This is a genomic window from Brevibacillus sp. HB2.2 (genome assembly GCF_013284275.1).
In the GTDB taxonomy this organism is placed as follows: Bacteria; Bacillota; Bacilli; order Brevibacillales; family Brevibacillaceae; genus Brevibacillus; species Brevibacillus brevis_D.
The window spans coordinates 1-115,343 of record NZ_JABSUV010000011.1 but is presented as its reverse complement, the minus strand read 5'-3'; the positions used below and the strand labels follow the sequence as shown (position 1 = coordinate 115,343).

The 115,343-nt window shown below is 48.3% G+C and carries 113 protein-coding genes, 1 other RNA gene and 2 other annotated features (1 of these 116 running past the window's edge); of the genes, 98 read left to right on the top strand and 16 right to left on the bottom strand.

Annotation, left to right across the window (positions count from 1 at the left end):
• The 11 genes from HP401_RS10435 to HP401_RS10385 all read left to right on the top strand — a co-directional run.
• Positions 1-24, top strand: the final stretch of a protein-coding gene (locus tag HP401_RS10435) for an alpha/beta fold hydrolase (protein ID WP_173604956.1). The gene continues 768 nt to the left of window position 1, outside the view; only the last 24 of its 792 coding nucleotides appear in the window; its start codon lies beyond the left edge, outside the window; its stop codon occupies positions 22-24.
• A gap of 88 nt (positions 25-112) precedes the next feature.
• A complete protein-coding gene (locus HP401_RS10430; RefSeq protein ID WP_173604955.1) occupies positions 113-1,990 on the top strand; it encodes a bifunctional metallophosphatase/5'-nucleotidase in 1,878 nt (625 codons plus the stop codon).
• Positions 1,991-2,097: 107 nt separating this feature from the next.
• The gene (locus tag HP401_RS10425; protein WP_012685531.1) at positions 2,098-2,427 is read left to right on the top strand and encodes a PadR family transcriptional regulator; all 330 of its coding nucleotides are present in this window, start codon (positions 2,098-2,100) and stop codon (positions 2,425-2,427) included.
• Positions 2,414-2,965: an HAAS signaling domain-containing protein gene (locus HP401_RS10420; protein ID WP_012685532.1), complete on the top strand. Its 552-nt coding sequence runs from the start codon at positions 2,414-2,416 to the stop codon at positions 2,963-2,965. Before HP401_RS10425 ends, HP401_RS10420 begins: the two co-directional genes overlap by 14 nt.
• A 1-nt stretch (position 2,966) precedes the next feature.
• The gene (locus HP401_RS10415; RefSeq protein ID WP_173604954.1) at positions 2,967-3,815 is read left to right on the top strand and encodes a DUF4097 family beta strand repeat-containing protein; all 849 of its coding nucleotides are present in this window, start codon (positions 2,967-2,969) and stop codon (positions 3,813-3,815) included.
• Positions 3,816-3,953: 138 nt separating this feature from the next.
• On the top strand, positions 3,954-4,991 hold the full coding sequence (gene hemE, locus HP401_RS10410) for a uroporphyrinogen decarboxylase (RefSeq protein ID WP_012685534.1): 1,038 nt from the start codon (positions 3,954-3,956) through the stop codon (positions 4,989-4,991).
• A gap of 17 nt (positions 4,992-5,008) precedes the next feature.
• Positions 5,009-5,941: a ferrochelatase gene (gene hemH, locus HP401_RS10405; RefSeq protein ID WP_173604953.1), complete on the top strand. Its 933-nt coding sequence runs from the start codon at positions 5,009-5,011 to the stop codon at positions 5,939-5,941.
• A 12-nt stretch (positions 5,942-5,953) separates the two neighbouring features.
• Complete coding sequence (gene hemY / locus HP401_RS10400; protein WP_173604952.1) at positions 5,954-7,363, top strand: protoporphyrinogen oxidase; 1,410 nt, start codon at positions 5,954-5,956, stop codon at positions 7,361-7,363.
• A gap of 95 nt (positions 7,364-7,458) precedes the next feature.
• Positions 7,459-8,973 (top strand): LysM peptidoglycan-binding domain-containing protein, encoded by a 1,515-nt coding sequence (locus HP401_RS10395; RefSeq protein ID WP_173604951.1) that lies wholly within the window; start codon positions 7,459-7,461, stop codon positions 8,971-8,973.
• A 14-nt stretch (positions 8,974-8,987) separates the two neighbouring features.
• Complete coding sequence (locus tag HP401_RS10390; RefSeq protein WP_012685538.1) at positions 8,988-9,986, top strand: phosphotransferase; 999 nt, start codon at positions 8,988-8,990, stop codon at positions 9,984-9,986.
• The gene (locus HP401_RS10385; RefSeq protein WP_016739176.1) at positions 9,973-10,968 is read left to right on the top strand and encodes a protein kinase family protein; all 996 of its coding nucleotides are present in this window, start codon (positions 9,973-9,975) and stop codon (positions 10,966-10,968) included. Before HP401_RS10390 ends, HP401_RS10385 begins: the two co-directional genes overlap by 14 nt.
• Positions 10,969-11,006: 38 nt before the next feature.
• Here HP401_RS10385 and HP401_RS10380 read toward each other — a convergent pair whose 3' ends face one another.
• The gene (locus HP401_RS10380; protein ID WP_026133903.1) at positions 11,007-11,189 is read right to left on the bottom strand and encodes a hypothetical protein; all 183 of its coding nucleotides are present in this window, start codon (positions 11,187-11,189) and stop codon (positions 11,007-11,009) included.
• Positions 11,190-11,439: 250 nt separating this feature from the next.
• Between HP401_RS10380 and HP401_RS10375 the strand changes: the two genes are divergently transcribed.
• The 22 genes from HP401_RS10375 (at position 11,440) to HP401_RS10270 (ending at position 35,551) form a co-directional block, all read left to right on the top strand.
• Complete coding sequence (locus HP401_RS10375) at positions 11,440-12,642, top strand: PP2C family protein-serine/threonine phosphatase (protein WP_173604950.1); 1,203 nt, start codon at positions 11,440-11,442, stop codon at positions 12,640-12,642.
• A gap of 27 nt (positions 12,643-12,669) precedes the next feature.
• On the top strand, positions 12,670-13,908 hold the full coding sequence (locus HP401_RS10370) for an ATP-binding protein (RefSeq protein WP_173604949.1): 1,239 nt from the start codon (positions 12,670-12,672) through the stop codon (positions 13,906-13,908).
• Positions 13,909-14,015: 107 nt separating this feature from the next.
• The gene (locus HP401_RS10365) at positions 14,016-14,342 is read left to right on the top strand and encodes an STAS domain-containing protein (protein WP_007726674.1); all 327 of its coding nucleotides are present in this window, start codon (positions 14,016-14,018) and stop codon (positions 14,340-14,342) included.
• A 58-nt stretch (positions 14,343-14,400) separates the two neighbouring features.
• Positions 14,401-14,642: a binding site (T-box leader), on the top strand.
• A 57-nt stretch (positions 14,643-14,699) separates the two neighbouring features.
• A complete protein-coding gene (locus tag HP401_RS10360) occupies positions 14,700-17,372 on the top strand; it encodes a valine--tRNA ligase (RefSeq protein ID WP_012685543.1) in 2,673 nt (890 codons plus the stop codon).
• A gap of 43 nt (positions 17,373-17,415) precedes the next feature.
• Positions 17,416-18,789: a bifunctional folylpolyglutamate synthase/dihydrofolate synthase gene (locus tag HP401_RS10355; RefSeq protein WP_173604948.1), complete on the top strand. Its 1,374-nt coding sequence runs from the start codon at positions 17,416-17,418 to the stop codon at positions 18,787-18,789.
• A 1-nt stretch (position 18,790) separates the two neighbouring features.
• On the top strand, positions 18,791-20,173 hold the full coding sequence (murC, locus tag HP401_RS10350; RefSeq protein ID WP_087349634.1) for a UDP-N-acetylmuramate--L-alanine ligase: 1,383 nt from the start codon (positions 18,791-18,793) through the stop codon (positions 20,171-20,173).
• A 418-nt stretch (positions 20,174-20,591) separates the two neighbouring features.
• Positions 20,592-21,587: a ketoacyl-ACP synthase III gene (locus HP401_RS10345; protein WP_173604947.1), complete on the top strand. Its 996-nt coding sequence runs from the start codon at positions 20,592-20,594 to the stop codon at positions 21,585-21,587.
• Positions 21,588-21,700: 113 nt separating this feature from the next.
• Positions 21,701-22,135, top strand: coding sequence for a prepilin peptidase (locus tag HP401_RS10340; RefSeq protein WP_173604946.1), 435 nt, complete (start codon positions 21,701-21,703; stop codon positions 22,133-22,135).
• Between the two features lie 117 nt (positions 22,136-22,252).
• Complete coding sequence (locus HP401_RS10335; RefSeq protein WP_173604945.1) at positions 22,253-23,545, top strand: hypothetical protein; 1,293 nt, start codon at positions 22,253-22,255, stop codon at positions 23,543-23,545.
• A gap of 159 nt (positions 23,546-23,704) precedes the next feature.
• Positions 23,705-23,944: a DUF4321 domain-containing protein gene (locus HP401_RS10330; RefSeq protein ID WP_026133904.1), complete on the top strand. Its 240-nt coding sequence runs from the start codon at positions 23,705-23,707 to the stop codon at positions 23,942-23,944.
• 8 nt (positions 23,945-23,952) lie between these two features.
• Positions 23,953-24,540 carry a Maf family protein gene (locus tag HP401_RS10325; protein WP_173604944.1) on the top strand — a complete coding sequence of 196 codons (588 nt, stop codon included), beginning with the start codon at positions 23,953-23,955 and terminating at the stop codon, positions 24,538-24,540.
• Between the two features lie 101 nt (positions 24,541-24,641).
• Positions 24,642-25,340, top strand: coding sequence for a RadC family protein (gene radC, locus HP401_RS10320; RefSeq protein WP_012685551.1), 699 nt, complete (start codon positions 24,642-24,644; stop codon positions 25,338-25,340).
• A gap of 109 nt (positions 25,341-25,449) precedes the next feature.
• The gene (locus tag HP401_RS10315; protein WP_012685552.1) at positions 25,450-26,493 is read left to right on the top strand and encodes a rod shape-determining protein; all 1,044 of its coding nucleotides are present in this window, start codon (positions 25,450-25,452) and stop codon (positions 26,491-26,493) included.
• 14 nt (positions 26,494-26,507) lie between these two features.
• Positions 26,508-27,461 (top strand): rod shape-determining protein MreC, encoded by a 954-nt coding sequence (gene mreC, locus HP401_RS10310; protein ID WP_016739189.1) that lies wholly within the window; start codon positions 26,508-26,510, stop codon positions 27,459-27,461.
• Positions 27,461-27,985 (top strand): rod shape-determining protein MreD, encoded by a 525-nt coding sequence (gene mreD / locus HP401_RS10305; protein WP_012685554.1) that lies wholly within the window; start codon positions 27,461-27,463, stop codon positions 27,983-27,985. Before mreC ends, mreD begins: the two co-directional genes overlap by 1 nt.
• A gap of 21 nt (positions 27,986-28,006) precedes the next feature.
• The gene (locus HP401_RS10300; RefSeq protein ID WP_012685555.1) at positions 28,007-30,439 is read left to right on the top strand and encodes a peptidoglycan D,D-transpeptidase FtsI family protein; all 2,433 of its coding nucleotides are present in this window, start codon (positions 28,007-28,009) and stop codon (positions 30,437-30,439) included.
• 150 nt (positions 30,440-30,589) lie between these two features.
• Entirely contained in the window at positions 30,590-31,267 is a 678-nt protein-coding gene (gene minC / locus HP401_RS10295) for a septum site-determining protein MinC (protein ID WP_026133905.1), read from the top strand.
• A 20-nt stretch (positions 31,268-31,287) separates the two neighbouring features.
• Complete coding sequence (gene minD / locus HP401_RS10290) at positions 31,288-32,082, top strand: septum site-determining protein MinD (protein ID WP_012685557.1); 795 nt, start codon at positions 31,288-31,290, stop codon at positions 32,080-32,082.
• A gap of 57 nt (positions 32,083-32,139) precedes the next feature.
• Positions 32,140-33,270 (top strand): rod shape-determining protein RodA, encoded by a 1,131-nt coding sequence (rodA, locus tag HP401_RS10285; protein ID WP_173604943.1) that lies wholly within the window; start codon positions 32,140-32,142, stop codon positions 33,268-33,270.
• A gap of 309 nt (positions 33,271-33,579) precedes the next feature.
• Positions 33,580-33,780, top strand: coding sequence for a cold-shock protein (locus tag HP401_RS10280; RefSeq protein WP_005832370.1), 201 nt, complete (start codon positions 33,580-33,582; stop codon positions 33,778-33,780).
• Between the two features lie 156 nt (positions 33,781-33,936).
• The gene (locus HP401_RS10275) at positions 33,937-34,722 is read left to right on the top strand and encodes a M23 family metallopeptidase (protein WP_173604942.1); all 786 of its coding nucleotides are present in this window, start codon (positions 33,937-33,939) and stop codon (positions 34,720-34,722) included.
• Positions 34,715-35,551, top strand: coding sequence for a M50 family metallopeptidase (locus HP401_RS10270; RefSeq protein ID WP_173604941.1), 837 nt, complete (start codon positions 34,715-34,717; stop codon positions 35,549-35,551). Before HP401_RS10275 ends, HP401_RS10270 begins: the two co-directional genes overlap by 8 nt.
• A gap of 10 nt (positions 35,552-35,561) precedes the next feature.
• Here HP401_RS10270 and aac(6')-35 read toward each other — a convergent pair whose 3' ends face one another.
• Entirely contained in the window at positions 35,562-36,101 is a 540-nt protein-coding gene (gene aac(6')-35 / locus HP401_RS10265) for an aminoglycoside 6'-N-acetyltransferase AAC(6')-35 (RefSeq protein ID WP_173604940.1), read from the bottom strand.
• Between the two features lie 107 nt (positions 36,102-36,208).
• Between aac(6')-35 and HP401_RS10260 the strand changes: the two genes are divergently transcribed.
• The 9 genes from HP401_RS10260 (at position 36,209) to HP401_RS10220 (ending at position 43,431) form a co-directional block, all read left to right on the top strand.
• Positions 36,209-37,684 carry an Rne/Rng family ribonuclease gene (locus HP401_RS10260; RefSeq protein ID WP_173604939.1) on the top strand — a complete coding sequence of 492 codons (1,476 nt, stop codon included), beginning with the start codon at positions 36,209-36,211 and terminating at the stop codon, positions 37,682-37,684.
• 57 nt (positions 37,685-37,741) lie between these two features.
• Positions 37,742-37,820, top strand: a sequence feature (ribosomal protein L21 leader region).
• A 10-nt stretch (positions 37,821-37,830) separates the two neighbouring features.
• Positions 37,831-38,142, top strand: a complete 312-nt coding sequence (rplU, locus tag HP401_RS10255) for a 50S ribosomal protein L21 (protein ID WP_007728661.1) — start codon at positions 37,831-37,833, stop codon at positions 38,140-38,142.
• A 13-nt stretch (positions 38,143-38,155) separates the two neighbouring features.
• Positions 38,156-38,506, top strand: coding sequence for a ribosomal-processing cysteine protease Prp (locus tag HP401_RS10250; protein ID WP_087349655.1), 351 nt, complete (start codon positions 38,156-38,158; stop codon positions 38,504-38,506).
• Positions 38,507-38,513: 7 nt separating this feature from the next.
• Positions 38,514-38,807 (top strand): 50S ribosomal protein L27, encoded by a 294-nt coding sequence (gene rpmA, locus HP401_RS10245; protein ID WP_005832382.1) that lies wholly within the window; start codon positions 38,514-38,516, stop codon positions 38,805-38,807.
• A 72-nt stretch (positions 38,808-38,879) separates the two neighbouring features.
• Complete coding sequence (locus HP401_RS10240; RefSeq protein ID WP_234127594.1) at positions 38,880-39,500, top strand: Spo0B C-terminal domain-containing protein; 621 nt, start codon at positions 38,880-38,882, stop codon at positions 39,498-39,500.
• 13 nt (positions 39,501-39,513) lie between these two features.
• Positions 39,514-40,791: a GTPase ObgE gene (gene obgE, locus HP401_RS10235; protein WP_064200762.1), complete on the top strand. Its 1,278-nt coding sequence runs from the start codon at positions 39,514-39,516 to the stop codon at positions 40,789-40,791.
• A gap of 8 nt (positions 40,792-40,799) precedes the next feature.
• Positions 40,800-41,465 carry a PilZ domain-containing protein gene (locus HP401_RS10230; protein WP_173604938.1) on the top strand — a complete coding sequence of 222 codons (666 nt, stop codon included), beginning with the start codon at positions 40,800-40,802 and terminating at the stop codon, positions 41,463-41,465.
• Positions 41,466-41,754: 289 nt separating this feature from the next.
• Positions 41,755-42,210 carry a helical membrane plugin domain-containing protein gene (locus HP401_RS10225; protein WP_012685568.1) on the top strand — a complete coding sequence of 152 codons (456 nt, stop codon included), beginning with the start codon at positions 41,755-41,757 and terminating at the stop codon, positions 42,208-42,210.
• 42 nt (positions 42,211-42,252) lie between these two features.
• Positions 42,253-43,431 carry an NAD(P)/FAD-dependent oxidoreductase gene (locus tag HP401_RS10220; RefSeq protein WP_173604937.1) on the top strand — a complete coding sequence of 393 codons (1,179 nt, stop codon included), beginning with the start codon at positions 42,253-42,255 and terminating at the stop codon, positions 43,429-43,431.
• Between the two features lie 50 nt (positions 43,432-43,481).
• On the opposite strand, the gene HP401_RS10215 is transcribed toward HP401_RS10220, so the two are convergent.
• Entirely contained in the window at positions 43,482-43,634 is a 153-nt protein-coding gene (locus HP401_RS10215; protein ID WP_007728640.1) for a hypothetical protein, read from the bottom strand.
• A gap of 185 nt (positions 43,635-43,819) precedes the next feature.
• Here HP401_RS10215 and HP401_RS10210 point away from each other — a divergent pair, with 185 nt between their 5' ends.
• The 7 genes from HP401_RS10210 (at position 43,820) to HP401_RS10180 (ending at position 51,287) form a co-directional block, all read left to right on the top strand.
• Positions 43,820-44,263: an ACT domain-containing protein gene (locus tag HP401_RS10210; protein ID WP_012685570.1), complete on the top strand. Its 444-nt coding sequence runs from the start codon at positions 43,820-43,822 to the stop codon at positions 44,261-44,263.
• A gap of 36 nt (positions 44,264-44,299) precedes the next feature.
• Positions 44,300-45,601, top strand: coding sequence for a homoserine dehydrogenase (locus HP401_RS10205; RefSeq protein WP_173604936.1), 1,302 nt, complete (start codon positions 44,300-44,302; stop codon positions 45,599-45,601).
• Positions 45,601-46,683: a threonine synthase gene (thrC, locus tag HP401_RS10200; RefSeq protein ID WP_173604935.1), complete on the top strand. Its 1,083-nt coding sequence runs from the start codon at positions 45,601-45,603 to the stop codon at positions 46,681-46,683. Before HP401_RS10205 ends, thrC begins: the two co-directional genes overlap by 1 nt.
• Positions 46,680-47,609, top strand: coding sequence for a homoserine kinase (gene thrB, locus HP401_RS10195; protein ID WP_064200766.1), 930 nt, complete (start codon positions 46,680-46,682; stop codon positions 47,607-47,609). Before thrC ends, thrB begins: the two co-directional genes overlap by 4 nt.
• A 22-nt stretch (positions 47,610-47,631) precedes the next feature.
• On the top strand, positions 47,632-48,495 hold the full coding sequence (gene pheA / locus HP401_RS10190; RefSeq protein ID WP_012685574.1) for a prephenate dehydratase: 864 nt from the start codon (positions 47,632-47,634) through the stop codon (positions 48,493-48,495).
• 114 nt (positions 48,496-48,609) lie between these two features.
• Entirely contained in the window at positions 48,610-50,247 is a 1,638-nt protein-coding gene (locus HP401_RS10185) for a LysM peptidoglycan-binding domain-containing protein (protein WP_173604934.1), read from the top strand.
• Between the two features lie 11 nt (positions 50,248-50,258).
• Positions 50,259-51,287 (top strand): phosphotransferase, encoded by a 1,029-nt coding sequence (locus HP401_RS10180; protein ID WP_173604933.1) that lies wholly within the window; start codon positions 50,259-50,261, stop codon positions 51,285-51,287.
• A 55-nt stretch (positions 51,288-51,342) separates the two neighbouring features.
• On the opposite strand, the gene HP401_RS10175 is transcribed toward HP401_RS10180, so the two are convergent.
• The gene (locus HP401_RS10175; protein ID WP_012685577.1) at positions 51,343-53,331 is read right to left on the bottom strand and encodes a bifunctional 2',3'-cyclic-nucleotide 2'-phosphodiesterase/3'-nucleotidase; all 1,989 of its coding nucleotides are present in this window, start codon (positions 53,329-53,331) and stop codon (positions 51,343-51,345) included.
• A 215-nt stretch (positions 53,332-53,546) separates the two neighbouring features.
• Between HP401_RS10175 and HP401_RS10170 the strand changes: the two genes are divergently transcribed.
• The gene (locus tag HP401_RS10170; RefSeq protein ID WP_173604932.1) at positions 53,547-54,119 is read left to right on the top strand and encodes a BofC C-terminal domain-containing protein; all 573 of its coding nucleotides are present in this window, start codon (positions 53,547-53,549) and stop codon (positions 54,117-54,119) included.
• A gap of 85 nt (positions 54,120-54,204) precedes the next feature.
• Here the strand turns inward: HP401_RS10170 and HP401_RS10165 are convergent, their stop codons facing one another.
• Positions 54,205-55,293, bottom strand: a complete 1,089-nt coding sequence (locus tag HP401_RS10165) for a hypothetical protein (RefSeq protein WP_254457043.1) — start codon at positions 55,291-55,293, stop codon at positions 54,205-54,207.
• A gap of 129 nt (positions 55,294-55,422) precedes the next feature.
• Between HP401_RS10165 and HP401_RS10160 the strand changes: the two genes are divergently transcribed.
• From HP401_RS10160 to yajC, 9 genes are all read left to right on the top strand, one after another.
• Positions 55,423-55,614: a hypothetical protein gene (locus HP401_RS10160; RefSeq protein WP_007724527.1), complete on the top strand. Its 192-nt coding sequence runs from the start codon at positions 55,423-55,425 to the stop codon at positions 55,612-55,614.
• A gap of 146 nt (positions 55,615-55,760) precedes the next feature.
• Entirely contained in the window at positions 55,761-56,261 is a 501-nt protein-coding gene (ruvC, locus tag HP401_RS10155) for a crossover junction endodeoxyribonuclease RuvC (RefSeq protein WP_012685580.1), read from the top strand.
• Positions 56,258-56,875 carry a Holliday junction branch migration protein RuvA gene (gene ruvA / locus HP401_RS10150; RefSeq protein WP_012685581.1) on the top strand — a complete coding sequence of 206 codons (618 nt, stop codon included), beginning with the start codon at positions 56,258-56,260 and terminating at the stop codon, positions 56,873-56,875. The genes ruvC and ruvA overlap by 4 nt, the downstream gene beginning before the upstream one ends.
• Before the next feature lie 4 nt (positions 56,876-56,879).
• Positions 56,880-57,878, top strand: coding sequence for a Holliday junction branch migration DNA helicase RuvB (ruvB, locus tag HP401_RS10145; protein ID WP_012685582.1), 999 nt, complete (start codon positions 56,880-56,882; stop codon positions 57,876-57,878).
• Complete coding sequence (locus HP401_RS10140; RefSeq protein WP_012685583.1) at positions 57,875-58,093, top strand: DUF2905 domain-containing protein; 219 nt, start codon at positions 57,875-57,877, stop codon at positions 58,091-58,093. The genes ruvB and HP401_RS10140 overlap by 4 nt, the downstream gene beginning before the upstream one ends.
• Positions 58,094-58,253: 160 nt before the next feature.
• Positions 58,254-60,188: a SpoIID/LytB domain-containing protein gene (locus HP401_RS10135; RefSeq protein ID WP_173604931.1), complete on the top strand. Its 1,935-nt coding sequence runs from the start codon at positions 58,254-58,256 to the stop codon at positions 60,186-60,188.
• Positions 60,189-60,231: 43 nt separating this feature from the next.
• Positions 60,232-61,260 carry a tRNA preQ1(34) S-adenosylmethionine ribosyltransferase-isomerase QueA gene (queA, locus tag HP401_RS10130; RefSeq protein WP_173604930.1) on the top strand — a complete coding sequence of 343 codons (1,029 nt, stop codon included), beginning with the start codon at positions 60,232-60,234 and terminating at the stop codon, positions 61,258-61,260.
• A gap of 117 nt (positions 61,261-61,377) precedes the next feature.
• Positions 61,378-62,508, top strand: a complete 1,131-nt coding sequence (tgt, locus tag HP401_RS10125) for a tRNA guanosine(34) transglycosylase Tgt (protein ID WP_012685587.1) — start codon at positions 61,378-61,380, stop codon at positions 62,506-62,508.
• An 18-nt stretch (positions 62,509-62,526) separates the two neighbouring features.
• Positions 62,527-62,847 (top strand): preprotein translocase subunit YajC, encoded by a 321-nt coding sequence (yajC, locus tag HP401_RS10120; protein WP_012685588.1) that lies wholly within the window; start codon positions 62,527-62,529, stop codon positions 62,845-62,847.
• 49 nt (positions 62,848-62,896) lie between these two features.
• Here yajC and HP401_RS10115 read toward each other — a convergent pair whose 3' ends face one another.
• Complete coding sequence (locus HP401_RS10115; RefSeq protein WP_012685589.1) at positions 62,897-63,304, bottom strand: TIGR04086 family membrane protein; 408 nt, start codon at positions 63,302-63,304, stop codon at positions 62,897-62,899.
• A gap of 130 nt (positions 63,305-63,434) precedes the next feature.
• Here HP401_RS10115 and corA point away from each other — a divergent pair, with 130 nt between their 5' ends.
• Positions 63,435-64,412: a magnesium/cobalt transporter CorA gene (gene corA, locus HP401_RS10110; RefSeq protein WP_007717563.1), complete on the top strand. Its 978-nt coding sequence runs from the start codon at positions 63,435-63,437 to the stop codon at positions 64,410-64,412.
• Between the two features lie 68 nt (positions 64,413-64,480).
• Positions 64,481-65,188, top strand: a complete 708-nt coding sequence (locus tag HP401_RS10105; protein ID WP_173604929.1) for a DUF421 domain-containing protein — start codon at positions 64,481-64,483, stop codon at positions 65,186-65,188.
• 9 nt (positions 65,189-65,197) lie between these two features.
• Here HP401_RS10105 and spoVB read toward each other — a convergent pair whose 3' ends face one another.
• Positions 65,198-66,784, bottom strand: a complete 1,587-nt coding sequence (spoVB, locus tag HP401_RS10100) for a stage V sporulation protein B (protein ID WP_012685591.1) — start codon at positions 66,782-66,784, stop codon at positions 65,198-65,200.
• Positions 66,785-66,872: 88 nt separating this feature from the next.
• Here spoVB and HP401_RS10095 point away from each other — a divergent pair, with 88 nt between their 5' ends.
• The 8 genes from HP401_RS10095 to HP401_RS10060 all read left to right on the top strand — a co-directional run bounded on the left by HP401_RS10095 (position 66,873) and on the right by HP401_RS10060 (position 76,111).
• Positions 66,873-67,109 carry a post-transcriptional regulator gene (locus tag HP401_RS10095; protein ID WP_026133908.1) on the top strand — a complete coding sequence of 79 codons (237 nt, stop codon included), beginning with the start codon at positions 66,873-66,875 and terminating at the stop codon, positions 67,107-67,109.
• A gap of 185 nt (positions 67,110-67,294) precedes the next feature.
• Positions 67,295-68,533 carry a protein translocase subunit SecD gene (gene secD, locus HP401_RS10090; RefSeq protein ID WP_012685593.1) on the top strand — a complete coding sequence of 413 codons (1,239 nt, stop codon included), beginning with the start codon at positions 67,295-67,297 and terminating at the stop codon, positions 68,531-68,533.
• Positions 68,523-69,446, top strand: a complete 924-nt coding sequence (secF, locus tag HP401_RS10085) for a protein translocase subunit SecF (protein WP_173604928.1) — start codon at positions 68,523-68,525, stop codon at positions 69,444-69,446. Before secD ends, secF begins: the two co-directional genes overlap by 11 nt.
• A gap of 164 nt (positions 69,447-69,610) precedes the next feature.
• Positions 69,611-71,959 (top strand): single-stranded-DNA-specific exonuclease RecJ, encoded by a 2,349-nt coding sequence (recJ, locus tag HP401_RS10080; RefSeq protein WP_173604927.1) that lies wholly within the window; start codon positions 69,611-69,613, stop codon positions 71,957-71,959.
• A gap of 12 nt (positions 71,960-71,971) precedes the next feature.
• Positions 71,972-72,484 carry an adenine phosphoribosyltransferase gene (locus HP401_RS10075; protein WP_012685596.1) on the top strand — a complete coding sequence of 171 codons (513 nt, stop codon included), beginning with the start codon at positions 71,972-71,974 and terminating at the stop codon, positions 72,482-72,484.
• Between the two features lie 383 nt (positions 72,485-72,867).
• Positions 72,868-75,039 carry a RelA/SpoT family protein gene (locus HP401_RS10070; RefSeq protein ID WP_012685597.1) on the top strand — a complete coding sequence of 724 codons (2,172 nt, stop codon included), beginning with the start codon at positions 72,868-72,870 and terminating at the stop codon, positions 75,037-75,039.
• Positions 75,040-75,090: 51 nt separating this feature from the next.
• The gene (gene dtd, locus HP401_RS10065; RefSeq protein ID WP_173604926.1) at positions 75,091-75,528 is read left to right on the top strand and encodes a D-aminoacyl-tRNA deacylase; all 438 of its coding nucleotides are present in this window, start codon (positions 75,091-75,093) and stop codon (positions 75,526-75,528) included.
• Between the two features lie 22 nt (positions 75,529-75,550).
• Complete coding sequence (locus HP401_RS10060; RefSeq protein ID WP_173604925.1) at positions 75,551-76,111, top strand: short-chain dehydrogenase; 561 nt, start codon at positions 75,551-75,553, stop codon at positions 76,109-76,111.
• A gap of 73 nt (positions 76,112-76,184) precedes the next feature.
• Here the strand turns inward: HP401_RS10060 and HP401_RS10055 are convergent, their stop codons facing one another.
• Positions 76,185-76,727 carry a DinB family protein gene (locus tag HP401_RS10055; RefSeq protein WP_202890437.1) on the bottom strand — a complete coding sequence of 181 codons (543 nt, stop codon included), beginning with the start codon at positions 76,725-76,727 and terminating at the stop codon, positions 76,185-76,187.
• A gap of 195 nt (positions 76,728-76,922) precedes the next feature.
• Positions 76,923-78,767 (bottom strand): N-acetylmuramoyl-L-alanine amidase family protein, encoded by a 1,845-nt coding sequence (locus tag HP401_RS10050; RefSeq protein WP_217366026.1) that lies wholly within the window; start codon positions 78,765-78,767, stop codon positions 76,923-76,925.
• A 205-nt stretch (positions 78,768-78,972) separates the two neighbouring features.
• Between HP401_RS10050 and HP401_RS10045 the strand changes: the two genes are divergently transcribed.
• The 7 genes from HP401_RS10045 to HP401_RS10015 all read left to right on the top strand — a co-directional run bounded on the left by HP401_RS10045 (position 78,973) and on the right by HP401_RS10015 (position 86,781).
• Positions 78,973-79,143, top strand: a complete 171-nt coding sequence (locus tag HP401_RS10045; RefSeq protein ID WP_012685602.1) for a hypothetical protein — start codon at positions 78,973-78,975, stop codon at positions 79,141-79,143.
• A 107-nt stretch (positions 79,144-79,250) separates the two neighbouring features.
• Positions 79,251-80,774, top strand: a complete 1,524-nt coding sequence (locus HP401_RS10040; protein WP_173604923.1) for a coproporphyrinogen III oxidase — start codon at positions 79,251-79,253, stop codon at positions 80,772-80,774.
• Between the two features lie 495 nt (positions 80,775-81,269).
• Complete coding sequence (gene hisS / locus HP401_RS10035; protein WP_012685604.1) at positions 81,270-82,544, top strand: histidine--tRNA ligase; 1,275 nt, start codon at positions 81,270-81,272, stop codon at positions 82,542-82,544.
• Positions 82,545-82,568: 24 nt separating this feature from the next.
• Complete coding sequence (gene aspS / locus HP401_RS10030) at positions 82,569-84,359, top strand: aspartate--tRNA ligase (RefSeq protein ID WP_173604922.1); 1,791 nt, start codon at positions 82,569-82,571, stop codon at positions 84,357-84,359.
• 50 nt (positions 84,360-84,409) lie between these two features.
• A non-coding RNA gene (ssrS, locus tag HP401_RS10025) (6S RNA) lies at positions 84,410-84,591 on the top strand.
• Positions 84,592-84,660: 69 nt separating this feature from the next.
• Positions 84,661-85,416: a tRNA threonylcarbamoyladenosine dehydratase gene (locus HP401_RS10020; protein WP_064200784.1), complete on the top strand. Its 756-nt coding sequence runs from the start codon at positions 84,661-84,663 to the stop codon at positions 85,414-85,416.
• 6 nt (positions 85,417-85,422) lie between these two features.
• Entirely contained in the window at positions 85,423-86,781 is a 1,359-nt protein-coding gene (locus HP401_RS10015; RefSeq protein ID WP_173604921.1) for a replication-associated recombination protein A, read from the top strand.
• Positions 86,782-86,797: 16 nt separating this feature from the next.
• Here the strand turns inward: HP401_RS10015 and HP401_RS10010 are convergent, their stop codons facing one another.
• Complete coding sequence (locus HP401_RS10010; protein ID WP_016739245.1) at positions 86,798-86,971, bottom strand: hypothetical protein; 174 nt, start codon at positions 86,969-86,971, stop codon at positions 86,798-86,800.
• Between the two features lie 97 nt (positions 86,972-87,068).
• Between HP401_RS10010 and cymR the strand changes: the two genes are divergently transcribed.
• The 7 genes from cymR to HP401_RS09975 all read left to right on the top strand — a co-directional run bounded on the left by cymR (position 87,069) and on the right by HP401_RS09975 (position 94,043).
• Positions 87,069-87,488, top strand: a complete 420-nt coding sequence (gene cymR / locus HP401_RS10005) for a cysteine metabolism transcriptional regulator CymR (protein WP_012685608.1) — start codon at positions 87,069-87,071, stop codon at positions 87,486-87,488.
• 211 nt (positions 87,489-87,699) lie between these two features.
• A complete protein-coding gene (locus HP401_RS10000) occupies positions 87,700-88,845 on the top strand; it encodes a cysteine desulfurase family protein (protein WP_173604920.1) in 1,146 nt (381 codons plus the stop codon).
• Between the two features lie 172 nt (positions 88,846-89,017).
• Positions 89,018-90,682, top strand: coding sequence for a methyl-accepting chemotaxis protein (locus HP401_RS09995; protein ID WP_173604919.1), 1,665 nt, complete (start codon positions 89,018-89,020; stop codon positions 90,680-90,682).
• 82 nt (positions 90,683-90,764) lie between these two features.
• On the top strand, positions 90,765-93,026 hold the full coding sequence (gene recD2 / locus HP401_RS09990) for an SF1B family DNA helicase RecD2 (RefSeq protein WP_173604918.1): 2,262 nt from the start codon (positions 90,765-90,767) through the stop codon (positions 93,024-93,026).
• A 74-nt stretch (positions 93,027-93,100) separates the two neighbouring features.
• The gene (locus tag HP401_RS09985) at positions 93,101-93,580 is read left to right on the top strand and encodes a PRC-barrel domain-containing protein (protein WP_012685612.1); all 480 of its coding nucleotides are present in this window, start codon (positions 93,101-93,103) and stop codon (positions 93,578-93,580) included.
• Between the two features lie 34 nt (positions 93,581-93,614).
• Positions 93,615-93,821: a hypothetical protein gene (locus tag HP401_RS09980; protein ID WP_012685613.1), complete on the top strand. Its 207-nt coding sequence runs from the start codon at positions 93,615-93,617 to the stop codon at positions 93,819-93,821.
• Positions 93,822-93,848: 27 nt separating this feature from the next.
• Positions 93,849-94,043: a hypothetical protein gene (locus HP401_RS09975; RefSeq protein ID WP_229088206.1), complete on the top strand. Its 195-nt coding sequence runs from the start codon at positions 93,849-93,851 to the stop codon at positions 94,041-94,043.
• A gap of 113 nt (positions 94,044-94,156) precedes the next feature.
• On the opposite strand, the gene HP401_RS09970 is transcribed toward HP401_RS09975, so the two are convergent.
• A complete protein-coding gene (locus HP401_RS09970) occupies positions 94,157-94,843 on the bottom strand; it encodes a TerC family protein (RefSeq protein ID WP_173604917.1) in 687 nt (228 codons plus the stop codon).
• A gap of 377 nt (positions 94,844-95,220) precedes the next feature.
• Between HP401_RS09970 and HP401_RS09965 the strand changes: the two genes are divergently transcribed.
• The 9 genes from HP401_RS09965 (at position 95,221) to HP401_RS09925 (ending at position 104,957) form a co-directional block, all read left to right on the top strand.
• A complete protein-coding gene (locus HP401_RS09965) occupies positions 95,221-96,285 on the top strand; it encodes an AI-2E family transporter (protein ID WP_012685616.1) in 1,065 nt (354 codons plus the stop codon).
• Positions 96,286-96,597: 312 nt separating this feature from the next.
• Positions 96,598-99,246: an alanine--tRNA ligase gene (alaS, locus tag HP401_RS09960; RefSeq protein ID WP_173604916.1), complete on the top strand. Its 2,649-nt coding sequence runs from the start codon at positions 96,598-96,600 to the stop codon at positions 99,244-99,246.
• Positions 99,247-99,356: 110 nt separating this feature from the next.
• Positions 99,357-99,617 (top strand): IreB family regulatory phosphoprotein, encoded by a 261-nt coding sequence (locus tag HP401_RS09955; RefSeq protein WP_012685618.1) that lies wholly within the window; start codon positions 99,357-99,359, stop codon positions 99,615-99,617.
• Positions 99,618-99,626: 9 nt separating this feature from the next.
• Positions 99,627-100,043, top strand: coding sequence for a Holliday junction resolvase RuvX (gene ruvX, locus HP401_RS09950; protein WP_012685619.1), 417 nt, complete (start codon positions 99,627-99,629; stop codon positions 100,041-100,043).
• A 5-nt stretch (positions 100,044-100,048) separates the two neighbouring features.
• Complete coding sequence (locus HP401_RS09945) at positions 100,049-100,339, top strand: DUF1292 domain-containing protein (protein ID WP_005832492.1); 291 nt, start codon at positions 100,049-100,051, stop codon at positions 100,337-100,339.
• A gap of 147 nt (positions 100,340-100,486) precedes the next feature.
• Positions 100,487-101,587 (top strand): endolytic transglycosylase MltG, encoded by a 1,101-nt coding sequence (gene mltG / locus HP401_RS09940; RefSeq protein ID WP_041749341.1) that lies wholly within the window; start codon positions 100,487-100,489, stop codon positions 101,585-101,587.
• 105 nt (positions 101,588-101,692) lie between these two features.
• Positions 101,693-102,328, top strand: a complete 636-nt coding sequence (locus HP401_RS09935; protein WP_012685621.1) for an O-methyltransferase — start codon at positions 101,693-101,695, stop codon at positions 102,326-102,328.
• Between the two features lie 51 nt (positions 102,329-102,379).
• Entirely contained in the window at positions 102,380-103,024 is a 645-nt protein-coding gene (udk, locus tag HP401_RS09930) for a uridine kinase (RefSeq protein WP_173604915.1), read from the top strand.
• A 106-nt stretch (positions 103,025-103,130) separates the two neighbouring features.
• The gene (locus HP401_RS09925) at positions 103,131-104,957 is read left to right on the top strand and encodes a peptidoglycan D,D-transpeptidase FtsI family protein (RefSeq protein WP_173604914.1); all 1,827 of its coding nucleotides are present in this window, start codon (positions 103,131-103,133) and stop codon (positions 104,955-104,957) included.
• Here the strand turns inward: HP401_RS09925 and HP401_RS09920 are convergent.
• A complete protein-coding gene (locus HP401_RS09920; RefSeq protein WP_173604913.1) occupies positions 104,869-105,360 on the bottom strand; it encodes a Mov34/MPN/PAD-1 family protein in 492 nt (163 codons plus the stop codon). The genes HP401_RS09925 and HP401_RS09920 overlap by 89 nt on opposite strands.
• A 216-nt stretch (positions 105,361-105,576) precedes the next feature.
• Between HP401_RS09920 and HP401_RS09915 the strand changes: the two genes are divergently transcribed.
• Together HP401_RS09915 and HP401_RS09910 are read left to right on the top strand one after the other, a co-directional pair.
• Positions 105,577-106,641 carry an HD-GYP domain-containing protein gene (locus HP401_RS09915; protein WP_173604912.1) on the top strand — a complete coding sequence of 355 codons (1,065 nt, stop codon included), beginning with the start codon at positions 105,577-105,579 and terminating at the stop codon, positions 106,639-106,641.
• Positions 106,642-106,834: 193 nt separating this feature from the next.
• Entirely contained in the window at positions 106,835-107,401 is a 567-nt protein-coding gene (locus HP401_RS09910; RefSeq protein WP_016739260.1) for a GNAT family N-acetyltransferase, read from the top strand.
• 90 nt (positions 107,402-107,491) lie between these two features.
• Here the strand turns inward: HP401_RS09910 and HP401_RS09905 are convergent, their stop codons facing one another.
• From HP401_RS09905 to HP401_RS09895, 3 genes are read right to left on the bottom strand one after another with little or no spacing between them, the layout of a single operon-like run.
• Positions 107,492-108,211, bottom strand: coding sequence for a DUF1266 domain-containing protein (locus tag HP401_RS09905; RefSeq protein WP_173604911.1), 720 nt, complete (start codon positions 108,209-108,211; stop codon positions 107,492-107,494).
• Between the two features lie 20 nt (positions 108,212-108,231).
• Positions 108,232-110,223 carry a J domain-containing protein gene (locus HP401_RS09900; RefSeq protein WP_173604910.1) on the bottom strand — a complete coding sequence of 664 codons (1,992 nt, stop codon included), beginning with the start codon at positions 110,221-110,223 and terminating at the stop codon, positions 108,232-108,234.
• Positions 110,223-111,923, bottom strand: coding sequence for a molecular chaperone HscC (locus HP401_RS09895; RefSeq protein WP_173604909.1), 1,701 nt, complete (start codon positions 111,921-111,923; stop codon positions 110,223-110,225). Before HP401_RS09895 ends, HP401_RS09900 begins: the two co-directional genes overlap by 1 nt.
• A gap of 184 nt (positions 111,924-112,107) precedes the next feature.
• Here HP401_RS09895 and HP401_RS09890 point away from each other — a divergent pair, with 184 nt between their 5' ends.
• Genes HP401_RS09890 through HP401_RS09880 form a run of 3 tightly spaced genes read left to right on the top strand, consistent with a single transcriptional unit; the run spans position 112,108 to position 114,387 of the window.
• On the top strand, positions 112,108-113,433 hold the full coding sequence (locus HP401_RS09890; RefSeq protein ID WP_173604908.1) for an SMI1/KNR4 family protein: 1,326 nt from the start codon (positions 112,108-112,110) through the stop codon (positions 113,431-113,433).
• A 16-nt stretch (positions 113,434-113,449) separates the two neighbouring features.
• Positions 113,450-113,878 carry an immunity 22 family protein gene (locus HP401_RS09885; RefSeq protein WP_173604907.1) on the top strand — a complete coding sequence of 143 codons (429 nt, stop codon included), beginning with the start codon at positions 113,450-113,452 and terminating at the stop codon, positions 113,876-113,878.
• A 38-nt stretch (positions 113,879-113,916) separates the two neighbouring features.
• Positions 113,917-114,387 carry an ankyrin repeat domain-containing protein gene (locus HP401_RS09880; protein WP_173604906.1) on the top strand — a complete coding sequence of 157 codons (471 nt, stop codon included), beginning with the start codon at positions 113,917-113,919 and terminating at the stop codon, positions 114,385-114,387.
• 20 nt (positions 114,388-114,407) lie between these two features.
• Here HP401_RS09880 and HP401_RS09875 read toward each other — a convergent pair whose 3' ends face one another.
• Positions 114,408-114,605: a hypothetical protein gene (locus tag HP401_RS09875; RefSeq protein WP_173604905.1), complete on the bottom strand. Its 198-nt coding sequence runs from the start codon at positions 114,603-114,605 to the stop codon at positions 114,408-114,410.
• Positions 114,606-114,716: 111 nt separating this feature from the next.
• On the opposite strand from HP401_RS09875, the gene HP401_RS09870 reads away from it, so the two are divergent.
• Positions 114,717-115,277 (top strand): hypothetical protein, encoded by a 561-nt coding sequence (locus HP401_RS09870; RefSeq protein ID WP_173604904.1) that lies wholly within the window; start codon positions 114,717-114,719, stop codon positions 115,275-115,277.
• Positions 115,278-115,343: the final 66 nt, after the last annotated feature.

The window sequence follows — 115,343 nt, the reverse complement described above, 5'->3', positions numbered from 1 at the left end:
AAGAGCTTTCTAAACAGAAACTAAACAAATATCACACCATAGTCCTAGCAGATTTTGCTATAATGAAAACGTTATCCTATTTATTTATACATAGACGAGAGGGGAAATTATCATGAAAAAGGCACGTCGGATTACGATGACGGCGTTTGCATCTATCGTATTTGCATCGCTGATGTCTTCCTCAGCATTTGCAGCACCCTTGCATCCCGTACAGCACGTTGACTGGATGGTGAAAAAGGCAATTGTATCAGCGGGTCAAAATGGCGATCTTGCTTTAGATCGTGCTGTGACTCTCGCAGAAGCTACGGTTGTTTTCTCCAAATTGAAAGAGGCAAAAATGGGAGCTGCCGCTAAAGGTGCTCACTGGTCTACCCCTTACTTCGACTGGGCAAAGAGCAAAGGTGCTCTCTCACAAGACGACTATAAAAACCATGCGCAAGCGGTAACATCTGCGAAGCTAACACAAATGGCTGACAAACTGGGCTACAAAGTGAAGCTCGACAACAAGGCGACTGTCACGCGCGGTGAATTTTTCCAAGCATTGGGTGATGCGGCTACCACACACGTAACGATTGCCCATACCAACGATACACACGGCCATATTCAAGAAGACAAGAACCAAAAAGAATTCGGCTTTGCTAAAATCGCAACCTTGCTCAAGGAATGGCGTGCAGAGAACGAAAACTTCTTGCTCTTGGACGCTGGTGATACCTTCCAAGGTACCGTTTTCGTGAACCAATTCAAAGGCGAATCTGTTGTTCCGATCCTCAACAGCCTTGACTACAACGTAATGGCTGCAGGTAACCACGAGTTTGACTTCGGTTATGAGCAATTGCTCAAGCTGCGTGACATGCTCGAGCATCCAGTTATCTCTGCTAACGTATTCAAGTCAGATGGAAAAGAATTGCTGCCACCTGTTTTCAAAGCAGAGATTGGCGGGAAGAAATTCGCCTTTGTTGGTTTCGTAGCGGAAGACACACCTGTATTGACTCACCCTGACAACGTAAAAGGGCTGACATTCAAAAACCCGGTAGAAGTGGCAAAAGCACTTGTACCTGAGCTGAAAAAAGAAGCAGATCACGTGATTGTTGTTTCCCATATCGGCGTGAACGTAGACCGTGAAATCGCGAAAAACGTTCCTGGCATTGACCTGATCGTTGGTGGTCACTCCCATACTCCGCTGAAAGAACCTGAACTCGTAAACGGCACATACATCGTACAAGACTGGGAGTACGGCAAGTCTCTCGGACGCGCTGACCTCTACTACCTCGGAAAAGAACTGGTAGCATTCAGCGGCGGTTTGAAAGAGTACGATGAAGCAGTTGTGGCTGATCCAGATGTAGATAAGATGGTTAAAGAGATCGTGAGCAAGATCGATACGGTTATGAATGTTGTCATTGCGAAATCCGAAGTGCCACTCGATGGTGACCGTGCACTGGTACGTACGAAAGAAACAAACGTTGGTAACCTGATCACAGATATCATGCTGGAGCGCACGAAGTCCATCAAAGGCTATGAGGCAGATGTAGCACTGGCGAACGGCGGTGGAATTCGTACACAGCTGCCAGCCGGCGATATCACGAAAAAAGGTCTGTACACGCTGCTGCCATTCGAGAACAATACACTGGCAGTCGTAGAAGTAACAGGCGAAGAGCTGAAGCAAGCCCTCGAAAACGGCGTGAGCAAGGTAGAAGAGGGAGCGGGACGCTTCCCGCAAGTGAGCGGCATGAGCTTCACGTACAACCCGTCCAAGCCAGCTGGTGAGCGCGTAGTAGAAGTAAAAGTTGGCGACAAGCCGCTTGACCTGACGAAAACGTATAAATTGGCAACGATCGACTTCCTGGCAGCAGGTGGAGATGGTTACGAATCGTTGAAAAAGCCATTCTTCAACACAGGCCTGTCCATGTACAGCATTGTGGAGGAAGGTCTGGTCAAGCGTAAAACTGTCAATCCAAAAGTAGAAGACCGCATTGTTGAAGTGAAAAAATAAGGTTTGACCGGACAGGGGTGGAGAAAAACCTCCCTGTCCGTCTTTTATTATGAAGTACCTTGCAATATAGAGTAGCTATTTGGTAAGCTTTTACATGGGTGATGTTGATGAACGTACAGTTTAAAAAAGGGGTTCTGGAGCTGTGTGTTCTCGTCTTGACAGCTAAGCAGGACAGATACGGATACGAACTAGTTGCGAGCATCTCTGAAAAATTCCATATCTCTGAAGGAACGGTGTATCCCTTGCTTCGCCGATTGACCCAGGAAGGATTTTTTACGACCTATTTGGCGGAATCACAAGAGGGACCCCCACGGAAATATTACCAGCTGACAAATCGCGGACGTCAATACATGAATGACCTTATCTTGGAGTGGCGAATATTTAACCGCGGGGTAAATGAGATCATAGAGGAGGGACTCGGATATGACAAGGCGTGAGTTTATGGATGAGTTAAATGCATTACTTAGCGCTTTGCCCGATAAAGAACGCTTAGACATCCTTGCCGATTATACAGAGCATTTTCTCTCGGGTATGAATCAAGGGAAGACGGAGCACGAAATAGCGGAAGGATTGGGAAGTCCGAAGCTAGTGGCACGCGAGCTTTTGGCTGGCTACCGAATTGATCAAGCTCAGTCCACCGCATCGGTAGGGAATATGACGAGAGCGATTGTCGCGACGATCAGCTTGGGTTTTTTCAATCTCGTCTTTGTTTTGGGGCCATTTCTAGGTCTGATCGGTATACTGATGGGGTTGTATGCGATGACTGCGGCATTATTGGTCGCGCCAGTCGGAATATTCCTGGATTACGGGATTCCTGCTCCCTCTCAAGAGCGCCTTTTCTTGTTGTTCTCCAGCATGGTTTCCGTAGGCTTGGGCGGTATGCTTGCCATCGGCTTGCTGCGATTGACAAAATGGCTGTATCGCCAGTTTTTGCGTTATCTCCAGTTCAACGTGAAGATGATCAGGGGGAAATAAGATGCGAAATTTAGGGAAAAGACTCTTTGGCATAAGTCTTCTTTTATTCATCATCGGTGTATGTGGAATCATCTGGCTCTTTACGAAGCAAGAAAATTTCTCCTTTTCGTTAAAACAAGTGAATGAAGAGCGCGTGATCGAACAAGAGGTTAAAGCGATTGAGGTGCGGACGGAAGCGTCTGATGTGGAAATCTTGGCAAGCAAGCAACCAAAAGCGAGCGTACGGATGGTCGGGGAAGTATCCGAACAACAACAGGAGCGACTGGAGTTTCGGAGTGTAATCTCACCAGATGGTACGCTGCTCGTAGAACTGCGTGAACGCCCTCACGTCAATATGTTTTATCCTCGCAATGGGAAGGTAAAGCTGGAGCTCTTCCTGCCGGAAAAGGTGTATGAAAACGTCCAGCTTGAAACGATGACAGGGGATATCAAGAGTGGAATGCTGCATGCAAAGAACACGAAAATATCCACCGGCAATGGAGATGTGAACGTGTCGGGTTATGAAGGAGAAGCGCTTGATGTCCAGACAGCTACAGGAGATATCAATTTGGCGAATGTTCGCTCGGCCGTTGCCATTGTAAGCTCTACTGGCGAGATTGATAAACTGACAATGCCAGAGCTGACCCATGACGTTTCCATCCGAACGGATACGGGGGATATTCGAGTGACGGTAGCCAAGGAGCCTACTGCAGCACAGCTGGATGTGACGACAGATACAGGTTCCATCGAAACCACCTGGTCGAACCTTACCTATGAAAAAGACGAGGAATACAGAGTGAAGGCATCGATTGGAGCAGGTGGACCCAAAATGACTGTACGAAGTTCTACTGGGGATGTTCGCATTCAATAGGAGAAGTTTGGAAACACTGATGGATAGGATTGGAAACGGAAGAAACGAAAAGATTTTGACACAAAAGAGACATTCCTTGTCGAATGACGAATGGTATCATATTGAAGGAAACATAATTGTGCAAAGCGAGGTTTATTCATGACCGCAAAAACTTTTAACGATACGTTTTTGAAAGCATGTCGCGGTGAAGCGACAGAGCATGTTCCGGTTTGGTACATGCGTCAGGCGGGGCGTTATCAGCCAGAATACCGCGCCATCCGCGCGAAGCATAGCTTTTTTGAAATGAATTACATACCGGAAGTTTGTGCGGAAGTGACACGTCTGCCCGTTGAGCAACTGGGTGTTGACGCTGCAATCTTGTTTGCAGACATCATGACGCCACTAAAACCGATTGGCGTAGATGTGAATATCGAATCGGGGATTGGTCCTGTAATCGCAAACCCAATCGAATCCTTGAAGGATGTTGAGCGTCTGCTTGAGCTCGATCCGGAAACACATGTGCCGTACATACTTGAATCCATTAAGATCTTGCGTCAGCAATTATCTGTTCCATTAATCGGTTTCGCAGGAGCACCATTTACACTGGCTAGCTATTTGATCGAAGGCGGCCCTTCCAAGCACTATCATAAGACAAAAGCATTCATGTATACCGAGCCAGTTGCTTGGCAGGCGCTGATGGAAAAATTGGGCGATATGACGATTACCTACCTCAAAGCGCAAATTAAAGCAGGTGCGCAAGCTGTTCAAGTATTTGATTCGTGGGTCGGTGCATTGAATGACGAAGATTACCGCGAGTACATTACACCAGTTATGACCCGTATCTTCAACGCACTAAAAGATACTGGTGTGCCAACGATCTATTTTGGTATCGGCGCTGGTCATCTTTTGATGGATTGGAACCGCTTGCCTGTTGATGTGGTTGGTCTGGACTGGCGTACTTCGATTACAACTGCTCGTGAAATGGGTGTGACGAAGACGCTGCAAGGCAATTTGGACCCAACGCTGCTACTGGCCCCGTGGGAGAAGCTCGAAGCAAAGGCGAAGGAAATTTTGGATGAGGGCACAAAACAGCCAGGCTTCATTTTCAATCTGGGACACGGTGTATTCCCAGACGCTAAAGTAGAAACGCTGCAACAACTCACGAAGTTCATCCATCGTTACAAAAGGGACATCTAATCAGGAGGGGCGCTTACATGTCAAAGCAGAAGATCGGACTCTTGTTAATGGCGTATGGAACGCCACGCAGTCCTGAACAGATTGAACCATACTATACGCACATTCGCCGTGGTCGTAAGCCACCACAAGAACTGCTCGATGATTTGATGGCGCGTTACGAGGCTGTAGATGGATTGAATCGATTTGCAGACATTACGGATGAGCAGGTGCGCGCGCTCGAGCAGGAAATGAACAAACGCTACCCAGACCGTGAATTTGTAGGGTACCTTGGCTTGAAGCATATCGCTCCGTTTGTCGAAGACGCAGTAGAGCAAATGAAACGCGATGGAATTACGGAAGCGATCAGTCTTGTTCTGGCGCCTCATTATTCCAGCTACAGCGTCAAAGAATACAATGGACGAGCACAAGAGCATTCCGCTGCGATTGGCGGACCTGTCATCCACAGCATTGAGAGCTGGTATCTGGAACCAGGATTCATCGGATATTGGGCAGACGCTATTCAAGCGACGTTTGCCGCGATGACGGATGAAGAGCGTGGACAAGCAGTCGTAATCTTCTCCGCTCACAGCCTGCCAGAAAAAATCTTGAAGTCAGGTGATCCGTACCCAATGCAACTGGAAGAGACAGCAAAGCTCATTGCCGAGCAAGCAGGGGTCACTTCCTATGCAATCGGATGGCAAAGCGCAGGAAATACACCTGATCCGTGGTTGGGACCAGATGTACAGGATTTGACCAGAGAGCTGTACGAAGCAAAGGGCTACCAAGTATTTGTTTACTGTCCGGTCGGATTTGTTGCGGAGCATTTAGAAGTTCTGTTTGATAATGATGTGGAATGCAAAGCGGTTACAGATGAGCTAGGGGTACATTACTATCGTCCAGCGATGCCTAACGCCAGACCTGCGTTCATTTCCTGTCTGGCTGATGCAGTCGGAAAGAAGCTGGCGAATTAGGGGATCGATCATATGAGCGATAATACCTATCATATTACAATTATAGGCGGCGGCATAACAGGGTTGGCCGCTGCTTTTTACTTACAAAAGGAAATCGAAGCAAAAGGCTTGCCCATCCGTTTTCGACTGCTTGAAGAGCAGGGACGACTTGGTGGGAAAATCAAGACATGGCGTCACGAAGGATTTGTCATTGAGCAAGGTCCCGATTCGTTTCTCGAGCGGAAAACAAGCGCAGCTGAGCTGGCAGTGGACTTGGGGCTTGGGGATGATCTCGTTCGCAACAGTACAGGCCAAGCTTATATTTGGCATCAGGATCGCCTAAAGGCTATACCAGAAGGAGCGGTCATGGGTGTACCGACAAAGGTCATGCCTTTTGTCACGACCGATCTCATTTCTTGGCCGGGCAAGCTTCGTGCTGCTTTGGATCTCGTTCTTCCTGCCTCAAAAGGAGACGGCGATATCTCTGTGGGTGACTTTTTTCGGCGTAGGCTAGGTAATGAAGTTATTGATAATCTTATAGCGCCCTTATTGTCCGGTGTCTACTCCGGGGATCTCGACAATCTTAGCTTGCTTGCGAGTTTTCCTCAATTCGCTAAAATGGAAGAGCAGCATCGCAGCTTGATCGTGGCGATGAAGCATTCTCGCCCACAAGCAAAAACGCAGGGAAAGCCAAAAGGCATCTTCCTGACGTTGAAAAACGGCTTGCAGTCTTTTGTTGAGGCAATCGAGAAGAGCTTGCCTGAAGAAGTCATCTCGAAGAATACTGGTGTCAAAGAACTGGTGAAACGGCCAGATGGGAAGTACACCTTGGTATTGAAGAATGGAGAAACGGTTGAGACGGATACGGTGCTGTTTACCGTACCACATGCTGTGGCAGAGCCATTGTTCCGTCCGTATGTACAAGTTCCTACCTTGCCACAAGCGAAGCCGCATATGGTGGCAACCATCGCGATGGCTTTTCCAGAGTCAGCCATTGATTTAGGGATGGAAGGGACAGGATTTATTGTACCGCGGAATTCTGGCGCAAAAATTACGGCATGTACGTGGGCGCATCGCAAATGGCCGCATACGACGCCGAAAAACAAAGCCTTGCTGCGTAGCTTTGTAGGGAGAGCAGAAGAGCAATCCTTCATGGAGCAGACGGACGAGGAAATTCTGGAGGTTGTCCTCCGCGATCTGCGCAAGATCATGACGATTCGAGCAGAGCCGGATTTTTATAACGTATCACGCTTGCAAAATGCCATTCCATATGTTGTTGGACATCAGGCTTGGGTGCAGGATGTGAACAATCAATTAAAAGAAAAACTCCCTGGTGTTATCGTGGCAGGTGCGTCGTACAGTGGCGTAGGTGTACCAGATTGTATTGATCAGGGGAAAAAAGCAATAGCAGAATGGATAGCGTCAGTAAAACCGGGGAGATAGATAACCCCGGTTTTTCCTTTTTTTTTCGGTGCTAAACGGCTCGTCCTGTCCATATAGTATAGGGAAATGTCCTGCACTTGAAAGGAGGAGCACGAATGGCATTACAGGATGGGCAACTCTCTTTTGCCATCAAGGAGACCATTTTCCTCTCATCCGATAGAGCTGGAATAGGTGAATTGCAAGAGCTGGAATTGGTTCCAGATGTGGAGGTGCTGGAAAACGACTCCTACATCTCGATCACGGGTTGCTTGCAATTAGTAGGGAAGTACGAGCCAATCAGGGAAGCCGCAGAAGCGACAGGCGGCGAAGGAGAATCGCTGGTTGAAGCCATGACTTTTACTCCCTTTCGCCAGGAAGCATCGGATCAAGCCTTTTATGGCTGGGAGGAACAGATCGGTCATCGCATTCCGTTGAATATCACCATTCCATTGGATCGGATTACGGAGATCGGCGACATCTACGCGATTGTGGACAGCTTTGACTACAAACTGGAATCACCACATCAAATGCTAATCGATGCCGATCTGAAGATTTTAGGGATAGTCCTTGGAAATCGAAATGAACAAGCAGAGCAGATCGAAACGCAGGCTGCCGGTCCAGACCAAGAAGCATGGGAATACACCTTTGCTGCTGGGGAAGATGGGCAAGAATATACGGAGCAGACGTCCCTCGATGACATTGATCAAAAGCTGAGTGCGCTGGAGGAGGAATTGGAGCGGCAGGCATTGCCAGCATCCTATGAATCAACCGAATCTCCTTCCATGTTCGATACCCCGGCTATTGCTCAATCCAATGAAGATGAATACTACGAGCAATATGGGGATGTATTGGAAGTGGCTCAGCCCGATCCACCAGAATCTTGGGAGACTGCTCCGATTTCGTATGACTTCGATTCCCAACAAACTGCTTCGTACGATTCTTCTGACTCCTATTCTGAGCTGCCGGTATTGGCAGATGAGCAAGAACAAATGAGAGAAATAGCCGAAAAAGATCAAGGACATGAGGAGCCAATACTGGCTCTACACGATCAACAGGTAATCGGATACCAACCAGTTTCTAATGAACCTACTGGCTCATCAGTAGAAGCAGAGTCACAGGAAGCTGTGCAAGAAGCGGTGGAGGCTAGTATAGTATCTGAGCCAGAACCTGAGCAAGAAGCAGAAGCAGTAGTTGCAGAAGCAGTAGTTGCAGAAGCAGTCGTTGCAGAACCAGAGGCTGCCGCGGAAGATGTAGAAGTACGAGTGGCGATTTCAGGGAAACCCTCCAAGGAAGAAAAAAGTAGCGTGAACATTACTTCCATCTTCTCTCAAGCGAGTCGTGCCAAGCAGGAAGCGATGGCGCAGGAGGCGGAATCTTCATCTAGCTCTTCACGATATGGGTCTGCGGCGAATGCCAGCCCTTCTACGGTGGAGGCCATGCAAAATCTCACATCGTTTGTCCGGAAAAAAGAAGAGCGCTCCAGTCAGCTGAAAATGTGCATTATTCAGCGCGATGAGACGTTAGAGCATATTTCACAGCGATACTCCTTGCCAGTTTCCAAAATCGTGGAAGTAAACCGATTAACTTCTGAGCAGCTCGTAGCAGGGCAGATTCTGTACATCCCACAATAGAGGAGTGGGGGACCGTGGATAAAATTGATCTCTCCGAGGTTTGCCAGCAATATCGAGCCCGCGTAATCCGAATTACGCCCCTTGATGATTGCTATTTATTGGAGACAAACCGGGGCCCCAAAGAACTCCACGTTTGGCCGCGTGTAGATGTGATGCGCTGGTCGTTTGCCTGGCGCGAACGACTGGCTCGTCAGGGGTTTCGAGAAGTGGAGCGGTTTATTCGGACGAGAGACACCAAGCCATTTTTGATTTTGGGCAAACGCGGTGTTACCATGACGGACCACCACAGACAAATCGAAGACTATCAGCCTGGCCAGGACACTGCGAGGCAATGCGGACGGGTGATCGCGATGATGCATCAGTCTCAGCAGGAGAGTCCTTTACTGTCCGGAAGTGATTTGCTCAAGCAGGAAAAGCAGCAAGTAGAAGAAAAAGGAAGACGTGCCAAAGAGCTGGTCGAATCATTTCGAGCCAAATATGAGAGGAATTCTAAGGAAAATCGTTGGGTTTCGGAACTCATGACCCCTATGCTGCAAAGAATGGACCGTTCCGCTACGATGTTGGCCCATGAGCGAATTACCACGGAGGCAGTCGCTGTATCCCATCGGGACCTTTTGCGTAATAACTGGGGATTGATAAACGGGAAGCTGTACTTGAGAGGCTTCTTCAGACCGGTCATATCAGTCCAGCAACGCGACGTTGCCACCTTTTTGCGCGATCATTTTTTAACCCATAAGGATTTGAAGCAGATAGACGCTTTTTTTGACGGCTATGAAGAAATCAAGCCCCTTACCTATGGAAATTATTCGTTGATACTAGCCTTTATGGCTCGTCCCCGTGAACTGTACAGGGGTATCGAATCCTACGTGAAACGTGTATCACTGAATCAAGAAGCGTCGATCGCTGGTATTGAGCACGCCTTGCAGAGCCAACAATCTGTTGACTTGCTACTTCGACATATTGCAGAGCGGGCCGAGCGTTCGAGGAGGGAGGGAGTCTATGAGTCGGTATGATGACATTGCTCCTTTGTTCAAAGAGTATGACATGTATGCCCAGAGCATTGACGTTTTAAAGGAGCCAAATGTATTTAAGGCGACGACTCCCTACGGCTCCTTCGTATGCAAACGAGCGCAAGTACCCGCGCAACGTCTTGTTTTCGTCAGCGATATGCTGCGCCAATTGCAGCACCGCGGATGGGATGGGGCTGTTCCTTTTACGTATACGAAATACGATGATCCTTTTGTTCAACAGGGTAGCACTGCCTATTATGTAACCCCCTGGCAGCCAGGGAGTGAGGAATGGGCCGAGCAACCCTTGTCTTGGGCGCCCCCCGCCTTGGAACGTTTGGCGGAGCTTCATCATTTGACACAAAACTATCGCTACGATGACCCTAGACAGGTAGAGCCGCTTGTCGACTCCTTGCTGAACCGCTGGCAATATTGGCAAGAACAAATGAATAAGGCGGCAACTCTTGCGCAGGAGCGCAAATACCCTTCCCCTTTTGATCTGGTGTTTTTGGCAAATAAGGAGTTTATTGAGGAAATGGCCCAAACAGCGACAGACTTATTGACCGATTGGCGAGAACGTCATGAGACACATGCTCATTTTCGCTTATCGCTGATCCATGGTAACCCGAATCCAGAGCATGTTGTACCAGATCGATCGGGAAAAGGACGGCTGCTTAATTTTGATCGTGCCAGTTTTGATACACCAGTACGCGATTTGACGCTATTTTATCGTACTTATTTTCAAATGGCGGGGGATGAGGTTGGGGCTTCTCAACTATTCCATCGCTACGCCGAGATATTTCCGCTGCAACCGGAAGAAATTGAACTGATGGCTTCGTTTCTGTCCTATCCGGAGAGGATCATGAGAGACCTGGATATTTACTATCATCATCCCCGCGAGTGGAGCGAGCTTTACGCTGTCCAACGTTTTGAAAAAGATATGGACCGCCTGATGCGCCTGCATCGTTGGGTCCAGCAAGCCTTTTAATGAGCAACGTCTCACCGCGTGGGGCGTTGTTTTTCTTTTTATAACCATTCAAGAGAGATGGCAACATAGAGCATGGCCAGCAAACCAAGAAGGATGACATCAAAAGAGGTAGGAAACACAACCGTTCGGACAAACTGAAAAACCAACAGCGGAAAGAGCACCTGTTTGCATCCGTATTTGATCCGTAAATACGTGGGGTTATACTTCCAACGAAAATTCATCACAATCACCTCATTCCAGCATATGCGCGTTAACTTTGGACAGTGTCTACAACCTTGAACAAACGCCTAAAACATTTTCGTGGAAAGCAGATAGTGGTTTGAATGGCGCCTGAAAAGGGAAGGTGTAGGGCAGGAAGGCTAGGACGAAACGAATAAAGGTGATCATAATGTTTTTGAAAATTGCCAAAACCCTTTGCGCAATTCCCGAAAGAAAGAATTATGCTAAAGTGTGTATGGGAGTGGCCCAGGGATGAATCATCAATTGGTCAAACTAATGGAATTGAAACAAAATTATGAGTATCTGGTGATGACCAGCAATGAGCAAAGCAAGCGCCAGGTCAATTACGAGAGTCTCATGCCATTTATAGAAGAGTTAGTCGATACGTGGTTCGTGAAAATGGACAAGCCCTGCTTCCTGTCGATCTCGTTTGAATCGGCTTTAGGTGTTGTCTATTTTCGAATCGAGCGTGGGGACAAAGAGAGCGCAAAAGTGCAGCGCGAAGTAGAGGAGCGCATTGTTGTCTCGGAACAGTGTGATACCGCTCAAACACCGCGTTATGTCCGTTTGTTCGCGCAGAGTAATGTCAACGACCGTGAGCTAAAGGAACTGGAGAAATCTTTTTATGGGCTGCTCCTTGTAAACATCCGGGCGTTGATTCTCAGATGTCAACAGGACCAGTCATCAGGACAGCGAGAAATTGAGATGGAGAGGAAGCTGGCTAGACGCATGCAGTCGATGCTCATTCCCACAGAAGAATTACAGTTGACCAGTTTGCGAACAAGAACGGTTTACGTACCAGTCGATTATGTCGGCGGAGATTACATCGATTATCGACAAATTAATGATCGCTACACTTGTTTTATCATTGCGGATGTGTCTGGTCACGGTTTTTTGGCCAGTATTTGGGCAACGGGGATTAGGATTGCTGTGCGGCAGGTGTTGCAGTCTAGCTATTTGCCGGATGAGATTTTGGAAAGACTCAATCAGTTGCTTTATGCAGATTTGGTGAAAACCCGTTCTTACATTACGATGCTGGTTGCTGTCTATGATGAGGTTGAACACAAAATTCGATTTAGCAGGGCAGGACATCCACAGCCTTTTTATTTGTCCAAATCGAATCCAACCGTATTAGCCTGCAGGGGTGGGGTAGGCCTAGGGCTTTCGCCCGATAGCACGTACCAAATGGAGGAGGTACCCTTAGAAGAAGAGGGTATGCTATTACTCTACACAGATGGTTTGATTGATACAGGGAGAAAAGATGTGTTTCGAGGAAGCAGGCATTGTCTAGAAGAACTAACCTCCTTATTACATATGCCTGGTGACAATAAGCAGGAGTCGATGGATCGAGTTGAGTCCTACTTAATGGAGATCACACAGCAGCGACAACAAACGGATGATATTTCTGTGTTGATTCTTCAATTTGAGCCTGAAGAGAGTATAGCCCTCGTGTAGTTGCGTCAGTGAATAGGAGGATGAACTGTGATTTTGTGTGAGCGTTGTCCGGACAATCCCACTTGTGATAATTGCCTTGTCGCGCTACGTTCTGGCGGTGCAGCGAATAAAGTCGTTCCGCCCCGCACTGTTAAGGTGACGAACCTAGCAACGATGGAATCGTACCAGGCGAAGCTGGTAGCAGTGAGTCGGACGACCATTGGGTTAAGCAGTTCTGATCATGATTTGCACGGACGCATAGAAATAGAGCTCGCCTATGATTTCCGAATTATCGGTAGCGGATTGCGTGGTATAGCAGGTGATCCTTACCACATTATCGATATCGAAAAGGTTTTGCGACGGGAAGATGTCCTGGAGCGATTGCTTCTGGAAGAATTTCACACGTGGCACATGAGTGGCGAATTGGACCCTACAGACGTCTTGTTACATTGGAAGGATCGAGACGACGAGCGGGGGCGATTAATCAAACAAGAGATTCAAAAGCTATCGATATTGCGTCAGATCGAGACCATTTTCCTCTATCTTTACGATGAAGGGGAAGTGCGTCCGCTGGGTGACGCTCGTGCAAGTGCGGAAGTAGAGCGAGAAATGCAACGACTGGTCGAAGAGGCGGCTGGAACGGGCGGACCTGTGAGGGAGCAAATTGTCACCTCGGATGGTACAAAGGTGTTTGATTTATACACATCTGTATTGCCAGATCGGACCTGTGGAATCGCCTTGATTGATGTCACCGCCGTCATTGCAGAAGAACGAAAACGCAAAAGACGGGAATGGGAGATCTACAAAGATATTCTGGGTGTGGTCACAGAAGGTAAGCTGTTGTTGCTTAGTGATGAAGAATTATTTTTCTTGCTTCGGGAAGGGCATAAGCTCCTGGCGATCGATATCCGTTTACCGGAGCAGCTTGCAGAACTGCGTAAATTGTTCAAGCAGGCCTTGGAACCACAAGGCATTTCTGATAAACGTTTGCTGCAGTTTCTCGTTGCGGTCAACGAAGCTGCTTCGAATACGTTGAAGCACGGAAATGGCGGTGTGGTCACGTTATACTTGTCGAACGACAGGCAGATGTGCCGGGCTGTGATCCATGATGAAGGCCAAGGAATTTTGCTCGAGGATATTCCGCGTGCTACCTTACAGCAAGGATTTTCTACACGCCACTCGCTAGGGGCCGGATTTCACGTGATCCTGCAATACTGTGATCGTGTATATTTGAGCAGTTCGCTGGCGGGTACAAAGCTTATTTTAGAATGTAACCTTTCGCGTTAAGCAACGATTTCCAAAAAGCCAAATGTTTGCAAGTGAATGAAAATGGGTAATATAGTAAAAGGACGAGCAGATTGGGTGTACCGATACCTATTGAGAGGAGTTTGAGCATGGACTACCGCGCAACAGAGGCGAACGGACAAGCTACATTGTTTTTCGTCGGAGAGTTGGACATGGCTGTAGGAGATCGAGTGGGTGAATTGCTCCAGCAGTATGGAGGGCGAAATCAATCCGTTACTGTCGATTTTCAAGGTGTCTCCTTTGTAGATTCTTCCGGTATTGGAAGCCTGTTTTTTACCACGAAAGAACTGTTGGCCATGGGCAAGCAGGTAGAAATCGTCAATGTCCGAGAAGAAATTCTCGATATTTTGGGCGTTCTCGGTTTTACCGAAGCACTGGGCATTGCAGTTGGAAAAGTGGGCGAAACCCGGGTTTGACGCCAAACAGCGTGATTGTATATAATAGTGAAAGCTAACAATAAGACAACTACATACGATATGAACGATGAGTGGGAAGAGTAAGTCAGGACGCCTTGGCAGAGAGGAGAATCAGTAGCTGCGAGATTCTCTAAGGTCATGAATGGCTGAAGGTCGCCCAGGAGTTTTTTCGGTGAAAGCATGTGCCTAGCCGAGACCGGTTCGCAACCGTTATCTTGTCAGAGTGAACACGCCATAAGCATGACGTTTATCGTGTGTTAACAAAGGTGGTACCGCGAAAATAATCCTTTCGTCCTTTGCGATGAAGGGTTTTTTTATTTTTTGCAAAGCAAGCCATGCTAATAGGAGGAGTCGTACATGTCTACACAGCCAACAACCGACATCGACCAATTGCTGCCGAAAAACTATGATCCAAAAGCAGCAGAGAACAAATGGTATCCGTATTGGATCGAAAAACAATTTTTCAAGGCAGAACGTGACCCGAATAAACGTCCGTTTACGATTGTTATTCCACCGCCGAACGTTACTGGTAAATTGCATTTGGGCCACGCACTGGATACGACTTTGCAAGATATCATTACGCGTACCAAGCGTATGCAAGGCTACAGCGCCTTGTTCTTGCCAGGTATGGACCACGCCGGTATCGCAACACAAGCGCGTGTAGAGGCTACCTTGCGAGAAGAAGGCATCTCTCGTCATGACCTGGGCCGCGAAAAATTCGTGGAAAAGGTATGGGAGTGGAAGCACATTTACGCTTCTCATATTCGTGAACAGTGGGAAAAACTCGGTCTTGCTCTGGATTACTCCCGCGAGCGTTTTACCATGGATGAGGGCTTGTCCCAAGCTGTACGCGAAGTATTTGTTCGCTTGTACGAAAAAGGTTTGATCTATCGCGGCAATCGCATCATTAACTGGGACCCTGCTGCTCGCACGGCTTTGTCCGATATTGAAGTAATCTACAAGGAAGTAAAAGGTGCGCTGCATCACATGCGTTACCCATTGGCGGATGGCACTGGTTATATCGAAGTAGCTACAACCCGTCCTGAAACGATGCTAGGTGATACGGCTGTAGCGGTACATCCGGAAGATGAGCGTTACAAGGACATGATCGGCAAAACCGTGATTTTGCCAATCGTAGGACGCGAAATTCCAATCGTAGCAGATGACTACGTTGATCCTGAGTTTGGGTCTGGCGCTGTAAAAATTACGCCAGCACACGATCCGAATGACTTTGAATTGGGTCTTCGTCATCAGTTGCCACAAATCGTTGTCATGGATGAGACAGGCACGATGAACGAACTGGCCGGTATCTACAAAGGCTTGGATCGCTTTGCATGCCGCAAGCAAATCATCAAAGACTTGACGGAGCAAGGCGTTATGTTCAAGGTTGAGGAGCATATTCATCAGGTTGGACATAGTGAGCGCAGCGATGCAGTCGTAGAACCATACCTTTCTACCCAATGGTTCGTAAAAATGCAGCCATTGGCTGACGAAGCACTGGCTAATGCAAATAGCCCTGAGAGTGTGAAGTTTGTCCCAGAGCGTTTCAAGACGAACTACCTGCGTTGGATTGAAAACATCCGTGACTGGTGCATCTCCCGTCAGCTTTGGTGGGGTCACCGAATTCCTGCATGGTATTGCGGAGATTGTAACGAAACGATTGTATCTCGCGCGGATGTGACTGAGTGCCCAAGCTGCCACAGCCACAAGCTGGAGCAGGACAACGACGTTCTCGATACATGGTTCTCCTCTGGTCTGTGGCCGTTCTCGACGCTGGGCTGGCCAGAAGAATCCGAGGACATGAAGTACTTCTATCCAACGAATGTCCTGGTAACAGGCTACGATATCATCTTCTTCTGGGTAGCTCGTATGATGTTTTCAGGTCTTGAATTTACCGGGAAAAGTCCGTTTGAATCCGTTTTGATCCACGGCATTATTCGCGACTCCGAAGGCCGCAAAATGTCCAAATCACTCGGCAACGGTGTCGATCCGATGGAAGTAATCGAGAAGTACGGAGCGGACGCACTGCGATACACACTGGCGACCGGGAACTCTCCAGGGAATGACCAGCGCTTCTATTGGGAAAAGGTGGAGGCAAACCGCAACTTCGCAAACAAGATTTGGAACGCGTCCCGTTTTGCCTTGATGAACCTGACTGACTTTAAATACGAGGAAATCGATTTGAGCGGTGAGTTGTCTACACCAGACAAATGGATTCTCTCCCGCCTGCAAGCAACAATTGCAGATGTAACCCGTCTGTCTGATGCATTTGAATTCGGTGAATCTGGCCGTGTGCTTTACAACTTCATTTGGGATGACCTGTGTGACTGGTATATCGAGATGGCGAAGCTGCCATTGTACGGTACCGATGAAGCGGCGAAGAAAACCACCCAATCCGTTCTGGTAACGGTTCTGGATCAAACGCTCAAGCTGCTGCATCCGTTCATGCCGTTCATCACGGAAGAAATTTGGCAGGCATTGCCGCACCAAGGCGAGAGCATCACAGTAGCACCTTGGCCAACCGTTAACGAGCAATGGATGTTTGCTGAAGCAGAAAGCGAAATGAACCAGTTGATGGATATCATCCGCAGCGTACGCAACATCCGCGCTGAAGTAAACGTACCGATGTCCAAGAAAATTGAGCTCTTGATCAAGCCAAGCGATGCACTGTCCGCTGAGCGACTGACACGCGGTGAGCAGTATCTCACTCGTTTCTGCAACCCTGAGCGTCTGGAAATCAGCCTGGATCTGGCTACGCCTGATAAAGCGATGTCTTCCGTGATCACGGGAGCAGAACTGTTCCTTCCACTGGCGGGCTTGATCGATATCGAGCAAGAGCTGAAGCGCCTGGAAAAAGAAGTGGCGACACTCAACGGCGAAGTGGAGCGCATTGAGAAAAAGCTTAACAATGCTGGATTTATGGCCAAGGCACCTGAAAAAGTGGTCGAAGAGGAAAAAGCGAAGATGGCAGACTACATGGATAAGCGGGATAAGGTGATTGCACGACTTGCTGAATTGAAGGGCGAATGATCCGCCATACCATCGCATATTTTTGAGAATGGAGCATTGTGGTATGCATGCAGAAGAAGGGTTTGTAGAATACACCCAAGCGCTCGACTGGCTGCATGGACTGCTCAGGTTCGGTCAACGGCCGGGGCTTGAGAGAATGCAGTGGGTTTTGGAGCAGGTAGGACATCCTGAGCGGAGAATCCCGTTTATTCATGTGGCTGGCACCAATGGAAAAGGTTCAACCTGCGCATTCCTGACGCAAATGCTGATGGAAGCCGGATATAGTGTAGGTACTTTTACCTCCCCCTATTTGGTGGATTTCCGTGAACGCATCCGTTACAACGGCAGCATGATCGCGGAAGAAGATCTATTGCAGCTGGTGAATGAAGTTAAGGTGTGGGTGCAACGATGCGAACAAGAAACAGAGTATGGTTCCCCTACCGAATTTGAAGTGATTACGCTGATCGCCATTCTTTATTTTTCAAGAGTGGCGAGACCAGCGGTAGTCGTTTGGGAAACAGGACTAGGCGGGCGATTGGATTCGACGAACGTCGTCCTTCCGCTTGTTTCAGTCATCACGAATATCGGCATGGACCATACACAAGTGCTGGGAGAAAGCTTGGAAGATATTGCCCGGGAAAAAGCGGGGATTATCAAGCCGGGTGTTCCTGTAGTCACAGGTGAGGTTAGGCCGGAACTTCTCGCGGTTTTTGAGGAGCGCGCGAGACAAATGAAGAGTACGCTATATCATATAGGTGAACATTTCCAGGCAGAGCAGGTAGAGGAGCAGCTGGGTGATCAACAGTTTCGTTACAAAAGCATTCACCGTCGTGCGGAAGCATCCTACCGTCTTACCATGAATGGCATTCACCAAACAACCAATGCAGCCGTTGCTTTAATGACTATCGATGTCCTGCGAAATTACTTCTCTTTCTTGCTGGAGGAAGAAGAAATATCTCGTGGTTTGCAACAAACGCGTTGGCCTGGTCGTCTAGAAGTCATCTCTCCAAGACCAATGGTTATCTTGGATGGGGCACACAATCAGGAAGGAATGGAGGCGCTTGTAAGCAGTCTGGATCGGTTGTTGCCGGACGGAGTACAGTTGCATTTGCTCTTTTCTGGATTGGCAGATAAGCCGCTCGCCAAAATGGCAGAGTCGCTCGCACCAGTTAAGTCAAAAATCAAAAAGCTGCATGTGACAACCTTTGACTTTCCGCGTGCAGCCGAAGCCAATAGCTTACAAGAGTCGTTTTTAGCCGGGGGCTGGGAGCAAGAGTTTCTCGATGCAGTCCCAGACTGGCGGGCGTTTCTCCTTTCTTGGATGCGGGAGAAGCAATTAGCGAAGGCGGATGACTGGCTGGTCGTCTGCGGTTCGCTCTACTTCATCGCCCAAGTACGCGCATTCTTTCCCACTATAGTAGAAGAGGCAGGTGAATAGGGTGGATCAGGCCCAACACGTCCACTTTGTGGGCATCGGCGGTTATGGCATGAGTGCCATTGCCCGCGTCTTGATCGACCTTGGATACAAGGTAACCGGCTCCGATGTCGCCATGAACGATTTGGCGAAAAAGCTGGAAGCAAGAGGGGCGGTCATTCATATTGGCCATAATGCTGCCCACGTGGAGGGAGCAGACAGCATCGTATACTCCACCAGTATTTCTAAAGACAATCCTGAGGTGATCGCAGGCCAAGCACTAGGAATTCCGGTCATGCACCGTTCCCAAATGCTTGCTCGCATATTGAATGAACGCACAGGAGTAGCAGTAGCGGGAGCACACGGCAAGACGACCACGACATCGATGATCTCTCACGTACTGGAAGAGTGCGGTGTAGACCCGACTTTCATCATTGGCGGTGAATTGATGAGTGCTGGTACCAACGCAAAGGCAGGTACCAGTGATTATGTTATTGCCGAAGCAGATGAGAGCGACGGTTCCTTTTTGGAATACAGGCCGATGTATGAAATTGTGACGAGCATCGAACCAGATCATCTCGAGCATTTCGATGGCGACTTCAACAATTTGAAACAGGCGTATGTCCAGTTCTTGAGCCATCTCAAACCGGATGGAAAAGCGATCCTGTGTATCGATGATTCACATGTGCGCGAAGTCATGCCGTCCGTCGAAAAAACGGTCGTGACGTATGCAGTTGATCCGAACTTTGTGGCACAAGCACAGTTTTCTGCCACTTCGATTGAATGTGGAGATCGTTGCAGCACGTGCCAGGTTTATCACAAGGATGAGCGGTTGGGTGAATTGTGTCTCGTAGTCCCAGGCAAGCATAATATTGCAAATGCACTAGCTGCGATTATTGTATGTCTGGATATTGGCCTTTCCTTTGATAAAATTGCACAGGCGCTGTCTACCTTTAGCGGTGCCAAGCGCAGATTTCAAATCATCGGGGATGCACGAGGTGTCCTGGTCGTAGACGACTACGCGCATCATCCGACAGAAATTATCGCGACACTTAGCGGGGCAAGGGCATCGGGCAGACGTGTAATCGCTGTGTTTCAGCCACAACGCTACACACGCACGTATTTCCTTATGGATGAATTCAGCCGTGCCTTTGCAGAAGCAGACGAAGTAATCATCACGGACATCTACTCCCCGGCGGGCGAAGAAAAAATCGAAGGAGTAACCTCCGAGGTGCTCGTTCAAAAAATCCGCACCAACAGCCACCCGCGTGCACAATACATTCCTACAAAGGAACAAATGCAGGAGCATGTCTTCAAAGGATTGCAAGAGGGCGACCTCGTTTTGACAATGGGTGCAGGAGACATTTGGAAATCTGCTTACTGGCTGGCTGAAAAGCTAGAAAAATAACAGATAGAGCTGTATGAAGACTTGGAACCTACGGGTTTCAAGTCTTTTTATTTTGCTCTACCTATATTTAAAAAGTATCGAGCTACCAACAAAGCTAGTGAGAAGAAAAAGCACAGGGCTCGTAGACCTTGACAACGCCTACCCAGTCTCCACTTAAAAAGGAGACCACGCTTGTCGAACACTTCTTCCTTGAGAAACGTCCGCCCGTAGGGTGGCTTTGGATCGACGGTCCCCTTTTTTAAGTGGAGACGTCCAGTGAATCCCCCATGCGGGCGTGTCAGAGTCGAAGAGACCTGTGCTTTTTCTTCTCCTCCCCTATGACGACTCAACATAGACTTTTATTTTTCTAAAAAATTAGTACCAGATACTAATATCTAGTGTTATAATCAGATCATAAAAATCGAAAGGTGATGTTCGGATGATGACAAATACAACCCCCTTCAAATCACGAATTACCGCCATCGGTACGTATGTGCCGAGTCGCGTTCTTACCAATACAGATATGGAAAAGCTAGTAGATACATCGAATGAGTGGATTTTGCAACGAACGGGTATACATGAGCGCCGTATGGCAAGGGAAGATGAATTTACCAGTGATCTGGCTATCGCTGCTATCCATGATATGATTACAAATTATGGGAAGGATGTCCGCGATGTCGATATGATTTTGGTCGCAACTAGTACCCCAGACTATCCATTTCCAAGCGTCGCGAGTCAAATTCAAGCGCATTTTCAAGTCGAGCAGGCGGGAGCCATGGACCTCTCTGCTACCTGTGCAGGATTTACGTATGCGCTCCATACAGCAAATGCGCTGATCAGCTCTGGTTTGCATCGCAAAGTGTTGGTGGTAGGTGCAGAAACGCTAACAAAAGTAACCGACTATACGGATCGTACGACGTGCATCCTATTCGGGGACGGAGCGGGAGCGGTGCTGGTTGAGCAGGATTCTACAGCTCCTGGTTTTTTGTCCGCCTATTTAGGCTCAAAGGGAGACGGAGGGATTCATGTATACCGAGCGGGCTTGTCCACGCGTATGGACGGACGAGAATTGAGCGGGAATGGATGCATGGTCCAAAACGGGAGAGAAGTGTACAAGTGGGCAGTTACAACTGTTCCAAAGGGGATGCTAGAGGTGGTGAACCGGGCGGGTAAAACGCTCGAAGATGTGGACTGGTTTATCCCGCACAGTGCCAATTTGCGCATGATCGAATCCATTTGTGAGAAGAGTCAGTTCCCACTCGATAAGACATTGTACAGTCTGACACATTACGGGAACACATCAGCGGCTACCATCCCATTGTCGCTCGCCTTGGGGATCAAGGAAGGCAAAGTAAAGGCAGGGGATACGATCCTGGTGTATGGGTTTGGCGGTGGTCTCGTCCACGGTGGTCTTTTGTTCACTTGGAATCCGTAAAAGTGGCGATATCAAAAATGGAGAGGCTGTCCAGAATTGTTCTGGGCAGTTTTTTTGTCCCAGGAATGGTAGATATCCTTTTAGGAGGACAGGTTCGACTGGGGGAACAAAAAATGGCGAACGCTATGATATTATTCGTACTCTGCCTTTACCTTTCGTGGGTTGATTTTCATCATAGACGAATACCCAATCGCGCATTAGTTGCAGGGTTTGTACTAATTTCTTTTCTCGAGCTCGCTCTCTCTTCGCCGATGGAATGGCTGATGGCTGGACTCTTTGCGATTCTCTGTTTACTGGTGTTTGGATGGATTAGCTATTACAAGCCTCTTGCGCTTGGGATGGGGGATGTGAAGCTATTCGCTCTAGTCTGCTATGGACTCGGGATTCGCGATTTTGTAGTCGTTCTTACGGTTGCGAGCTTGGCTGCATTGCTCGTCTCTCTCGTTTTGTTGCTGATAAGAAAAGTAAGTATAAATTGCGAAGTGCCGTTTGCGCCTTTTGTGACAATGGGGTTGGCAGTCCTTTTATTTATGAGTGAAGCCTCTTGAAACGGCTTGTGGAATCGTGGTAGAAACAAATTCGATAGAATCACTAGATAGAAGTCATAACCCGTCCGAGCAAAACGTATGCTAGTACAAAGAGCCTGTGACTAGGAGGGCAAGCGTATGAGCGGACAAAATAAAAATCGTGTGACGGTCAAAATGAACGGAAGGTTCTGGGATGAAAAGCGGGACGACAGCACAAAGGAAGCAAGTAGAAAGCGCACGCCAAAGGACGATACGCCACGCGTTCGTTTTCAAGCTCCCCCCTTACCGTTTACTGACCCGTTTAAGGAGAAGGGCAACGAAGCATGGGAACGGATGATGCAGCTACGAGGAGCTGCCGCGAAAGAAACGAAGCCGAGTATTGAACTCGATCAGACGCCAAACGACTCCAGCGAATCCGATTTTTCCTTCGAGGATACCGAAGAAAAGGGATACAGGAGTCGTCCGATGAGTCGGCTCGCATCGTTATGGCCAGAGGGGCCCTTTTGGCGCACGACTTTAACAACAGGTGGGGCTGTAGCCATTGGCCTCTTGTTCGGATTTCTCGTTTTGACGGTCTTTTCTCAAAAGGAGTTTTCCGAGTCGTACGGAAATGTTCTGAGTGAAACGGTTCAGACACTGACCGCGCCGGGTGTAGGCACTGAACAAACATCTGGGAAAAATGGCGTGGCAGGTCCCGCTTTGCCAGATGAAAGTCAGCAAGCGAAAGGTAAGGCGACGAATGGTAACGCAGTGGGTCAAACAGCGGTAGCTCTACAACTGCCAGCCGTAAACATGTACGTTGCACAGGCGGGAGTATTCCAGCCGGATGCATCGCCGCAAACAGCTGTAGAACCACTGGAGAAGGCGGGTATTCCTCATCTGCTTTATAAAGACGCAAGCAAGCAGTACATGTTCGCAGCCGCTGCTCCCACGAGAGATGCTGTGCTAGGCTTTGCCGCCAGCTTGAAAAACAAAGGCATGGATATATACGTCAAAGAATTCTCCTTTCCCGTATTTGAAGGGTCTGTCCCTGTCGGAAAAGCCGCCAACGCATCTGGTGACCCTAACGTGAATGCCTTTTTCATCCACGGAGTCAAACTCGTCCAAACACTTTCTGCACAATCGGGGCTGATTATTACGACGGGTCAACTTTCGCCAACCGCAAAAGAAACGGCAGAAATAAAGGAAATTCACCGCCAATTTCTGGAGGAAAGCCGTAAAATGGAAGCCAAGGAGGCCTGGAAGCCATTGCTTGATGGGATGGTAAATGGGGTGAATCAAGCGCTGGCAGCCAGGGACAAAATGGCGGAAGCAAGCGCTGGCAAAAAGGTGGAAAGCGCCGAATCCTATGCGTGGCAAGTACAGGCAGGTGTCCTTGCTTTTTTCGAGAGCTACGCGAGTTGGATTCAAAAGGCACGTTCGTCCACATAAATACAAGTTTATATGGTCTTCCGCAAGGTTTTCTTGCAGGAGGCCTTTTCTTTCTATACAGTAATTACCAGGAGCAATCAGGGATTGTTTCGCTTCTCCCCATTTGCTAAACTTATGTTTGGCAAAAAGAGAATCCCTTATAAAAAGGGAGTTGGGAAAATGGGGAAAGAAACGCTTACTCTCGTGTTTCTGTTGGTGAGTGGACTCTTGTTTGGTAGCATTATCGGGGAGATTTTAAGTCCTTGGCTACCTTTTTTGGCCAAGAGTAAAGAGATTACTTGGTCGCCTGCGGCAGATTTAGAAATTTTGAAGTACGAACTGAACTTTCAGGTAAAACTAAATCTAGCCAGTATCGGAGGCTTAGCCCTCGCGTTTTGGATACATCGACGAATAAAGTAGGTTGAAAAATGACGAAAAAAAATGTTCCTCTCATTCTGGCTTCATCTTCGCCGCGTCGAAGGGAGCTTCTGCAAACTTTAGGCTTATCATTTACCGTCATCACCAGTGATGTGGATGAGACGACCGCAGAGCATTTATCTGCGAGCGAAGTTGTAGAAGAATTGTCTTTGCGCAAGGCCAAGGAAGTGGCTTCTCGCTTGACGGAAGGCGTCGTTTTAGGATCTGATACGGTAGTCGTTCTTGATGACCAAATACTGGGCAAGCCTATTGATGAAATGGACGCATATCGTATGTTGTCCATGCTCCAGGGGCAAGAGCACACCGTTTATAGTGGAGTCGCCTTGATAGATGTGGAGACAGGTCGTACTGAAGTCTCACATAGTCTAACGCACGTAAGAATTCGAGCTTTAACAGAGCAAGAAATCAAGTCGTACATCGCGACAGGTGAGCCGATGGATAAAGCGGGCTCTTACGCCATTCAGGGTATTGGAGCCACGATCGTGGAAGGAATAAACGGAGACTACTTCACTGTTGTTGGTCTTCCGTTAGGCCTGACGTCTACTCTTTTGACACGTTTTGGGATGCCAATTTTGTAAAGTTGTCATGCTTGAATCAAGCGGCGACGGCCATACGCCTCATGAACATCTCCATGTCAGCCGTTTTCGATAATGTGAATATGGCTGGAGGCGGATATAAAATGGCAACAAATACCTGTAACAAAATGCTGTTGAAAAACGTCCCTTACTATGACCGTCCACGTGAACGACTGCTTCGCGAAGGAGCGGTCCATCTGTCTGATACTGAACTTCTTGCCATTTTACTGCGGACAGGCAGGGAACAAGAGACGGCTCATCAGCTGGCTCAGCGCTTGTTAGCCAGGTTTGGAGACCTGCGTGGTTTAGCCCAAGCCTCTCATGCTGAGTTAACAGAGCTAAAAGGAATTGGTCCAGTCAAAGCGATTGAATTGCATGCTGCGTTTGAGCTTGGGCGTAGATTGATGGGAGTGCCTCGAGAGTATAGGGCTTCTATCCGTTTACCACGGGACGTAGCTGATTTGATGTCGCCAGAGCTTGCTCATTTGACACAGGAACATTTTGTCTGTCTCTTTCTGAATACCAAGAACCATGTGATTGGCAAGCAGACGATTTTCGTAGGCAGTCTGGACGCTTCCATCGTACACCCGAGAGAAGTCTTTAAAGAAGCGATCCGTCGTAGCAGCGCATCGGTGATATGCCTACATAACCATCCGAGCGGTGATCCGACACCTAGCAGGGAAGACATTGCGATTACGCATACATTGCGTGACGCTGGTGAACTGGTGGGGATTTCATTGTTGGATCATGTTATTATCGGGGAAGGCAAGTACGTTAGTCTCAAAGAGCAAGGGTACTTGTAAGTATGTTTGAAAACCTTCCCCAAAAACGCGGTCGCTCTACCTTGAAGAGGCCTCGAAAGAGGTTCTCTTATGCTTGTCATTTGGATTAATATTTGGAAGGAGTTTTTTTATGTTTGGTGGATTTACACGTGACTTGGGGATTGACCTCGGCACTGCCAATACACTTGTTTTTGTGAAGGGGAAAGGAATTGTGGTGCGTGAGCCTTCTGTTGTAGCGATCCGCACGAATAACAATTCCATTGAAGCAGTAGGGAATGCAGCGAAAAGTATGATCGGTCGTACGCCAGGTAATATCGTAGCGGTTCGCCCAATGAAAGACGGGGTTATCGCTGACTTTGATACAACTGCGACAATGATGCGCTATTTCATCAATCAAGCACAAAAAAATCAAGGGCTGTTTACACGTCGTCCAAACGTAATGGTCTGTGTACCTTCGGGAATTACTGCGGTGGAAAAGCGCGCTGTCGAAGATGCTACGAAGCAGGCTGGGGCGAAGGAAGCATATACAATTGAAGAGCCGTTTGCAGCAGCGATCGGTGCAGACCTGCCGGTGTGGGAGCCGACTGGTAGTATGGTCGTTGACATTGGCGGCGGTACGACAGAAGTTGCAATCATCTCACTCGGGGGGATTGTGACATCCCGCTCTATTCGTGTGGCCGGGGATGAGATGGACGAGGCGATCATTCAGTACATCAAACGCCGTTACAACTTGATGATCGGGGAACGGACTTCAGAAACACTCAAGTTGGAGATCGGCTCTGCGATTGCTCCTGATGAGGTCGAAAACGTTGACATTCGCGGTCGTGACCTTGTAACCGGATTGCCAAAAACGCTCTCGGTAAGCAGCACAGAGATTGCGGAAGCATTGGCGGAAACCATTTCTGCTATCGTGGAATCGGTGAAGGTAACACTCGAAAAAAGCCCGCCTGAGCTCGCGGCGGACATCATGGATCGTGGAATTGTACTCACAGGCGGCGGTGCGCTCTTGCGCAACATGGATCGCCTGTTAAGTAAGGAAACGGGTATGCCCGTGCATGTCGCGGAAAACGCACTGGATTGCGTAGCGATTGGAACAGGTCGTGCATTGGAGAACATTCACCTGTTCAAATCCAAGCAAGGCATCACCTCTTCCCGACTAAAACGGGGTAAATAAACGGAGGGTAGGGCATGTCGTTTTTCGGGAATAAGCGGCTTATCATTGTACTTGTAGGCTTGGTCCTGCTTATCTCCGTCGTGGGCTTCACTTCTCGTGAACGGGTTAGCCTGACCTGGCCAGAAATGTTCTTCAAAGATACCTTCAGCGTGGTGCAGGGCTTTTTTTATCGTCCTGCCCAGGCTGTTTCTGGCTTTTTTCAGGAAATAGAAGAAGCGTACGGCGTGTATGAAGAAAACAAGGCACTTAAGGCAAGCTTGGATCAGTACGCACGTCTAAGTGCCGAATTGCACACGCTCAAGGCAGATAATGATCGCCTTCGAGAAATGGTGGGGGCAAAAGATTCACTTAAATCTTACAACCTGCACTTTGCGGAAGTCGTGGCGAGAAACCCTGATACATGGAACAACGTCGTTACCATCGATCAAGGATTAAAAAGTGGCATTAAAAAGGATATGGCTGTCATTACAGCCAAGGGAATGGTCGGGCGCATACAAAGTGTTGCCAACTTTTCAGCTACGGTTGAATTGTTGACGAGTTACGAGCGACGTGACCATATCTCAGCGGATATTTTGACGGAGCAGATCGTTGACGGCAAGCCTGTGTACCGTCAGGTTAGTGGTGTCATTGAAGAGTACGACGCGCAAAAGAGATTGCTCGTCATGCGCAAAATCCCTTGGGGACAGGCAATTAAAAAAGATCAGCAAGTTATTTCATCCGGCTTGGGAGGAGTTGTCCCTCGCAATTTGCCAATCGGCTATATTGTTCGTGTAGAGCCAGATGATTATGGCTTGACTCAAACCGCCTACATCCAGCCAAGCGCTGATTTTTCACAATTGAATGAAGTCATGGTTGTGGAACGAGACTTCACAATTGGCCCCAATGGTGAATTGATCCCGCAACAGCCAGCTGGTCAGACACAAAAAACTGTGCCTCCGGCTCCACCTGCTAGCGGGGGTGGTCAGTAATGGCTCGGTTTTTATTGACGTTGGGCGTCGTGGTTGTGTTTGTTTTGGAAGGAACTGTGATGCAAGTATTTTCACCTGATGCATGGGGTCTGTCTTGGTTGACGGTACCCCGGTTTGCGCTTGTCTGCTGCATCTTTATTTCGATGTATCTCGGCAGGCGCGAAGGTTTGTATTACGGGATCGCCTTCGGTTTTTTGCAAGATGTCCTATTTGGGCAACTAATTGGAATCTATACCATGTCCATGATGGTGGCCAGCTACTTTGCAGGGATGATCGTTCTTTTGTTCCAGAGAGGATTCGGGATGGTTTTCATTACTAGCTTCCTGATTTTGTTCGGACATGAGTGGCTTTTGTATTCGTTGTTCCGCTTGTTTTCCGCCGCCCCCTTCGATGTTCGATGGATTTTGACGCATCAAATTTTGCCTAGTGTGCTGTTTAATCTCGCTTTTGGCTTACTGGTATACTTTCCGATCAAGAATGTATGCAACAAGATTCTGGCGAAAAAGGAAATGCACATGCAGTAAGGACAAAGGAGAGGAGAGTTCGTGGAAGAAGTCAAAGAACCGAAATCAGACATACCTATTCGGCTCAATATATTGTTTGTGATTGTATTTTTGTTCTTCGCCGCCATTATTTTGCGGCTATCCATCGTGCAGCTGGTGGAAGGCGAACAGTACAAGCATGAATTGGAAAAGTTCAGTATTCGGGAACTGCCGATTTCCGCTCCTCGAGGCCGTATCTTGGATAAAAATGGCGAGGTACTCGTCTCGAATAAGCCTGTGTACACTGTGCAATACGTTGAAGAACAAGGACAGGACATTGATGAAGAGAAAGTCGCGGATCGTCTGGCAAAAATCCTCATCCCCGATGGCGGCAAAATTGGTACGGATAAGGAATTGTTAAAGAAGACGATTGAATTGAGATCAACTTTGCCTGTTGCTTTCAATGGGCAAGAAACGAACGATCTCAAGGCAAAGGTCGCGACGAAGTTAAAAGTCGTTCCGAAAGTCGAGACCGTTGATCAGATGTCTGACTTCCAGTTGGTAAAAACCGCTGTATATCTGGGAATGCGCGTTCGTTCTCCTTTTGATGACAAGGAGAGAGCAGATCTTATTAAGAAACTGAATGCTGCCAAACCAGGTACACCCGCTATTACGGAAGCGAACACCACGGACTTCGAGCTGTTAAAAATGGCGATAAATGCTAATATGACCCTCGCTTTGAAATTCGACAAGGAAGATCGCAATGACCTCGCCAAAAAAGTGAAGGAACAGATTTCAGCTTTGCCAACCCCGGAAGGCTTAGCAGATAAGTCTGACATGGATTTGCTGCGCTATGCCTCGTTGTTCGACATGGATGTCAAACTGCCGTTGACAGAGCAGCAACGCCAATTTCAGTGGCACAAGCTCTCTTTGCTGCAGGAAATGCGTTCACCGCAGATGGCCAGCTACATTCCAAGGCGTGTCAAGGTCAACATCACAGAGCAGGAAATGTTTCAAATCGAGGAACGACGCACCGAGTTGCCGGGAATTAGTGTGGAGTTGGAGCCAGTGCGCCAAATTTTCGAAGATCCGGATGGTTCGGCATTTGGTACTCACTTTCTCGGGTACATCAATGCGATTCGTCCTGAGAGCTTGAAAGAATATCAGGCACAAGGCTACAATGCTATCGACCGTGTCGGTGTAACCGGGCTGGAGAGCTCCTATGAACGTTATTTGCGTGGCAAAAACGGGATTATGGAAGTGCACGTGAACAAAAATTCGGAGACGGTAGAGAAGCAGATGCGCCAAGCCCCTGAACCAGGAAACGATCTTGTTTTGGCTTTGGACTGGCGTTATCAAAGCAAGGTAGAGGCCATCTTGAAAGAAGAGGTTGAAGCATTCAAGAAGCGCCCGTCTACACCAAAAGCATTTAAAGACGCACACGTATTGGTAATGAATCCGAATACGGGCGAAATATTGGCGATGGCGAGTTATCCAGATTACAATTTGAATCTGTATTACGACCGTAAGAAATTCAACGAGAATTATGCCTCGCTTATTTTGCCGAACGAATCAAACAGATTCATCTATACGCCGTATCCACCTGCTTCTACCTACAAGCCACTGTCTGTCATGATTGCGCTTCAGGAGGGGCTGACTACACCGAACGAAGTCATCTATGACCGAGGCGGATTGTATGTCGGAAACACGTATAAACGCAACTGGAAGGCGGGTGGTCATGGAGCTGTTAACGCTCGTCGTGCCTTGCAGGTGTCGAACAATACGTATATGTACGAAATGGCGCTTCGCTTAGCAAGAAAAGGAAAAGATGGCTGGGAGAAGCAGTTCTCTGTCTATGATTACTACAATGCCCAGTTTGGTCTTGGTGTGAAAACAGGTGTGGATCTACCGAATGAACATACTGGTTGGGAAAACCAGAACATGTACTTCGGGAACTTGGCGGACGTGATGATTGGTCAATATGATCTGTTCACGCCGATGCAGTTGGGTCAATACGTTTCGACCATTGCCAATGGAGGATATCGAATACGCCCCCATCTTGTAAAAGAAATTCGCAAAGGAACCACCGATCCGAAGAAACCAGGTCAAACGCTCTCCGTTATTGAACCAGAAGTGCTCAACCGGGTTGATATCGATCCGAAGTATATACAGGTGGTAAGAGAAGGGATGCGGCTGGTTACTCAACCAGGTGGTACCGTTCAACGCTTTAAGGGGTTGCCGTTCACGGTTGCAGCCAAGTCTGGTACGGCACAAACGTCGCAGCCAGCGGAAAACGCACTGGTTGTCGGCTTTGCGCCTTATGAAAATCCTCAACTGGTTTTCGTCGTCGTTGCGCCGAACAGTTTGAGAGATGGTACATCCAGTTCTGATGCTACTGGTCCGATCTCGCGTCGATTGCTCGAAGCTTACAATGAACTGAATCCAGGTGTCCTTACTGGTGGGGTTCCGAAGCCGAATCCAACGTCCTCGAAGTAACCAGAAGGTTGTCCAGGGCAATGAAGCCCAAGAGAATAGTTAAGTCAAGCTCTTGTAAAACGCCACTATCTGACCTGTTTCGGCAATTTTTTTACGCAGAGCAGGAAAAATCTTTCTGCATGGCGAATGGTATCGGTCGAGGTGAAACCGGTGACGACTGTGAAAAGCAAGGTCACGATCAAAGGGACTAAAGAGGGTCTCGTCTTCTTTATGGATGATACCTGTTCCTTCGACGAACTGCTGGCCGATATGCGTGAAAAAATAGAGCATAGCCACCAACAGATTTTGTCGGGGCCACTCATTCGGGTATCTATAAAATTGGGAAAACGATACTGCTCACCAGAGCAACAAGAGCAGTTGACTCAAATTATTCGAACTAAGGGCAACCTGGTGATCCATACAATCGAATCTGATTTGATCACGCGGGAAGAAGCGATGGCTGAACGCCTGAAAACCCATTTTTCCATACAGGTAAATACGGTACGCTCTGGGCAAGTTCTGGAGTTTGACGGTGATTTGCTCTTATTGGGAGATGTCAATCCCGGGGGGACGGTTCGCAGTACAGGAAGCATTTACGTGCTAGGGCATCTCAGAGGGTACGCGCACGCAGGTATTTCCGGTGACTCACAGGTAATTATTGCGGCTGCAGTCATGAGTCCTACCCAGTTGCGGATTGCAGAAGTGATTAGCAAGCCGGGTGAGGAATGGACGAATAATTCTGGAGGCACAGAATTCGCCTATCTGGAAAATGAGATCATGCTGGTAGCGAAAATGAACTACTTGTCGCGAATCCGCCCTGAATTGGGTGAGAAAAAGCGTGAGGGTTGAGGGAAAGAGGAGGAACGGACGTGGGGATAGGAATTGTCATAACTTCCGGTAAAGGCGGCGTGGGTAAGACGACCACTTCCGCCAATTTGGGAACGGCGCTCGCATTGTTGGGACAAAAAGTGTGCATGGTAGATACCGATATTGGCTTGCGCAATCTGGATGTAGTCATGGGACTTGAGAACCGAATTATTTATGATCTGGTAGACGTTGCCGAAGGCGCATGCCGACTGCCACAAGCTCTGATCAAAGACAAGCGGTTTGAAAATCTGGCATTGCTCCCGGCTGCTCAGACCAAGGACAAATCCGCAGTAACTCCCGAGCAGATGGAAGAAATCATTACGCAACTGAAGCGTGAATATGATTATGTCATCATCGATTGCCCTGCGGGTATTGAGCAAGGCTTCCGCAATGCGGTGGCAGGGGCTGATCAAGCAATCGTCGTGACTACACCTGAAAAAGCCGCTGTGCGTGATGCTGATAGGATTATTGGCCTATTAGAGCGAGAAAAAATCGGAATGCCGAAGCTGGTTATCAACCGTGTTCGCTCCCATATGGTGAAAAATGGCGACATGCTGGATGTAGAAGACATATTGGATTTGTTAGCCATTGACTTAATTGGCGTAGTGCCGGATGATGATCATATCATTAAATCCGCGAACCAAGGTGAGCCTGCTGTGATGAACCATGAATCGCGTGGTTCCATCGCCTATCGGAACGTAGCCCGACGCCTTTTGGGTGAAGCTGTTCCATTGCAACCATTGGAAGAAAAAGCGGGCGTGTTCCACAAAATGCGTAAATTCTTTGGATTAAAATAGGTAATACTTGGCTCCCTTCTTTTATAGAGGGGAGTCACGTTTTCTAGGAGGAAACGGATGGACCTGGAAAAACGTCATTTAAAAACAATTGACTGGACCATCATTTTGATTTTGGCAGGGCTAGGTGTCTTCAGCTATCTGGGGATTTCCGGTTCTGCGGCAGGTGTAGATAAGGCGCATCAGCAGGTCCTTTGGTATGTCATCGGCTTTATTGTGCTAGGTGTGACATTGCTATTTGACTACCGGCTCTTTCACAACACGGCCTATGTCTTGTATGCGATCGGTGTGATTCTTTTGATCGGGGTATTTCAGACGAGAGCGATTAATAATGCCACGAGTTGGTACGACCTTGGCCCTGTGTTGTTTCAGCCTTCCGAACCAATGAAGCTGTTCACGATATTGACCGTTGCACGCTTCTTGTCCAAGAGGGCAAACGATCAAGACCGCTTTTACTACTTTTATAAACTGATTCCGGTAATGTCCTTGGTTGGCTTTCCGTTGCTATTGATTTTGATGCAGCCCGATTTGGGTACCGCAATGGTTTATACAGGTATGCTTGCCACTATGCTAATCGTTGGTGGTATACGGATGAAGCATGTATTGTATATGGGCGGGCTGGTCGGCAGCTTTTTTGCCGCCATGACACTGTTGTATCAATACAAGCAGGATATCTTTTTCAAGATTATCAAGCCGTATCAATGGGATCGAATCGTCTTTTGGATGAACCCGGATCTTGAACCGATGGGACGAGGGTTCCAGCTCAAGCAAGCATTGATTGCTATCGGCTCAGGGCAACTGTTCGGAAAAGGGATTGATACGCCGACACAAGCGAGCTTTGGATGGGTGCCGGTTGGAGAAAGTGATTTTATCTTTACCGTCATTGCAGAAAAGCTGGGCTTTGTCGGAGCGGGCTTGCTGATGATTTTGTTTTTCGTCTTGATTTACCGAATGATCCGCATCGCGATGGAGGCAAAAGATCCGTTCGGCTCCTACGTTGTTGCAGGTGTCGTAGGGATGCTTACTTTTCAGATCTTTGAGAACATCGGCATGACGATTCAGTTGATGCCGATTACGGGTATTCCGCTTCCGTTTATTAGCTACGGAGGGAGCTCACTCATAACCAACTTCCTGATTATTGGTGTGGTGCTCAACATTGGGATGCGTAAGGACAAGTTGCGTTTTGATTAAATAGTTGTTCAAAAAAGTCTTCAGGTTCGCCCGCTTTCTCGGTGCGGAATTGAAGACTTTTTGAATACTCATGAAATGCGTGACAAATGCAAATACTTATGCTAAAATCATCCTAAGTTAACCATTTTTACAAGTTATAGTGTTTGATTGATTGGTATGGAGTCGTACGTATTGTGAGTGACGTCACCAATTGTCAATCGCAATTCGTATGACTTTTTTTCCTTGACGCAAAAGGCTTATCTGTAAAAAAGAGGTTAACGCTACACTCTTTCGCCTCGTGGGGCGTAATGTTCAGGGAGGTTTTGTTTCATGCAACAAGGTATCGTAAAATGGTTTAACGCAGAAAAAGGATACGGTTTCATCCAAGTTGAGGGTGGCGACGACGTATTCGTACACTACAGCGCAATCCAGTCAGAAGGTTTCAAATCTCTTGACGAAGGTCAAAAGGTTGAGTTCGAAATCGTTCAAGGTAGCCGTGGACCACAAGCTGCTAGCGTAACTAAACTGTAAAATTGACAGATTCAAAGGCAGTCTCTCTATGGGGAGACTGTCTTTTTTGCATGTTTCCCCGATAAGCTGGGGAGTTGGAGAGGGGTGACGGTCGTCATAAAGCAGGTAGACAAGTCATAGGATGATACTAAAGGCTTGGCCTGCGGAGGGATGGACATGTTTGAAAGAGTAGATCGCGTAAAAGAAAGACGGAGGGAGCGTTTGGAACGAATTCGAACACAGTCACGAGACGGCTATACTCCCTACGTCGATGATTGGAAAGATCCGATCGAAGAAACGCCAAACCCATTCAGTTACTCGCCGCCCGAGAACGATATGATGGACCAGCCACCGTCTCATGAAAAGTGGGGCGTGCAAATTTTAGCATCTGTCTTATTGATTGGTGCCGCTTATGTATTGTTTCAAACAACGCTGATCCCTGCCTCTTGGAAAAGCTCCGCGAGGGAAGTCATGACACGGGACTTTAATTTTTCGGGGGTAGCGGACTGGTATGAAGCGAGATTTGGACCGATTCCGACGATGCTTCCTTCGATGCCTACCAATCCCCCTGCCGTGCCAGCTACGAGCACAACAAAGGGTGCAACTGCTGTGTGGAAGCTCCCAAGTAGCTGGGAAATCGTTAAATCCTATGATCCAGAGAGCGCAAATGTGATCCTGCATACGGGAATGAACGATCAAATCACGATCGGAGAAGCTGGCTGGGTTGCTTTTGTCGGTGAAAAGCCTGATTATGGGACGACAGTGATTGTTCGCCTAACAAAAGGGCGGGAGATATGGCTGGGCAATCTCGATAGTATAGGGGTGACGAAGGACGAGGTCCTTGCACCTGGTAAGGTCATCGGAACCGCTCGGGTAATGGATCAGACATCACGTCAACTGTATCTAGGGGCGAAAGTAAATGAGCAATTTGTCAATCCCTTGGAAGTGATTCCATTTGAATAGGGGAGGCTGGCTCGACATTCGGTTTCGCATTCACCTGCTATTTTGGGTGGTGATTGGCTTGTCCGTGGTGACAGGCCATTTTTTGGAGGTCATTACCTTGTTTGTCATCGTGCTGATCCATGAATTAGGGCATGTAGCGATGGCACGTGAGCTCGGATGGACCGTAAAAGAAGTGCAGCTTCTGCCTTTTGGTGGAGTAGCGACGATGGAAGATTCATACGCTACGGACCCATTGGATGAGATTGTCGTGGCACTGGCAGGGCCCTTCTTAAATATGGTGATGATGGCTGCCTCCTACTTGTTTTGGTTTATGGGGATATGGACGGAAGAGTGGGCCCGCTTTTTCTTGGTAAGCAATTTGACGATTGCGCTGTTTAACCTGTTGCCAATCTGGCCATTGGATGGCGGGAGAATCTTGTTGGCGGTTCTATGCTGGTTTATGTCATATAGACATGCGACGATGATATCGATGACCGGGAGTACGCTGTTTGCGGGGATCATGGTGGGGATGTCCAGCTTGGAGTTGAAGTACAACTTAGTAGTGATCGGAATTTATTTACTGACGTTGAACATCCAGGCATTTTTGCGATTTCCTTATCAATTTTTTCGTTTCCTGGTCGAAAAATACGACCGGCAGCTAGATGGAGCTGCCGTTCAAGCGATACGGGTGCATCCCGAGGAAACGGTACTAGCTGTCTCGCACAAGCTGCGGCGGGGATGCTCCCATCTTTTCTACGTGCAAGGTGCGGGTCTCTTGGCAGAGGAACAGCTTTTGTATGCCCTTTTGTTTGAACAAAAGCACGACGCCGCAGTGGGCAAGCTCCTTTAGTCTGTAGACCTTAATCAGCAGGAGCGATCCATTCCATCAGCCAGCAATCACGCATGCTTCCTTCGTGCCATTCGTGCAGGGGAAGCTCTTTTACTTTTCGAAAGCCACATTTTTCGTAGCAACGGAGGGCTCGTTCATTCCAGGCATGCGGGTCAATCGCTACTTTTTGTGCTCGTTTTTCCGTTTGGAGGTAGTGGAGGATGGCTGTAACGAGCTGAGTGCCAATACCGCGATTCCAGTAAGCAGGCTCTCCGATGAACTGGTCCATGCCGTAGACAATATCGTCCTTTGCATAACCATACCGTTGTTTTTCCGGGGCATCGAGCGGATAAAATTGCGCATAGCCAATAGGTTTGTCCGCATGCAAGATCAGGCAGCGGGTTTCACCGTCATCTTCCGGAAAAAAGCTTTGCTGCACGAGGGACTCGTCATGTGGCCGATCGCGACCTTCATAGTAGGCCAAAACGCGTTCGTCAGAAAGCCATTTGACTAAGTGAGTGGTATCATTGGGGGTTAATGCTCTCATGGTAAGATCACCAGCATAAATCATGGTTTATCTCCTTTACCTTGACTTGGCAGTTATGTTAGATTACTTCCTATGAGCCCGGTTATCCTTCTTTGGGGCAATGTTTGTACGGGGAATAAGGAGTGAAGGCAGTGAAGCAAGTAGCGATCAGTACACAAGGTGGCAGCATCCGCATCGCATTTATGGAAAACGGGAAATTGCAGGAATGGCGTACACAGGATGTGAGGTCACACGCAAGCGTGGGTGACATTTATCAAGGACGGATCGCAGATGTGAAGCCTGGTATCCAATCCGCTTTTGTTGATATTGGTACAGGTCAAAATGCTTATTTGTACGTAGATGACACGGTCGGTGTGGAGTCGGGTGGAACAGCGAAACCAAATATTGCAGAACGCGTTCATGTTGGGCAAAAGGTATTGGTTCAAGTGAGTAAAGAGGCGATGGAAATGAAGGCGCCCAAAATCACAATGCGGATCAGCTTGCAGGGGCGTTACCTGGTGTACCTTCCGACTGAAGAGAGCATATCGCTTTCGCGTAAAATATCCGACGATACCAAACGAAAACGACTGCAACAGGTGATCTCTTCGACAGTAGAGCAAGGGGAAGGCTGTATTTTGCGCACAGAAGCAGCGGAAGCAGAGGAGCAGACACTCATTCGTGAACTTACCTATTTGCGCAATCGTTGGCAGGACATGCGGCGAACAGCGGAAGGACTGCGCTCAACCGGGCGGATTTTTCAGGATGCCGAGTTGATCGAGGTGGCGCTACGAGATGGCTTGGCGAACGGAATGGATGAGTTGTTGGTAGAAGGTGCGGCGACTCATCAGCAGGTAAAAGCGGCGTTGGCAGCTTTTGCTCCGGAAGTACAAGAGAAGCTTCGCTGGTATCAGGGGAAACAGCCGCTCTTTGACTTCTTGGGTGTCGAGGCGGAGTTGATTCGTGCTCGTGATCGACAGGTGCCGCTTAAGAGTGGAGGGTCCTTGGTCATTGACAGGACCGAAGCGATGACAGTCATCGATGTAAATACCGGTTCATTCACTGGTGCGGGAGGGCAACAGCGGGAGCAGGCAGTAACCGCGACCAATCTGGAGGCAGTAGCTGAAATTGCCCGGCAGCTTCGCTTGCGGGACATCGGTGGCATCGTGATCATTGATTTCATTGACATGAAAGAGCAGGGCAATAAGGAGCGAGTGATCTCGCGATTGAAACAAGAGCTGGCAAAGGATCCTGTGCCTTCGACTGTTCTTGGGATGACTTCGCTTGGTTTAGTCGAGATGACGCGAAAAAGAGTTCGTGCGAGCCTGATGGAGCGGTTGACGGAGCCATGTGAGGCATGCGCGGGTCGAGGGAGAGTTTGGCGAGTAGACGAGCTGTTACGGCGCTTGTACATCGAAGTTACTGCATTGGCAAAGAGCCAAGATGCGGAGGCTGCTCTCGTAGACATGCCGCCACGATTGTTGGACATGATAGAGGCGTGGGAAAAAGCAGAAGCAGTTACATGGCCTGTCCAAGTCTATAAGCGGCTTGTTCCTTCTATGAGCCCAGACGAGTTTCGAATTGGATACGTCGGAAATCGGGCAGAGGCGGAGCGTTTACACTCGAAATAACTTGACTGGGCTATTGTAGCTATGATAACCTAATGGTTGTCATGCAGATATGCCTCGTGCATACTGTAACCGCACGAATCAGGTACATAAGCCGTCGCTCGTCGACGCACCTGTAAAGGCGAGTCTGAGTATAGGAGGTGCACACAGTGTACGCAATTATCGAAACCGGTGGAAAGCAATACAAAGTTGAAGAGGGAGCAGTTCTCTTCATCGAGAAATTGGCTGACGTTGAAGGTGAAGTAGTTACTTTTGACAAGGTTCTTCTCGTAAGCAAAGACGGCAAAGTTACTGCAGGAGCTCCTACAGTAGCTGGTGTTACGGTAACTGGTAAAGTAGAAAAACACGGTAAAGCGAAAAAAATTATCGTGTACAAATACAAAGCCAAGAAAAACTACCGTCGCAAACAAGGTCACCGTCAACCATTCACTAAAGTTGTGATCGAAAAGATCAACGCTTAATTGGTGACTTGTTATGATTGAAGTGATCGTGAGCCGTGCGCAGCACGGTATCCATGAAATTAGTATTTCCGGACATGCCAATGCGGGTGCCTATGGGGCAGACATCGTTTGTTCTGCTGTATCAGGCATCAGCTTTGGTATATTAAACGCCATCCAACCTTTGACCGGCATCACTCCTGATGTCGCTGTCGCACAAGAAGGCGGTGGGTTCTTGAAGTGGAGTCTTTCTTCTTCGGATGATGAGACTGTACGCGAGAAACAACAGCTTTTGGCAGAGAGTATGGTCATTGCTCTTTTGTCAGTTGAGGCGAATTACGGTAAATACGTAAAAGTAAATGATCGTAAATGGCAGGGAGGTGTCTGATATGAACATGCTGTTTAACTTGGACCTTCAGTTTTTCGCATCGAAAAAAGGGGTAGGTTCCACAAAGAACGGTCGCGATTCCATTTCCAAACGTCTGGGCGTGAAACGTGGCGACGGGCAATTCGTTACTGCTGGTAACATTCTCGTTCGTCAACGCGGAACTAAGATCTACCCAGGTGCGAACGTAATGAAAGGCGGAGACGACACTCTGTTTGCAACTGCAGATGGTGTTGTTCGTTTCAAGCGTCTGGGCCGTGATCGCAAACAAGTTGTGATCGAACCAGTTGCTTCCGAAGCGTAAATATTTATTAAGAAAAACCCAGCGATATAGCTGGGTTTTCTTTTTGTCCCGCTCTTTTTTGTGGTACAATAGATGGGAAAGATATTCTTATCGACTTGGGTGAATGTGATGGGGGACGAGCGGAGGCTGTTTACGCATCAGACAGACCAACTGCTGACCGTTCTGAACAGGCAGCGGCATGACTGGTTGAACCATGTTCAGGTTCTGCTCGGCTATTTGCATTTGAACCGTACTGAACAAGGAGAGGCCCATTTGAAGCGCATTGCACAGATGGCAATGCAGGAATCGATGGTTGCCCGATTGAATAGCTCCTTGTTGTCCGTCTTCTTCTTGACATTTAACGCACTGAACAATGAATTGCTTTTAGAAGTAGACGTGTGCAATCATGTGGATCTCACGCGAGTAGTCTTGAACGAGCAAGACTTGTTTCAGTTGGTGTCAGAGATATTATGCACAGTGAACGATCATGTAGACCAGAGCGGGTACGAAGCGGCCAGCATGCAAGTAAGCTTGCAGATGGATGAGTGTGGCGTTCATTTTCGTTTTGACCTGGCCGGTGTACTTCGTGCATCCGGAATGGAAGAATTGGAAAAGCTGATACGTAAAAGCGAACAGAGTACGGTGGAAGTCACCGAGTGGATACATACGGAAGAGGAATGGGTCCTGAAATTGGTGGTTCCATTCGCGGAATGAAAGAGGTGACACCATGTTTGTCGATCAGGTAAAAGTATATGTAAAAGGCGGGGACGGTGGTAACGGAGCCGTCTCCTTTCGCCGGGAGAAGTACGTACCGCTGGGTGGTCCAGCGGGTGGAGATGGCGGTCAAGGTGGAGATGTCGTATTTGTCGTGGATGAAGGTCTGCGTACACTGGTAGATTTCCGTTATCAACGACATTTCAAAGCACCACGCGGAGAGCATGGCCGCAACAAATCTCAGCACGGAGCAGGCGCGGAAGACATGGTCGTGCGCGTGCCACCGGGAACAACTGTCATTGATGATGATACCAAAGAAGTGATTGCCGATCTTGTGGAGCAAGGTCAACGTGCTGTGATCGCAAAAGGCGGACGTGGTGGACGAGGCAATAATCGTTTTGCCAACTCTTCGAATCCAGCCCCACACATCTCGGAGAACGGAGAGCCAGGTCAAGAGCGTTATATTGTCATGGAGCTCAAGCTGATTGCAGATGTGGGCTTGGTTGGTTATCCGAGTGTAGGGAAATCCACGTTGCTGTCCAGTGTAACAGCGGCGAAGCCAAAAATTGCTGCGTACCACTTTACGACGCTGACACCGAATCTGGGTGTTGTGGACTTGGGGGAGCGGAGCTTTGTAATGGCCGACTTGCCAGGATTGATTGAAGGCGCGCATGAAGGTGTGGGTCTTGGTCACCAATTCCTGCGTCACGTAGAGCGTACACGCTTGATCGTCCATGTGATTGATATGGCAGCAGTAGATGGACGTGACCCATACGAGGACTATTTGCAGATCAACCGAGAGCTGACGCTGTATAACCTGAAGCTCGAAGATCGTCCGCAAATTGTAGTCGCGAACAAAATGGAACTGCCAGAAGCAGCGGAAAACCTGCGTATTTTCAAGGAAAAGGCTCCAGATGTCAAGGTGTACGAGATCTCCGCTGCAACCAGTAAAGGCGTACAAGAATTGATGTATGCGATCGGGGATACCTTGGCGACGATTCCGGACAAGCCAGCTGTCGAAGAAGTTGCGGAAGTGGAAGAGCGCGTAGTGTTCCGAGCAGAAAAAGAACCAGACGCATTCGAGATTACGCGTGATAACGAAGTATTTGTCGTCAGCGGTGAGAAGATCGAGAAGCTCGTACGCATGACGAATCTGAACAGCTATGATGCAGCCCAGCGTTTTGCAAGACAAATGCGCAGCATGGGTGTAGATGATGCTCTGCGCAAGCTGGGAGCAAAAGACGGGGATACCGTTCGGATCGGCAAATTAGAGTTTGACTTTGTGGAGTGACAAAAACCATGATTGATATCCCATCACTGAACCCATTTATGGGGGATAAACGACTCCAACGCGGTGCGTCGCTACCGCTAATCATCTCCAAGCAGGTGCAGACACCTGTCCAAGTTTTGGTTGAACATGCAAAGGGTAATTATCTCGTAGTTTCCTATGAGATGAAGCCCGAAACGAAAGCAGAGCTGCTCGGAACAACTGTACGCATTCGTTGGGAAACAGATGCGGCAGTGAACACCATTGATTTGGAAGTAGTTTCGGAGCAAACGATTTGGCCGATCAAGCTTTTAGGGATGATTCCGATTAGTGTAGGGGTAGAAATTACCCAAAAGCGCAAGCAGGATCCTATTTCCCCAGATCTCGGTATTTCTGTCCCTTACAAGGTGATGGGAGCTAGACCGATCGAAGAAAAAGGCGAGGCAGTGTTGCTGAAATTCTCTCCTACCCGTCTTGTTTTGGGAACGGACGGTTATGTGTCAAAGGGCGATTTTCTCCATTTGTCTTTCAAGATACCGAAGCAAGCGCAGGAGATCGTCATGATGGCGAAAATCGTGGAAAAAACGTTCCAAGACAAGCAAACAATCATTGAATTAATCTTTACGGATATCAATGAAAAGCACCATGAACTCATCAAAGATTACTATAAAAAGCTCTCAACTACCGCTTCTTCCTAAGGAAGCGGTTTTTTTCCTTTGATGTTCCCGTGAAGAAGGTATATAGTAGAGTACATAGAGTTCTCAATCGAGCCTGTTCACTTCATGATTTGTTGTGTGCGCTTTCCTGAATAAATATTTGTGAAATCATTCACTTTTTATTATAAGAATCCGTTGTTTGCTTTACTTTGTGAAAAATGTTACATGCAATTTTTTACCGGATTTTCAGGGAGAATAGCGGCCGTTACTCGTATGAACAGGCATCGAGAATGGAAGGCCTCTATTCCAAAGCAAAGGAGGACGTTTTTTTATGTCTCAAACAACTACGCAACAAGCTCAAGCTGCTGCTGAAGTAGCAAGCACTGCTACTCTGGCACCAGCGCAGCAACAAGATGTACTCGATCAGTTGATGAAACCAGAAATTCAAGAGTCACTGAACATATTGGTGGCGAACCTGCCTAAATTGGCAGAACTGACAACTCTTTTGACCAAAACCTATGATTTGGTACAAACGGTAGCAAATGATCATGTATTGATCGACGACATCAAAGGCGGAATGGAAGAGTTCGTAAAACCGATCTCTGATAAAGCAAAAGGTATTGCGCAAGCAGCCATTGAAGCCAATGACCGTGTTCATGTAGAAGAGTCTACGATCGGTTTGTTCGGTATTCTCAAAATGCTCAAGGATCCGCAAGTACAAAAAACATTGCGTTTCGCACAAGCATTCCTGGAAGTAACTGCAGAACGTCAACAACAAAAACGATAGTTTTTTTATTATGGAATGGAAGACAAGGACGGAGGATTGGGCATGGCGAAGCATATTCTGATTCTAGGCGGCGGTTATGGCGGTTTGCTCAGCGCATTGACTGCACGTAAATACATGACGGCTGAAGAAGCGTCGATCACGGTAGTAAACCGTTTTCCTACTCACCAAATCATTACGGAACTGCACCGCTTGGCAGTAGGAAACCTGTCTGAACAAAACGTGGCGCTCCCTCTGGAAAGATTGCTGCGTGGCAAGGAGATTAACCTTGTAGTAGACACGGTAGAAAACATTGGTCTCGAGTCCCAACGCGTAACATTGGCGAGCGGCGAGTCCATCAAATACGATGCTTTGGTCATTGCGCTGGGAAGTGAAACCGCATTCTTTGGAATCCCAGGTCTGCAAGAGCACAGCTTTACACTGAAGTCTGTAGAAGAAGCAAATCGTCTGCGTGCACACCTCGAAGAGCGCGTGATTGAATACAAGACGAGCAAAAATAAAGCAGCTGCTACCTTCGTTGTAGGCGGTGGCGGTCTGACAGGTATCGAGCTGGTTGGGGAATTCGCTGATATGTTGCCAAATCTGTGCCATAAGCACGGGGTAGACTTTGCAGACGTTTCCATCTACTGCGTAGAAGCAGGTCCATCCATTTTGGCTGGTTTTGCTCCTGACCTGGTTGAGCGTGCGAAAACAAGCTTGGAAAAACGCGGTGTTCAGTTCCTGACAGGCGTACCTGTAACGGAAATGAAAGAAACCACAGTTTGCCTGAAGGATGGCGGTACCATTGAAACCAAAACAATGGTATGGACTGGTGGCGTACAAGGAAATCGCGTAGTAGCTGAGTGCGGCGTGGAAGTAAACCGCGGGCGTGCAACTGTTACAGAATTCCTGCAATCCACTTCTCACCCTGATGTATTCCTTGCAGGTGACAGTGCGGTCGTAATGGGGCCAGAAGGTCGTCCATTCCCTCCAACTGCTCAACTGGCATGGCAAATGGGCGAAGTAGTAGGTTACAACCTCTTCGCACACTTCAACGGCACCAAAATGGATACCTTCAAGCCGGTATTCTCCGGAACATTGGGTAGCCTGGGCCGTAAAGACGCAATCGGTACAATTGGTGCAAGCCAACTGAAGCTGAAAGGTCTGCCTGCAACCTTGATGAAAGAAGCGAGTAACGTTCGCTACTTGACTCATATCAACGGTCTGTCGTCTTTGGCATACTAATCGAATCAGGAAAACCCGGGATCATGATGTCCCGGGTTTTTTGTGCTTGTTTATCCGTTTCCGCTCGGATCTTCAATCACGTTTGGGGATTGTGCCATCTTTTTGCCCCGCATGTCATTGCCAAACTGTTCGAGACTGCTTGGCTTACCCGCTGGGTGATTGTTACGGCGCTCCGATTTATCTGACTTTCCACGTCCGGCCATTTGCCTTTCACCTCCTCCATACGATACGCATTATTGTGTGCGAAGAAGCTCCCCCTCATGTAATCAAAGTAAACCAAAAAGGATCGGATGAAAAAAAGTGGCGGATAAGGATTGTCACATTCCAAGCTTTCCGTTATAATGTCCTCTATGAAGAAACAACTGTTTTTCTCAGGAGGACACAACGCATGAAGAAGGAAGAAAAATTCTACTTGATTCGATCTGACATCCTGCCAGAATCGATTGCCAAAACGATTGAAGCCAAGAAGATGCTGGAATCCGGCGAAGTGGATACCGTGAATGAAGCGGTTGAACGGGTGGGATTGAGTCGTAGTGCTTTTTATAAGTACAAAGATGGCATTTTTCCGTTCAATGCGATGATGAGCGAAAAAATTATGACGTTTACTTTCTCTTTGGATCACATGTCAGGTTACTTGTCCAAAGTGCTCACATATGTAGCAGATCAAGGTGGAAACGTATTGACCATCAATCAGACGATTCCACTTCAAGGGATTGCTACCATATCCATGTCAGTCGATATGGCTAATCTTCGCGTATCTAGCACGGAGTTTTTGGATGGCTTGCAGCTGATCCCGGGCGTTCGCAAAGCGATGATCGTCGGTAGGGGCTAAGAAAAAACAATCAAAGAAAAGGCAGGGGAGAGAGACATGGAGAAGCAGAGCATTAAACTGGGATTAATGGGGTTTGGAACAGTCGGGACTGGTGTCGTACGCATTATTCAAGCGCATCAGGAGGATTTGCAAAAGCAAACAGGTCTCAGCATTGAGATTTCCCGTATTCTTGTTCAGGATGCGGAAAAATCCCGCAATATTTCATTCATGGAGGGCACGCTCACCACTGACCCTGCTAGTCTTTTGGATGACCCAGAAATTGAAGTCATTGTGGAAGTGATTGGTGGCATTCATCCTGCAAAGGAATACATTTTGGGTGCACTCGAACGAGGCAAGCACGTTGTAACAGCCAACAAAGATCTGATGGCGTTGCACGGAGCCGAAATTTTAGAGAAAGCGCAAGAAAAAGGCTGTGACGTTTTCTACGAGGCAAGTGTGGCAGGTGGGATACCGATATTACGTGCATTGGTAGAAGGGTTCTCCTCAGACCGTATCGCGAAAATGATGGGGATCGTCAACGGGACGACCAATTACATCATGACCAAAATGAGTCTAGAGGGCGCAGAATACAGCGAGGTATTGAAAGAAGCGCAAGCACTGGGCTATGCGGAGCAGGACCCAACCTCCGATGTGGAAGGCTTTGATGCCGCCCGCAAAATGGCGATTCTGGCAACGCTGGGCTTCCGTGTACCGATGAAGCTCGAAGATGTGGACGTAAAAGGGATCAGTTCTGTGAGCAAGGAAGATATCGCCTATGGCAAGCAGCTGGGCTATGAAATCAAGCTGCTCGGGCTGGCTCGTCGTGACGAAGAGGCGATTGAGGTAAGTGTGCAGCCGACTCTGGTTCCGAAATCTCATCCACTCGCTTCCGTTAATGGTGTCTTTAATGCCGTGTACGTACATGGGGAAGCGGTAGGAGAAACCATGTTTTACGGGCCGGGCGCAGGTGAATTACCGACTGCTACCGCCGTTGTGTCTGACCTGGTCACTGTCGTAAAAAACAGAAAGCTAGGAGTGAATGGACGCGGAATGGTTGCTCCATACAAAGAAAAAGTACTGAAAGAAGACAGTGAAAAATTCTCGAAATACTTCCTGCGTATCGTCGTTGCAGATAAACGCGGTGTTCTTGCTCAAATTACGCAGCTGTTGGCTGACAAAAATATTTCCCTTGAGCAGGTGATCCAGCAACCGTTCAACAACGGACATGAAGCAGAGATTATCATGGTTACACACATGTCCTCAAAAAGTGACATGGATGCAGTATTGGCTTACATGGAACAGATGGATATCGTATCAACTGTGCAGAGCTGCTACCGTGTAGAAGGGGGAGACAAATAATGGCTTTTAATAGACAGTCTGGCATCCTAGAACGTTACCGGGAATTTCTCCCGATTACGGAAAAAACTCCGCTGGTCAGCTTGCATGAAGGAAACACTCCGCTGATCCATGCCCCGAACCTATCCAAACAATTGGGGGTGGAGCTGTACGTCAAGTACGAGGGGCTCAATCCGACCGGATCTTTCAAAGATAGAGGCATGGTCATGGCTGTAGCCAAAGCGGTTGAAGAGGGAAGCAACACAATCATGTGCGCTTCGACGGGGAATACATCAGCAGCAGCAGCGGCGTATGCGGCACGTTCAGGATTGCGTTGCATCGTCCTGATCCCAAGCGGCAATATCGCACTGGGCAAGCTGGCACAGGCCATCGCCTATGGTGCAGAAGTCATCGCGATTGACGGTAATTTTGATGAAGCACTGGATATTGTTCGGGAAATCACAGCGAAAGAGCCAATTACACTGGTGAATTCCGTGAACCCTTACCGGATCGAAGGACAAAAGACTGCGGCATTTGAAGTGTGCGATGCGTTGACAGACGCTCCTGACATTTTGGCTATTCCAGTTGGTAACGCAGGTAACATTACGGCATACTGGAAGGGCTTCGAGGAATATTTCGTAGCCAAAAAATCGACTCGCTTGCCTAAGATGTACGGATTCCAGGCAGCCGGAGCAGCTCCGTTGGTTCATGGCGAACCCGTATCCAACCCTGAAACGATTGCGACAGCGATTCGAATTGGGAACCCAGCGAGCAAGGATGGCGCTTTGAATGCCATTTCGAAATCAAACGGTCTTGTCGATAGTGTAACAGACGAAGAAATTTTATATGCTTATCATTTGCTGGCGAAGAGTGAAGGCGTGTTTTGTGAGCCTGCCTCGGCAGCATCACTGGCGGGAATTATCAAGCTGCATGAGGCAGGAAGGCTCCAACCTGGCAGCCAGATCGTGTGCATACTGACTGGAAACGGACTAAAAGATCCCAATATCGCTTTGAAGCTGGTAGGTGAAGAGCCGCGTTCTGTTCCGGCGACACATGAAGCTGTAATGGAGCTGGTTCGTCAAAGTGGGAGAGAATTTGTATCATGAATGGACGACGTGTAAAAGTAACCATACCGGCAACGACAGCGAATCTGGGACCGGGATTCGATGCGCTGGGAATGGCTTTCCAGTTGTATTCTGTCGTAGAAATGGAAATCAGTGATCATACGACAGTGGAGATGATGGGGAAGGAGCTACAAGGAACACCGACGGATAAAAACAATCTTCTGTACAAGGTTGCAGCTGGATTGTTTCAAGAAGCAGGTCTCGCCATTCCTGAGCTCGCGATCCGTGCCTCCAGTGAGGCTCCCCTGACGAGAGGATTGGGAAGTAGTGCCGCTGCGATTGTAGGTGCACTCGTAGCGGCTAATCATCTCGCTGGCGAACCATTTACGCGTGAGCAGTTGTTTGAAAAGGCAACACGCCTGGAAGGGCATCCGGATAATGCAGGTGCGTCGATGTTTGGAGGTATCATTGTTGCGACGATGCCTGAAGTACCAGGAGACCCCGTTCCTTATGTGCGGTTTTCTGCTCCGGCTGGATTGCAGACCCTCGTTGTGATCCCGGAATTCATGCTTTCGACAGAAAAAGCGCGGAACGTCTTGCCACAGGTGTACAGCAGAGAGGATGTTGTATATAATGTGGGTCATAGTAGTTTGCTAGTTGCTGCACTAGCACAAGGCAGACTCGACCTGATGGGACGGGCAATGTCGGATCGGCTACATCAGCCGTATCGAGCAAAGCTTGTACCTGGCTTGAACGAAATCCTGGACAAAGCGACTGAACACGGGGCACTGGGAGCTGCTTTAAGCGGCGCTGGACCGACGATCCTCTGTTTCTTCTCCTCAGATGAAGAATTAGAGAAGCTGCGTGCATTTGTGGACAGAGTGATGAAAGGGCACGACATCTCGTACCGCGTGATGATCTTGCAACCGGACGAAAATGGCGTACAGGTAGAAATCCATCAGAGATAGACCATAGTGGATAGGAGTAGCCATGGAGAAGAAACTTGCTTTTCTAGGACCGCGTGGAACGTTTACCGAAGAAGCAGCACGGATACTGTCGCTCGGACAAAATCTATCTTTCGTTCCGTACCCAGGTATTATTGAAGTACTAGACGGTGTTTCCAAAGAGGAAGTGGCATACGGTGTCGTACCGATGGAAAACTCCATTGAAGGAACGGTTAATTCTACACTGGATTGGCTCATTCACGAAGTAGAGCTGCCTATTTTGGCAGAGCTCGCCTTGCCGATTACGCAAAATTTGCTTGTGGCAAAACGGGAGCATCCACTTCCTTTGTCCGCGATTACGAGAGTGCTGTCACATCCTCAAGCGATTGCACAAAGCCACAACTTTTTGCGTGAGAATTTGCCGGAAGCAGCGATCGAAACAGTAAACAGTACGGCATTGGCTGCAAAAATGGTGAGTGAGCATCCAGAAGAGCCATGGGCTGCTGTTGGTACTCGATTAAATGTAGAGATCTATCCATTGGAGTTTGCGCGTGAACAAATTCAAGATTATTCGAATAACTATACGCGCTTTGTTCTCGTCGGTCGGGAAAGTCTTGATCTACCGGTTTCCCGCAAGGAAAAGACGACGATACTGGTCACGCTGCCAGAAGATTTCCCGGGAGCGTTGTATCAAGTACTTGCTGCTTTTGCTTGGAGAAAGGTCAACTTGTCTCGCATCGAATCACGTCCGACGAAGAAAGCACTCGGAAGCTATTATTTTGTCATCGACATTGAGCAGAAGATGGACGATGTCTTGTTGCCAGGAGCATTTGCTGAGATTGAAGCCATTGGTTGTCAAGTTCGTCAGCTCGGGACGTATCCATTTTATATGCATCAGACCAATTCCTAGAGGGATTGGTTTTTCTTTTTCTACTCCCTCCCAACAAAGGAATGACGTCAAGGAGCAAAACGCCCATGACTGCATACGATGTTAGGGAGTTTGGTGCAAGGGAGGAGAAAAACATTGAGAATACACATCGTCCAAAAAGGCGATACGATGTGGAAGATCGCCAAAAGATACGGCGTCGATTACAAAGAACTGTTACGCCTTAATAGTCAATTAAAAACTCCCGATACAATTTATCCTGGAGCGAGAATCAAGATTCCGGCGAAACAAGTTCCTGTCCGACCACCACAAAGAACGACGCCCCCGCATCCAATGAGTGAGGCGGCCCCTTATGTGAAAGAAAGACCGATTACGGAAGAGGAAGAGATGGAGGTTCCGCAACAAATTGAAAGGCGGCCCATTGAGCCGGAAGAATCAGGAGAAGTGGAAATCGAATCCAGAGAGGAGATCAGACCTACTCTACCACCGGCTCCCATTCCTACGAGGCCACCCAAGGAGATGCCTAGACCTCCCAAAGAAATGCCAAGACCACCAGTTCCTTCTGTTTCACCAGAGATAGTCAGGCCAACGGAATCACCAACACTACCACCAACATTACCACCTCCACCACCAACGAAGCCGATCGAAAAACCAATCGAGAAGCCAAGTGAAAAACCGATCGAAAAACCGATTGAAAAGCCAACACCGTATAAACCACCGAACATTTCAGGAAATCCAAATGTGCTGCCTCCTGTTCCGCCTGTTCCTATACGTCCACTCATACCGACTCCACCTCCAACCGGGGTGAGTCCGTATATTTATCCACCAGCGATTCCACCGAATCAAAATGTACCCTACATTCCATATAGACCACCGACTCAGGTCTTGCCCTTACAGCCAATACGACCGCCAGCAAATGTATGCCCACCTTGCACGCAGCCACAGGTAAGCCCATTGCAACCGATGCAGCCAAACTACCTACCGCCACGGGTAAGCCCATTGCAACCGATGCAGCCAAACTATCCACCGCCACGGGTAAGCCCATTGCAACCGATGCAACCAAATTTCCCACCGCGGGTAAGCCCGTTGCAACCGATGCAGCCAAACTTCCCACCGCGGGTAAGTCCATTACAACCGATGCAGCCTACCTACCCACCACGAGTAAGTCCGTTGCGGCCGCAGAAGCCGACTTCAAAGGTGAGCCCACAACAGCAGCTCAAGCCACCTTCAAAAGTGAGCCCGCAACATAAGCAGAAACCAACAACGAGGGTAAGTCCAGAGCAAGAGCGCAGGCCGATGCCACAGGTGCGCCCATTCCCGCCATTCCGACCGCCGTTCATGCCACCATTCCCACCACCATGCCCGCCATTTCCGCCCTGCCCACCGTTCGTGAACCCGTGGAATGGCCCATTTTATCCAAGTCGCCGACCGATTGTGAGTCCCGAACAAATTCGACCCATTCATCCATTTCCAATGGTCCCACCACCGATCAGACCGATGCCGTTTCCTTATCCATGCCCACCACCATTTCCACCCATGCCATTAAAGCGGCCACGAGCGAAGAAGCCTGTGTGCCCGGAACCAGTGGAGTCATCATCATGTGAGTGTTCTTCTGAAGTCATGGAGTACAGAGGCCGAAAAGGCAAGTACAATCGTTCTCCACAGGGGATTCACAATAACATGATGTTCCCGCCTTCCCCGTGTATGGCTTCCATGCCTGAACAAGGGGTTTGGCCGAACTGGGGAGATGGGCATGAAGAATCCTCTTCTTACTGAGAGGGTATGGGATGAACAAAGGAATTTTATCCACCATTGAAAAGGCTTTTCGCTGTCAAATCTACGGGGTAAAGCCGAAGCGAAACGTCAACCTGTTAAAAACAGACCGGGGCCATTGGATACTCAAAGGATATAAGCAGGTCGAAAAAGCTGTGTGGGTGACAGAGTTAGCAGATGCCCTATACCAAAAGGGCTTTCATCATACGGTGCAGTATGTGGCGAGTCAGGAAGGGGCAAAAATTTTTACATTTGAAGACCGCCATTACACCATCATGAAAATGATTGATGGGCATGAAGCAGATAACGGTTCTCTTTTCGATGTGAAAAAAACAGCAGAGACATTGGCGCGTTTTCATGTTGCAGCTCAGGGTTTTCCTAATGTTCATTCCTATGCGTATGAAGGAAAACCTGCCCTTTTAGATAAATGGGAGAGCCGCTTGGAATACTTTGAGCGATTGATGTGGTCGCTTGAACAAAAGGGACCACAGACAAAACTGGAGCAACTCATTTCCCAACAGGCAGATCATGTCCTTCGGGATGGCAAGGAGCTGCTGCAATCTGCCTACAAGCTGCCTTTGACGCCAGAAATGTTTTTAGCCATGGAGAGGGGGACACTCGCTCACAGAGACGTGGCGAGTCATAACTTTTTGCTTACGGAGCGAGGCAATTGCTATTTGATCGACCTTGATACCGTAGGTCATGATCTTCAGCTTGTTGACCTTGTACAATTGATGTCGCGGATGCTATTGATGCAAGAGTACCGGATGGATTCCTTTGTAGAAGCGATGGAAGCCTATAGTAACGTCAATTATTTATCTGATACGCAGATTTGGGCTGTTCATCAATTGCTTCGCTATCCGGATAATTTCTTGCGGGAGGTAACGGGCTTGTATAGTCAGCGCCCAGGCTACCACATGAAGGGCGTCATGCAGCTGATCCAAATGGAAGGCAAAGTGATGGCAAATCGCCAACGCTTTTTAAACGACGGAGAACGAATCTTCCAGCGCTCTCCGTGGGGACATTACCATTTCGTTGGATAGTCGGATAAAATAAAACATCCCTCTTTCAAGAGGGATGTTTGTGTTGTTGGCAAGCTTACTTGGAAGCAGGCTTGGACAGATCAATAGAGAATTTCGCAAACCCAGATTCCAATACGTTGATGAACTTGATATGGGACATTTTTTCAGCGAATGGTTTCGCGTCAGGAGAAGAAGTGAAGGTAACGTTCAGCTTCGCATCTACTGGAGCAAAAGACCAGTTGTTGTCTGCTGCTGGATCGATATTTTTTTGGTTCAGGATGTAGTCGATTACGATTTGACGGTTTTCATCCGGAGAATCGATTACGATGTTTTTGCCATCCAGACCAGGGAACGCACCGCCGCCGCTTGCACGGTAGTTGTTGGTTACGACGATGAACTTGTCTTCAGGTTTTACTGGTTTGCCATTATAAGACAGGTTTTTGATGCGGTTTGCATCTTTGTTTGCTACTTTTCCATCTACAGCGTATTTGGACGGTTGCGTAACATCGATTTGATAAGTAACACCGTCGATTACATCATAGTTGTACGTTGGGAAAGATTCGTTGATGAGTGGTTGCTCATCTGTTTTCTTCGCATCGATTTGGTTGAACTGTCCAGCGGAGCGCTCCAACCATTCTTTCACCGTAGCACCATCGACCAGAACCGCTTTCAATGTGTTCGGGTAGATGTACAGGTCAGATACGTTTTTGATGGCGATTGTACCAGCTGGGATATTGGAGTAGTAGCTCACTCCGTTACGGCCGCCCGCTTTAAATGGTGCACCAGCAGACAGAACTGGAATGCCGTCGTATTCTGTACCCTTCACGTTTTTCTCCACGAACCATTTTTGTGCATTGGTTACGATTTGGATAGATGGGTCATCTTGCACGAGTGCAAAGTAGCTGAAGATCGGGGAAGATGTTTTCCCTACAGCGGAGCGAACCCAGTCAACTGTTTTATCGTGATCTTCTTTTACTGCTTCTACGATAGCTTTGTCTGCATCAGCCAAGGATGCTTTGTTTGCTTTGTCATAAATCGGAACAACTTTTGTAGCGGACTCAGCTACTTTCCATTTTCCGTTTTCTTGTTTCAGCGTCAGGTCGATCACGCCGAGGTGGTTACCCCAGAAGCCAGGCATAACGGCTGGTTTACCGTTGAGCGTTCCTTTTTCTGCATCAATGCCTGGAATTTTATCGAATCCAGGACCAGGGAATACGGAGTGGGAGTGTCCGAACAAGATCGCGTCGATACCATCTACTTTGCTCAGCTGGTAGCTAGCGTTCTCCAATTGAGGACCACCCTCGATAGGGCCAATTCCGGAGTGAGGAACTGCGATGATGATGTCCGCACCTTTTTTCTTCATTTCAGGTACGAATTTGTTGGCAGTTTCCACGATGTCCTTCGCGATTACTTTTCCTTCCAGGTTGGCCTTGTCCCACTGCATAATTTGTGGAGGAACAAAACCGATTACACCTACTTTGAGTTTTACATCCTTGCCGTTCTCATCTTTAAAAGTACGCTCCAGGATTTCGTAAGGAGTGAACATGTTTTTGTCATTGTTAGGGTTTTTGTCCTTGTCGTCTACATAGACATTGGCGTTAATATAAGGGAATTTCGCACCTTTCAAGCTGGTGCCCAAGAAGTCCAAACCAAAGTTGAACTCGTGGTTACCGATATTGGCAACATCATAGTCCATCAGGTTCATTGCTTTGTAAGCAGGGTGAGTATCTCCGGCTTTCAACGGGTCAATTTTTGCCACGTAGTCGCCCAATGGGTTTCCTTGCAACAAGTCACCGTTGTCGATCAGGATGCTGTTTTTCGCTTCTTCTCTTGCTTTTTTGACCAATGTCGCTGTTTTTGCGAGGCCAAACTCGTCTGTGTTTTTGTCTTGATAGTAGTCATAGTTCACGATGTTGGTGTGGATATCTGTCGTTTCCAAAAGGCGGAGCTTGAGGACAGAACCTGTTTGCGCGCTTACAGGAGTAAGAGGAAAAGAGAGTGCGCCAACAACCAAAGAAGTGCTGAGGAGAAAAGCAGTCAGCATTTTTTTGTTCGTTTTTTTCATGTTTGAAATGACCTCCATAAGTTTACAATAATGCCAAGCAAAAATAGTTTATCATTAGATTTGAAGGCTGGATAGATAGCTAGATGAAATAGTATATTAATTTTTTGTATTGACAAAAGTAAAAAAATATAACGTCAATCCCACTTTAGTCGCGTATGCCCCTGTTTCTTTGTGGCAATGATAGGAAGAAAAGCCTATAAAAGAAGGGGTTCTATTTGACTGAGAAGAAAAAGTGGATGGTTTACGCGACCTGGGGTGTAGCTTTCGTTACAGGCGTCGTAGCCGGTATTGTATTTCTGGGTAAAAATGGAAGTGATTCAGGTCTTACACGCTTACTGAACCATACTGGTAAAGCGGATGTAGTCGCAGGTAATTCGTACGAACTGGTTTTAGCCCGCCATTATTTGTGTGGGGTGCGAGATGAAGAACATGTATCGGTTCGTCCGAATCAACTGGCAGACGCCATGGGCAACTATACTGGATGGGAAATTGTACAAGCCGAGCCCGTCAAGATGCTCTTAATGAAACGCGAGCAGGATATAGCGCCAGCGTGCAAGGAGAATGGACATATCGGAATAGCTGCGGACGGCATGCTTGCCCTGTTTCATGGTCTGCCTGCTGAACAAGATGTCGTGCAAACCTTTTATCGAATCGATACGGCAAAAATGGAAGCGAGTCTGCCAAAAGAGGAATGGGAGAATCTGAAACGGGGGATTCGCATTCGGAACTTGGCAGAATATAACAGTGTGTTGTCTACCTATGGCGAATACCAATGGAGCGGACAATGAATACGGGTAAACCGAAAAGAAATCCCTTTCGAGCCTTTCGTGTAACAAGCGCGTATGGACTGGAAAGGGATTTTTGTTTCCATGGCTACGGATTTAGTTCAACCGCAATGATTCGCCAGCGTTCCCCCGGGACTTCACGGCGCAAAAGAAACTTCCATGTTCGTCGAAAATTCCCGCCTTCCTCTGCGATGTACGCGAGCCGAACAGGAACCTCTATCAAGAGGGGACCACGTTCGTCTGAAGGGATGACGATTTCTGACGTTCGCACAGATTCGATCGCGGACAGTTCTTCTGGAAGTGTGAAACCGTCTGTTGTCATTCGCATCGAATGGGTGTCGTGCTCATGCAGAGCGGTGAGGAAATAGCCGACCAATTCTTCAGGTGACGCCCCTTTTAGTGTAGTGGCAAGTGCTCCGGAGGCTTTGAGAATCATCATGCTGTGACTGGGATCGGGCTCTGAGCGTCGATGGGTGGAGCTGCCAAAAAAGTGGATGCAAAAATGCCCAGGGAATTCATTTCCCTTAATCGCACCAGCACCATGAGGCATTCCGTGCATAGACGCTGCAAAATAAGTGCCGTCTACCTCTACCAGAATGGCTCTGCGCTTCCACGACCATTTTCCCTGATAAATGTTCTTCATGATCTGTGTATCCTTGCGTGTCAACGGTTGAACATCGGCATGGCGACTACCTGCTCTGCGCTGGACATCAAAACGTTGTCCTGTCTCTAAATCAATTACCGTACCGAATTCCATCCGTTTTAACGTTTTTTTCACCTGTTCCCAAGGAATGGCTTGTGCAAAATGGACTGCCTCTACGGACTTGACCATTTCTTCGATCTGCTGGCGAACATCATTTGCCAACACATAGCGACGCGGCATTTCTTTTTCATAAAGCTGACCATCGTGATCATATACATACATTCGTTTTTTTACGGTCAATGTAGCGCGTACCCAGTGTGGGTTATAGGAAGCAACTTCGATAGCAGAGCCCAATATCCGCTTCGTAAATTGCTTTTGATCAGGGAAGGACATGGTCGTTTGGAAGGAGGAATCGGGTGATACCGATACGGTGACCATGATGTCATTCTTGATCTTGGCAAGCGCATTGTATGGCATGGACAGTGCGATTGCGAGAAAATAGATACAAAAAATAAGGACTTTACTGCGCAACAACCAACACCTCCACAGCTTATCGTTTCAATAAGATGTCTGACATATGTGGCGTAAATCTTGGTATCATAACACCATTGCGCTTACGCCATACTGATTTCATACGGTGATCGAAGGAGGAGTCTTTAGACCATGTCTACCATGCCTAGAGGTAGCTACAAAGACCAGTTCCATCAGCGTTTGTACGTTCAGTTGAACCAGGGGCACAACAAGCTCAATTACCAACAGATCAATAAGATCAAAGAGCACATGCAAAGTGGCGTAGACGACTATGCCCACATGCAGCATGATGTGTCGGATTCATTCGGAATGAACAAACACTAACAGACGCCGTATAACCCGTTCCTTTTATAGGGAGCGGGTTTTTTTGTTCAAAAGTCGACTTGGATATGAAATGGAAATACACGTTCGCTTTTTGGGTGCTTTGTGTTACAGTAGAGAGTAGAATCTTTGCTCACGGAGAGTGGACTATGCGCATTTTAGGAATTGACCCTGGCATTGCGATTGTTGGCTTCGGGGTTGTGGATAAAGAGGGCAGCCAATTGCGTCCCGTCCAATATGGAAGCATTCAAACAGAAGCTGGATTGCCAGTACCGCTTAGATTGAAACAGATTTTTGAGGCAATGCAGAGCCTTCTGGAAACCTATCGTCCCGATGAAATGTCCGTCGAAAAGCTTTTCTTTAATAAAAACGTGACGACGGCCTTTACAGTTGGTCAAGCGCGAGGGGTTATTATCCTTGCAGCAGAGCTGGCTGGTGTGCCGGTCTATGAATATACCCCGATGCAGGTCAAGCAAGCTGTGACTGGATACGGGGGGGCAGAGAAGAAGCAAATACAGGAAATGACGAAGCTCCTATTGCGGTTAAAGGAAGTACCAAAGCCTGACGACGTGGCGGACGCATTGGGCATTGCGATTACGCACGCACAGTTTCGAGCGTTCATTTCCATTTCGGAAGGGGTCAAGAAATGATTGATTTTGTAGAAGGTACACTTAGTTATCTCGATTCGGAATACATAGTTATCGAAACGGGTGGAATTGGTTATCGACTGTTTTGCCCAAACCCGTACCAATTCGTTCGGTATGAAGGCAACAAAACCAAATTGTTTACCCACCACCACGTGCGGGAAGATGCCATCCTGCTGTACGGCTTCGCTACCCGTGACGAACGCGATTTGTTCCGCAAGCTGCTCGATGTTAGCGGAATTGGTCCAAAGGGCGGATTGGCTATTCTGGCCGCTGCAACGCCTGAGCAGCTAGTGATGGCGGTTCAACAGGAGAATGTTACCTATTTGACGAAATTTCCGGGGATTGGGAAAAAGACAGCCCAGCGAATTATCCTCGATTTGAAGGATAAATTGGTAGGGTACACACCATCTGCGATTTTGACTGTTGCAGCGGGTGATTTGACAGCAGGCGAGCAAGCTGTGTCTGCACTGAACGAAGCGCTCGATGCGTTGACTGCACTGGGTTACTCTGATGGTGAACTGCAAAAAATCAGAAACACGCTGTCTGAGAAATCAAAAGAGGGCGATGGTGTAGAAAAGCTCATCAAACAAGGGCTTGCGTTGCTCATGAGGGGGTAGGATTTTGGATTCTCGGATCATCACGACGCATATGAATTGGGAAGAAGATGCGGCGGAGCTGAGCCTCCGTCCTCGCTATTTAAACGAATACATCGGTCAGCAGCATGTGAAGGAAAACCTGAAAATTTTTATTGAAGCGGCCAAAATGCGGAAAGAGTCGTTGGACCACGTACTGCTGTACGGTCCTCCTGGTCTGGGGAAGACGACTCTGTCGCAAATTATTGCAAATGAGCTGGGTGTGAATATCCGCACGACTTCTGGTCCAGCAATTGAACGCCCCGGTGATTTGGCAGCGATTTTGACGAATTTGCAAGAAGGCGATGTCCTGTTTATTGACGAGATTCACAGACTTAACCGAAGCGTCGAGGAAGTTCTGTATCCGGCAATGGAGGATTTTGCGCTGGACATCATTATCGGTAAAGGGCCAAGCGCTCGCAGTGTTCGTTTGGATTTGCCGCCATTTACACTGGTCGGGGCTACGACGCGGGCTGGAATGCTCTCCGCGCCGCTTCGAGATCGCTTTGGGGTTGTCAATCGCCTGGAATTCTATACTGTTCCGGAACTGACCTTTATCGTTTCACGGGCAGCCGACATCCTGCAGGTCGTCATTCGAGAAGGCGGGGCAGAGGAGATTGCCAGACGTTCACGGGGAACACCCCGGGTGGCAAACCGTTTGCTGAAGCGGGTTCGCGATTTTGCCCAAGTAAAAGGCGAAGGCGTCATTACGACAGAGATTGCCAAAGAAGCGCTGGAAAGATTGCAAGTAGATGCCTGCGGTCTCGATCATATCGACCACAAACTGTTGCTAGCGATTATTGATCGTTTTGACGGTGGACCGGTTGGACTGGATACGATCGCAGCAACAATCGGAGAAGAGTCACAGACGGTGGAAGATGTTTGCGAGCCGTACCTCATGCAGATTGGCTTTATGCAGCGGACGCCACGGGGGCGTGTACTCACCCCAAGTGCGTATCAACACTTTGGTCGGGAGATGAAATCGTGAATCCTGTAGCCAAGCTACTTATTATTGGTGGTGCTGCTTTAATCGTAATCGGTCTGTTGTGGCAGGTAGGAGGCAGATTTTTGCCTTTGGGGCGTTTGCCGGGAGATATCGTGGTAGAAAAGGAAAACGTCAAATTCTACTTTCCGATTGTGACTTGTATTGTGATTAGCATCGTCCTGTCTCTTGGCATGTATCTATTTCGGTTGTTTAAATAAGCAAGTGTGTAGGCCATCGGAGCTCATCGTTCCGGTGGTTTTTTGTGTGTGCGGGCGTTTGGTCCCATTTTACGAAAAAGGCAGGAGATCAGCCGACGATTGTCGAAAAAACATGGGAAGACATGCCAATTTTTGTTGAAAATCAGGTGAAGAAAGGACAATGGACGACATGAGAAAGAAATGGATGGGGAAAGTCCTTTCGGTGGGCCTGCTATCAGTAGTTCTCGTAGGAGGACATGAACCAGCGCAGGCAGCCGGCGACAATATTAGGGTTGCGCTATTTGTGGATACAGGACAAGGCTATCGGGGAGTAGTTCCTTCCGTTACGCTAACTGCTGCAAATGGAATGGAGGTCGTGCTCAATGGACCCGAAGGCAAGACAGATTTACCCGAATTAAAGGGAGATGCAGCTCGTTACCGAGTTGATGAATATCATCTGATCGTTGCCGAAACAGGTGACTGGAATCGCGCACAGCAGATTGCACAGCAATTGAGCCAACGAAAATACGAGGGTTCGATCCAGGTGGCAAAACGTAACGGTCAGACCGTCTATCAGGTTGTAAGCGGAACGTACGACACGTATCAGGCTGCTGCGAATCAGGCAAAAACAGTTGCCCAAGCAATCGGGCAGAATCCGCTGGTAAAAGGCCCGCATCGACTCGAAGCGGGTAAATTCAAAAGCTTAAAGGAAGCGCAAGAATGGCAAGCGTCCTTTGAAGCAACGGGTATTCCTGCTTATCCCGTAATGGTATCAGAGGGGGATAAAGTAAAGTATGCGGTTTGGATCGGTGATGAGGTTAGTCCTGATGCTGTGAAAGAATTGAAACGAAGAGCAAACGCTGCATTCCCTTCTTTCTCCTATCAGGAGCCAGACAGCCATTCATATGTTATATTGAAGCAGGATGTATACGGATCACCGGATGAAGTGATTTGGAAGTATGTATTCTCCCCTCAAGTTAAGCTGACTGTTGAAGCGAATAAAGCAGACGATGAAGCGGTGATTGGCGTTGTGGAACGAGAGCAGCGCACATATCGTGGTGAGATGGAGCTGTCGGAATACAATGGTCACTTGACGCTAGTAAATGAGCTTCCGATGGAAGAGTATCTGTATGGCGTCGTTGGCTCTGAAATGGCTCCAGGCTGGCCAATAGAAGCATTGAAAACGCAGGCAGTCCTGTCGAGAACTCGTGCTGTGTGGCAAGGCAATAAGTATGGTGTTGCCAATGTGTCCGATACGGTTTTCGAACAGGCGTATTATGGCTATACAAAAGAGTCTGATGATGTGCGTGAGGCCGTCGACGAGACGGAAGGCGAAGTCATTTACTACCAAGGCAAACCAGCCGAGTCGCTCTTCTATTCCAACGCAGGCGGTATGACAGCAGATGGCACAGAAGTATGGGGCAATCCCGTTCCTTATTTGCGATCTGTCGAGAGTAAAGACACCTATCCAATGGATAATGCAAGCGTATGGTATCGTGTGGCTTTAGCGGATGGTACGAGCGGCTATGTACGAAATGATCTGGTAACCGAAACAGGCCAGAGCAATTCAGCCGGACAAAGAATGGCGGTCATTTCGACCGAGAATACCAATTTGCGCTCGGGTCCAAGTACAACGACGAATCGGGTGTTGTCCGTACTCCCTACTGGTGCAGAGGTAACGATCCTCTCAGAAGTAAAAGAAGAAAATGCGTATTCGTGGACGCGTGGTCCGTTTACCGCTACAGAGATCGCAGCCATGATCAATGCCGCGCATGACAAGAACAAAGCTCCACGCATTTCAGGAAACGTAACGAGCCTGAAAGTGACAGAGCGCGGTCCATCTGGACGTGTGATCGCGATGGAAGCAAACGGGAAGCCAATCGTCGTTTCTTCACCGGATGCTTTCCGTTCTGTTTTTCAACAAGGTGGCTCCCCTCTTCGCAGCACGAAGTTTGAAGTAGAAAAGATCAATGGTTCGCAATTCATCTTCCGTGGTACTGGCTTTGGGCACGGACTTGGTGTTTCGCAATACGGAGCACGTGCGATGGCAGAGGAAGGGTATGACTACAAAGATATCTTGCAACACTACTACCAGGATGTGACAATCGAAAAGTAAGTCGTTTGCCACAAGATCTACCGCAAAAAGGAGTAACGATTTCGTGGACGTGCAACAATTTGATTTTGATTTGCCGGAGCATTTGATCGCCCAGCACCCGCTAGAAGACCGAACTTCATCGAGATTGCTCGTGTTAGAGAAACAAACAGGCAATATCGTTCATCAGCAATTTACCAATCTAATCGATCACCTCCAAGCAGGGGACGTACTCGTCATGAATGACAGCCGCGTTTTACCTGCCAGATTGATAGGTGAAAAGGCTGACACTGGTGCGAAAATAGAAATCCTTTTGTTGAAATCACTTGGTGAGGATCGTTGGGAGACGCTGGTGAAGCCCGGGAAGCGGATGAAGCCGGGGACAGAAGTGGTTTTTGGTAACGGCCTTTTGCGTTGTGTTTGTGAAGACGTGACAGAGACAGGTGGACGAATCGTGCGCTTTTTGTACGAGGGAATCTTTTATGAGATTCTCGACCAATTAGGCTCGATGCCTTTGCCTCCGTATATTCACGCGCAGCTGGAGGACAGCGAGCGTTACCAGACAGTCTATGCGAAGGAGCGCGGTTCAGCGGCAGCTCCGACAGCCGGGCTTCATTTCACAAAGCCATACTTGGAGCAAATCGCTGCCAAAGGGGTACAGCTGGCTTATGTGACACTGCATGTTGGACTTGGGACTTTTCGCCCTGTATCAGCGGATTCCGTGGAAGAGCATGTCATGCACGCGGAGTACTATGAGATTCCCGAAGAAACAGTAGAGCTGGTGAATCAGGCAAAAGTAGAAGGTAGAAGAGTAATCGCTGTCGGGACGACATCCTGCCGAACATTGGAGACAGTAGGGCGCGCGAATGGAGGAAAGCTGGTGGCAACCTCTGGTTGGACGGATATTTTCATTTATCCGGGCTACACGTTTTCCATCCTGGACGGGCTACTGACAAACTTCCACTTGCCGAAGTCTACGCTCGTCATGCTTGTAAGTGCATTGGCTGGAAAAGAGAATGTGATGCGTGCCTACAAAACGGCTGTCGAAGAGGAGTATCGCTTCTTCAGTTTTGGCGATGCGATGCTAATTTTATAAAAATGTGAACAACCCACCTGTATAAGTGTATACTTATTAGTCAGGTGGGTTTACTTCACCCGGAAGTTTTTCTATAATAGGTAAGACTTACATACATAGCTTGAGGAGTGCAAAGATTTGGCTGTACGCTACGAGTTAATCAAAACATGCAAACAAACTGGTGCACGTCTCGGTAAGCTACATACACCTCATGGGACGATTGACACCCCAGTCTTTATGCCTGTCGGTACACAAGCGACAGTAAAGACGATGAGCCCCGAGGAGTTAAAAGCGATTGGTGCGGGCATCATCCTCAGTAATACGTACCATTTGTTTCTTCGTCCAGGGCATGAAATTGTTCGCGAGGCAGGCGGACTGCACGGTTTTATGAATTGGGACCGTGCCATTCTGACTGATTCCGGCGGTTTTCAAGTATTTAGCCTTAGTAACCTCCGCAAGATCACGGAGGAAGGAGTATCCTTCCGTTCCCACCTAAACGGAGAGAAGCTGTTTATTGGTCCTGAAGAGGCGACACAGATTCAAAACGCGTTGGGTGCCGATATTTTCATGGCATTCGATGAGTGTGCTCCTTATCCTGCGGAGTACGATTACGTAAAAAAATCAATGGAGCGAACAACCCGCTGGGCAGAGCGTTGCCTGAAGGCGCACACTCGTCCAAACGAGCAAGCGCTGTTTGGGATCGTTCAAGGTGGAATGTTCAACGACTTGCGCGCACAAAGTGCACGAGATCTCGTTTCCATGGATTTCCCAGGATATGCGATCGGCGGTTTGAGCGTGGGAGAACCATTTCCTTTGATGTACGAAGTGCTGGAGCATACTGTTCCACTGCTTCCGACAAGCAAAGCCCGCTACTTGATGGGGGTTGGTTCACCAGATGCGCTTATCGAGGGAGCGATCCGCGGTATCGACATGTTTGATTGTGTGTTGCCGACAAGAATTGCCCGCAATGGGACATGCATGACTAGCCAGGGAAGACTGGTCATCCGTAATGCAAAATACGCGCGCGACTTTACCCCGCTTGATCCAAATTGCGATTGCTACACCTGCAAAAATTACACACGTGCTTACATCCGACACCTGGTCAAGTCGGAGGAAACCTTTGGTATCCGATTAACTACTTACCATAACCTGCACTTCTTGGTGAAGTTAATGGAACAGGTGCGTCAGGCGATTGCCGAAGACCGCTTGCAAGATTTCCGCGACCAGTTTTTCGCTCAATATGGATTGGGTGAAGATAGATCTTTTTAATCGAGGGGGATTTTTTTCATGGATGGCTTGACTCAGTTTTTACCGATTATCATCATGTTTGCGATTTTTTACTTCTTGCTGATTCGTCCGCAACAAAAGAAGGCAAAACAACGCAACGCTATGCTTGGTGCTCTGAAAAAAGGCGACAAGATCGTAACAATCGGTGGAGTGCATGGAACAATCCAAGAACTGTCTGATGATACTGTTACGTTGCGTATTGCTCACAACGTAAACGTTACTTTCGATCGTGGAGCGATCAACAACGTAGCTTCTTCCAGCAACGAACCTGCTAAGACTGAACTAACGAAGAGCGAAGAAACAAAAGAAGAATCCAAATAATACATGCGAAAAGCAGGTGGGTGATCCACCTGCTTTTTTCTGTCTTGTTTTAGCGGCGTGGCTTGATAACTTTAGGTTTATGCTTGTTGTTGGAATTTGCCGAATTCACACCGAGAATTCCACCTAATGCAGCCACTCCAAATGCACCGAACAAGAACAGGAAGGTTCCCCATTGCATCGGGGCGTCAAAGCCGAGGAAGCCAATCAAGAGAATGAAGAGGAAGTACGTGAGTCCGGTAAGTCCGCCATAATACCAGCCCTTGCCGCCGCAACGACGTCCAGTAACGTATCCCCCGACCAAGAGGGCAATGGCATTGATTACGTACGTAAAATAGGGCAGCGTGCCTTCTCGTATCGAGGTGAAGCTAAGAAGCAGGGTCGCGAGCAACGCTCCAATTAAAACAAGACATGTCGTATACAATAGACCGGTCAGTACAGAGGTGGATGCACTTCGCACGGTATGTACCCCCTTATTGGAAGTGTTTGTACATCTATATGAGGGGCTTGGCTCACGTATTCATCTTCGCGTTGAACATTGAAAGGAATTTTCGTATGATGGATGGGGAACGAGACGGGGGTGAGGAAGATTGATCAAAACGTACTTTTATAACCACTCTGAACAGAAGATGTTTCACGACGTTGATCTGGCAACGAAGGATCAATGGCTGAAATCACCAGAGGATTTGCTCTGGATCGATCTGTATGATGTGGGAAACAATGAACTGCCCTATATTGCCAAGATTTTCGACTTTCACCCGCTGGCAATTGAGGACTGCCTGCACGTCAGTCCACGTGCCAAGGTAGACAAGTACGATGACTACTATTTCTTCGTTTTTCACGCCCTGCGTTACAATGAAGAAAGTGACGACGAGATCACAACGGTAGAACTGAACGTTTTTCTCGGCCCTAACTACATCGTGACGATCCACAAGTCCCCGATGAATACCATCGGTCGGATCGCTGCCATGTGTCACCGCAACATTTCATACTTGAACAGAGGTCCTGACTATTTGCTGTATGCCATTGTAGACGGGATTACCGATGAATATTTTCCCATTATTGATCGGATTAGTGTGCGGATTGACGAGCTGGAGGACGAGATTTATGAACATCAGATGGAGGAAATTACCGAAGAGTTCCTGGCGTTGAAGCGAACGATTATTTTAATCAGGCGTGTGATCATGCCGCAAAAAAGAATTTTCGCGAACGTCAACGGCCGTTACTCCTTCGACATTTCCGAGGAAAACGTTCCGTTCTACACCGACCTAACAGACCACTTGGAACGGATCTCGGATTCAACGGAAACCTTCCGTGATCTGGTTAACGGTGCGTTGGATACGTACTACACCATCATTAGCGCCAAAACAACCGAGACGATGCGGGTTCTTACCATCATCTCCACAATCATCCTTCCGTTGACATTTATCACCGGACTATTCGGGATGAATACTTTCGCATGGCTGGGTGAAGAAGCAGAACCGTATATGCTGATCGTGGCACTCGTAATTATGCTAGCCATGACGTTTGCCATGCTTCACATTTTCCGCAAGAGAAAGTGGCTGTAATTGGTGCTAATACTTTCCCTGCCCCCTGTTGAACACTAGTATCAAATGTTCTTTGGGGGGCAGCGTAAGTGGATAATCTTACTATGGTGTTACTTCGCACCCTTTTCTCGTATTTTTTCCTCCTGATCTTAGTGCGGTTAATGGGAAAGCGGGAATTGGGAAAGCTGTCCGTTTTTGATGTGGTCATCTCGATTATGCTTGCAGAAATGGCTGCACTGGCGATTGAGGATGTCGATAAGCCTGCTCTTCGGTTTTATTTGCCGATGCTGTTGATTGCCTTATTGGAAGTCGCCTTCGCTTATGTGTCATTAAAAAGCAAGAAATTCCGCGATACTGTGGACGGCTCTGCCGATTTGATTATAGAAAATGGGCAAATCAGGGAGCAGGCGATGCGTCGCAATCGCTTGAACATGGATGATTTGATGGTACATCTGCGGCAAAAAGACGTAAAAAACATTGCCGATGTTGAATTTGCGTTGTTGGAGCCAACCGGACAAATGAGTGTGTTTTTAAAGGAGCAAAAAGAAAAGGTTACGAGGGAAGATCTCGCGTTGATGAAGAAGCTACAGGTCGGTCCTGTCTCATACAAAGGCCTGCCCATCCCATTGATTCTCGATGGCAAGGTCCGAACGGAGGCATTGAGCAAGATCGGACAAAACGAGCTATGGCTGAAACGAGAAATCCGGAAATACGGAATCAAAGACATTCGAGAAGTTTCTTTTTGCAGCATTGACGAGCGTGGCATCATATATTTGGACAAAAAAGACAAGCCGTAGCAATAAGTGCTAACGGCGAGGGAAGAATGCGGCGAGTTGTTCGCCTATCCACGGAATGCGCCGGACGTCTTGCTTGCCCAAGACGCGCATGGCGACGAGTAGGACAATGTACAGCAACATGCTAATGAAGGTGCTTGCGGTCAATAGCTGTCCAATCGAAATGTCCGTAAACCAGTGCTTGGCAATGTAGGAACCAGAATAACCCATGAGCAGCATGGCAACCGCGATTTTGCCGAATTCCCGAAGGTCGACCGTAAAACCAATTTTTTTGATCAGGCTGGCAAAATGCAATAGCGTCCCAAGCGTAATGCCGATATTAAGAGCAATGACAGCGCCGTGAATACCAAATGATGGATGTGCCGTGAAAAAAAACATGGCGACAGTTTTGATGATGGCACTGATCAGTGTATTTCGAAAGACGACCTGAGCGTAATCGAGACCTTGCAAAGCGGCGGCAAGAGGGGCTTGGAAAAACAGGAAGACGGAGAACGGTGCCAGCTCTTTTAGCAGCACGCCAACCTCCCGATACTCATTGCCGTAGAGCAGGACACATAAGGGTTCTGCAAAAATAGTGAGTAAGACGGTACAAGGTGCTCCAATGACGAGTGTTATCCGCATGGCTTGATAAATGCGGCGATGCACGAGTGGAGCATTTTTTTGATAGGCCGCTTCCGCAACGGCAGGAACGAGGGAAACGGACAAGGAATACGTTAAAAAAGTGGGAAAAAGCACCAAAGGAACGGCCATTCCGGCAAACTGTCCGTACAAGCTAGTAGCAGTCGAGGTGGTAAAGCCTGCAATAACGAGCGCGTACGGTACGAGCATCGGCTCAAGTACGTAAGCAATGGAGCCGATGACGCGGCTAAGCGTGACAGGGAGTGCGACATGAATGAGTTGCGACAAGCTCTTTTTGCTTGCTGAAACCGTCATGAGTAGAGGCTTATCTAGAAGCTGAGCTGCTGCTTTTTTGCTGCCTTTGCGATACTGCCAGAGAATGTACAAGAGTCCGGCGGCTTCTCCAAAAATAATACTGGCGACAGCCCCTGCTGTGGCGTACTCAATGCCTTCCGAAAGAAACGACATCGTCATGACAACGACCAGTGCCATTCGGACGACTTGCTCCACAAGTTGAGAGACGGCAGTAGGGATCATGTTTTGCTTGCCTTGGAAGTATCCTCGCAGGACAAGGGAAATGCCGGAAATCGGGATGACCGGAATGGCTGCAAGCAGAACAATGTGTGCACGAGGGTCAGCGAATAGCATTCCGGAAATCCATTGTGAGAACAAGAGAAGCAGGACGCAAATGAAGAGGCTAATCCCGCCGGCAACCGACAAGGCTAGTAACAAAAATCGGCGAGTCAGCCGCGGATTATTAGCTGCTTCCGTCTCTGCCACTTGCTTTGCAATGGCAACCGGAAGTCCGAATGTCGTCACCGTAATCAGAAAGTATAAAAGGGGCACAACCATCTGATAAAGCCCCATTCCTTCCGCTCCGATAATGCGCGACAACACGATCCTGTGAGCAAAGCCAAACACTTTGGTAATGCCACCAGCAATAATGAGGATGACCGTTCCGTAAAAGAAGGATTGTTTCATGGAAGGCTCCTTTGCAAGGATAAATTCACTCAGTAAAGAATATGGACGTGCCGCTGTCGGCATGACTACTTTGAGGGGGAAAATTGGGATGGACCAAGCGCAAAAACAGGAATGGTATGGGCAAGTCGTAAGTCTCTGTGTAAGCAAGGCAGAGGAATTTGCTCTTTTGGGGTACGACAACGTTGCGCCTGAAGACGTTTGGGAATGCGTCACGAATAGCTATAAAGAAATGCCACCGATACACCAGCTTGTCAACGACATTTTGTCCTTGAAGACTAACAAGTACATGAATTACCTCATGATTCAAATGTACAAAAATTCTTAGTGATTTTATAGAAACTTCCGGCCGCCCTCTTCGTATACGTACATGTCGCGAAAAACGCAAGGGGTTGGTTACCATGGTTTACATTCCCAGCAATAATTGACACGTTTTTTTGTACTTCGTTATAATGGGCATATTGGTTTCTCGTCTAGGACGGGACCCTGTTAGGAAAGAGGGGTATTACTACTATGGTTAAATGGGGAAGATTCCTCCTGTTTCTGGTCGTTGTAGGGCTTTTGGCTACGCTTGTAGCAACTACGACCAAGCAGGTGGCAGGAAACATCACACTCGGTCTGGACCTGCAGGGCGGGTTTGAGATTCTGTATGAGGTAGAGCCTCTCGAGGCTGGGCACAAAGTTGATATCGAGCTTTTGAAATCAACAGCTCACATGATTGAAAGACGGATTAACATCGGTGGCGTAGCTGAGCCAGTCACCACTACCGAATTGCCAAACCGGATTCGTGTTCAAATCGCATCACAATCAGCAGATCAGGACAAGCTTCGCGAGTTGATCGGGAAGCCTGCTCATCTGACATTCCGTGATGAAAATGGCAAGATTATGTTGCAGGGAAGTGACTTGGCTCCAAACGGGGCAGCAGTTGGTTATGACGACCTGAAACGCCCGCTCGTTACCCTCAAATTCTCTGACCCGAAGAAGCTAGAAGAAGCTACACGTGCAAACCTGCACAAGCCAATGGCGATCTTTTTGGATGAGACGATGCAAACTAATCCGACCATTCAATCGGTCATTTCTGGTGGTAGCGCGCAAATTACTGGAAATTACACACAGGAATCGGCACAGGAATTGGCTGATCTGCTGAATTCCGGTGCGATGCCAGCCAAACTGGTTGAGAAGCAAGTAACCTCCGTGGGTGCTTCCTTGGGAACCCTGGCTCTGGAGAAGACCATGTATGCTGGGTATATCGGGGCTGCGCTGATCTTTATTTTCATGCTAGTTGTTTACCGTATGCCAGGTATGATTGCAAACATTACCTTGGCTGGATTTACCTATTTTTGTATGGTCGTACTCGACTGGATGCATGCAACGCTGACGCTGCCAGGTATTGCTGGATTTATTTTGGCCGTAGGGATTGCCGTGGATGCCAACATCATTACCTATGAGCGCATCCAGGAAGAAATCCGTTCTGGCAAGACAGTCCTCTCTGCCTTCCGTGCAGGTGAACGCCGTTCCTTGATTACGATTATCGATGCTCATGTGACGACACTGATTGCAACGGGCGTTCTGTTTTTCTTCGGGACGAGCTCTGTACAAGGCTTCGCTGTTGTATTAGCGATGACGATTATCGTAAGTATCATTACCAACGTGTTTGGGTCCCGCTTCCTCCTCTGGCTGGTTGTCCGTTCCAACATGTTTAAAAAGCCGTTCTGGTTCGGGGTAAAGGAGAGTGAGATCCGTGAGCTATGATAAAGACCATACTGTAATCAGATTTGACATCGTGAAAAATCGCAGGAAGTTTTTCATCGCTTCCTCTGTGATTATTATCATCGGCCTTCTGTTTACGCTATTTCAAGGGCTTCACCTTGGCGTTGACTTCAAGGCAGGAACTCGCTTGGATCTTTACATTGGAAAAGCATTCAATCCGACAGATATAGAAGCAGTGATCAAGAAAGAGGTTCCTAATGTGAATTTCAGCGCGGTCACTCCGTACGGGGAAAACCATGGTCAGGCCTATACACGTTTTGACCAAACTATTTCATCCGACACACTGATGAAAGTGGAAATGGCTCTCAAAGCAAAATACGGTGAGCAGGTCTCGAAGCAGGTTTCGTCGGTTGATCCGAGTATTGCGCAAGAGATGGTGCAAAAAGCGGCGATTGCGGTTGCGATTGCTGCTGTGGGAATTGCCATCTACATCGCGATCCGCTTCCAATGGCTGTTCGGTATTGCATGTGTCGTGGGGCTTGCGCATGACGTGTTTATTCCGATTGCGTTGTTCTCTATCCTCGGGTTGGAGGTAGACATTACCTTTATCGCCGCGCTTCTGACGATCTTGGGTTACTCGATTAACGATAAAATCGTTATTTTTGACCGGATTCGGGAGAACTTGAGAACGATGAAATCCAAGACAATTCCTGAACTGGAACATCTGGTGAACGTGTCGCTGTGGCAAACGATGCGCCGTTCTGTATACACGGTAGCGACTGTATTCTTCACAGCTCTTGCACTGGCTGTTTTGGGAAGCGAGAGCATTCAGAACTTCTCCTTAGCCCTGCTGTTCGGTCTAGTGAGTGGTACGTATTCCTCTATCTTTATTGCAGCCCAAGTATGGGTGAATTTGAAAGAACGGAATATGAAAAAGAAAAAAGAAGTAATGTAACGGTGGACGAAACCGCAGGTGAACCCTGCGGTTTTTCTATTCTCTGTTTCTGTATTTGCCGCAGTTTGAAGCCGTATGAGAGTTTTGCATAAAACGGTATGTTTTATGCAGTTGTCAGCTTCCTGCTCCATCCACTATAATGAATGAGGATTGGAGGAAAGCCCATGCTGAAAGCGAAAACACGCTGGAAACTGGCCACCTATGATGAGCAGCTTGCTGCTAGTATCGCCGCAGATTGCCAGCTTACTCCGCTCGTATCCAAGCTACTGGTGATACGTGGCATTGATACATCACAAAAGGCTCGTGATTTTTTGCAAGCCGGTCCAGAATTGTTTCATGACCCTTTCTTGCTGGATGGAATGGAACAAAGCGTGCATCGCATTCAACAAGCCATTCAAAGGCAAGAACCGATTTGCATATACGGCGATTACGACGCCGATGGGGTTAGCTCCACATCGCTAATGGTACATCTACTGCGCCAACTCGGCGCTGTTTTTGACTACTACATTCCCAACCGTTTTACAGAAGGGTATGGGTTACATAAAGACGCCTTGGCGCATCTGCATCAAAGCGGCTATAAACTGATCATCACTGTTGATACAGGGATCAGTGAAGTCGAACAGGTAGCGTACGCGAACCAGTTGGGTCTTGACGTCATTGTAACCGACCATCACGAACCTCCGGCAGTCATCCCGGAGGCATTTGCTGTGATTAACCCCAAGAAGCCTGGTTGTTCGTACCCCTTTGATATGTTGGCGGGAGTGGGGGTCGCCTTTAAAGTAGGGCATGCCTTACTGAAGGAGCCACCTCTGCATTTGGCTGATTTGGCTGCATTGGGGACGATAGCGGATCTGGTGCCGTTGGTAGATGAAAATCGCATTCTTGCTCGAGCAGGATTAAAGCGCTTAAATCATACAAGGAACCTTGGTCTGCAAGCCTTAATCCGAGTTTGTGGGTTGGCCGATACTGAGCTGTCTGCTGGACATGTAGGCTTTGCGCTTGGACCGCGTCTGAATGCGAGTGGAAGGCTGGAGACGGCTGAATCCGCTGTGAAACTGCTGACGACTTCGGATATGGACGAAGCTGAGAAATGTGCCCAGGCGCTGGACGACTTAAACCGCGAACGACAGGAAATCGTCGCAGCGATGACTGAGGAAGCTGTCCAGATGGTGAATGAACTGTATCCGCCAGACCAGAACAATGTTCTCGTTCTGGCTAAAGAAGGCTGGAACGTGGGCGTGGTAGGGATTGTAGCTTCCCGATTGGTCGAGCTTTTTTACCGTCCAACGATTGTGCTTGGCATCGATCCGGAAAAAGGAACGGCAAAAGGCTCGGCGAGGAGCATTGCAGGTTTTGATATGTATGAAGGTTTGACTGCTTGCAAGGAATGGTTACCGCACTATGGCGGTCATACAATGGCAGCAGGGATGACCTTGCCTGTAGAAAATCTCGATTTATTACGCCAAAAATTGAACGAGCTCGCTGGAGAGTGGCTGTCCACCGAAGACTTCACACCGATGACCAAAGTGGACGTTGCGATGAGTATGGAAGAGATCAGCTTGACCGCAGCGGAGCAACTCGAACAGCTCGCCCCATATGGCATGGGGAATCCCACACCGCTCGTTTTGTTAGAAGAAGTAGAAACACAAGGGATGCGCACCATTGGACGAGATGACAATCATTTGAAGTGTACATTGAACAAAGCGGGAACCTCTTTGGATGCAATTGGCTTCAACTGGGCACATGTAACAAAGAGAGTAACGCCCAAGGCACGTTTTCACGTATTGGGAGAATTGTCTGTAAACGAATGGAACGGAAATCGAAAGCCTCAGCTGACGATCCGTGATTTGTCTGTTGGACACCAGCAAGTGTTTGACTGGCGAGGCAGTCGCGACAAGATAGAGAAATGGCAGCAAGTGATGACGGAGTCCAATTCGGTGACGATTCTGTTTCGCGAGGAAAGCTATGAACCATTGGCAGCGAAGGCGACAAGCGAACAGGTGAATTCCTTGATCGTGGTTGGTCGAGAGGAGACGAATATCACAGCCTCTTCCAACGTGATTTTGTATGATTTGCCGACGCGCCGTTCCGAATTGGAAGTGGTTCGTGTCTTGCTCAAACAAGCGGAGCGCATATATTGTTTGTTTGGTGATCCGGATTTAGGAATGGAGCGGCTTTCCTGTCCGGGCCGGGATCATTTTAAACAGTTGTACCAGTTTTTCGTGCAAGTGCCAACTGTTAAAAAAATCCATATGGATGCATTGGCCAGAAAGCTGCAATGGAAAAGAAATTTATTGGACGGCATGATCGCCATTTTTATGGAGCTGGAGTTTTTAGCGGAGGAGGCCGAGCAGTACACGCTGCAGGCCAACACTGCCAAAAGGCCACTCGAGAGCTCTGTGCTCTACGCGAATTGGAAGGAAGAGGCACAGCTCGCGACGGATTTATTACTTTCTTCTTCCGATGCAATGATTCAAGCGCTTCATCAATTGGTGGAACCAACCACCGTTTAGGAGGAATTTTTCATGGATTTTAAACAATACATTCGTGTTATCCCAGATTTTCCACAGCCAGGTATCCGTTTTAAGGACATCACTACTCTCTTGAAGGATGGCCCTGCTTACAAAGCTGCGATCCAAGACTTGGCTGTCTTCGCTCGTGAAGTACAAGCAGACGTAATTGCGGGTCCAGAAGCTCGTGGATTCGTAGTAGGTGCGCCATTGTCGTACGAAATGGGAATTGGCTTTGTACCGATCCGCAAGTCTGGCAAGCTGCCATATGAATCCATCAAGGCGAATTACGACCTGGAGTATGGAAAAGATGCGCTGGCTGTACACGTGGACGCTATCCAGCCAGGTCAGCGTGTTCTGATCGCAGATGATTTGCTGGCGACAGGTGGAACCATTGAGACAACAATCAATTTGATTGAGCAACTCGGTGGCAAAGTAGTAGGAGCTGCCTTCTTCATCGAACTGTCCTACTTGGATGGACGTAGCAAAATAGGTGAAATTCCTATCAAATCGCTCGTTCAATATTAATTGATGCAACAAGGAAAAACGGGTGAAATGCCCGTTTTTTTCTTTTTTCTGCGGCTGTACATACTTTACAGGGGAATTCAGCTTTACAAGACGAACGACATACAAGATAATAGTATGAAATAGACAGACATGATACGTGCAAGTAAGCCTTCGCCTGCGCCAAAAGACTTGGCAACGCCCAAGTTTTCTAGACGTATAGGAAAGTTCAAGTGCTTCACAGTGCGAAATGCGTCCAGGCTTAAACTTTCCGGAGCGCATCACGAAGTGCCCCAGCGTCTGCTTCCGGCAATACTTCGGTGAAACTTTCCGCTATAATGCGGTCGCTCCTCCGTGAGAAGGCCTCGATCGAGGTTATTTTACTGAGAGGATAAGGGAAGGGAACTATGATTACCGGCATTGATGAGATAGTAAAAAAAGCAAGCACATATTTATCACAAACGGATATGGACCTGATTACACGTGCCTATCAGCTAGCAGAAAAAGCGCATGAAGGGCAAATACGCAAATCAGGCGTTCCTTACATTATGCACCCAATCGCCGTGGCGGGTATTCTTGCAAACCTGCACATGGATGCCGTTACGATTGCGGCTGGATTTTTGCATGATGTCGTGGAAGATACCGAGATTACGCTTGATCATCTCCGTGAGCAGTTCGGACCGGATGTAGCTCTCCTGGTAGATGGAGTGACCAAGCTGGAAAAAATTAAATACAAGTCCAAAGAAGAGCAGCTCGCCGAAAACCACCGCAAGATGCTAGTTGCTATGGCTCAGGACATCCGCGTCATCATGATCAAGCTGGCAGACCGTCTGCACAACATGAGGACACTTCGGCACATGTCGGAGGAGAAGCAACGCGAGATTTCTGATGAAACGCTGGAAATCTTTGCGCCACTCGCTCATCGTTTGGGGATCGCTTCCGTCAAATGGGAATTGGAAGATACGGCGCTTCGGTATTTGAATCCGCAACAGTACTATCGGATTGTGAATTTGATGCAAAAGAAACGGGTGGAGCGTGAAGCCTACCTGAATGAAGCATCGGATACGATCAGAGAAAAGCTGGGCGAGTTAAACATCGAGGCAGAAATTTCGGGACGTCCGAAGCATATTTACAGCATCTTTAAAAAGATGACGAGACAAAACAAGCAGTTCAACGAGATTTATGATCTGCTTGCGTTGCGAATCATCGTGAATGACATCCGCGACTGTTATGCGGTTCTCGGTATCGTGCATACCCTGTGGAAGCCGATGCCAGGCCGATTCAAAGATTACATTGCCATGCCAAAGACGAACATGTACCAATCGCTTCATACCACAGTGATTGGGCCAAAAGGTGAGCCATTGGAAGTGCAAATCCGCACGTGGGATATGCACCAGACAGCAGAGATCGGGATCGCGGCTCACTGGGCGTACAAGGAAGGCAAAAGCATCGTGCAAGGATCTTTTGCAGAGAAGCTGGGCAGTCTGCGGGAGATTATCGAAGGTGGGTCGGAAGAAGCTCCGAACGCGCAAGAGTTCATGGAGAGTCTCAAGCAGGATCTTTTCTCCGATACAGTTTTCGTCTTCACGCCAAAAGGCGATGTAGTCGAGTTGCCAAAAGGCTCTGTACCGCTAGACTTCTCCTATCGGATTCACTCTGCGGTAGGAAACAGAACGATTGGCGCCAAGGTGAACGGCAAGATTGTGCCGCTAGACTATGCGATGAAAACAGGCGATATCGTCGAAATCCTGACGTCCAAGCATTCCTACGGTCCTAGTCAGGACTGGCTAAAGATGGCCAAATCCGCGCATGCTCGCAATAAAATTAAGCAGTGGTTTAAAAAAGAGAAGCGGGAAGAGAACGTCGCCAAAGGTCAGCAAATGGTGGAAGCGGAGATCAAGTCGCGCAGCTTTGACATAAAAGAAGCGATGACGGAAGTGAACCTGAAGGAAGCGGCAGCCCGGTTTAATTTCCAAGGGGCGGAAGACATGTTTGCCGCAGTCGGCTATGGCGGCATTACGGCATCGCAAATTGCGACTCGTCTCCTAGACAAACTCCGTCGGGAGCGCGAAGAACAAAACCCAACCATTCCTGAGGTCAAACCGAATCCAGCAAATCGCTCTGTCAAGAGTGAGTCTGGCGTGAAAGTCCGTGGCTTGGATAATTTGCTCGTCCGTATTTCTCGTTGCTGTACACCTGTCCCAGGCGACCAGATTATCGGTTTCATCACGAGAGGTCGTGGGGTATCGGTGCATCGACTGGACTGTCCGAACGTACTGACTGACGAATGTACTGAACGTCTGATTGATGTCGAATGGGATACCGATTTCAAGCATAATTTCCATGTAGAGATCGAGATTACGGGCAATGATCGGAGCGGACTGTTAAACGATGTATTGCAGGTTGTGGCTGAAACAAAGACGAATATTGCGGCTGTCAGTGGCAAGTCCGATAAAAATCGAGTGGCAACGATTCATATGACCATCTCGATTAGCAATGTGGATCATCTGTTGAAAGTAGTAGAGCGCATTAAGCGCATCAAAGATATTTATTCGGTTCGCCGGATACTGAGCACCTGATCCCTCGTGGATTAGGTGTTCTTGTTTAGCGAAGGGAAAGGATGAATCAGTGTGAGAGTTGTCGTACAAAGAACGAGAGAAGCGAGTGTGACCGTAGCAGGAGAGATTGTCGGACAAATTGATCACGGCTTAATGCTGCTGGTAGGAATTACACATGAAGACACAGAAAAAGAAGTAGAATTTGTCGCAGACAAAATTGCGAACTTGCGTATTTTTGAAGACGAGGAAGGCAAAATGAACTTCTCTGTTTTAGACAAGGGTGGTCAAATTTTGTCCGTATCACAATTTACACTGTATGGCGATTGTAGAAAGGGCAGAAGACCCAATTTTATGGCTGCCGCACGACCAGAGCAAGCTGAACCACTGTACGAGCTGTTTAACATCAAGCTGCGGGAAAAAGGGCTCCAGGTGGAAACGGGACGCTTTGGTGCAATGATGGACGTGCGTCTGTTAAATGATGGCCCTGTCACATTGATTGTGGAATCCTAAACACAACCAAGGGGATGAAAACATGGCGCAAGAAGCATTGGTGATCGGTGCGAGTGGCATGCTTACAGAGGTTTCCCGATGGCTGGCTCGCCAAGGTTATCAAGTAACGGTGCTTGGGCGTGATCCAATAAAATTAAGTCGTATCAGAGACGGTTCCATTCATCCAGAGTCGATTCATTTGCTGTCTCAAGACTATCAGCAGACAGACAGCTTGCGTCAGTCTATGGCCGAGCTCGTAGAGAAGAGAGGGCCAATGGATGTGGTTGTCGCGTGGATTCATTCGACTGCACCGCATGCACTCTCTGTGATCGTAGAAGAACTGTCGCGTCCAGAGAAGAGCTGGCAATTGCTACATGTGTGTGGGAGCGGTGCTTGGAAAAATTCACCGACAAAGCCTACATCAGAAGTTTGTATATATCGACGGGTCATCCTCGGTTTTACGTGTGCAGGTGAGCATTCACGCTGGCTGACGAATGATGAAATTGCGGCTGGGGTGATTGACGCTCTGCAAACAACTGAAAAACAAATAATCGTCGGTCAGGTTGAGCCGTGGGAAAAACGTCCGGCTTATTCATCCATATAACGAAATAGCGAAGTCAAAAACAAAAAACGATTGCGTTCGGCAATCGTTTTTGTCGTTTCAGTACGAAATCGAGTCAGTGAATGTAATTGGCTGTTGGGAGGATCAGATTTTTGCCGATTAGATTTGCAGAAATCGGCTTTTTCCCGATTTCTCGTGCCCATATCGATAGCTGTCCGACATGGTGGATTTCATGAGCGATCATGTGCCGCATAATTTCACCCCATGTGTACGTAGCGATGCTGCCGTCTGGCTTCGTGTCCTGAAAGGCTCTTGTTTCCATGCTTTCATCCCAATTGCGCAAAAATTGAAGCACATCCGGGCGAAAAGTCGCCTCCAGCTCACAAACCTTTTCCAACCGGTTGTAAAGGTTGAAGCTTTCTTGAAAATCAGGCCTTCCCAGCATGACTTGAATCCAGCTCCACTCTACATCAATGACATGGAACAGGGTATGCAAAATCCCCCCGACACCTCCGATGCGCGGACGAAGCAATTCTTCTATCGGAACGTCCTCACACCATTTCAGCCATTCTTCACGAACTATCCAATTGTACTCAAACATGGTTTTAATAGAAATCACTCCATTTTCAAAGGTTAACTTGTGATCACCTGCGTCCATACCGTTCGATTACTGATAGTGTGATTGTTTTTCATCCGTCATCACTCCTTTCGATGCTTATGATATTCGCAAATCCTTTGGGAATTCCTGCCTGTCCTGTCTTGCCTTGATGTGATCAGATGCGCCATAAAAGAAACCCCCAAACGAGAGAGCTAGAGCCAGCTTCTTTCGATGGGGGATTTTGTAAGAGAGGGATCAGCCTCCCTGATTGCTTTGAGTATTAAAGTACTGGACAATCCCTTTGAACAGACCTTCTGCGGCAAGATCCTGCTGTTTCTCGGAACGTGCGCGAATCTCATCGTTGTAGTTGGATAAGAAGGAGATCTCGGCCAAAATGGATGGCACCGGGTTTTCGCGTAGAACGAAATAGTCTCCGTATCGATAATTCATGTCCTTGTAGCTCGTGGCTTTCACCAGTTCTGTTTGAACGAGGGAGGCGAGCTTGCTAGAGTTACCTTGGCTGTAGTAGAAAATAATCGAGCCATTCGTTGCAGAGTTTGGATGCGTATTATGATGGACGCTGACAAAAATATCAGCCTGATTTTGAATCGCGATATCGACGCGCTGTTGCAGGGTCAGTTTGCGATCATCAGCTCGCGTCATGATGACTTTGGCACCTGCTGCTTCCAACTTGTTACGTAGGAGCAGAGAAACTTGCAGATTGACCGTTTTCTCTAAAGTAGAGAAGCTGGAGCCAGTCGAACCACCATCTGTGCCACCATGTCCAGCATCGACGACGATGACTTTGCCGACAAGATCATTACTGCGTACCACTGCTTGCGCACCGTTAGCAGAAACGAGCCAACCTGCAATGTAGCCTGTGGAGCCGTCAGGGAAGTTTACTTGGAACCACTCGCCTGATTTATTGGCAATCCCATATTTCTCGCCAGGCTGTACCTGTTTGATAACAGCGTGATCGGTACTCGGACCAGAACGCACATTGGTATCTGGATTCATGACCGTCACATATGGGCCACTCGGAGTAGGCATGCTTGGTTGGTCCACCGTAATGTGCTGGCCTGCCACCCAGCCAGTTTTTCCGTCCGCCGCTTTGATGCGGTACCAGTCTCCTTGTTTTTCCAAAACGGTCAGCTTGCTTCCGACGGGAAATGTAGTTTGAATGGCACTGCTTGTGTTCGGTTCACTGCGCAGATTCAATCCGTCGGTTTTTACTGTGGCGGTTTGACTTGAAGAGGACGGTTGTCCAGTCTGAGGTTGCGTGTCCCCATTTCCATTTTCAGGCAGGGTCGGCTGACCTGTGTTCGGGTTGGTTTGATCGGTGGAGAGCCAAGCATTGACTCCATCGTAAGGGAATTGAATCCAACCATTTTGTCTGTTCAAGACCGTGATTTTCTCGCCCGCATGTAGTTGACCGATTGCAGGTGTACTGGCATCTGGCGTGGCGTATACATACGGAGCGAAATCCAAGGTTAGGCTGGTTCCTTGTAGTGCAGGAGGCTTCGGTTGTGAGCCAGTGCCCGCTGGATTGGTCGTTGGAGGCGTACTACCTGTAGAGGGAGGAGAAACTGCTTGTCCCGTACCTACTTCTTTTACAAGCCAGTTTGCGACCCAGCCTTTTGTTCCTGCGTTGAGTTGAATTTGGAGCCATTCGCCACTCGTTTGCACGATGGGGTAGCGTGTTCCTGGATTGATGGTTTGTACGACTGCATATGTTTGGCCTGGTCCAGAACGAACATTGAGATTGGTTGTGGTGCTCTCCACTTGCTTGGTAGATACAGTTGCTGGTTTCTGTTGTTGTTGCTGTGTGCTGACGAGCCAGTTCGCTACCCAACCGCTTTGACCGTTCGGAAGCTTTACTTGAATCCAGTCATTTTTGGTGGAGATGACGGGCAGCACAGTTTTGTTCGGCAGTGAAGTGACGATAGCGTCTTGGAGGCTGGGACCTGAACGGACATTGAGCTTGTCCACGGTGACCTGAACAGAACCGGCGGCCCAGGCTGCAGAAACGGGGAGGGAAATGGCACAGACGACAGTCAGGAGACTCATCAGGATCTTTTGACGAACAAACACAATAGACATCCTTTCCGAAATACGTAGCTTTTGAATTCAATGCGATCTTGATCTTGCATGTTTTTGCCAAAATAATCACTTCGCTATTTCTCCTGCTTTTTCCTGCAAAATACGACAAGGTTCTGCATATGTTCCCTGATTGCTTTTCAGCTGGCAAGGCAATACTAGATTTTACTAGATGCTAGCGTACGCAGCTTTTCAGGAGGAATTTATCGTGAGACAGTCAAAGAAGGAAACATTCGCGCAAGGATTGAATCGGCAGTTTTTGTCTGTTGATTTTCAAGACGATTTAGAGAAAGAAACGTCACTACAAAATGCGGAAATGGCCCAAGATTTTCATCCGGGCTTGCGGGATATCCAACACCCCCGGCAGAAACGGAAATAACCGTTTTTGTCACCTTGCACACGATGCCACAACTTGTCTAGTTGACCCGAGTAATTCTCGTCGGCTATGATGAGGAGTGGCATTTTTGAAAAAAGCAGGTGAACTCCATGATACAGATGATATGTGAGGGACACGCATTCGAGCGGGAACTCTCCTTAATTCTCGCGTTATTTTATGAAGATCCAGCGCTCACTTTTGTGCCCGAGTGGACAGATGAGGCTGATTTGAAAATCAAGCTGGCATTGACCGTGCGTGAAAATGGAGTCGTAGCTTCGGGAGAGTTATACGATGGCAAGCGAAGCATCTCCCATCAGGTGGAGCGAGACTACGTAGCACGTGATGAGAAAGCGATGAAAAAGACGACCAAGCAAGCTCTTTGCTATGCGTTGTTATTGATGCTGGAAGAATACACGGGCATGGAGCAAGGCTGGGGAATTTTGACCGGGATACGCCCGACGAAACTGTTGCATCAGTTGAACGCCGCTGGTGTAGACAGACAGGAAGCACACAAGAAATTGCAGCAGGATGTGATTTTGCGTCCATACAAGCTAAAGCTTTTGCAAGAAATCGTAGACAAGCAGTTGAACGTCGTGCCTGATTTGTATCAGATTGACCGCGAGCTATCGGTCTATATCGGTATCCCATTTTGTCCGACGAAATGTGCGTACTGTACGTTTCCTGCTTACGCGATTCGCAGTCATACGGCTTCGGTTAATCCGTTTCTCGAAGGTCTCCATTACGAGATGGAGCGGATGGGGGAGTGGCTTCGGGCGAATGACCAACGGATCACGTCCATTTATTTCGGCGGCGGAACCCCTACGAGTATTACCGCAGATGATATGAATCAGCTGTTTGAGACGATGCATCGTTCGTTTCCACACATGGGAGATGTGCGTGAGTTGACGGTTGAGGCGGGAAGACCCGACACGATTACACGCGAAAAGCTCGATGTTATGAAGCGGTGGGAAGTGGATCGGATCAGCATTAATCCACAGTCGTTTACGCAGGAGACGCTCCAGGCAATCGGACGTCACCACACCGTCGAAGAGACGATTGAGAAATACCATCTGGCTATGGAGATGGGCTTGACAAATATTAATATGGACCTGATCATCGGGCTGCCAAACGAAGGTGTATCCGAGCTGGCACACAGTCTCCAAGAGGTAGAAAAACTAATGCCTGCCTCGCTGACGGTGCATACGCTGTCTTTCAAGAGAGCATCTGAGATGACGCAAAACAAAGACCGCTATAAGGTCGCCAGTCGCGAAGAAATTAGTAAGATGATGGAGATGGCTTCCGATTGGACAGCAGCGAACGATTATGACCCATACTATTTATATCGTCAGAAAAACATTTTGGGAAATCTGGAGAATGTCGGGTATGCCAAGCCAGGGCAGGAAAGCATCTACAACATCATGATCATGGAAGAGGTACAAACCATCCTTGGTCTCGGCTGTGGGGCGGTCTCCAAGCTGATGGCTCCAGGAAGTGGCAAGCTGACGCGTTTTCCGAATCCAAAGGACCCGAAAACGTACAATGACACGTACAAGGTTCTGGTTGAAAACAAGCTCCGTGATTTGGATGAAATCTATTCGGGTGCGAGAACGGCTGGACAGGTATCTGGCAAGTAAGTGATGGATATACTTGTTATCAATAAAAAAAGTTTTATTTGAGCGCCTGTTGACGGCTGTTGGCGGGTTTGCTATGATTCACATTAAGCTTTTTTATTGAATAAGAAATGATCTGATGACGGGAACAAGTATCCAGGAACCGGATGCCCAGAGAGAAAGCGCCGTGGCTGAGAGTGCTTTCGTATAACGGCTTGGTGAATGACATCCCTGAAGACCGCAGTGAACGGTAGAAAGAAAAGAAATCTCTTTCCCCAGTAACTGGCAGGCGTGTGCCGGCGTTAACGGCTAATAAGTGGGATAGCCTTTTGAGATATAGGGCTATTCAAACAGGGTGGCACCACGGGAGTATAACCAGTCTCTCGTCCCTGACATGCGGCGATTTGCTAAATGTCAGGAGACGAGGGGCTTTTTTATTTGTTCATAAAGAAAGGTTCCTTGATCCTGAAGGTTTGGCTTTAGCCCGAGTTTTTGAAAAGACATGGAGGTTCGAGAGGAATGACAAGAATCCAGATCCCACGCGGTACGCAGGATATCATGCCTGGTACTGTAGAGCTGTGGCACTACGTGGAGGCCAAGGCCCGCGATCTGTGTCGCCGCTCCAATTACGCGGAAATTCGTACGCCGCTGTTTGAGAGCACAGAGTTGTTCCAACGGGGTGTAGGCGAGACCACGGATATCGTGGAAAAAGAAATGTACAGTGTAGCTAATCCGCGCAGTACGGATGCTCTCACGCTGCGTCCAGAAGGGACAGCGGGTGTTGTTCGCTCCTACGTGGAAAACAAGCTGTACGGTGTGCCTAATCAGCCTACCAAGCTGTACTACTTAGGACCGATGTTCCGTCACGAGCGTCCGCAAGCAGGCCGCTATCGCCAATTCGTCCAATTCGGTGCAGAAGCGATTGGTTCAAGCGATCCAGCAATCGATGCAGAAGTCATTGGCCTTGCGATTCGTCTGTATCAGGAGCTCGGATTGACAGGACTTTCTGTGGAGTTGAACAGCGTAGGTACAGTCGAAGACCGGGCACGTCACCGTGAGCATTTGCTCGCACATTTGAACGGCGTTCGCTCTGAGCTGTGTGAGGATTGCCAGTCTCGTATCGATCGCAATCCGCTGCGCGTACTCGATTGCAAAAATGAAACATGCAAAAGACTGACGATGGACGCTCCGTCCATTTTGGACTACTTGAGCGAAGAGTCCGCGGCACACTTCGAAGCCGTACAAAACTACCTGACCGCGCTGGATATTCCGTTTCATGTAAATCCGCGTTTGGTTCGCGGCTTGGACTACTACACATTGACCGCATTTGAAATCAAAATGGCGGAGATCGGTGCGGTAGAAACGCTTTGTGGCGGTGGCCGCTACAACGGACTGGTTGCAGAGCTGGGCGGCGACGATATGCCGGGCATTGGCTTCGCACTCAGTATCGAGCGTCTGCTGTTGGCTCTGGAAAAGCAAGGTGTTCAACTGCCGATCTCAGGTGGCATCGACTGCTTCGTAGTGGTGCAGACACCAGAAGCGAAAACAACCGCTTTCGTCCTCGTCGACCAATTGCGCCAAGCAGGAATTGCGGCTGAGCTGGATTATCTGGATCGGAAAATGAAAGCACAGCTGAAGCAAGCAGATCGTCTACAGGCACGTTTTACGGCGATCATTGGTGAGTCTGAATTAACGAACGGCACTGTTGTTCTAAAGGAAATGGCAACAGGTGAACAACAAGAAGTGAAACGCGAGGAACTCGTTGCGGTACTCGCTGCAAAAGCAAATCAATAAAACAAATCGTTGGGGGAAATGATCATGTCTTGGCAATATCGCACCGTACATGGTGGAGAAGTAACAACAGCACACGTTGGGCAGGAAGTCGTACTGAACGGATGGGTACAAAAGCGTCGCGACCTCGGAGGCGTCATCTTCATCGACTTCCGTGACCGCACTGGCATCGTCCAAATCGTATTCAACCCGGAGTACAACAAAGAAGCTTGGGAAGCGGCTGACAAGGTTCGCAGCGAATACGTACTGGTTGTAAAAGGGAAAGTAGTAAACCGTGCACCAGAAGCAGTCAATCCAAAGCTGAAAACAGGCGAAGTAGAAGTGCACATCTCCGAAATTGAAATCCTGAACGATGCAAAAACGCCTCCGTTCCTGATTGAAGATGAGATCGATGTAGATGAACAAGTTCGTCTAAAATACCGCTACCTCGACCTGCGCCGTCCAGAAATGCAGCGCTCCCTGCTTTTGCGTAGCAAAGCAGCAAAAGCTTTCCGTGACTACCTGGATGAGAACAACTTCCTGGAAATCGAAACACCAATTCTCCAGAAGAGCACTCCTGAGGGCGCACGTGACTACCTCGTGCCTTCCCGTGTACACCCAGGCGAGTTCTACGCACTGCCGCAATCGCCACAGCTGTTCAAACAGCTTTTGATGGTATCCGGTTTGGAGCGCTATTACCAAATCGCTCGTTGCTTCCGTGACGAAGACCTGCGTGCTGACCGTCAGCCTGAATTTACCCAAGTGGACATTGAAACCTCTTTCCTGTCTATGGAAGAAATCCTGCCAATGATGGAAAAGATGGTCGCTCACGTATTCAAGCAAACGGTTGGGGTAGACGTACCGACTCCATTCCCTCGTCTCACGTATGCGGATGCCATGGCGCGTTACGGTTCTGACAAACCAGACGTACGCTTCGGCATGGAGCTGACAGACGTATCTGATCTGGTTGCGACAAGCGACTTCAAGGTGTTTGCAGCAGCTGTAGCTGGCGGCGGACAAGTAAAAGCGATCAACGCAAAAGGTTGCGGGCACTACTCCCGAAAAGAAGCAGACGACCTGGGCAAATTCGCTTCCCGTTATGGCGCGAAAGGCTTGGCTTGGATCGGCTTCAAAGACGGAGAGGTCAAAGGGCCAATTGCGAAATTCTTTAAAGAAGAAGAGCTTAACGAGATGAAAGCACGCTTGGCGGTAGAAGAAGGCGACCTGCTCCTGTTCGTTGCTGACAAACCAAAAGTAGTAGCAGATGCACTGGGTGCCCTTCGTTCCAAACTGGGTGCGGAACTTGGTCTGATTGACCAAAGCCAGTTCGCATTCCTGTGGGTAGTAGACTTCCCGCTGGTTGAGTGGGATGAGGATGCAAAACGTTATGTTGCCCTGCACCATCCGTTCACGCGTCCAAAAGACGAAGACCTGCACCTGTTCGAGACCGATCCAGGTCAAATGCGCGCACAAGCGTACGACATGGTTCTCAACGGATACGAGCTCGGCGGAGGTTCCATGCGGATCTTCAAGCGCGAAGTCCAAGAAAAAATGTTTACCACACTTGGCTTTACACCAGAAGAGGCGCGGAAACAATTCGGTTTCCTCATGGATGCATTTGAGTACGGTACACCTCCACACGGTGGAATCGCTCTTGGCTTGGACCGTTTGATCATGCTCTTGGCTGGACGCACCAACCTGCGTGAAGTCATCGCATTCCCGAAAACAGCAAGTGCGAGCGACCTGATGGTAAATGCTCCAGATGTCGTAGACGGAAAACAATTGAAAGAGCTGTCCATTGCAACAATTGTCACAGAAGAAGAAAAGGTGGAAGCGTAATCGACTTGCGCAACTGCATTGCTCTTTGATACATTGGTAATACTATGATGAAAGCCCTGCGATGCTCGTGACATCCGATAGTTTTGAGCCACAAAGTTTGTTTAGGGAGTTTTTCGTCCGTGATTGTAAAGGCATGCCTCCTTAGAGTGGACGTCTGTAACAGTTCGGCAAGACACCCACCTGCGATGAGCAGGTTCAAAACTAAGGAGTAACACGACATAATGGGGCTCCTTTTTTCTATTTCAATCCTACTTTTCCGATTGACTATAATCCAGCTTGCGAATGAAAGGTGACACGAAATATGCTTCATCAATTTTCTCGTTGTGAATTGGCCTTCGGTCCCGAAGGTTTGGAAAAAATGAAAAATAGCTGCGTTGCTGTATTAGGAATTGGCGGAGTAGGTTCCTTTACAGTGGAAGCACTGGCGCGTACAGGTGTAGGCAAGCTCATTTTGGTAGATAAGGATGTAGTAGACATCACAAACATCAACCGCCAAATCCATGCGACGCTGAACACAGTCGGTCAAAAAAAGGCTGAGCTTATGAAGGAGCGCATTGCGACGATCAATCCAGAGTGCGAGGTCGTAACTCTTCATATGTTCTACAATGAAGAAACAGCGGATGCGCTGTTCGAGCATGAACTGGATTACATCGTGGATGCGATGGATACCATGTCTGCGAAGCTCCATGTGATTAAGGAAGCGAAGCGTCGCAATATCCCTATTATTTCTAGCATGGGTGCGGCCAACAAAATGGACCCGACCCGTTTTGAGGTTGCCGATATTTCCCAAACGAGTTATGATCCGATTGCAAAAGTCATTCGTCGTGAGCTGCGGAAAAGCGGTATCTACAAAGGGGTAAAAGTTGTATATTCCCGTGAGATTCCCGTAACCGTCCGTGTAGATGTACGCGAACAGATCGTGTCTAACCCGGATTCACCGATTAGTAAAGTGCGGATGCCTCCAGCGAGCAATGCTTTCGTGCCTTCTGTAGCTGGTTTAATTTTGGCCAGTGTAGTGGCAAGAGATATTTTGGAGTGGCAGCCTGTAAAAGGATAGTGGAACATGGATGATTTATTCACGTTTGCCTATGACCAGCAGGGTGGCGGCAAACAGAAGCCATTGGCTGCACGGATGCGGCCGCAAACGATTCAGGATGTAATCGGGCAATCGCATATTTTGGCTCCTGGAAAGCTGCTTCGACGCGCGATTGAAGCAGATCAAGTGTCCTCTGTCATTTTTTACGGACCTCCGGGAACAGGGAAAACAACACTGGCAAAAGTCATTGCCCGAACCACACGTACGCATTTCTCCGAGTTAAATGCAGTTACGGCCGGTGTCGCTGATATCCGCAAAGTAGTAGATGCAGCGAAGGAACGGCTCGTTATGGACAGTCAGCGGACAACCTTGTTCGTAGACGAGATACACCGCTTCAATAAATCACAACAGGATGCCCTTCTTCCTTATGTGGAGGAAGGCACGATTATTTTGATCGGCGCTACGACGGAGAATCCTTTTTTTGAGGTGAATCCGGCGCTTTTGTCGCGTTCACAAGTATTTTCCCTTCAATCGCTTTCTCATGAGGAATTAAAGCTGGTTATGGATCGGGCACTTACTGATGAAGAAAACGGATTGGCGGAGCTATTTGTCACTGTAGAACCGGAAGCGGCAGAGCATTTGGTTCAATACGCAGAAGGGGATGCCAGACGTTTGCTCAACGCATTGGAACTGGCGGTGACAACGACGCAACCAGGAGCGGATGGACGCATTACGGTGACATTGGACGTCGCTGTGGAATCCATTCAGCGCAGGGCAGTACGCTACGATAAGAGTGGGGACAATCATTATGACACGATCTCTGCTTTTATTAAATCCATTCGTGGTTCTGATCCGGACGCAGCTCTTTACTGGTTGGCGAGAATGATTGATGCCGGAGAAGATCCGCGGTTCATTTCTCGCCGCTTGGTTATTTCGGCTTCAGAGGACATCGGAAATGCTGACCCGCAAGCGATCACAGTTGCGATGTCCTGCTTTCAGGCGGTAGAATTGGTGGGGATGCCTGAAGGGCGTATCCCTTTAGCACAAGCGACGACGTACCTAGCGACCGCCCCCAAAAGCAATGCTGCTTACAACGGAATTAATTCTGCGTTGGATCGTATCCGAACAGATGGTCACAAGCAAGTGCCGATTCATCTGCGAGATTCTGCTTACAAGGGAGCTGCGAAGCTGGGACACGGTCAGGGATATCTGTATCCGCATAACTATCCATATGGGTATGTACCTCAACAGTATCTGCCTGACGGTGTAAACTACTCGTTCTACCAGCCAAAGGATCACGGCTATGAGCGTCACATTCGCCGCTTTCAGGAAGAAAGACAGAAGATGGATGAACGTGGATTGCCAAGGAAAAACTCCCCCGAATAATGGGGGAGCTAACATGTTAAGTGCGGACATTTCCGCCTGGTTTATTGGGCAAATCACCGTTTTCATTCGGCTGTTTGCTCTGCTCACTCGCACCGTAACGGGCTTTGTGAGCAATCGTGCCTGCGGGTTGGTCGTACAAGGTTTCGGACGGGTGGTTGGGACCTCGTTCCGAGCGTTTGTTCGTTGTCATCTGCATATCACCCCCTAAGATGTTAGTGTGTCCCTCGATACAGAAGACATGTAGGGGGCGGGCGCGTATTACCGATACAAAGAGGAGAGTTGTTAACGTGAAGATTTCAACGAAAGGACGTTACGGGCTGACGATCATGATGGAATTGGCCAACCGTTGCGGAGAAGGGCCGACTTCCCTGCGGAGCATCGCCCAAAAACATGATTTGTCCGAGCATTATTTGGAGCAATTGATTGCACCTCTGCGTAACGCGGGTTTGGTAAAGAGTATCCGTGGCGCATATGGCGGTTATGTTCTGGCGAAGCAGCCGGATGAGATTTCTGCTGGCGATGTGATTCGCGTGTTGGAAGGACCGATCAGCCCTGTGGAATTTGCAGAGGAAGAAGACCCGGCTAAGCGTTTTTTATGGCTGCGTATTCGGGATAGTATTTCTTCTGTTTTGGATTCGACATCGCTTCAAGACTTGATCAGTTTTGAAGACGATGGTCCTGCTGATAACTATATGTTTTATATCTAGAATGTAAGAGGTTGTTCAAAAAGTCGTCTTTTGATCACGAAGTAGCTCAGAAAGCTAATTCGACATCGAATCTGGCGTTCACCTCCGAAGTCCCGGTGCTCATGTAGATTACCTACATTCCGCTCCTCCTTCGTTCGGTTCTCGCCATCCTCTCGGTGCTAAAAAGCCGACTTTTTGAACACGTACTATAAGTTGGTAGAAGGTGACAGCATTGTCAGAGCGAATGTATTTTGACCATGCAGCTACTACGCCGGTGCATCCGCGTGTTGTTGCTGCTATGACTCCCTATTTGACTCAAGTATACGGGAATCCATCCAGTGTCCATGGTGCAGGTCGCGAAGCACGAAAAGCGTTGGAGCATGCGAGAGACACGATTGCCGACTTTATGGATGCTGATCCGCAATCTCTCATCTTTACGAGTGGCGGGACAGAAGCGGACAATATGGCAATCATCGGCGCCGCAATGGCACAGCGCGAACGTGGTCGTCACGTCATCACTTCGCAAATCGAGCACCATGCAGTCTTGCATGCTTGTGAATTTTTGGAGCAGGCAGGATTTGAAGTGACGTACTTGCCTGTTGACCAGACAGGCATGGTCCGTTTGGAAGACCTGAAACAAGCGGTTCGTCCGGATACGGTACTGGTGTCTATTATGTACGGCAACAACGAAGTAGGAACGATCCAGCCTATCGAGGAAATGGGTACCTTTCTGCGTGAAAAAGGGATTGTTTTTCATACAGATGCCGTACAGGCTTTTGGTGTACTGCCTGTCCATGTACGAAAGCTGCCTGTTGATATGCTCTCGGTATCCGCCCATAAAATTAATGGGCCAAAAGGAGTCGGCGCTTTGTATTTAGCGCGTAAGGTTCCGTTTTCCCCGATTTTGCACGGCGGTTCGCAAGAGCGCAAGCGCAGAGCAGGAACGGAAAACCTGGCCGGGATTGTTGGGTTTGCCGAAGCGACGAGGGTCGCTGGCGAGGAAATGGCGGAGCGAGTTGAAAAGTATAAGCAGATGAAAGCAGCGATGATCGCAGTCTGGCAGGAAGCAGGAATTACGTTCTGCCTGAATGGACATCGCGAGCAGGCATTGCCACATATTTTAAATGTGTCCTTCCCTGGCGCCCATACAGAAACCATGCTGATGAATCTGGATATCGCCAAAATTGCAGCAGCGAGCGGCTCAGCTTGTACATCCGGATCACTAGAGCTGTCACACGTTCTAAAAGCAATGCACTTGGACGAGAAGATTGCTCTTTCAGCCATTCGTTTCAGCTTTGGGATTACGAATACGGTGGAAGAGGCGAAGGAAGCTGCTACAGCGGTTGCTGCGATTGTGAAGCGCTTGGTACGCGAATAACGAAGGATGAAAGCCGTTTGGGTAAAGCCAAGCGGTTTTTTCATTGGAGCAAAAACGGGTTTCTTATTGGAGTTTGTGGTGAATTGTGGAAGAGAATGGTAAAATGATGCTGTAGTACTAATCCTGAAGAACTACTATACAATTCGGATCATCCGATAAGGAGAGGACTTTCATGTTGGCCAGACGCTACTCTATTCGCTACAAACTGGTGTTTACAATACTCATCCTAACCATGCTTCCATTAATGGTCGTCGGTTATATCCAATTTGAAAATGCGCGCAGCGCGCTATACAAGCTCGCTGTATCTGACTTGCAATACATAACGGAAATAAAGGCACGCGAGCTGGCTGATTACACGCAAGAGGCAACGAGTAGTGAGCGGAACAGACAGAAAATTAACGAAATAACACGCGAGGTGGCCGAAAAATATTACAAGCCAAATGGCATGGTTGGCTACGCCTATATCTTGGATGCGAGTGGAATCGCTATCTTTCATCCAGACCCGAAAGTTGAGAATACCTCTTTGGCGAATGAACAATTCACGCAAGTCATGCTCGCTCAAAAAAACGGCTGGATCGAATATGAATTCGGAGGCTCAACCAAAGTGGCGGCGTATAAGCAGCTGCCGAACGGGTGGATTCTTGTTATTGGCAGCTACGAGAATGATTTGCTGACGACGATTGAGAGCAGTCGTCCGATGATGTTTCTCCTCAGCCTGATAAGTGCTAGCTTAGCGCTGGTTACTGGCATTTTTATTGTCAACAAGCTGGTACGACCGCTAAATGAGCTGGTATCGGCAATGAAGCGTGCAGAGACAGGAGATTTGACCTCGCAAGTGACTGTTCGTTCCCGGGATGAGCTTGGGGAATTATCGTCGATGTACAATGAGATGATGGGAGTATTTCGCAGCATGGTCAACGAGGTGCAGCGAGTAGCCCAGCAGGTCGCGGCAGCGTCGGAAGAATTAACAGCGAGTGCGACAGAAAGTGCGCGTGCTTCCGAACAGATTTCCATCGCTTCCTCGGAAATCGCTACGGGTTCCGAACAACAAAAACAAACGGTGACGGATACGGTACGCTTTTTGTCTCGCATCGGTGGAGATATCCAACTCATTGCGGCCTCGACTTCTCAAGTCAATGCTGATGCGACAGACGCGAATCGATTGGCGCAAGTTGGGGAAGGCAAGCTGCACGAGCTCGTACAAGAAATGGATCAAATCACGGATCACGCCCGTCGTACAGAGCAGGTTATCCGTGAGCTTGGCTCTCAATCCGAGCAAATCATCGGTATCATCACGATCATTCGTCAAATATCTAACCAGACGAATCTATTGGCTTTGAATGCCGCCATCGAGGCTGCACGGGCGGGGGAACAGGGACGTGGCTTTGCGGTTGTGGCTCAAGAGGTGCGTAAGCTGGCTGAGCAATCGGGTGCAGCTGCAGAAGAGATCGCAGGCTTGATTCATACGATCCATACAGATATTCTCGCGGCTGTAACGGAAATGGGAACGACTGCTGTCGCTATCCAGGATGGACGCGAAGGAGTGGCGCAGGCAGGAGACAGCTTCCAACAAATCTTGGTGGCTGTTCAAGACGTCAGCCAGCAAGTACATCGTATGAATGATGCAGCTCAAGCGATTCATCGCGATACAGTTCAATTGGTGAGTCACTCCGAAAAAATTGCAGGACTTGCGGAAATAGCGGCCAGAGATACACAGGAAGTGGCAGCAGCGTCCGAAGAACAGTCAGCAACGTCTGAGGAAATGACGGCAGCATCCGAAACGCTTGCGAAAATGGCGGAGCAGTTGTCAGAACAAGTAAAACGATTTACAATTTAAGACGAGCCTATGAGAAATCCACTTTCCAAAAGAAGTGGATTTTTCCTTTCTGGAACGGTTTTTTATGTAAGGAGGCGTTTAGATGGATGAGCAGCAGTCAATCTCGCTGTTTGCGGAAACCTACATTCGAGGATTTGTTTCTCAAGAAATTTTTTACAATGAAGAAACCTGGTACGGAGTTATCCGTCTTAAGATAGAAGAGACTACCGAATCGATCAAAGAATCGGAGGTCATTATTGTCGGTAATTTTCCTCGCCCGCATCCAGATGAGCTGTACACCTTTTACGGTGAATGGAAAACACATGCTCGTTTTGGACAGCAGTACGTAGCAAAGCGCTATGAACGTGAAACGCCGAAAACATTGGCAGGGGTAGAGCGCTACTTAGCCAGTGGCTTGTTTCAAGGGATCGGAAAGAAGATGGCCAAACGAATTGTCGAGCAGCTCGGGGTAGATGCACTGTCGATTATCGCAGACTTCCCAGAGCGATTGGCTGAGGTACCAGGCATTTCTGAACAACGTGCTAAAACGATCTATGATTCCGTGGTCGAGCATCGCTCCTTGGAAAGTGCCATGGTTTTCTTGTACGACTTCGGCATTGGTGTGAACATGGCACTGCGTATTTATCAGACCTACAAGATCGAAACGATGACAGTGCTGAAGGAAGAGCCTTACCGTTTGATTGAGGATGTCGTAGGAATCGGCTTTAAGCGGGCAGATGACATTGCACGAGCAACTGGAATCGCTGCTTCCTCAGAAGAACGTGTGAAGGCGGCGGCTCTCTTTATGTTGCAGGAGGCATCGTATTCGGAAGGACATGTTTATTTGCCTGTGGAGGAGCTTTGTGAAAAAACGCTGCGCCTTCTCGAAGAGTGCGGGGGGCACGTCTTTTCTGGAGACGATATTCAACTGGCAGTGGAAGCCCTGTTTGTGTCGAGCAAAATTGCCTGGGAAGAAGAGCGGGTTTATTTGCCCTCGCTGTTTTTTGCCGAGCTTGGTCTAGCCAAAAGACTGCGTCACTTCGCATCACGGGATGAATTCGGTACGTTCCCGACATCGGAATTTTACCGTGCGTTAGGGGCGGTCGAGGATGAGCTGGGGATTACGTATGCCCAGACGCAGCGTGATGCCATTGAACAGGCGATCAAAGCAGGTTTGATGCTGTTGACAGGGGGACCTGGTACGGGGAAAACGACAGTCATTCGCGGGATATGTCGTGTCTTTTCTCAGCTTCATGGATTGTCGCTGGACTTGAAAAAATACAACGAAGAAAATCCATTCCCGATCATTCTTGTGGCTCCTACCGGACGTGCAGCAAAACGCATGACAGAGACTACGGGTTTACCTGCAATGACCATCCATCGCTTGCTCGGTTACAAAGGGGAGAGCTTCGAGCATGACGCGGAGCACCCAATCCGTGGCCGGCTATTAATTGTGGATGAAATGTCCATGGTCGATATCTGGCTTGCCAATCAATTGTTTCGTGCGGTCCCAGACGACATGCAGATCATCATGGTAGGTGACCCTGACCAGTTGCCTTCTGTTGGACCGGGCAACGTTCTGCTGGATATGATCCGATCTGGATTGCTTCCGTTGGTACAGCTGACAGAAATTTATCGGCAAGCAGAAGAGTCTACCATTATTCGGTTGGCCCATGATGTACGCAAGGGGAATGTACCGGCAGATTTGCTTCACACCACCCCGGATCGGCGATTCTTCACAAGTTTGCCACAAGAAGTTCCGGAAGCAGTGAAACAAATTTGCTTCGGAGCCGTAAAAAAAGGATATACGGCAAAAGATGTTCAGGTATTAGCCCCTATCTATAAAGGTAATGCCGGTGTGAACCGGTTGAATGAAGAATTGCAGGAGCTGTTTAATCCGAAAACGCCGCAAAAGCGAGAAGTTACTTTTGGAGAGACGACTTTCCGTACAGGAGACAAGGTTCTGCAATTGGTGAACAATGCTGAAGAACAGGTGTTTAACGGTGACATGGGTGAGATCGTCGCCATCTTTTTCCCGAATGAAAATGCGGAGAACCAGGAGATGCTGGTCGCTGCCTTTGATAACAGGGAAGTGGTGTACAAGCGTTCGGATTACCATCAGCTGACGCTTGCCTACTGCTGCTCGGTTCATAAGTCTCAAGGTAGTGAATTTCCGATTGTGATCATGCCGTTTGTCAAAAGTTACTACCGTATGCTCAGACGCAAGTTGGTCTATACCGGGATCACCCGGAGCAAATCATTCCTCATCATGTGTGGAGAGCCGGATGCGTTCCGTGCTGCTGTAGAGTCTGATGAGGAAGGGGTACGGTACAGTTATCTGGAGGAACGGCTAAAGCAAGAGTGAAGTTGGAACCATTTGCGCCGAATGGGCGCGTCCATTTCGCCTGATACTAACAAGGCGGAAGGGGGATGTCCCACATGCGCAAGGCAATGGATGCAGTCGGATTGCCAGTTGTTTGCCTTCAAACAGGCGAGACGATTGGAACCGTGCGTGACATTCTTTGCGACTCCACTTGGCATGTACGAGGAGTCTTGCTGAGCGAACAGGGCTGGTTCCAATCAGGTACCTATATTCCTGCCGAACATATTCATGCGGTCGGGGAGTCCTGCCTTACCGTATCGGGAAAAGACGCGATCACGCCCTTACCTCATCTCGCCGGACTAGAGCCTGTCGGCATTGTGACGGGAAAGACGAAGTTAAAAGGAAAAGCGGTGATTACCGCTTCCGGAGAGTGTTTGGGGAGGCTGGAAGATGTTTACTTTTCAGCCAACTGGGAGAAACTTGTAGGGTACGAACTATCAAATGGCTGGTTTGCAGATATTACGGAAGGGCGAAAGCGCCTCCCTGCACCAGCATCCGTTATCATCGGGGAAGAAAACCTGATCGTGCCGGACTAGTTCGTGGCCAGGCGTGAAAGGGAGGAAAAGCGTGATGCGTGTCATATGCCCGAATTGCAGTTCCAAAGACGTAGGGAAGATTGGAACCAATCAATACTATTGCTGGAACTGCTTTATAGAAATGAGCGTTTCCAATGAGCAGATCGCTTCTGTCTACCAAGTTGAGGAAGATGGATCTTTGCATTCGCTCAACGATCTGTTTATTGAGGAACAGACAGTAACCGCTCACTTGAATATGTAGTGGATTTGAGCGGCAAATCCAATGGAGGTGGCACGCTTGTTCACTCGAAGCCTGTTGCGGGTTCTGGCCACAAGCGGAATTGTGGCGATCATTGGCTATTGGTTGGCTCCGCGACGTCGCAGTCGGTTTTCATTGAATTGGAATCAGTTGCCCTTCTCCATGCGTGATGTAACGCGTATGTGGAAATCAGGTCGCAAGCTGATGCGTGCCGTTACTCGTTAACACAAAATGTGAATTGGAACGTAAACAAACACCCGAACATACACTGTGTTCGGGTGCTTTTTTCGCCATACATGAAAAAGCTCCGTCGTGGAAATGACGGAGCTTGCGTTGTATTAAGATTGTTCTGCCAAGCGTTTTTGCTGTTGGCTTTTCGTGCGCCCGATCAACAGGACACCAACCACAACAGCCACGATGAATACCCATTTTACCCAAGGGTAAGCGGCAAAGAATGGTGTGAGGAACTTCTCACCTGTTACCATGTTCGCAGCGGTATACGCCAATACTCCAGAACCGATATAGATAACGATCGGATATTTCTCGATCAGCTTCAAGATCAATGTGCTACCCCATACCATGATGGGAACACTGATGATCAAACCGATAACTACCAGAAGGAAATCACCATGTGCTGCACCAGCAACGGCGATAACGTTATCCAAGCCCATTACGGTGTCGGCTACGATAATCGTCCAAATCGCTGCTCCCAGTGTTCCGCTTGCCTTCATATTCTCATGACCATTATCCTGAAGCAGCAACTTGAGAGCGATCCAAATGAGAATCAAACCACCCACTAGTAACAGGCCAGGAATTTTCAGCAACCAAACCACAGCGAGTGTCGCCAATGCACGAATGACAATCGCACCTACCGTTCCCCAGATGATGGCTTGCTTTTGCTGATGAGCGGGCAGGTTACGAGCCGCCATCCCGATGACGAGGGCATTGTCCCCGGCCAGCACGAGGTCGATGATAACGATAGAAAGTAATGCGGTCCAAAACTCAGGGCTTAATAATAAATCCATTTCTCTTCCTCCTCCTAATCCATTGTAGAAGCGAATAATCCGCTGGCCGTTTTCTTGATACCTCCCATAGTGTATGTAAAGGGGCCAAAAAGAAAACGACCTTTCCCGATTAGGAAAAGGTCATTTGAAAACCAAAAATAGACCTTTTACCTGATCGGCAAAGGTCTTGCTTACAACATTGCGAAAATGTTGCCAACATAGCCGGGGAAAACTCCCGTAATGACGACTATGTTGCGAAAAAGCTACTCCCCTTTGGAGATATCCTCTTGTAATTACATAGTACTGAACACGAAATTGTGTGTCAATAGGTTACATGAAATTAATGTGAATGAGACAAGCTAAAAAAGATGTAGGCAAATAGGGAGGAGTTGGGGAACGTGGATGAACTTCGGCGAAGTCGTCTATTTGCTGCTGCTGTTTGGGTCATCACACTTTTGGTCATCGGCAATCTGCTTTGGCTGCTCCGCCCAGTCCTGTCACAGTTGTTTTCGCTCATAAAGGAAGTGCTCGTTCCCGTCATATTGGGACTCGTCATTGCTTACTTGCTCCATCCGATCGTGCAATTGCTGGAAAAAAGAAGGGTTCCGCGCTTGATGGCAGTCCTGCTCATCTATGGATCATTTGTATTGGTGATTACGATTGCGATCATTAACGCCATCCCGGTTTTCACGAAACAATTGGTGGAGCTGTCAGACGATATTCCCCGCCTGATGGATTGGTACTATACATGGATGAGTGAGTGGGAGGCGCGAAAATATTTTTTGCCGGATAGCATCTCGAAGGGTGTGGACCGGGTGATCATCCAGTCGAATGAAGGAATGTCTCATTCCGTATCGAAAATCGTGGATAATGCCAAGCATTCGATGGGCAAGTTGTTTGCCTTTGCTATTGTGCCGTTTATCGCTTTCTACTTTTTGAAGGATATGAAGCAATTGCATGAGACGGGGATGTCGATTGTTCCAAAGGCTTATCGGAAGCAAGTACTGATCGTCCTGCGGGATATTAATGAATCCTTGGGTAAATACATACATGGACAAATGATGGTCGCCCTGATCGTAGGCGTCTTCGCATACTTGGGCTACTGGTGGATCGGCATGCCGTATCCTTTTGTACTGGCTGCATTCGTATGTCTCACCAACATCATTCCGTACATCGGACCATTGATTGGGGCGGCACCAGCAGTTGTGATCGCGATTACGATATCCACCAAGACACTGCTACTCGTTGTCGTTGTCAATCTCATCATTCAAATCGTGGAAGGGAACATTTTATCTCCGAACATCGTTGGTCGTTCCTTGCATTTACACCCGCTACTGATTATCTTGGCACTGCTGGTAGGGGAGACGGTAGGGGGGATCATCGGGTTAATCGTTGCTGTCCCGATTCTGGCCGTTTGCAAAGTGATCGTTAGCCGAATCGCTGTCATGATGCATGAAAGTTGACAGTGATCAGGTAAAATATTTATAATATGGACAAAGTGATTTATGTGAAATCAATGAGGGAACGAGTATGTTGCAGACCTTTTACAGAGAGGACGCTCCATGGTTGAGAGGGCGACCAAAAGAAGAGCAGCAGAAGGCTACTCCTAAGACCGGGCAAAACCCGGCGGCTTGGCACCGTTAGACGCCACTTAAGCGACAGGCCTTGGCTCAGTTAAGTGTAGCGAGTCTGTAAGCAGGGTGGTACCGCGAGAAATCAGTTCTCGTCCCTGAGGGGATGGGGGCTTTTTTTATTTTTAGATGAGGAGAATGTAGATGAAGAAGCTGACAGGCAATCAAATCCGCCAGATGTTCCTCGACTTTTTTGTAGAAAAAGGACATCGCATTGAGCCTAGCGCTCCATTGGTTCCAATCGACGATCCTTCCCTTCTGTGGATCAACAGCGGTGTGGCGACTCTCAAGAAATACTTTGACGGCCGCATCATCCCGGACAACCCACGTATCACGAACTCGCAAAAGTCTATTCGTACAAACGATATTGAAAATGTGGGACGTACGGCTCGCCACCACACTTTTTTTGAAATGCTGGGTAACTTCTCAATTGGTGAGTACTTCAAGGAAGAAGCGATTGAATGGGCATGGGAGTTTTTGACAAGCCCAAAATGGATCGGCTTTGATCCTGAATTGCTCTCCGTTACCATTCACCCAGAGGACGAAGAAGCATTTGAGCTGTGGAACAAGAAAATCGGTGTTCCAGAAGAGCGAATCATCCGACTGGAGGGCAACTTCTGGGATATCGGAGAAGGCCCGAGCGGACCGAACACGGAGATTTTCTATGACCGTGGAGAAGCGTTCGGAAACGACCCGAGCGATCCTGAGCTGTACCCGGGTGGGGAGAACGAGCGCTACCTGGAAATATGGAACCTGGTATTCTCCCAGTTCAACCACAATCCAGACGGTACCTACACGCCGCTGCCTAAGAAAAACATTGATACGGGGATGGGTCTTGAGCGCATGACGTCTGTCATCCAAGGCGTAGACAACAACTTTGAGACAGATCTGCTGTTCCCGCTGATCGAAAAGACCACGGAAATCTCCGGTGTGAAGTATAAAACAAGCCCTGAGATGGATGTAGCCCTGAAGGTTATCGCTGACCATGCACGTACAGTTGTGTTTGCGATCGGTGACGGTGCGCTTCCATCCAATGAAGGACGTGGCTATGTCATTCGCCGCCTGCTTCGCCGTGCCGTACGTATGGGGAAAAAGCTGGGCGTAGAAAAGCCATTCCTGTACAGCTTGACTGAGACAGTAGGTACAATGATGGGTGAATTCTACCCAGAGGTTGTTCAAAAGCGTGCGTTTATCGAAAAAGTCATTCGTGCCGAGGAAGAGCGTTTCCACGAGACACTGAACGATGGTCTGGCGATCCTGTCTGACATGGTAAAAGCAGCAAAAGATAGCGGAAAGACACAACTGTCTGGTCAAGATGTGTTCAAAATGTACGATACGTATGGATTCCCTGTTGATTTGACAGAAGACTTCGCAGACGAGCAAGGGCTGACTGTCGATCGCGATGGCTTTGATAATGCGATGGAAGAACAGCGTGAACGTGCACGTGCAGCACGTCAAGACGTAGACAGCATGCAAATCCAGGGTGGTCCATTGTCTGATTTGACGGTTACGAGCCAATTTGTTGGTTATACTGAATTGGTAGCAACAGGTAAAGTGGAAGCGATTATTTTGGACAACCAGCTAGTAGAAGAAGCAGAAGAAGGTCAAACCGTGCAAGTCGTTCTGAGCCAAACTCCTTTCTATGCAGAAAGCGGCGGTCAGATCAATGACGAAGGTTTCCTGATTTCTGATATCGTGAAAGCACGTGTGACAGATGTACAAAAAGGACCAATGGGTCAAAATGTACATTCCGTCATCGTCGAAGCAGGTACCCTGCGTAAAGGCGATGAGGTTCGCGCGGAAGTGAACCGTGAAGCACGTCTGGCTATCACGCAAAACCATACAGCGACTCACTTGCTGCATCAAGCACTCAAGGATGTCCTGGGAACGCATGTCAACCAGGCAGGTTCTTTGGTAGCTCCAGAGCGTCTCCGTTTTGACTTCACTCACATTAGCTCCATTACTCCAGAAGAGCTGGAGCGTATCGAAGCGATCGTGAATGAAAAAGTGTGGGCAAACCTGAGTGTCGAGATCTCCAACAAACCATTGGCTGAGGCAAAAGCGATGGGCGCGATGGCGTTGTTCGGTGAAAAATACGGCGACGTTGTACGCGTTGTAAAAGTGGGCGAATACAGCCTGGAGCTGTGTGGTGGATGCCATGTGAACAACACCGCAGAAATCGGTCTGTTCAAACTGGTAAGCGAGAGCGGTATCGGTGCAGGTACACGCCGGATCGAAGCAGTAACAGGACGCGGCGCTTACCAGTTCTTGAACCAGCAGTTCACAACACTCAAAGAAGTGGCGCAAGCACTCAAAGCACCTGTACTGGCAGAAGCACCTGCACGTGTAGAAGGTCTGCAACAACAATTGAAAGAAGTACAGCGCGAAAACGAGTCCCTGCGTGCAAAACTGGGGAACATCGAGGCAGCGTCGTTGACGGATAAACTCCAACAAGTAGACGGTATGAATGTACTCGCTGCACGTGTTTCCGCTGTCGATATGGACAACCTGCGCGGCATGGTGGATGAGCTGAAAAACAAACTCGGCTCCGCTGTCATTGTGTTGGGTGCGGTCGATGGCGACAAGGTGAACCTCGTTGCAGGTGTAACCAAAGATCTCATGGATCAAGGCATTCACGCTGGCAAGATCATCAAGGAAGTCGCAACTCGTTGCGGTGGCGGTGGTGGTGGACGTCCTGATATGGCACAAGCCGGTGGTAAGGACCCATCCAAGCTGCAAGAAGCACTGGATGCAGTGGTTGACTTCGTGAAGAGTCAAGCAGTAGCGAAATAATGCGATTGCAAGAGAAATTTGTATAATCGACAGGAGTAAACGAAATCCGAGTCGAATACAAAAAAGAGTAGGAAACCAAAAGAGTCTCAAAGGAAATCGAGGTGTTGATTGTGAGTTCGTTGGATAATACCATGAAATTCACGGTGCCCAAGGAAGCGAATACGGCGGATGTCCAAGAAACATTGACAGAGGTGTACAAAGCCCTGCAGGAAAAAGGATACAACCCGATCACCCAGATCGTCGGTTACTTGCTTTCTGGCGACCCGGCGTTTATCCCACGCCACAACAACGCGCGGAGCCTGATTGGCAAATTGGAACGGGACAAAATCATAGAAGAGTTGGTGACCGTTTACTTGTCAGAGCGCAAGTAGACCTTAACGATGACACGATTGATGGGGTTGGATGTAGGCGACAAGACGATTGGAGTGGCTGTCAGCGATGAGCTGGGATGGACTGCGCAAGGAGTAGAGACCATCAAGCGACAATCCAAGGAAAAGGATTTTGCCCGCCTGAGCGAATTAGTTTCGCAGTATCAAATTGGGGCTTTCGTAGTTGGTTTGCCCAAAAACATGAACGGAACCATAGGCCCGCGTGCTGAAATGTGTCAAGCATTTGGCAAGCTTTTGGAGGAACGCACGTCTCTTCCTGTCCACATGTGGGACGAACGCTTGACGACGATGGCGGCAGAGCGTATGCTGATTTCTGCTGATGTTAGCCGTCAAAAGCGAAAGACAGTGATAGATAAAATGGCGGCCACTTTAATCCTCCAAGGATATTTGGACGCGAAATCGAGGTGACCACAATGAGTGAAGAGATGATGGAAGAGTTCGAAGTGGGCGATGTGATCGCGCTGACGGAAGAAGGTACCGAGGAACCGCGAGATTTTCGTATCATGTACATTTTTGACATTGAAGACCGCAGCTATTTGGTACTCGTACCAGTAGATCAGGAAGAGGAAGAAGAGTACGAGGTTCACTTCCTGCGTTATGACGGTACAGACATGCTTCAGCCAATCGAGGATGATGAAGAGTGGGAGCAAGTAGAAGCTACCTTCGAAACGTTGATTGCTGATTTGGAGAAAGACGGAATTTAATAGATTCGTGGAAAGAGAGTCCGCAACTGGCGGGCTCTTTTTTTATGACTTTTTTCGCCAAAATCACCCATGAAGTGACAGTTGGATAAGCCTCTTGTATAATGAATGGGATGGAGATAAAGAGACCCTAAAGGGAGGATTTCTAGCTTGAAACCAATGTCAGCGAAGCCTGATTTTAACCCCGAACGCCCTGCGACGCGTCGACGCAGACGCGGCGGACGAATTGTGATGTGGCTGGTTGCCTTGTTGTTGTTGATCATTTTGGCTGCGGGGGGAGCAGCGTGGTACGTGTACCAGCAATTACAGCCTGTTGCAGGTGAACAGACGGTAAAGAACGTGGCAATTCCGTCAGGTTCCTCCGTACAAAAAATTGGTCGGCTACTGGAAGAACAAGGTCTGATCCGAGATGCCGATGTATTTAATTACTACGTGAAGTATAAAGGCGTGGCCCCTGATCTTAAGGCGGGAGAGTATCAATTTACGACTGGCCAAGCCATTGACGAGATACTAACAGCCATGGTAGAAGGAAACACGGTGATCAATGCGAACCGATTTACGATCCCAGAAGGCTGGAATGTCGACCAGATCGCAGATCATCTCGATAAAGAAGGCATTGTAGAGAAAGCGGCATTCTTAAAAGAAGTAAATGAAGGTGCATTCCCGGAATATCCTTTTGTCGCCGCCATACCGAAACAAGCAGACCGAAAAAACCGTCTGGAAGGTTATCTGTTCCCGGAAACGTATGAGGTGGACAAAGACACTACGGCACATGAAGTCGTCTCGCGTATGCTGGCTCAATTCCAAAAGGAATGGAAGCCAGAGTGGACAGAGCAGCTGAAGCAGCGCCATTTAACACTGGATGAAGCAGTGAATCTCGCATCGATCGTTGAGCGTGAAGTAACCGTTGACAAGGAGCGTCCGCTTGTAGCAGGCGTGTACTACAATCGGATTCGCGATAAGTGGCCGTTGCAGGCTGATGCTACCGTCCAATTTATTCTCGGCAAACAACGTGACCGTCTGACCTTTGAGGACCTAAAAGTAAAAAGCCCGTACAACACGTACACAAATCCTGGATTGCCACCAGGGCCGATTGCTAACCCAGGCAGAGCTTCGCTTGAAGCAGTTGTCAATCCGGCCAAACACGATTACTTTTTCTACGTGACGAAAAAAGACGGAACGTCCGAGCATTACTTTTCCAAAACACTGCAAGAGCATGAAGCAAATGATAAGAAAAGCAGGGGAAACTAACCAGGTTTCCTCTTTTTTTTGCCTGCGGTCAACAGTGCTTGACGTAGCCAAGTTTTCCTTTGGTGTGCTATAATAATTCGGTTGTAACGAAAGAGGAGTGAAATCATGATTACCAATCCGGCAATTGACGACTACGTGTCAAGCCTGGTTCCCGAGCGTTCTTTGCTGCTCAAGCGACTGGAGCAGGAAGCGGCAGAGGAAAACATCCCTATTGTGCAGCTCCCGTCCGCTCAAGTCATGCGGATGTTGTTATTGCTGCATCGTCCCAAAGCGATTCTTGAAGTGGGTACAGCAATTGGCTATTCCACGATTTGGCTTGCAGAAGCTGCACCGGAAGCGCGAATTGTCACGATGGACATAGATGAAGATCGATTGGTGAGAGCACGGGAAAATATAAAAGAAGCAGGATGTGCAGATCGTGTGGAAATACTCTCACGTGACGCTACTTTAGGGCTGCCGGAGTCGTATCAATTTGACTGCTTGTTTATCGATGCGGCCAAAGGTCAATATCGTACGTTCCTCGATTTGTATCTACCGCTTCTTCGCGAAGGCGGTTTGGTAATCAGCGACAATGTCCTGTTCCGAGGACTGGTAGCCACCCCAGAAGAAGCGGGCAAGCGCCAGCGTCCGATGGTGGACAAGCTGCTTTCTTATAATTCACATCTAATGGAGCGTCCTGATTTAGAAACGACATTTATTCCGGTCGGAGACGGGTTGGCCATCAGTATGAAAAAGAAGTAAAAACATAGGGTCGTATATGCGTAAAGCATCATGAGGAAGGGGACATGAAGCATGGGTAACCCCGTATTGATTGGGGTAGCGGGAGGCAGTGGTTCTGGAAAAACGACTGTAGCAAAGGAGCTGTACCGCCAGTTCCAAAATGATAGTGTAACGATGATTGAGCAGGATTCCTACTACAAGGATCAAAGCCATTTGAGCCCAGAAGAGCGGGCGCTGACTAACTACGACCATCCCTTCGCTTTTGACAACGATTTGTTGCTTGCGCATTTGCAGGAGCTCATGCAAGGAAAGGCGATCCAAAAACCGATCTACGATTTCAAGGTGCATAACCGCAAGCCGGAGAAAATCCAAGTCGACCCAAAGGATGTCATCATTCTGGAAGGAATGCTGATTCTGGAGGATGAGCGGATTCGTAATTTAATGGATATCAAGGTGTTCGTCGATACCGATGCGGATGTGCGTATTGCACGTCGAATCGTACGTGACATCGAAGAGCGCGGTCGTTCCCTTGATTCAGTAGTAACACAGTACTTAAACGTCGTTCGACCGATGCACTTGCAGTTTATTGAGCCGACCAAGCGATATGCAGACGTCATCATCCCAGAGGGCGGCTACAACCGAGTAGCATTGGATCTGTTATCCACGAAGATCGGAAATATCTTATTGGAAAAGCAACAATTCAGCAATCAATCATAGACACCTAAAAGTGCACCGTGACGTACGGTGTGCTTTTTTCTTTGTTCGTTGTTTCTGTCGCGTACATTCCGGCAATACTGGTGAAAAAAGCCAAGGAGGGAATTCGATGCAGCTGGATCGACGAATCAAAAGACGTCACTTTCTTGTATTGCTATCCATGTCGTTGTTATGGCTCGGTTTGATCGTGCGCTTGTGGTGGATTCAGCTCGGATCACCCCATCGGTTTTCTCGGCATGGCGTTGACTTGGTAAAAGCAGCAGTAAAGCAAAGACAGCAAAGCATCGTACTGCATAGCGGGCGTGGCGATATCGTAGATCGAAATGGGTACGCCTTTACCGGAGAAGAGCATCTCGCCTTGATTTTGTTCCCGTTGGCGCGTGGGAGCCTGCAAGGAACAGATGGCTTGCAGCGGTTGGTTCAAATAACCGGAGAATCTAAGGAACGCCTGTCAGAGACCATGGAAAAGGCGAAAGTACCGCTGCTCATGCGAGAGGCGTCCGGAAAGCTGGTGATGCTCACCGAGCGGCAGGCCGAGGAAATCAATGCCCTTGCCATCCCAGGAGTTGTGGCATTGGCAGTGACAGAACGATACCGTGCTGATGAAGTAGCCAAGCATTTGATTGGTTTTATCCATAAAAATCCCAACATGGTGCAGAAGCTGTATCCAGATGAATGGACAAGCGGCAAAATGAATGCCGAGAGCACGCTAGGGGCGTCGGGCCTGGAGCGAAGCTTTGACCGTTTTTTACAGGGGGTCGAGCCATCTGTCTTGTCCTATTATGTAGATGGGCATGGTCAACCGCTCCGAGGGCTGGATATCCGTTATACAAAGCAATCGAATCAATACTATCCGTTGTCCTTGACGACTACCTTGGATGCAGCGATCCAGAGACGCATGGAGGCAGCAGCCGATCAAGTAGGTCTCGAAGAAGGCAGTATCGTCGTTTTGGACGTGCAGACAGCCGATGTTCTTGCAGCTGTGAGCCGCCCTACCTATGATCAAACGAATGTTACAGGAAACACGAGCGATTGGAAGAATCGCGCGTTCAAACAACTCCCGCCTGGTTCGGTCTATAAAACTGTGGTAGCAGCCGCCGCCCTGGCGGAAGGAATCGTTTCACCAACTGACCGTTTTTCATGTACAGGGGAATACGGGAAGTACCAATTCTCCTGCTGGAAAAAAGAAGGCCACGGCAGTGTGACACTGGAAGAAGCGTATGCCCAATCCTGCAACATTGCGATTGCCCATATCGCCAAGATGATAGGCGGGGAAAAGTTGGAGGAATATGCAAAAAAGCTGGGCTTGACCACTCAAGTGGGACATCTTACCCCTCATCTGTATAAAATCCAAAACTTCAAGCAGCTGGATGGCGAAGAGCCAGGTAGAGTCTTTGCTGAGGGGATATCCCGCGACGATGAAGGCGTCCTGATTCAAAGCGCCATCGGTCAGCGGGATGTACGCATTACCCCCTTGCAAGCAGCCAATATGATGGTAACGATTTTGCGTGGCGGTCAAAGCTCTCAAGTACGGCTGGTAAAAGAGATCGCATACCGAAATGGTCAGTCGTTCCATACATTCCCCGAGCAGGAACTCTCTTTGGACGGTATTGACTACGTCACAGCCAACAAATTGCGAAAAATGATGCGAAAAGTCGTCACAGAGGGAACAGGAAAGGTGCTCATGAATTCCGCTTGGCAGGTGGCAGGCAAAAGCGGGACTGCGCAAATCGGGGATGCGAATGGAAACAACCATCTGTGGTTTCTCGGGTACGCTCCGTTAGAGGAGCCACGTTACGCCATTTGTGTCGTGGCAGAAAACCAGCCGAGCTGGGGAAAAAACCAGGCTATGGAGCTTTTTCACCAAGCTGTTGCTGGACTTGCCGATCATACAGCTCAATCTTCCCAACCTCGCGAAGAGTATTTCCGAGGATGAATCCTCTTGCGTTAATTTGATTGTTTTTACTTAGTCCGACGATCAGCATGAGGGGAGAGGAAGACATGTACATGGATTGCGAGGCTTTTGCCCAAATGGTTCTCTTATCACCCTTGCTGGGTGACAGGCGTTTCACCGTATGACTATGCCAATCACCAATGTATTTCCATTGTCGATTTCTGCTTAATTTGCGGACGAGCTTGTTGAGATGCGTGTCATCGAAAAAAATAGAATGTGGCTGGTGAATCGCATTTGGGCCTGGTTCACTTGCATACGTAACGACCCATCTATCCTCACCAAGTGGGTATCCCATCATCACCCCTCCTGTTTCCAGTGAGGGTTTTTTTCGTACGGCCTGCTCAATCTGTTTCCACGCTTTTGGTGTGATGTACAGCGTCGTCATGAGACGTTCGTCCCTCCTTGATAAAACCACTGACATTTGCTTGATATCATATGTATGCGAATGGTGAAATGACCCGTGTCCAGCAAAGTTAGGAATTGTCGAAAAAAAGATTGTAACTAACCTTCTTCCTTTCTATAATTTGAATAAAAGTGTCAGTTCAAAAAGTCGGCTTTTTGAACAACCTCTACTAAGACGGAGACTGGAAAGGTTGATTGTATGCCTTTGGCACCTGTTGATCTCTCACTGATTGGGCAAGTATTAGCGGCAGATTTGTACACCGAACAAGGAATATTGCTGCTGGGACAAAATACGACGATCACACCTGCCCATGTGATCCTATTGCAAAAGCAACGAGTCCGTGAGGTTGAAATCATACAGAGTCTTACAGAAGGAACTGGTGAGGAAGTTACTTCTCAACTATTCCAACTGGATGCAGATTCTGAGACCGTTGCTGCTTATGTACAAGCTCTCGACAAAACGAGACTACTCTTCGATGAACTGACAGTTGGCGGGGCACAAAGACTTGATCATTTTTCCAACATCTTTTTTGATGTAGCAGAAAAATCGACGAAGCATTTGGGGTTGTTCCGGAACTTGTACGTGCTGGAAGGGGCAGACAGCTATACATACCGACATTCATTAAATGTAGGCATTCTCTGTTCGCTCATAGCTCGCTTGATGAAATGGGATGAAGAGCGAGTAGCATTCATGGGGATAGCCGGATTTATGCATGACATTGGGAAAATGAGAGTACCGAAGGAAATATTGCTGAAGCCAGGCAAGCTAAGTGAAGAGGAATTTGCGATCATGAAGAAGCACACCGTCTTCGGCTATGAAATGATCCGTGAAATGAAGGGTGGGTCTGAGCTGTTGGCGTTGTGTGCCTTGCTGCATCACGAGCGACTCGACGGGTCTGGCTATCCGGAGCAAAGAAAGGGCGATAGCATTCCAATCGAATGTCAGGTGCTCGCTGTTGCCGACATGTTTGATGCGATCTGTTCTGATCGGGTGTACAAAGGGAGGACGTCCCCATTCGAGGCGGCACAGCTCCTATGGAAGGAAGCCTGTAACGGAATATTGAACGTCGAGATCGTTGCACAGTTTGTTCGCTACATTGCCTTGCTGTACGTAGGCGCGAAGGCGAGGTTGAGCAGCGGGGAAGAAGTCGAAGTCATTCTTATTCATCAAGATGAACCGATGCGTCCGCTGGTAAGAAGAATGGGTGAATTCCTCGATTTGCGGCATGATCGCAAGCTGACGATTGAAAAAATGATTGGATAAGAAACCCCGATGCGAAAAAGGAAAAACCGCTCTTAGAAAAAATGAGAGCGGTTTCATTGTTGCTGATCTGTGAACGATCGTCGGGAAAGCTCGATCAGCTTGGAAGATTGTGACACAATGAAAGTGTGTATGATAGACAAAGAAACGAAAAGATTCGTGTCGTGCGAATGCTCGAAACGCTAGGAGGAAACACATGATACGCAAAGCGGAACCCACAGATGCAGCTTTTGCTGCGCCATTAATTTACGATGCCATTGGCGATATCGCGCATACGTTGACAGGTGCAACGGAGGCGGCGGAAGCGATTCGCATGATGGAGGAGTTTTTTGCGAAGGAAAATAACCGGCTTAGCTACGAAAACGCAGTGATTGCCATGGATGGAGATGTACCAGTAGGACTGGCGCTCTTTTATCATGGAAGCCAAACAGAGGTGCTCGATCGCCCCTTCGTTGAGCATGTCCAACGTTTGACTGGCGAGACAATTACGCTCGTAAAAGAAGCAAAGGATGACGAATTCTATTTGGATTCTGTCGCGGTTGATTCCTCATGCAGAGGGAAGGGGATCGGATCACTTCTGCTGGATGCTTTTGAAAAAGAAGCGATTCAGCGTGGACATGACCGAATCGCTTTGCTCGTTGACGAGGAAAAACCACGTGCGCGCAAGCTGTATGAATCGCTCGGCTATCGCGAGGATGGGACAGTGATTGTAAGCGGGCATAAATTGAGCCATATGGTGAAGGATCTACCGAAAAAGGCGTAAGAAGACCTCTGTTGGGCTTGATACAAGAATAAAAAACGTTTCCCGTCGGACAACGCGCAAGAAGTCCGAGGGAAACGTTTTTTTGTAAGCTTAGCTGCTAAAAGCAGGGAGGCTTTCTGCATGGGGGGAGGGCAGGTAAGGTGTGAGATCAAACTTCCAGTCAAATTCACGGATCGGACTGTACTTACCCGTCAAGAGTTTCAAAATATGAGCTTCAGTTGCTTTCCTTGTATTTTTAGATGCGCCTGCTTCGTCGTAAAGATTGCCGCAAGCATAAGCAAACAAATACTCTTCCCAGCTCGAATAAGCGAGTTGGATTCGCTTGGCTACGTCCAGCATGCCTTCTACGGCCTCTGCCTTGGGAAGATAGGACTGCTGGGCGCCTGCTTTGCAAATAATGAGATACCAGGCGTAATCAAAGGCGGCGATACCGGCATGTGGGAGTCTGTTCATGTACGCGTACACGACCAACTGTCGGGCTGACTCCAGATCGCCTTTTTTTAAGGACGCGATATAGTTGGAACGATTGGTAGCGCCGAGTGAAGATAATACGTGGCGATGCTGATCAAATTCAGTTCTTCGCCCATGCTCCAAAAACCAAGTCAAGCGCTCTTTCGTTTTCGTGGCATCCCCGGTATCCCATCTGTTATCAATACGAAGCCGCAAAAACGTATCGCGCAGGCGGTTGTATTCGTGGATGGCCAAATAATACGCGAGCCGCTTCTGATTTAGGCAAACAGAGGAGAGCGCATGCAAGTAGCGGCTTAACTTTGGGTCGATCTCTTTTTCGTTTTCTGCTTCTTTTGTCATGGTAGTCCTCCCTGCCTCCTTTAGTGGAATGTCAATGCTTTGCGAGTTTTGGGAAACTCACGAATGATGCGGATGTAATACAACATGGCAATCATCGCGAGAATGCCCAGAAGCCATGATCCCGTCCATCCTTTTTCTTCTAAGTCAGGCTTGGCATTGATATACGTATCGGTCACGAGAATCGACTGATAGGGATGCTTTCGTTTTTCCAAAGCATTCACAATGACAGGCAACATCTCCTCATCCGGTACAGCCTTCAGCGTTCCTCGCATCGTTATGGATTGCTTGTCATGAATTTCCTTGGCGTGGTCGTAGTCCGTAATGACAATGATTAATTGTTGACCCAGATAACCCACATTTACATAGCCTGTGTCCGAGTTTAATAGATCTCGCTCTTTGGCTTTGGCAGCAGGGATGAACTCGGCTTTTGGCTCAGGATACTTCTCTTTGTCATAGACACGGAGCATATTGATATAAGACGCTTTGGTCAATGTAAATTCCACCTGGTAGCCAAGAGGAGTTTGTTTCATCTCTTCCACCGTCTTGATTTGGACAGGCTTATATATATTGACCAAGGAGTCAAACATTTGCTCCGAAGTCATATCCAGTTTCATGGATACGACAGCAAACATAGCGTAATGGAGCAGAAGGAGAAAAATAATCGTCCAAATGTTACGTCTCGTGTAGAGAGCAAAAAATTGCTTGAACCTTGCTAGCCTGCTAGGAAGTCCAAGCGTTTGCAAGTTTTTTCTCCTAACAGCTTTGGCCTGCTTGCTCGCAGGTGGTTCCGTCATCTTGTTAAACGGTGAGTGTATTTGTGTCAGGCATATCTTCGCGTCGATATCGGATGGATTATGCGAGAGTATCTCCTGAAAAACTTCTTGAGCCTTCTCCCATTCCCCTAGCTGAAGATAGCCTTTCCCCAGCAAGCTGCGAGCGTCCCATAGTTCTGGCATGCGAGTGAGGATTTCCTCACAATCTTTGATCGCATCTGTGGCATCTCCCTTCTCGAGGAAAAGTCGGGCACGATACAAATACGCATCGATGTTATCTGGATCAAGACGTATCAATTGATCAAAGGTATGAAAGGCGCGATTCTTATTACCGGTTCGCAAAAAATATTCGCCCTGCAAACGGATCAAATCGGGGTCAAGAGCGTACAGAGCATGAGCTTTTGCCAAATAGCTTTGAGCCGTTTCCCAATCATTTTCCATGAGAGCAAATAACGCATCGCTGCGCCATTCCAGAAACGCTTCAATATCCAAGTCAGTACGATTCTCAAAAGAGGGGTAACGCAGCGTGAAGATCTGGTTAAGCTGGCCGTTCAGGTAAGCGACAAAACGTCCTGAGAGCTGGCTTGCGAGCTTTTCTGATTTCTCCCGCCATTGAAAATGGGAATCGAGCAGCATCCACACTTCATGAGGCAAGTGATAGTGTTCTTCTAAAAAGTGGAGAAATCGCGTATCGATGACTTGATGGCAGCCGACATTCCACATGGCCTCGTCATTCAGCAACTCACGCCAGTTTTCAAGCTGGATACGTTCGTGATAGTTGTCGTACAATTCTTGTGTACGGCGGAAAAAACGCTCCACCATGTCATCGGGGTTCATGGAGTGTTCGGAATGATCGACGTTCTCCGTGAAATCGTACCGCTTGGGAATCGGGATTTCTTCGTGAGAGACTACTTCTTGCGTTGGTTCCTCTAAAAACCTGTCAAACAGGGTGAGCCGCTGCGGTGGATCGTAGCTAGGCTGCTCTTCTTCTGCTGGTTCAGAATGCCACTGCTCATAAAGGCGTCTCGGCGGCTGGAGGTGAATCGTCTCTTCTTGCGTTTCAGGAGACCGCTTGTCATTGCGTGTGAACTTCAGAGCGAGGTCATACGCCTCTCGCAATCGCTGAAAGCCTTCAGGATCAACTTCCGGATTGTGCACCTTCAACTTTTTGGCATAAGCCTTTTTTATCTGGGCAGGATTGTCCGTCGGTTCAATCCCGAGAATCTCCCAAATCCCCATTAATACTCATTCCACCCTTCAAACATGTCCAGCTGCTGCTTCAATTCTTCTGCTGCTTTGGCAATGTCCCTTTCATTTTGGGTGGACAGGACACTTTCGAAGCGGCGTAGGTAATTCGCGATGATTATACGGTTTTCGCCCAACGCTTCCTCATACATACGCTCGCCTTTTGCCAGAAGCAATCGATTTTCGGTTCGTTCTCTGGGGTGGATCTTTATGTTTTGAAGAGCTTGAAAACGCTCCTCAATTTCTTCTTTTGAAAGGCTACCCGGATTTTTTTCGATGACGGCCTTGGTTTTGACTCCTGTAGATACGACAGTCACTTCGACTTCGAGAATCCCGTTGATGTCATATGTATAACGAACATCGATAGACTCCTCGCCCCTTTGGGCAGGGGGAACTTTTATATTCAGTTCGCCAAGCTTGAGGTTATGTTCGACGCGTCGGCTTTCGCCTTGATACACGTCAACGAGAATGGAGCGTTGATTATCGAGAACGGTGTACAGTCGTTCTACCCGGCTGACCGGGATTGGCGTATTGCGCTCGATGATCGGAAAAAAGTAGCCATCCTCGTGTTTGCCGTTGGCCATGGTTTGAACAATACCCGTACCGAGTGTGTATGGGCAAACATCTGTTAATACAAGCTCGTTTAACGCCTCGTTGCGTTCCTTGAGTGCTGCTTGTATCGCTGTTCCCAATGCAACGGCCTCATCGGGATTAATATGGGAATAGGGCAGTCGCCCAAATATTTTGCTTACGATGGATTTGATAAGCGGCATCCGCGTCGCACCGCCAATAAGTACGATGGCGTCTAGGTCCCGAGGTGAGATGGATGCGTCTCGCAAAGCACGCTCGATCGGCTGACGCAGTCGTTGCAGCAGAGGAAACGCGAGTTCTTCCAGCTGATTTCGACTAAGGGTCGTTTCAACCAGCTCACCCTGGATATTGACACTCATTTTCCCTTCTTGCTCGGAAAACAAGGCGCGCTTGCACAACTCAGCTTGTTTGTGGATGGACGAACGCGTTTTGCTGTCCAGCGTGTTGATATCGAGTCGATGAGTTTCAATGAAATAAGAGGCGATCAGATCGGTAAAGTCTTCGCCGCCCAAAAAGTTGTCTCCAGCGATTGATTTTACTTCCATCACACCTTCAAACATTTCCAAAATAGAAACGTCAAACGTTCCACCACCTAAATCGAATACGAGGAATTGTGTCTCGGATTCCTCTTGATGGAGCCCATATGAGATTGCGGCGGCAGTCGGTTCGCTGATTAAGCGCTCTACTTTCAGTCCTGCAAGCTCTGCTGCCCGCTTGGTCGCTTTGCGTTGTGTGTCGTTGAAATAGGCAGGCACACTGATAACCGCTTCGTGAACGGGGTGCCCTAAATGAGCCTCTGCATCCGCCTTCAATGATTTAATCACAAAGGAGGAGAGGTCATCGGCAGAAAAGGAATATCTCCCGAGTTGGTATCTTTTTTCTGTTCCCATAAACCGTTTAAAAGTAGAAGCAGTACGATCTGGGTGAGTTAAGAGGCGCTCTCTGGCGATTTTTCCAATCAAGATCTCGCCGTTCTCATCGACGCTGACAACAGAAGGAGTTAGTGTTTCTCCGAGAGCGTTTGGAATGAGCGCGGGTCCATTTTCAGTCCAGTAGGCAACCAGACTGTTCGTCGTGCCCAAATCAATTCCAATGGTGGTCATTAGCTAGGTCCTCATTTCCGTGTTTTTTCTACTAATATCGGCAAAAATAGTGACTTTGTAGATAATTTTACCATGAAAAATATGGATATAATTGGTGCTTTAGTAGGATATGAAATCGAATTTTAGAAAAAGAAAATAGATATAGAATTCGTAAGATAGAAAACGACAGACGAGAGAGGTCGTTATGCCAATGCAGCAACGAATGGAAAAGTGGATTGAAGCGTGGAAGTTACTTATGCATGATATGGAGCGACAAGGTGCTCAGGTTTGGCCGCTCACCATAGAACCTCCAGCAGCGCTGGAAGAAATCGAAAGAAGAGAGGAAAGTCTCGGAATCAGCTTTCCCGCGACGATCCGGACTATTTTACTATTGGGCAGCAGTCAGGTTCAAATAAATTGGTCGTTGCCATCTCGAGCGTTAGATCCTTTTTCGCTCAGTGGGGATTTTGGATGGTCATTGGATGCGTTTGAGTGGCCGTACTTTGGTAGGGACGAAGAGAGTGAGGACGAGAAAAGGTATCTCTGTTTTCACGTCGGTGGGAATGGCGACATGCTGCTCATCGATTTGTCGACAGGTGTGGATGACCCACCCGTTTATTCTTGGGGGCATGAGACAGACGAATTCCTATTGCTCGGCAAAAGCTTCACAGAGTTCGTAGAGCGAGTCACGGAGCTGGGCTGTATTGGGGCAGAGTGCTGGAATTATGAAGCACTCGCCGGTGCAGATGGGCTCGATGTCGAGGGGCAAGTCGCACAAGAGTGGAAAGAATGGCTGCAAATTTATCGGACGCTAACATTTGAAGAGGCAGCGCAAGATTTCGAGAAGCTAGTCTTGTTTGCAAAAATGCATGGTGCAGGAGATTCACGTATCCAAGAGGCATTTACCCAGTACGATTGGAAGCCAATTTTGCAAAAATGGGTAACACAAATTGAGCAGGAAACCTCATCGAGTAATCTGCTACTTTGGTGCCAGCTCATTGTCGAGACAGTAGGCAAGAAGGCAGAGAGCTGGGTGCGCTCGCTATGGGAGTCCGGGCCACATTATGAACGGATAGGGTCAAGCCAACGTGCATATCTAACGGCAGCTTGTTTGCCGGAAGAAGAGGGCTTACAACGAGTTTTGTCTGAAATGGATGAAGTCGTTGCCAGGAAAGAATGTTTGGTAGGATATGCTGCCAACAGTCATTTGCATCACTTTCACTCCCGAGAAGTCATTTTGTGGATGGAGCCGCATGTGGCGTACCCGATAGAAGGCTGGGATGAGCTTTTCGCGGTGTCACGTCCACAATGGGAGGATCTGATTCGCTGGCTGGACGGAAATGAAGCACAGCGGCAGATTGCATTAAGTGCTTGGGGAAAAATGCTGACAAGTGGTGAATCGCCTTCCGGTGAAGCGAATTGGCAAGAAATCAATCGGTTGCTGGATGTTGCATACGAGAAAGCCATTCTGCGCAAGGAAAAGGAGCGTGTAGATCGTATTCGCTCTTCCTTGGAAACCGTAAAGCATTAGACGAGGGGGAGAGACAATGAGAAATGTGGTAACCGTATGGGGAACAACCTTGCAATCGGCTGATGAATTAGCGGATTTTCTGACTCCGGTTTACGATGAGGACGGGGATGTGATACCGTCTGGCTTTTTAACAGCGTCTGGTCTTGAATGGATAGACGAGGACTTTTTTGAAGTACATGAGGTACAGGATGCAGAGGCAAGAGCAGACTTTTTCATGTATTTGGAAAACGAATATGCGATGAATGCAACCCTCGATCGAAAGGAATGGCCGCAAAAGCTAACAGAGGAGATTGGCAAGTACCCACATGTCATTTTGCTGTATGGCAATGAATCGCGGTACGGACCGATTAACGAAAAATTGTTCGATCTCACTGAGGGCGGGCAAGAAAAAGATTCACCGCTGGTCCTGCTCGCCAAACTAGTATTTGAAACAGAAGAGCGGTAAGGAGCAGGGAGGAATACATAAGAAGAGGAGAGAAAGATATGGCTTATCATTTCGCAGATTTGTATGATGCGGCTGAACTCGGAGACATCGAGCTCGTAAAAAAGATTGTTACGAAACAGCCGGAATTGCTGCATGAAAAGGATGAGTATGAGTTTTCCGTACTGCATGGCGCAGTGATGACGGACGATGTTGACCTCATTGCGTATTTGGTCGCACAAGGTGCGGACGTTCATGCGAAAAACGATGAGGGGATTACCCCATTGCATATTACGCTTTATCCAGAGGTTGCAGAGGCGCTCATCGCGCACGGTGCAGACATACATGCCAGTGCTCATGATGGAAGTACCCCGTTGCACACACAGGTAGCGGATGGAGAGGAACGTTTGGATGTGGTAGAGTTATTGCTGGCCAAAGGTGCGAATCCTGACAAAAAAGACATGGATGGGCAAACACCATACGATATAGCGCGCGAGAGAGAAGACGAAGAGATGATGGCTCTATTTGAATAGGGGAAAAAGGAAAGCGTCCGTTATGATTCCGGACGCTTTCTTTCTTGCTCGAGTGCTGCGACGCGTTTTTCCAGCTCGTCGATGGCTTTTTGGTTGGTTGTGGTGCGCTTTACGATGAACAAGCAGCAAGCAATGATAAGTGCGAAAGGCAAGAGGAAGACAAAGAGCTGGAAGAGTAAAGTACCCCATTCGATTGACACAGCGCCAAAATCTAGCATGGGTGATCCCTCCAATATGTTTGGTTTGGATATGCTAATTCGCTTGAATTATTGTACCAAAAAATATAATACTTTAAAAATATTGTAATTAAAACAAATCGGGAGGCTCATATGCCTGACAAAATAAGAAACTTAGTTGACCACACAGAGGTGTTCACTGAAAAATGGTTACATTCTCAATTAAGTCAGAAGGAGATTTACGTAATCTATCTTCCATTGGATAGCGTTTTAATTGTCGAGGGTAGACTGAATCAATATGTTAAGCAAGGCGGCTTTACGGGTACCTTGGTATTTGCTCCAAGAAAACAATTTACGTCATGGGAAGATGCGTTTGTAGGTGTCTTTAAAAAGTATGTCCATCATTGGGAGAGTTGGTCTGATCTTTATGGGGATGACTTCTCAAAAGAGGAGGTCGTTCATGTTTTACATACCTATATTTTTCCGCAGTATGTAAATCCAAATCAAATGAAACGCATGAACAGTAAAGCGTACATGGAAAACTTGAATAAGGAACTGAGAGATGATGGTGTGTCTGAGGAGTTTATCCAATTGTTACAACCACAATTAAGTAATCTTGAAATTATTTCTATAAAAGACGATTGGGATGACCATGCGGTTTTTGGAATATCTGACTCGCTCGTGTTCATTTACCTTCGTATAATCAGCCACTAACCGTTACGTCTTTGTAATAATGAAGGTTTCGCTTACTCACTCGGTTATTTTAGCGTACATGCACAT

What these genes read in the sequence shown, in the direction of transcription:
- HP401_RS10430 (WP_173604955.1), top strand. Translation starts at nt 113, where the DNA reads ATGAAAAAGGCACGTCGGATTACGATGACGGCGTTTGCATCTATCGTA.
- HP401_RS10425 (WP_012685531.1), top strand. Translation starts at nt 2,098, where the DNA reads ATGAACGTACAGTTTAAAAAAGGGGTTCTGGAGCTGTGTGTTCTCGTC.
- HP401_RS10420 (WP_012685532.1), top strand. Translation starts at nt 2,414, where the DNA reads ATGACAAGGCGTGAGTTTATGGATGAGTTAAATGCATTACTTAGCGCT.
- HP401_RS10415 (WP_173604954.1), top strand. Translation starts at nt 2,967, where the DNA reads ATGCGAAATTTAGGGAAAAGACTCTTTGGCATAAGTCTTCTTTTATTC.
- hemE (WP_012685534.1), top strand. Translation starts at nt 3,954, where the DNA reads ATGACCGCAAAAACTTTTAACGATACGTTTTTGAAAGCATGTCGCGGT.
- hemH (WP_173604953.1), top strand. Translation starts at nt 5,009, where the DNA reads ATGTCAAAGCAGAAGATCGGACTCTTGTTAATGGCGTATGGAACGCCA.
- hemY (WP_173604952.1), top strand. Translation starts at nt 5,954, where the DNA reads ATGAGCGATAATACCTATCATATTACAATTATAGGCGGCGGCATAACA.
- HP401_RS10395 (WP_173604951.1), top strand. Translation starts at nt 7,459, where the DNA reads ATGGCATTACAGGATGGGCAACTCTCTTTTGCCATCAAGGAGACCATT.
- HP401_RS10385 (WP_016739176.1), top strand. Translation starts at nt 9,973, where the DNA reads ATGAGTCGGTATGATGACATTGCTCCTTTGTTCAAAGAGTATGACATG.
- HP401_RS10380 (WP_026133903.1), bottom strand. Translation starts at nt 11,189, where the DNA reads ATGAATTTTCGTTGGAAGTATAACCCCACGTATTTACGGATCAAATAC.
- HP401_RS10375 (WP_173604950.1), top strand. Translation starts at nt 11,440, where the DNA reads ATGAATCATCAATTGGTCAAACTAATGGAATTGAAACAAAATTATGAG.
- HP401_RS10365 (WP_007726674.1), top strand. Translation starts at nt 14,016, where the DNA reads ATGGACTACCGCGCAACAGAGGCGAACGGACAAGCTACATTGTTTTTC.
- HP401_RS10360 (WP_012685543.1), top strand. Translation starts at nt 14,700, where the DNA reads ATGTCTACACAGCCAACAACCGACATCGACCAATTGCTGCCGAAAAAC.
- HP401_RS10355 (WP_173604948.1), top strand. Translation starts at nt 17,416, where the DNA reads ATGCATGCAGAAGAAGGGTTTGTAGAATACACCCAAGCGCTCGACTGG.
- HP401_RS10345 (WP_173604947.1), top strand. Translation starts at nt 20,592, where the DNA reads ATGATGACAAATACAACCCCCTTCAAATCACGAATTACCGCCATCGGT.
- HP401_RS10340 (WP_173604946.1), top strand. Translation starts at nt 21,701, where the DNA reads ATGGCGAACGCTATGATATTATTCGTACTCTGCCTTTACCTTTCGTGG.
- HP401_RS10335 (WP_173604945.1), top strand. Translation starts at nt 22,253, where the DNA reads ATGAGCGGACAAAATAAAAATCGTGTGACGGTCAAAATGAACGGAAGG.
- HP401_RS10330 (WP_026133904.1), top strand. Translation starts at nt 23,705, where the DNA reads ATGGGGAAAGAAACGCTTACTCTCGTGTTTCTGTTGGTGAGTGGACTC.
- HP401_RS10325 (WP_173604944.1), top strand. Translation starts at nt 23,953, where the DNA reads ATGACGAAAAAAAATGTTCCTCTCATTCTGGCTTCATCTTCGCCGCGT.
- radC (WP_012685551.1), top strand. Translation starts at nt 24,642, where the DNA reads ATGGCAACAAATACCTGTAACAAAATGCTGTTGAAAAACGTCCCTTAC.
- HP401_RS10315 (WP_012685552.1), top strand. Translation starts at nt 25,450, where the DNA reads ATGTTTGGTGGATTTACACGTGACTTGGGGATTGACCTCGGCACTGCC.
- mreC (WP_016739189.1), top strand. Translation starts at nt 26,508, where the DNA reads ATGTCGTTTTTCGGGAATAAGCGGCTTATCATTGTACTTGTAGGCTTG.
- mreD (WP_012685554.1), top strand. Translation starts at nt 27,461, where the DNA reads ATGGCTCGGTTTTTATTGACGTTGGGCGTCGTGGTTGTGTTTGTTTTG.
- rodA (WP_173604943.1), top strand. Translation starts at nt 32,140, where the DNA reads ATGGACCTGGAAAAACGTCATTTAAAAACAATTGACTGGACCATCATT.
- HP401_RS10280 (WP_005832370.1), top strand. Translation starts at nt 33,580, where the DNA reads ATGCAACAAGGTATCGTAAAATGGTTTAACGCAGAAAAAGGATACGGT.
- HP401_RS10275 (WP_173604942.1), top strand. Translation starts at nt 33,937, where the DNA reads ATGTTTGAAAGAGTAGATCGCGTAAAAGAAAGACGGAGGGAGCGTTTG.
- HP401_RS10250 (WP_087349655.1), top strand. Translation starts at nt 38,156, where the DNA reads ATGATTGAAGTGATCGTGAGCCGTGCGCAGCACGGTATCCATGAAATT.
- rpmA (WP_005832382.1), top strand. Translation starts at nt 38,514, where the DNA reads ATGCTGTTTAACTTGGACCTTCAGTTTTTCGCATCGAAAAAAGGGGTA.
- HP401_RS10240 (WP_234127594.1), top strand. Translation starts at nt 38,880, where the DNA reads ATGGGAAAGATATTCTTATCGACTTGGGTGAATGTGATGGGGGACGAG.
- obgE (WP_064200762.1), top strand. Translation starts at nt 39,514, where the DNA reads ATGTTTGTCGATCAGGTAAAAGTATATGTAAAAGGCGGGGACGGTGGT.
- HP401_RS10230 (WP_173604938.1), top strand. Translation starts at nt 40,800, where the DNA reads ATGATTGATATCCCATCACTGAACCCATTTATGGGGGATAAACGACTC.
- HP401_RS10225 (WP_012685568.1), top strand. Translation starts at nt 41,755, where the DNA reads ATGTCTCAAACAACTACGCAACAAGCTCAAGCTGCTGCTGAAGTAGCA.
- HP401_RS10220 (WP_173604937.1), top strand. Translation starts at nt 42,253, where the DNA reads ATGGCGAAGCATATTCTGATTCTAGGCGGCGGTTATGGCGGTTTGCTC.
- HP401_RS10215 (WP_007728640.1), bottom strand. Translation starts at nt 43,634, where the DNA reads ATGGCCGGACGTGGAAAGTCAGATAAATCGGAGCGCCGTAACAATCAC.
- HP401_RS10210 (WP_012685570.1), top strand. Translation starts at nt 43,820, where the DNA reads ATGAAGAAGGAAGAAAAATTCTACTTGATTCGATCTGACATCCTGCCA.
- HP401_RS10205 (WP_173604936.1), top strand. Translation starts at nt 44,300, where the DNA reads ATGGAGAAGCAGAGCATTAAACTGGGATTAATGGGGTTTGGAACAGTC.
- thrC (WP_173604935.1), top strand. Translation starts at nt 45,601, where the DNA reads ATGGCTTTTAATAGACAGTCTGGCATCCTAGAACGTTACCGGGAATTT.
- thrB (WP_064200766.1), top strand. Translation starts at nt 46,680, where the DNA reads ATGAATGGACGACGTGTAAAAGTAACCATACCGGCAACGACAGCGAAT.
- pheA (WP_012685574.1), top strand. Translation starts at nt 47,632, where the DNA reads ATGGAGAAGAAACTTGCTTTTCTAGGACCGCGTGGAACGTTTACCGAA.
- HP401_RS10180 (WP_173604933.1), top strand. Translation starts at nt 50,259, where the DNA reads ATGAACAAAGGAATTTTATCCACCATTGAAAAGGCTTTTCGCTGTCAA.
- HP401_RS10175 (WP_012685577.1), bottom strand. Translation starts at nt 53,331, where the DNA reads ATGAAAAAAACGAACAAAAAAATGCTGACTGCTTTTCTCCTCAGCACT.
- HP401_RS10160 (WP_007724527.1), top strand. Translation starts at nt 55,423, where the DNA reads ATGTCTACCATGCCTAGAGGTAGCTACAAAGACCAGTTCCATCAGCGT.
- ruvC (WP_012685580.1), top strand. Translation starts at nt 55,761, where the DNA reads ATGCGCATTTTAGGAATTGACCCTGGCATTGCGATTGTTGGCTTCGGG.
- ruvA (WP_012685581.1), top strand. Translation starts at nt 56,258, where the DNA reads ATGATTGATTTTGTAGAAGGTACACTTAGTTATCTCGATTCGGAATAC.
- HP401_RS10135 (WP_173604931.1), top strand. Translation starts at nt 58,254, where the DNA reads ATGGACGACATGAGAAAGAAATGGATGGGGAAAGTCCTTTCGGTGGGC.
- yajC (WP_012685588.1), top strand. Translation starts at nt 62,527, where the DNA reads ATGGATGGCTTGACTCAGTTTTTACCGATTATCATCATGTTTGCGATT.
- spoVB (WP_012685591.1), bottom strand. Translation starts at nt 66,784, where the DNA reads ATGAAACAATCCTTCTTTTACGGAACGGTCATCCTCATTATTGCTGGT.
- HP401_RS10095 (WP_026133908.1), top strand. Translation starts at nt 66,873, where the DNA reads ATGGACCAAGCGCAAAAACAGGAATGGTATGGGCAAGTCGTAAGTCTC.
- secD (WP_012685593.1), top strand. Translation starts at nt 67,295, where the DNA reads ATGGTTAAATGGGGAAGATTCCTCCTGTTTCTGGTCGTTGTAGGGCTT.
- recJ (WP_173604927.1), top strand. Translation starts at nt 69,611, where the DNA reads ATGCTGAAAGCGAAAACACGCTGGAAACTGGCCACCTATGATGAGCAG.
- HP401_RS10075 (WP_012685596.1), top strand. Translation starts at nt 71,972, where the DNA reads ATGGATTTTAAACAATACATTCGTGTTATCCCAGATTTTCCACAGCCA.
- HP401_RS10070 (WP_012685597.1), top strand. Translation starts at nt 72,868, where the DNA reads ATGATTACCGGCATTGATGAGATAGTAAAAAAAGCAAGCACATATTTA.
- HP401_RS10060 (WP_173604925.1), top strand. Translation starts at nt 75,551, where the DNA reads ATGGCGCAAGAAGCATTGGTGATCGGTGCGAGTGGCATGCTTACAGAG.
- HP401_RS10055 (WP_202890437.1), bottom strand. Translation starts at nt 76,727, where the DNA reads ATGGACGCAGGTGATCACAAGTTAACCTTTGAAAATGGAGTGATTTCT.
- HP401_RS10050 (WP_217366026.1), bottom strand. Translation starts at nt 78,767, where the DNA reads ATGTCTATTGTGTTTGTTCGTCAAAAGATCCTGATGAGTCTCCTGACT.
- HP401_RS10040 (WP_173604923.1), top strand. Translation starts at nt 79,251, where the DNA reads ATGATACAGATGATATGTGAGGGACACGCATTCGAGCGGGAACTCTCC.
- hisS (WP_012685604.1), top strand. Translation starts at nt 81,270, where the DNA reads ATGACAAGAATCCAGATCCCACGCGGTACGCAGGATATCATGCCTGGT.
- aspS (WP_173604922.1), top strand. Translation starts at nt 82,569, where the DNA reads ATGTCTTGGCAATATCGCACCGTACATGGTGGAGAAGTAACAACAGCA.
- HP401_RS10020 (WP_064200784.1), top strand. Translation starts at nt 84,661, where the DNA reads ATGCTTCATCAATTTTCTCGTTGTGAATTGGCCTTCGGTCCCGAAGGT.
- HP401_RS10015 (WP_173604921.1), top strand. Translation starts at nt 85,423, where the DNA reads ATGGATGATTTATTCACGTTTGCCTATGACCAGCAGGGTGGCGGCAAA.
- HP401_RS10010 (WP_016739245.1), bottom strand. Translation starts at nt 86,971, where the DNA reads ATGACAACGAACAAACGCTCGGAACGAGGTCCCAACCACCCGTCCGAA.
- HP401_RS09995 (WP_173604919.1), top strand. Translation starts at nt 89,018, where the DNA reads ATGTTGGCCAGACGCTACTCTATTCGCTACAAACTGGTGTTTACAATA.
- recD2 (WP_173604918.1), top strand. Translation starts at nt 90,765, where the DNA reads ATGGATGAGCAGCAGTCAATCTCGCTGTTTGCGGAAACCTACATTCGA.
- HP401_RS09985 (WP_012685612.1), top strand. Translation starts at nt 93,101, where the DNA reads ATGCGCAAGGCAATGGATGCAGTCGGATTGCCAGTTGTTTGCCTTCAA.
- HP401_RS09980 (WP_012685613.1), top strand. Translation starts at nt 93,615, where the DNA reads ATGCGTGTCATATGCCCGAATTGCAGTTCCAAAGACGTAGGGAAGATT.
- HP401_RS09970 (WP_173604917.1), bottom strand. Translation starts at nt 94,843, where the DNA reads ATGGATTTATTATTAAGCCCTGAGTTTTGGACCGCATTACTTTCTATC.
- alaS (WP_173604916.1), top strand. Translation starts at nt 96,598, where the DNA reads ATGAAGAAGCTGACAGGCAATCAAATCCGCCAGATGTTCCTCGACTTT.
- ruvX (WP_012685619.1), top strand. Translation starts at nt 99,627, where the DNA reads ATGACACGATTGATGGGGTTGGATGTAGGCGACAAGACGATTGGAGTG.
- HP401_RS09945 (WP_005832492.1), top strand. Translation starts at nt 100,049, where the DNA reads ATGAGTGAAGAGATGATGGAAGAGTTCGAAGTGGGCGATGTGATCGCG.
- HP401_RS09935 (WP_012685621.1), top strand. Translation starts at nt 101,693, where the DNA reads ATGATTACCAATCCGGCAATTGACGACTACGTGTCAAGCCTGGTTCCC.
- udk (WP_173604915.1), top strand. Translation starts at nt 102,380, where the DNA reads ATGGGTAACCCCGTATTGATTGGGGTAGCGGGAGGCAGTGGTTCTGGA.
- HP401_RS09925 (WP_173604914.1), top strand. Translation starts at nt 103,131, where the DNA reads ATGCAGCTGGATCGACGAATCAAAAGACGTCACTTTCTTGTATTGCTA.
- HP401_RS09920 (WP_173604913.1), bottom strand. Translation starts at nt 105,360, where the DNA reads ATGACGACGCTGTACATCACACCAAAAGCGTGGAAACAGATTGAGCAG.
- HP401_RS09915 (WP_173604912.1), top strand. Translation starts at nt 105,577, where the DNA reads ATGCCTTTGGCACCTGTTGATCTCTCACTGATTGGGCAAGTATTAGCG.
- HP401_RS09910 (WP_016739260.1), top strand. Translation starts at nt 106,835, where the DNA reads ATGATACGCAAAGCGGAACCCACAGATGCAGCTTTTGCTGCGCCATTA.
- HP401_RS09905 (WP_173604911.1), bottom strand. Translation starts at nt 108,211, where the DNA reads ATGACAAAAGAAGCAGAAAACGAAAAAGAGATCGACCCAAAGTTAAGC.
- HP401_RS09900 (WP_173604910.1), bottom strand. Translation starts at nt 110,223, where the DNA reads ATGGGGATTTGGGAGATTCTCGGGATTGAACCGACGGACAATCCTGCC.
- HP401_RS09895 (WP_173604909.1), bottom strand. Translation starts at nt 111,923, where the DNA reads ATGACCACCATTGGAATTGATTTGGGCACGACGAACAGTCTGGTTGCC.
- HP401_RS09890 (WP_173604908.1), top strand. Translation starts at nt 112,108, where the DNA reads ATGCCAATGCAGCAACGAATGGAAAAGTGGATTGAAGCGTGGAAGTTA.
- HP401_RS09885 (WP_173604907.1), top strand. Translation starts at nt 113,450, where the DNA reads ATGAGAAATGTGGTAACCGTATGGGGAACAACCTTGCAATCGGCTGAT.
- HP401_RS09880 (WP_173604906.1), top strand. Translation starts at nt 113,917, where the DNA reads ATGGCTTATCATTTCGCAGATTTGTATGATGCGGCTGAACTCGGAGAC.
- HP401_RS09875 (WP_173604905.1), bottom strand. Translation starts at nt 114,605, where the DNA reads ATGCTAGATTTTGGCGCTGTGTCAATCGAATGGGGTACTTTACTCTTC.
- HP401_RS09870 (WP_173604904.1), top strand. Translation starts at nt 114,717, where the DNA reads ATGCCTGACAAAATAAGAAACTTAGTTGACCACACAGAGGTGTTCACT.